General features: G+C 43.7%; 78 protein-coding genes and 1 tRNA gene. 51 read left to right on the top strand and 28 right to left on the bottom strand.

Annotated features, from left to right (window positions below; all coding sequences use genetic code 11):
- Positions 1–221: 221 nt before the first annotated feature.
- Together IE165_RS14180 and IE165_RS14175 are read right to left on the bottom strand one after the other, a co-directional pair.
- Positions 222–309: transfer RNA gene (locus IE165_RS14180), tRNA-Ser, on the bottom strand.
- A 113-nt stretch (positions 310–422) separates the two neighbouring features.
- On the bottom strand, positions 423–1307 hold the full coding sequence (locus tag IE165_RS14175) for a bestrophin family protein (RefSeq protein WP_189627293.1): 885 nt from the start codon (positions 1305–1307) through the stop codon (positions 423–425).
- A 59-nt stretch (positions 1308–1366) separates the two neighbouring features.
- Here IE165_RS14175 and IE165_RS14170 point away from each other — a divergent pair, with 59 nt between their 5' ends.
- Positions 1367–2215, top strand: coding sequence for a glycoside hydrolase family 25 protein (locus tag IE165_RS14170; protein ID WP_189627292.1), 849 nt, complete (start codon positions 1367–1369; stop codon positions 2213–2215).
- Positions 2216–2254: 39 nt separating this feature from the next.
- Positions 2255–2554: a thioredoxin gene (gene trxA, locus IE165_RS14165; protein WP_189627291.1), complete on the top strand. Its 300-nt coding sequence runs from the start codon at positions 2255–2257 to the stop codon at positions 2552–2554.
- Positions 2555–2562: 8 nt separating this feature from the next.
- On the opposite strand, the gene IE165_RS14160 is transcribed toward trxA, so the two are convergent.
- Positions 2563–3891 (bottom strand): hemolysin family protein, encoded by a 1329-nt coding sequence (locus IE165_RS14160; RefSeq protein WP_189627290.1) that lies wholly within the window; start codon positions 3889–3891, stop codon positions 2563–2565.
- 264 nt (positions 3892–4155) lie between these two features.
- On the opposite strand from IE165_RS14160, the gene IE165_RS14155 reads away from it, so the two are divergent.
- The 10 genes from IE165_RS14155 (at position 4156) to IE165_RS14110 (ending at position 20840) form a co-directional block, all read left to right on the top strand.
- Positions 4156–5268, top strand: a complete 1113-nt coding sequence (locus IE165_RS14155) for a phosphotransferase enzyme family protein (protein WP_189627289.1) — start codon at positions 4156–4158, stop codon at positions 5266–5268.
- Between the two features lie 10 nt (positions 5269–5278).
- Complete coding sequence (locus IE165_RS14150) at positions 5279–5920, top strand: carbohydrate-binding family 9-like protein (RefSeq protein ID WP_189627288.1); 642 nt, start codon at positions 5279–5281, stop codon at positions 5918–5920.
- 279 nt (positions 5921–6199) lie between these two features.
- Positions 6200–7153 (top strand): sensor histidine kinase, encoded by a 954-nt coding sequence (locus IE165_RS14145; RefSeq protein WP_189627287.1) that lies wholly within the window; start codon positions 6200–6202, stop codon positions 7151–7153.
- A gap of 422 nt (positions 7154–7575) precedes the next feature.
- Positions 7576–8319 (top strand): ImuA family protein, encoded by a 744-nt coding sequence (locus IE165_RS14140; RefSeq protein WP_189627286.1) that lies wholly within the window; start codon positions 7576–7578, stop codon positions 8317–8319.
- A gap of 4 nt (positions 8320–8323) precedes the next feature.
- Positions 8324–9826, top strand: a complete 1503-nt coding sequence (locus IE165_RS14135) for a Y-family DNA polymerase (RefSeq protein ID WP_189627285.1) — start codon at positions 8324–8326, stop codon at positions 9824–9826.
- Positions 9823–12972, top strand: coding sequence for an error-prone DNA polymerase (locus IE165_RS14130; RefSeq protein WP_189627284.1), 3150 nt, complete (start codon positions 9823–9825; stop codon positions 12970–12972). The genes IE165_RS14135 and IE165_RS14130 overlap by 4 nt, the downstream gene beginning before the upstream one ends.
- 58 nt (positions 12973–13030) lie before the next feature.
- Complete coding sequence (gene bla / locus IE165_RS14125; RefSeq protein WP_189627283.1) at positions 13031–13933, top strand: class A beta-lactamase, subclass A2; 903 nt, start codon at positions 13031–13033, stop codon at positions 13931–13933.
- 285 nt (positions 13934–14218) lie between these two features.
- Positions 14219–14683 (top strand): acyl-CoA thioesterase, encoded by a 465-nt coding sequence (locus tag IE165_RS14120; RefSeq protein ID WP_189627282.1) that lies wholly within the window; start codon positions 14219–14221, stop codon positions 14681–14683.
- A gap of 213 nt (positions 14684–14896) precedes the next feature.
- On the top strand, positions 14897–16384 hold the full coding sequence (locus tag IE165_RS14115; RefSeq protein ID WP_189627281.1) for a GAF domain-containing protein: 1488 nt from the start codon (positions 14897–14899) through the stop codon (positions 16382–16384).
- Positions 16385–16400: 16 nt separating this feature from the next.
- Positions 16401–20840, top strand: a complete 4440-nt coding sequence (locus IE165_RS14110) for a chemotaxis protein CheB (protein WP_189627280.1) — start codon at positions 16401–16403, stop codon at positions 20838–20840.
- Between the two features lie 116 nt (positions 20841–20956).
- Here IE165_RS14110 and IE165_RS14105 read toward each other — a convergent pair whose 3' ends face one another.
- Genes IE165_RS14105 through IE165_RS14090 form a run of 4 tightly spaced genes read right to left on the bottom strand, consistent with a single transcriptional unit; the run spans position 20957 to position 25474 of the window.
- Complete coding sequence (locus IE165_RS14105; RefSeq protein WP_189627279.1) at positions 20957–22444, bottom strand: amino acid permease; 1488 nt, start codon at positions 22442–22444, stop codon at positions 20957–20959.
- 26 nt (positions 22445–22470) lie between these two features.
- The gene (locus IE165_RS14100; RefSeq protein WP_189627278.1) at positions 22471–23157 is read right to left on the bottom strand and encodes a peptidase associated/transthyretin-like domain-containing protein; all 687 of its coding nucleotides are present in this window, start codon (positions 23155–23157) and stop codon (positions 22471–22473) included.
- A gap of 13 nt (positions 23158–23170) precedes the next feature.
- Positions 23171–25120 (bottom strand): M1 family metallopeptidase, encoded by a 1950-nt coding sequence (locus tag IE165_RS14095; protein ID WP_189627277.1) that lies wholly within the window; start codon positions 25118–25120, stop codon positions 23171–23173.
- A gap of 3 nt (positions 25121–25123) precedes the next feature.
- Positions 25124–25474, bottom strand: a complete 351-nt coding sequence (locus IE165_RS14090) for a Spx/MgsR family RNA polymerase-binding regulatory protein (RefSeq protein ID WP_189627276.1) — start codon at positions 25472–25474, stop codon at positions 25124–25126.
- 424 nt (positions 25475–25898) lie between these two features.
- On the opposite strand from IE165_RS14090, the gene fbaA reads away from it, so the two are divergent.
- From fbaA to IE165_RS14050, 8 genes are all read left to right on the top strand, one after another.
- Entirely contained in the window at positions 25899–26978 is a 1080-nt protein-coding gene (gene fbaA, locus IE165_RS14085; protein WP_189627275.1) for a class II fructose-bisphosphate aldolase, read from the top strand.
- Between the two features lie 215 nt (positions 26979–27193).
- Entirely contained in the window at positions 27194–28075 is an 882-nt protein-coding gene (locus tag IE165_RS14080) for a tyrosine-type recombinase/integrase (protein ID WP_189627274.1), read from the top strand.
- Positions 28076–28089: 14 nt separating this feature from the next.
- A complete protein-coding gene (gene hpf / locus IE165_RS14075) occupies positions 28090–28434 on the top strand; it encodes a ribosome hibernation-promoting factor, HPF/YfiA family (protein WP_189627273.1) in 345 nt (114 codons plus the stop codon).
- 62 nt (positions 28435–28496) lie between these two features.
- The gene (locus IE165_RS14070) at positions 28497–28904 is read left to right on the top strand and encodes a hypothetical protein (RefSeq protein ID WP_229826569.1); all 408 of its coding nucleotides are present in this window, start codon (positions 28497–28499) and stop codon (positions 28902–28904) included.
- A gap of 168 nt (positions 28905–29072) precedes the next feature.
- The gene (locus tag IE165_RS14065) at positions 29073–29600 is read left to right on the top strand and encodes a ferritin (RefSeq protein ID WP_189627272.1); all 528 of its coding nucleotides are present in this window, start codon (positions 29073–29075) and stop codon (positions 29598–29600) included.
- Between the two features lie 157 nt (positions 29601–29757).
- On the top strand, positions 29758–32511 hold the full coding sequence (locus tag IE165_RS14060) for an outer membrane beta-barrel protein (protein ID WP_229826568.1): 2754 nt from the start codon (positions 29758–29760) through the stop codon (positions 32509–32511).
- Position 32512: 1 nt separating this feature from the next.
- Entirely contained in the window at positions 32513–33475 is a 963-nt protein-coding gene (locus tag IE165_RS14055; RefSeq protein WP_189627271.1) for an NAD(P)H-quinone oxidoreductase, read from the top strand.
- A gap of 72 nt (positions 33476–33547) precedes the next feature.
- On the top strand, positions 33548–35842 hold the full coding sequence (locus tag IE165_RS14050; RefSeq protein ID WP_189627270.1) for a GH92 family glycosyl hydrolase: 2295 nt from the start codon (positions 33548–33550) through the stop codon (positions 35840–35842).
- Positions 35843–35899: 57 nt separating this feature from the next.
- On the opposite strand, the gene IE165_RS14045 is transcribed toward IE165_RS14050, so the two are convergent.
- From IE165_RS14045 to IE165_RS14035, 3 genes are all read right to left on the bottom strand, one after another.
- Positions 35900–38545 carry a heavy metal translocating P-type ATPase gene (locus tag IE165_RS14045; RefSeq protein WP_189627269.1) on the bottom strand — a complete coding sequence of 882 codons (2646 nt, stop codon included), beginning with the start codon at positions 38543–38545 and terminating at the stop codon, positions 35900–35902.
- Between the two features lie 12 nt (positions 38546–38557).
- Positions 38558–39217, bottom strand: a complete 660-nt coding sequence (locus tag IE165_RS14040; protein ID WP_189627268.1) for a class I SAM-dependent methyltransferase — start codon at positions 39215–39217, stop codon at positions 38558–38560.
- Between the two features lie 111 nt (positions 39218–39328).
- Positions 39329–39889, bottom strand: a complete 561-nt coding sequence (locus tag IE165_RS14035; protein WP_189627267.1) for a helix-turn-helix domain-containing protein — start codon at positions 39887–39889, stop codon at positions 39329–39331.
- 145 nt (positions 39890–40034) lie between these two features.
- On the opposite strand from IE165_RS14035, the gene IE165_RS14030 reads away from it, so the two are divergent.
- The 4 genes from IE165_RS14030 (at position 40035) to IE165_RS14015 (ending at position 44448) form a co-directional block, all read left to right on the top strand.
- Positions 40035–41252 (top strand): Gfo/Idh/MocA family protein, encoded by a 1218-nt coding sequence (locus tag IE165_RS14030; protein WP_189627266.1) that lies wholly within the window; start codon positions 40035–40037, stop codon positions 41250–41252.
- Positions 41253–41286: 34 nt separating this feature from the next.
- Entirely contained in the window at positions 41287–42570 is a 1284-nt protein-coding gene (locus tag IE165_RS14025) for a Gfo/Idh/MocA family protein (RefSeq protein ID WP_189627265.1), read from the top strand.
- A 309-nt stretch (positions 42571–42879) separates the two neighbouring features.
- Positions 42880–43308, top strand: a complete 429-nt coding sequence (locus tag IE165_RS14020) for a cold-shock protein (protein WP_229826567.1) — start codon at positions 42880–42882, stop codon at positions 43306–43308.
- A 159-nt stretch (positions 43309–43467) separates the two neighbouring features.
- Positions 43468–44448, top strand: coding sequence for a Gfo/Idh/MocA family protein (locus IE165_RS14015; RefSeq protein ID WP_189627264.1), 981 nt, complete (start codon positions 43468–43470; stop codon positions 44446–44448).
- Positions 44449–44495: 47 nt separating this feature from the next.
- Here IE165_RS14015 and IE165_RS14010 read toward each other — a convergent pair whose 3' ends face one another.
- The gene (locus IE165_RS14010) at positions 44496–44945 is read right to left on the bottom strand and encodes a nuclear transport factor 2 family protein (RefSeq protein ID WP_229826566.1); all 450 of its coding nucleotides are present in this window, start codon (positions 44943–44945) and stop codon (positions 44496–44498) included.
- Between the two features lie 597 nt (positions 44946–45542).
- Here IE165_RS14010 and IE165_RS14005 point away from each other — a divergent pair.
- From IE165_RS14005 to IE165_RS13980, 6 genes are read left to right on the top strand one after another with little or no spacing between them, the layout of a single operon-like run.
- Positions 45543–47009 (top strand): ATP-binding response regulator, encoded by a 1467-nt coding sequence (locus tag IE165_RS14005; RefSeq protein WP_189627263.1) that lies wholly within the window; start codon positions 45543–45545, stop codon positions 47007–47009.
- Between the two features lie 5 nt (positions 47010–47014).
- Positions 47015–50614, top strand: coding sequence for a response regulator (locus IE165_RS14000; protein ID WP_189627262.1), 3600 nt, complete (start codon positions 47015–47017; stop codon positions 50612–50614).
- A 17-nt stretch (positions 50615–50631) separates the two neighbouring features.
- On the top strand, positions 50632–50997 hold the full coding sequence (locus IE165_RS13995) for a response regulator (protein ID WP_189627261.1): 366 nt from the start codon (positions 50632–50634) through the stop codon (positions 50995–50997).
- Positions 50998–51822, top strand: a complete 825-nt coding sequence (locus IE165_RS13990) for a CheR family methyltransferase (protein ID WP_189627260.1) — start codon at positions 50998–51000, stop codon at positions 51820–51822.
- A 1-nt stretch (position 51823) separates the two neighbouring features.
- A complete protein-coding gene (locus IE165_RS13985) occupies positions 51824–52405 on the top strand; it encodes a chemotaxis protein CheB (RefSeq protein ID WP_189627259.1) in 582 nt (193 codons plus the stop codon).
- Positions 52406–52440: 35 nt separating this feature from the next.
- Entirely contained in the window at positions 52441–52824 is a 384-nt protein-coding gene (locus tag IE165_RS13980) for a response regulator (protein ID WP_189627258.1), read from the top strand.
- Positions 52825–52913: 89 nt separating this feature from the next.
- Here the strand turns inward: IE165_RS13980 and IE165_RS13975 are convergent, their stop codons facing one another.
- Positions 52914–54740 carry a mechanosensitive ion channel family protein gene (locus IE165_RS13975; protein ID WP_189627257.1) on the bottom strand — a complete coding sequence of 609 codons (1827 nt, stop codon included), beginning with the start codon at positions 54738–54740 and terminating at the stop codon, positions 52914–52916.
- A gap of 145 nt (positions 54741–54885) precedes the next feature.
- Between IE165_RS13975 and rocD the strand changes: the two genes are divergently transcribed.
- From rocD to IE165_RS13950, 5 genes are all read left to right on the top strand, one after another.
- Complete coding sequence (gene rocD, locus IE165_RS13970) at positions 54886–56121, top strand: ornithine--oxo-acid transaminase (protein ID WP_308434302.1); 1236 nt, start codon at positions 54886–54888, stop codon at positions 56119–56121.
- Between the two features lie 135 nt (positions 56122–56256).
- Positions 56257–56934, top strand: coding sequence for a YceI family protein (locus IE165_RS13965; RefSeq protein ID WP_189627256.1), 678 nt, complete (start codon positions 56257–56259; stop codon positions 56932–56934).
- 202 nt (positions 56935–57136) lie between these two features.
- Positions 57137–58399 carry a C4-dicarboxylate transporter DctA gene (gene dctA, locus IE165_RS13960; RefSeq protein ID WP_189627255.1) on the top strand — a complete coding sequence of 421 codons (1263 nt, stop codon included), beginning with the start codon at positions 57137–57139 and terminating at the stop codon, positions 58397–58399.
- Positions 58400–58876: 477 nt separating this feature from the next.
- Positions 58877–59995: an AI-2E family transporter gene (locus IE165_RS13955; RefSeq protein WP_189627254.1), complete on the top strand. Its 1119-nt coding sequence runs from the start codon at positions 58877–58879 to the stop codon at positions 59993–59995.
- A gap of 231 nt (positions 59996–60226) precedes the next feature.
- Positions 60227–63166 carry a M16 family metallopeptidase gene (locus IE165_RS13950; protein WP_189627253.1) on the top strand — a complete coding sequence of 980 codons (2940 nt, stop codon included), beginning with the start codon at positions 60227–60229 and terminating at the stop codon, positions 63164–63166.
- Positions 63167–63223: 57 nt separating this feature from the next.
- Here the strand turns inward: IE165_RS13950 and IE165_RS13945 are convergent, their stop codons facing one another.
- The 3 genes from IE165_RS13945 to IE165_RS13935 all read right to left on the bottom strand — a co-directional run bounded on the left by IE165_RS13945 (position 63224) and on the right by IE165_RS13935 (position 66259).
- Complete coding sequence (locus tag IE165_RS13945; RefSeq protein ID WP_189627252.1) at positions 63224–64276, bottom strand: sugar phosphate isomerase/epimerase family protein; 1053 nt, start codon at positions 64274–64276, stop codon at positions 63224–63226.
- A gap of 644 nt (positions 64277–64920) precedes the next feature.
- On the bottom strand, positions 64921–65484 hold the full coding sequence (locus IE165_RS13940) for a biliverdin-producing heme oxygenase (RefSeq protein WP_189627251.1): 564 nt from the start codon (positions 65482–65484) through the stop codon (positions 64921–64923).
- Positions 65485–65674: 190 nt separating this feature from the next.
- Positions 65675–66259, bottom strand: coding sequence for a helix-turn-helix domain-containing protein (locus IE165_RS13935; protein WP_189627250.1), 585 nt, complete (start codon positions 66257–66259; stop codon positions 65675–65677).
- Positions 66260–66416: 157 nt separating this feature from the next.
- Between IE165_RS13935 and IE165_RS13930 the strand changes: the two genes are divergently transcribed.
- Positions 66417–67658: a PQQ-dependent sugar dehydrogenase gene (locus IE165_RS13930; RefSeq protein ID WP_189627249.1), complete on the top strand. Its 1242-nt coding sequence runs from the start codon at positions 66417–66419 to the stop codon at positions 67656–67658.
- 127 nt (positions 67659–67785) lie between these two features.
- Here IE165_RS13930 and IE165_RS13925 read toward each other — a convergent pair whose 3' ends face one another.
- Positions 67786–69693, bottom strand: a complete 1908-nt coding sequence (locus tag IE165_RS13925) for a DUF294 nucleotidyltransferase-like domain-containing protein (protein ID WP_189627248.1) — start codon at positions 69691–69693, stop codon at positions 67786–67788.
- Positions 69694–69704: 11 nt separating this feature from the next.
- Positions 69705–70349 (bottom strand): 3'-5' exonuclease, encoded by a 645-nt coding sequence (locus IE165_RS13920; RefSeq protein WP_189627247.1) that lies wholly within the window; start codon positions 70347–70349, stop codon positions 69705–69707.
- 213 nt (positions 70350–70562) lie between these two features.
- On the opposite strand from IE165_RS13920, the gene katG reads away from it, so the two are divergent.
- Both katG and IE165_RS13910 read left to right on the top strand, forming a co-directional pair.
- On the top strand, positions 70563–72839 hold the full coding sequence (gene katG, locus IE165_RS13915) for a catalase/peroxidase HPI (protein WP_189627246.1): 2277 nt from the start codon (positions 70563–70565) through the stop codon (positions 72837–72839).
- Between the two features lie 356 nt (positions 72840–73195).
- A complete protein-coding gene (locus tag IE165_RS13910; protein WP_189627245.1) occupies positions 73196–73906 on the top strand; it encodes a DsbA family oxidoreductase in 711 nt (236 codons plus the stop codon).
- A gap of 6 nt (positions 73907–73912) precedes the next feature.
- Here the strand turns inward: IE165_RS13910 and IE165_RS13905 are convergent, their stop codons facing one another.
- On the bottom strand, positions 73913–75499 hold the full coding sequence (locus IE165_RS13905; RefSeq protein WP_189627244.1) for an ABC-F family ATP-binding cassette domain-containing protein: 1587 nt from the start codon (positions 75497–75499) through the stop codon (positions 73913–73915).
- 245 nt (positions 75500–75744) lie between these two features.
- Here IE165_RS13905 and IE165_RS13900 point away from each other — a divergent pair, with 245 nt between their 5' ends.
- The 7 genes from IE165_RS13900 to IE165_RS13870 all read left to right on the top strand — a co-directional run bounded on the left by IE165_RS13900 (position 75745) and on the right by IE165_RS13870 (position 83103).
- Positions 75745–76398 (top strand): hypothetical protein, encoded by a 654-nt coding sequence (locus IE165_RS13900; protein WP_189627243.1) that lies wholly within the window; start codon positions 75745–75747, stop codon positions 76396–76398.
- 112 nt (positions 76399–76510) lie between these two features.
- On the top strand, positions 76511–77521 hold the full coding sequence (locus IE165_RS13895) for an NAD(P)H-dependent glycerol-3-phosphate dehydrogenase (RefSeq protein ID WP_189627242.1): 1011 nt from the start codon (positions 76511–76513) through the stop codon (positions 77519–77521).
- A gap of 2 nt (positions 77522–77523) precedes the next feature.
- Positions 77524–78423 (top strand): oxygen-dependent coproporphyrinogen oxidase, encoded by a 900-nt coding sequence (gene hemF, locus IE165_RS13890; RefSeq protein WP_189627299.1) that lies wholly within the window; start codon positions 77524–77526, stop codon positions 78421–78423.
- Positions 78424–78445: 22 nt separating this feature from the next.
- Positions 78446–79699, top strand: coding sequence for a M16 family metallopeptidase (locus tag IE165_RS13885; protein WP_189627241.1), 1254 nt, complete (start codon positions 78446–78448; stop codon positions 79697–79699).
- Entirely contained in the window at positions 79689–80966 is a 1278-nt protein-coding gene (locus IE165_RS13880; protein ID WP_189627240.1) for a M16 family metallopeptidase, read from the top strand. Before IE165_RS13885 ends, IE165_RS13880 begins: the two co-directional genes overlap by 11 nt.
- Before the next feature lie 96 nt (positions 80967–81062).
- The gene (locus tag IE165_RS13875) at positions 81063–82316 is read left to right on the top strand and encodes a putative DNA modification/repair radical SAM protein (RefSeq protein WP_189627239.1); all 1254 of its coding nucleotides are present in this window, start codon (positions 81063–81065) and stop codon (positions 82314–82316) included.
- A 4-nt stretch (positions 82317–82320) separates the two neighbouring features.
- Positions 82321–83103: a TIGR03915 family putative DNA repair protein gene (locus IE165_RS13870; protein WP_189627238.1), complete on the top strand. Its 783-nt coding sequence runs from the start codon at positions 82321–82323 to the stop codon at positions 83101–83103.
- 32 nt (positions 83104–83135) lie between these two features.
- On the opposite strand, the gene IE165_RS13865 is transcribed toward IE165_RS13870, so the two are convergent.
- The 7 genes from IE165_RS13865 to IE165_RS13835 all read right to left on the bottom strand — a co-directional run bounded on the left by IE165_RS13865 (position 83136) and on the right by IE165_RS13835 (position 91571).
- A complete protein-coding gene (locus IE165_RS13865; RefSeq protein WP_189627237.1) occupies positions 83136–84524 on the bottom strand; it encodes an exonuclease domain-containing protein in 1389 nt (462 codons plus the stop codon).
- Between the two features lie 85 nt (positions 84525–84609).
- Positions 84610–85341, bottom strand: a complete 732-nt coding sequence (locus tag IE165_RS13860) for a tRNA threonylcarbamoyladenosine dehydratase (RefSeq protein WP_189627236.1) — start codon at positions 85339–85341, stop codon at positions 84610–84612.
- Positions 85338–85961, bottom strand: a complete 624-nt coding sequence (locus IE165_RS13855) for a TatD family hydrolase (RefSeq protein ID WP_189627235.1) — start codon at positions 85959–85961, stop codon at positions 85338–85340. Before IE165_RS13855 ends, IE165_RS13860 begins: the two co-directional genes overlap by 4 nt.
- Positions 85962–86081: 120 nt before the next feature.
- A complete protein-coding gene (locus IE165_RS13850) occupies positions 86082–87374 on the bottom strand; it encodes an anthranilate synthase component I family protein (protein WP_189627234.1) in 1293 nt (430 codons plus the stop codon).
- 7 nt (positions 87375–87381) lie between these two features.
- A complete protein-coding gene (locus IE165_RS13845) occupies positions 87382–88653 on the bottom strand; it encodes an adenylosuccinate synthase (RefSeq protein ID WP_189627233.1) in 1272 nt (423 codons plus the stop codon).
- 131 nt (positions 88654–88784) lie between these two features.
- Complete coding sequence (locus IE165_RS13840) at positions 88785–89282, bottom strand: Fur family transcriptional regulator (protein ID WP_189627232.1); 498 nt, start codon at positions 89280–89282, stop codon at positions 88785–88787.
- An 81-nt stretch (positions 89283–89363) separates the two neighbouring features.
- Positions 89364–91571 carry a RelA/SpoT family protein gene (locus IE165_RS13835; protein ID WP_189627231.1) on the bottom strand — a complete coding sequence of 736 codons (2208 nt, stop codon included), beginning with the start codon at positions 91569–91571 and terminating at the stop codon, positions 89364–89366.
- A gap of 141 nt (positions 91572–91712) precedes the next feature.
- On the opposite strand from IE165_RS13835, the gene IE165_RS13830 reads away from it, so the two are divergent.
- From IE165_RS13830 to gloA2, 4 genes are all read left to right on the top strand, one after another.
- Entirely contained in the window at positions 91713–92354 is a 642-nt protein-coding gene (locus IE165_RS13830; protein WP_229826565.1) for a DUF4294 domain-containing protein, read from the top strand.
- A 140-nt stretch (positions 92355–92494) separates the two neighbouring features.
- On the top strand, positions 92495–92989 hold the full coding sequence (locus IE165_RS13825) for a glutathione peroxidase (protein ID WP_189627230.1): 495 nt from the start codon (positions 92495–92497) through the stop codon (positions 92987–92989).
- Between the two features lie 39 nt (positions 92990–93028).
- On the top strand, positions 93029–93748 hold the full coding sequence (gene bshB1 / locus IE165_RS13820; protein WP_189627229.1) for a bacillithiol biosynthesis deacetylase BshB1: 720 nt from the start codon (positions 93029–93031) through the stop codon (positions 93746–93748).
- Between the two features lie 7 nt (positions 93749–93755).
- The gene (gene gloA2, locus IE165_RS13815; RefSeq protein WP_189627228.1) at positions 93756–94148 is read left to right on the top strand and encodes an SMU1112c/YaeR family gloxylase I-like metalloprotein; all 393 of its coding nucleotides are present in this window, start codon (positions 93756–93758) and stop codon (positions 94146–94148) included.
- A gap of 126 nt (positions 94149–94274) precedes the next feature.
- Here the strand turns inward: gloA2 and IE165_RS13810 are convergent, their stop codons facing one another.
- Both IE165_RS13810 and IE165_RS13805 read right to left on the bottom strand, forming a co-directional pair.
- Complete coding sequence (locus IE165_RS13810) at positions 94275–94733, bottom strand: MaoC family dehydratase (protein ID WP_189627227.1); 459 nt, start codon at positions 94731–94733, stop codon at positions 94275–94277.
- Between the two features lie 188 nt (positions 94734–94921).
- A complete protein-coding gene (locus tag IE165_RS13805; protein ID WP_189627226.1) occupies positions 94922–96928 on the bottom strand; it encodes a M13 family metallopeptidase in 2007 nt (668 codons plus the stop codon).
- A gap of 100 nt (positions 96929–97028) precedes the next feature.
- Between IE165_RS13805 and IE165_RS13800 the strand changes: the two genes are divergently transcribed.
- Together IE165_RS13800 and IE165_RS13795 are read left to right on the top strand one after the other, a co-directional pair.
- Complete coding sequence (locus IE165_RS13800; protein WP_189627225.1) at positions 97029–97670, top strand: hypothetical protein; 642 nt, start codon at positions 97029–97031, stop codon at positions 97668–97670.
- A complete protein-coding gene (locus tag IE165_RS13795; RefSeq protein ID WP_189627224.1) occupies positions 97648–98019 on the top strand; it encodes a hypothetical protein in 372 nt (123 codons plus the stop codon). Before IE165_RS13800 ends, IE165_RS13795 begins: the two co-directional genes overlap by 23 nt.
- A 25-nt stretch (positions 98020–98044) precedes the next feature.
- Here the strand turns inward: IE165_RS13795 and IE165_RS13790 are convergent, their stop codons facing one another.
- A complete protein-coding gene (locus tag IE165_RS13790; RefSeq protein WP_189627223.1) occupies positions 98045–98623 on the bottom strand; it encodes a PhnA domain-containing protein in 579 nt (192 codons plus the stop codon).
- Positions 98624–98643 lie beyond the last annotated feature (20 nt).

Raw genomic sequence — 98643 nt, 5'->3', positions numbered from 1 at the left:
GAATAAGATAGAAAATAGCGCGAGGTAAACAAGTAAAAAAAACCGTCCCATAATTACTTATGAGACGGCCTCTTATCTGGCGGAGAGTTCAGGATTGGTTTAGCCGCGCCTAGCTCGCACACATCCCTAAACCTCCTTCGGTTCGAACCCCGGCCAGCCCTTCGGTTCGAATCAGGTGCTACATAAACGATAAAAGCAGCTTAAAAAAAGCTGCTTTTATCTGGCGGAGAGTGAGGGATTCGAACCCCCGGACCTGTTACAGTCAACAGTTTTCAAGACTGCCGCATTCGACCACTCTGCCAACTCTCCGCGACAAAAGTAGAAATTCCTCGCTTTTCTGCAAAAATTATTTTGGCGCTATTATTTTATCGGTTGAAAATGAGGGAGATTATTTTAATTACGCCCTGTTGCATCCAGCAAAATCATGGTTGCAGTACCTCGGAGACGTGTTTTTTAATGTTTAACGCGATTTTGTCTATCGGTAAATCGTCGGCATCGACGCCAAATGGCTCTTCGATGGATTCGCCAATCAGCTCTAGGGAGGCCAGTACATAAAAGATGAAGGGTACCGCTGCGACGACAAAATAGCCCATGGAAAAGACGTAGCCTATCGGTAGCGTAACGGAATAGGCGATGACAAACTTTTTAATAAATGAACTATAGCTCAACGGGATCGGCGTGTTCTTGATACGCTCGCAGGCACCGCAAACGTTGGTAAGGGTTTGCAGTTCGTCGTTCAGGATAATAAACTGTTCGCCCGAAAGATGCTGTTCCTGATACAATACATGTACCTTATTAAAGATTAAGGCAGCAAGTTGGTTGGGGCCATGCTTATCCTCGTCGAGCGTCTTAAACTCGGGATGCTCCTTTTCATCCAGCATGAACTTTACATAGTCTGATCGCAGAAAGTTAAATAACGTTTCGGCATAGAGTGGAATAGCGCGCCGAAAGAAACTGCGCGTAACATGATCCTCTTTTCCTATAAACGCATCAAGCTTGTAAGCCAGCGAACGGCTGACGTTTGTTAAGGTTCCCCATTGCTTTCGGGCTTCCCACCAACGGTCATAGGCGGTATTGGTACGGAATACCAGCAGCAGGGACAGCACAAAGCCCAATAGACTATGTACCATGGTGATGTTTTTTATCCAGCTTTTCTCGGACAGCTTGAGGTATTCGAGCTCCCAGTATGCAATCCCCCACGAATAGAGCGCCATAAGGAGCAGGAAAGGCCATAGTTTGCGAAAGGTGTCGCTACGGTGGAAGAATACCGTAGCCGTAAACCATTCTTTGGAATTGTAGACACGCATAATGGAGTTATAGGATTTCTATTGTCAATAAAAAATAAATGCATTATTTTCACTGCAATATGGCAAAATCCAAGAGAACGGTCAAGAGCAAAGCGAAAGAGGAGGCGTATGAGCGACGGAAATTTCTAATCTGGAGCATCGTGATACCGGCGATCGTCATTGGCTTGGGTGCGTTGTTGCTCGTCACAGACCTGCAGCATGTGGCAAAAAGGTGGATTTACGGAGACGATGTAGGAGAAAAATATAGCGATGATGCCCATACGCGGCGAAACTTGGATCTGATGCGGGTACATGACAGCTATCTGTACGGAATCGACATCTCGCAGTACCAAGGATCCATAAACTGGATCGAGCTGCACACCATACACGATGAAATTCCGCTGGATTTTGTTTTTATTCGCGCTACCATGGGGGAAAGCAAGAAGGATCGCCGATTTAAAGAAAATTGGGAAGCCGCTTTAAGTAGGACAAAGTTGCGTGGAGCCTATCACTATTTCAGGCCAAATGAGAATTCCCGGCGCCAAGCGCGTAATTTCATACAAACGGTTCGGCTGAAGCCCGGCGATTTACCGCCGGTACTGGATATCGAAGAACGCCCAAAGCGACAGCCGATGGATTCACTGAAAGTAGGATTGAAGCGTTGGTTGGACGAGGTAGAGAAGCACTATGGCATCAAGCCCATTCTCTATTCCGGGGATAGTTACTTCACAGACTTTCTGGAGAAAGAATTTTCTGATTATGTACTTTGGATTGCCAACTATAATTTTTGGGTAGACAAACCCAAAAAGCATTGGCAGTTTTGGCAGTTTTCTGAGCGTGGTGCCGTTCGTGGGATCAAAGGCCATGTGGATATCAATATGTTCAGAGGAGATATGGAAGACTTGGAAGCGCTTACAATTCCATATTGAGAGCTGGTACTTCCAAAAGGAAAACGGTATATTTGAACTATGGCAACTTTCAATGACATCATCAAACAACATCCGCTCGTGCTGGTTGATTTCTCGGCGACATGGTGTGGGCCGTGCCAAGCGCTGGCTCCCATATTAAAAGATTTAAAAGACCAGTACAAGGAGCAGCTATCGATTATCAAGATTGATGTCGACAAGAACAATGCGCTAGCGACAGCTTATCGCGTACAAGGCGTGCCAACCATGATTTTATTTCAAAATGGGCAACAGGTTTGGCGACAAAGCGGGGTCCTTAGCTTGGATAATCTCACGGCGGTGGTGGATCCCTTTATAGGCTAACGCGCGCTTTAGTCCTCATTTTCGGGAATATCATGACGTAGACCGGATAGCTTCTCGATCATCACTTTATCGATACGATTACCATCCATATCTATCACTTCTAGTTTATAATTCTTGAAATGTATGGATTCACCTTCCTGCGGCACATGGTCCAGCGTCAGAAATATAAGTCCCCCCAACGTTGTGATGTTGCTGAGTTCGTCTTCTTCTTCGGGAGTGAGGGAAAGGTGAAAGTAGCTCATGAAATCGCTGAGCTGTATGCGTCCATCGGCAAAAAATGAACCATCTTCCCGTTGTCGGATGTTACCTTCTCCGTGGCTATCATCTGTAGAGTCCATGTCACCAAAAAGTGTTCGAACGATATCCTTGATAGAAACGATCCCCTGTGGGATGCCATATTCATCAATAACCACGGCGAGCTGTGCCTTGGCATTTCTAAAGACATTGAGAATATTATAGGCCGAGGTATTCTCATTGACAAAAGGAATGGGCTGTATCAGTTCGGCAAAATTGATGGGTTGGTCATCAATATATTTTTTCAGAAATGTCTTGACATGTATAATTCCTTTCACCTGGTCAAAGCTGCCATCCACAACTGGAAACTCGGTATGTTCGGATGTACGGATAATGGCTTTGTTTTCCTCCACTGTATCCTGCAAATCCAGACAATCGATTTCCGAGCGGTGTACCATCAGGTTGATGGCACGTTTATCGCCCAAGACGAGCAATCTGTCCATGAAGTCATGTTCAAAATTTTCGATTACCCCGCTACTGACGCCCTCATCGACCAACGCTTTTATCTCTTCTTCCGTCACGGAATTTTCCGAGACCCTGATGTTCAATAACTTCACGATCGCCTCGGTGGAAACACTTAATAGCCATACAAAAGGCTTGACAATTTTGCTTAAAAGCCTCATCGGTGCTGCAATGAAAGAAGCGTAACGTTCTGGTATAGCCATGCCTATACGTTTGGGTACCAGCTCGCCGATCACCAAGGACAGATAGGTGATCACCAATACGACCAAAATAACGGAGATCTGTTGGCTATAGGCTGCCAAAAACGATACCTGATTTAGTTGAAGTGCCAAGTAGGAAGAAATGCTGCCTCCACCAAAAAATCCTGTCAATATCCCAATCAAGGTGATCCCGATCTGTACGGTGGAAAGAAATTGATTTGGATTTTCTTTTAATTTAAGGACTACCTGTGCAGCATGGTTTTTCTTATCGGCCAAGGCCTGTAGTCTCGCTTTTCGGCTGGAGACAATGGCGATCTCCGATGCGGATAAAATACCGTTTAAAAGAATAAGGGCCAGAATGATGATGATTTCCGTGAGCATGTTGCTTTTTTTGTCTTTTAAAAATACGAAATCTTTTGCAATAGAAGTGATGGTTGATTTAAAAAAGCAAACCACGGCCGGTAGTGCGCTGTCGACAGCACGGAAGATTTGTTGATAAAGGGCTGTTTTTTTTGGTTGATTGCAACATCGAGGTAGTTTGAAAAAAGTGCAAACGTTTGCTTTCTATTAGGTCTTTTGTTTTTAATAATTATTTAATGATATTGCGATGGTATAGACCTAGATGGTGTTTTTTAATTATATTTTATGTTTGATTGCAAAGATAGTACGATTATAGATTCTGTTAATCATTTTGATATTGACGGTAATATGGTGAGCTTGGAACGATTTGGTTCTGGGCATATAAACGATACTTTTTGTGTGAAAACAGACATAAAACAGGGTAGAAGCTACCTGCTCCAGCGGATCAATAAAAACATTTTTCCCGATGTTGAAGGGTTGATGGCTAATACGAAAATTGTACTGGATCATTTAAAGGCCAAATTGGCACCGCTCGGCGCCGAAGCCGTCGAAAAGGGTACGTTGACGCTTATCCCAACGAAGTCAGGGGCGCTTTATTACAAAGATGCGGAAAGCGGTTACTGGCGGATGTTTATCCTATTGGAGGGCACCAAAAGCTACGATATTGTCGAAACGGAGGCACAGGCTTATGCAGGAGGTAGAGCGTTTGGTGAGTTTCAAAAGCAACTAGCCGATTTGGATGCAACCCGATTAGTGGAGGTATTGCCAAATTTCCATAACATAGACTTTCGTATGGACAATCTGCGCCAAGCCATAGCCGCCGATCCCCTTGAACGATTAGAGGCTGTGGGCGATCTTTTGGATTACATCTTTGTGCGGGAAGATAACATGCGTTCTATACTGAAACGTGCCGATAAGGGAGAAATTCCCTTACGGATCACGCATAACGATACAAAGTTTAATAATGTATTGCTGGATCAAGAAGACAGGGTACAGTGTGTCATTGATCTGGATACCGTCATGCCCGGTTATGTCGCTTATGATTTTGGGGACGCCATCAGAACGATCATCAACTCGGCCGCCGAAGATGAAGCTGATACGGACAGGATACAATTGAATATTGCCCTATTTAAAGCTTACACAGCCGGCTATATCTGCGAAGCTAAAGATTTTCTTTCGAAAGCAGAGATCGAGTCGCTGTTGGAAGGCGTTTTTCTTTTGCCTTATATGCAGGCGGTACGCTTTTTAACGGATTATCTAAATGGCGATACCTATTATAAGATACAATATCCGACGCATAATTTGGTTAGAACTCGCGCACAGCTTAAATTAGTAGCCGAACTGGAAGAGCATGCACCTTTGTTAAAGCGCATTTTGCTGGACAGTTTTCAAAGCTAAAACTGAACATATGAAAAAGTTGACCGTGGAATTGCGAGATGTCGCGTTAGCGGAGTTTGATTATTACGAAGTCGCCCGTCAGATGGCTGACCTTTCGTGGCAGCCGGTGGCGCAGCAAAACTGGCGCGATCAGTTTCCTGATAAACCTAACGTGGCCTTTCAAATTGCACACAACAATAAGGGAATTCTGTTGCATTTCGCCGTGGAAGAACAGTTTATCAAAGCGCAATACGTCCGACCAAATGAGGCAGTATGGGAAGATAGTTGTGTCGAGTTTTTTGTTTCCTTTGACAATAAGCAACATTATTACAACATAGAGTTTAATGTTGCGGGGACAGGGCTGATTGGATATGGACCTGAAATTAAGACGGACAGGACAAGGTTGAAAGCCGACGTGATATCGGAGGTTATGACAGCCACATCCATTGTCAATCGACAGTCTACCAAACGCTGGTATATGATTATGTACATATCGAGCACTGTTTTTATCCACTCCGAATTGACTATGCTCTCAGGACTGTTGGCCCACGGTAACTTTTATAAATGTGGCGACGGCCTTCCAAACGCGCATTTCTTATCTTGGGCACCTATCCTTGCGCCCAATCCAAACTTTCATTTGCCTGCATTTTTTGGCGAGCTGGTGTTTCAATAATCTTTTTAAATGATTAGGAGGGTGGCCTCGATGCCAAAAGCCTTTGAATACCGCTAGGCTAGACCGAGCTTAACCAAATCTCTGATTTTGCTACCCTGCAATGCAGGATGGTGCTGCACAAATACAAGCTCTCCGGAGGGGGTATCGTATTTATACGTGGAAATGATAAAAGCTCAAACATTTCGTCCAAGAAATTGTATTAATACCCAAATATAACGAAGTTAAGACTCGCCCTTTGGATCGTATCATCACTTCCTCTGGAAGTTTAAAGGGACATGTATGGAAAATCAAGTAATTTTGACGCTAGTAAACCTCTTGCTTCTTTGTATATTGGCTTGTTTTGGTTATCGGCAGCGCCTGTCCACAAAAAGGGTAGGCCAGTTTAAAATGGAAAGAAAGAAGCTCATGCTCGCGCAAACAAAGCTAGGGCTTTCTTTTGGAAAGTTGCAAAAGGAGCATCAGCTCTTGCAGCAAAAGCAAGTTTTCAATTTGGCTGTGCTGTCTCTTATGGCACACGATCTGCGCGCACCCTTTCAGAACCTCAAGATGCTTCTCGCTGCAGAAAAGGCATCTTGGATAACCAAGGAAGATAACACTTACCTCAGTACGCTGTTGCATGATCAAATCCAGACATCGGAAAAGCTGTTGGAGAATTTACTCTCTTGGAGCGCCCAACGTTTGCAAACAGACGAAATCAAACAAGATTTTTTTTCTGTTATACAGGAAACAGAGCACGTTGTAAGCTTATTTTCGTTGCAGCTAAAACAAAAAAATATCATACTAAAAAACATCCTTCCTGATGCTGTTGTCGCAATCGGTGAAACCGAAATGTTTCAGTTTACCCTGCGCAATTTGTTGAGCAACGCCATAAAATATAGCGATGAAAATAGCGTCATTGAAATTGGCGCTTCTATGGATCTGGACACTTCAGCATCTTTTGTGTATATACGTGACTCGGGCTGCGGAATGGATACCGTTACACTACAAGAAATAAAGGAGAAAAAGCAGATCCCTAGTTTGCCGGGTACGAACAACGAAAAAGGTAGCGGATTGGGATTGGCACTCTGTCAGAATTTGATTGAGCGGGTGGGCTGGCGACTAATGGTGTACAGCAGGTTGGGGCATGGAACGACCTTTCAACTCTATATGCCGCTTACAACACAGGAAAACCATAGTATGGTACAGGGAGAAGCGATTGATGTGTCTCGCCCGGAAAGGTCTGAATTGGTTTGATCCTATCTTTTTTTTCCGAGAGATCCCTGCTTTCGTCTTTGGAGCATAAGAGACATTATTACATTCAGAATCACCCAATTCTTTTCTTAATTTTTCAAGTTTGCGCATTATTTTCATTCTTATACCGTCTAAAGCAGGAGCTTCGTAGAGGATCTATAATTCGTCGGATTCATTTTCAGGCTATAAAGCTGCCATTTACTTATATTCCTTAAAAATGGATGTGCTTGAATCGGGTCGTACGATGTCCATAGTGTTTTTTGAACATGTGGATACCAGGATATTCAAAATAGCTTGACAAGGGCATATGCGCCAAATACTGTCTTTTACTGGGCATCAACCAAACCAAAGAGAATAAACATCTAAAAAAATTTTTTGCTAAAAAAATTAGTATTATTTTTGTATTCTAGGAAGGAGGAAACATCATGCCTGAAACAACGGATAAACAAAAAACCATACAGGATCTGCAACGCCAAATATTGGCCTGGCAGGGATATAAAGAGACAGGGCAGCCGTCTTTGTCTTTAGGGCTGGGCGACCTGGAGAAGGTGTTTCCAGGAAAGGTTTTTCCACGCGGCGCGATGCATGAGTTTATGACGTTTTGTCCAGAGGATAAAGCGGCAAGCACAGGCTTTATTGCCAGTCTACTGTCCAAACTGATGCGGAAAGGAGGAACAGCCTTATGGATCAGCGGATCGCCGGAGCTTTTTCCGCCATCCTTACAGACCTTCGGGCTAGAGCCGGATCGCATGGTTTTTGTCTGTATAAAAAAGGAAAAAGATAGGTTGTGGGCTTTGGAAGAAGCCTTAAAGTGCGACGCCCTATGTGTGGTGGTCGCGGAAATAAATGATGTGGATTTTGTTCAATCGCGGCGCTTGCAGCTTGTTGTGGAGGAAAGTAAAGTAACGGGCTTGCTATTGCGCACTGCCCCACGCGTGCAGATGACTACAGCATGTACGGTGCGTTGGCATATTCGCGCTTTGCCAAGTGTGACGGAGGGTGGATTACCGGGGGTCGGTTTTCCTGCCTGGGACGTTATGTTGCTCAAGGTGAGAAATGGTAATCCCAGCCATTGGCAGATTGCGTGGCAAAACAACGCTTTTGTCCTGCAGCAACAAAAACATTCGGATATTCCAGGATCCAAAATAGTAAATCGTAAAGTGGGTTAGTCGTATGAAGAAGCGCTATGCCGTATTGTTTTTTCCTTACCTGCTAACCGATTGGTATTTGCGGAAAAACACCGAATATGTTGCGGAACCTGTCGTTTTTATGGCTTCTGCCAATAGCCGCATGTTCATTACGGCAAGTAATGCCATAGCGCAAGAACTCGGTATTTTTCCCAACATGTTACTAGCCGATGCTAGGGCCGCGGTGCCTCAGCTCCACGTGCTGACCGATAAACCTTTGCGAAAGAAGAAGCTCCTTGAGGCACTGGCTCAATGGTGTTTGCAGTTTACACCTACGGTAGCGACCGACGACCTTGGAAACCTTCTGCTGGATATCAGTGGCTGTGCACACCTGTGGGGAGGTGAAAAAGGATATCTAGCTGCTATTATTGCACAGCTGGGTAGTAAAGGATATGAAGCTAACATCTGTAGCGCAGATACCATTGGGGCGGCGTGGGCTGCTGCACATTATCGTCCTACTGGGACAGTGATCGATGCAGGAAGACAGCTAGAGCTGTTGTCGCATTTGCCTCCCGAGGCCCTTCGTCTAGAAAGTAATACCTTAGATCGATTGTATAAATTAGGTTTCAGAACCTTGGACAGCTTTGCTGCAATACCAGTTGATGTATTAAACCGTCGGTTTTCTTCAGAGCTTGTCCTTCGCTTGCAGCAGTTCTTGGGAAAAGTAGAAGAATACCTGGAATGGGTGCAGCCTATACAACCCTATTCCGAATCATTATCATGCCTCGAACCCATCTGTACGGATAAAGGTATTGAAATAGCTATTGGGAAGCTCATGACTGATCTGTGCGCTCGACTTGAAGCGGAAGGCAAAGGATTGCGAAAGGCTAAACTTTCATGCCATCGGGTCGATGGAAAAGTGAAAACAATAGAGATTGGTACGAATAGGCCATCGGCGCATGTACCCCATTTATGCGCACTCTTCGCGCAAAAGATAGCTGAAATAGAGCCAGGCTTGGGTATAGAGCTTTTTGTAATGGATGCGCTTATGCTGGATGATGCCTCGCCCCTGCAAGAAGTGCTGTGGAAAGGTAGTGCGGGAGTGTCCGACCAGGCTCTAGTAGAACTATTGGATAAGATTAAAGTGCGAGATAGCAATTGCCGTATCGATCGCTATTTGCCCAATGAACATCATTGGCCGGAACGTTCCATCCGATCGGCAACAGCGCTCACCGAAAAGAAAGATAGGGAGTGGCCGCTGGGTAAGCTGCGACCGACGAGGTTGTTACATCCTCCACATGCCATTGAAGTTGCAGCTCCGATCCCAGACTATCCGCCTATGCTTTTTCGCTACCTAGGCGAAGTGCACCATATCAAAAAAGCAGATGGCCCTGAACGTATAGAACGGGAATGGTGGCTGGAATTAGGGGAACATAGAGACTATTATTACGTAGAAGATGAAAAAGGACGAAGGTATTGGCTGTTTCGCGCCGGGCACTATACGGCAGACACAGTTGCTGAATGGTATTTACATGGTTTTTTCGCATGATGGAGGAATCTTATATTGAATTGCAGGTAACCAGTAATTTTACTTTCCTACGCGGAGCTTCCCATCCGGAGGAATTGGTGGAACAAGCAGCTGCTTTGGGCTATAAGACCATCGCAATTACCGACAGAAATAGTTTGGCAGGCATGGTCAGAGCGCATGTGGCTGCAAAGAAGAAGGGGGTCAGGCTTATTGTAGGCTGCCGCCTCGATTTGATGGATGGTTACAGCTTGTTGGCATATCCCCAAAGCAAAACAGGATACGCGGTGCTTTGTGATCTGCTATCCAAAGGCAATCTGCGTGCAGAAAAAGGCAAATGCTACCTGTATAAAGCGGATATTGCCACGCATAAAAATGACCTGCTGTTTATTGTTGTTCCGCCAAAGCAACTCGACTTAAACTTCTCTTTGGATGATAATTACAGAAATGATGTGACAGAATATGCGCAATTGCTTGGCAAACAATTGTATATAGGTGTTTCAAAGCTTTATCTAGGTGATGACGATAAACGCTTGTTTCGTGTGCAGGAAATCGCGGATAAATTGAAATTGCCAATTGTTGCCCTAGGTGATGTGCATTACCACAATCCCCATCGTCGAGAGCTATCAGATATTTTAACCTGTGTGCGTGAAAAATGCACCATACAACAAGCTGGTTATCGGCTGCATGCCAATGCCGAACGCTACTTAAAGCCCATGGACGAAATGGAACGTCTCTTTCGTAAATATCCGGAAGCACTCCTCCATACGCAGAAAGTTGCTGCCGCCTGTTCTTTCTCTTTGGATCAATTGACTTATGTTTATCCTGAAGAGTTGACGCAGGGTGGACGAACCCCGCAGCAAGAGCTGGAAAAATTGGTGTGGGAAGGTGCAGAAAAGCGCTTTAACGGAAATATCCTCCCTGAACATCGGCAACAGATCCAAATGGAGCTGGAATTTATTGCCCGGAAAAACTATCCTTCTTATTTTTTGACAGTGCATGATTACGTACAGTTTGCACGCAGGCGTGGCATTCTTTGCCAAGGTCGGGGTTCTGCCGCCAACTCAATTGTCTGTTATTGCTTGGAAATTACGGCCGTTGACCCCACACAGATCAAGCTTTTGTTTGCCCGCTTTATGTCGGATGCGCGTGATGAACCACCTGATATTGATGTGGATTTCGAACATGAACGTCGAGAGGAAGTCATCCAATACATCTACGAAAAATATGGCCGAGATCGCGCTGCTATCGTAGCTACTGTCACGCAGGAGCGCGCGAAGGGTGCGCTGCGTGATGTGGGAAAGGCAATGGGTTTGTCTGCCGATGCTTTAAGTAGGCTTTCACAAACTGTTAGTGCTCATTGGGATAGCGAATTGGATCTTGATCGTTTTGCTGAACATGGTTTTTCAATAGAAGACCCCCATTTTCGTAAAACTATTGCGCTTGCTGAGCAGTTGATGGGCTTTCCCCGTCAGCTCGGGCAGCATACAGGGGGCTTTGTCATTACGCAGGGCAAAATGCACGAATTATGCCCCAGCATTCCTGCACGTATGGAAAACAGAACCAATATTGAATGGAACAAGGATGATTTGGAGGCTTTGGGTTTTCTGAAGGTAGATGTGTTGGGACTGGGCATGCTAACCTGCCTGCGAAAGAGCTTTGACATGGTGAAAGAACATTATGGCGAAGAATTGACCCTCTTTAATATCCCGCCAAACGACGAGCGGGTGTACGATATGATCTGTTTGGCCGATACATTAGGGGTTTTCCAAATAGAAAGTAGAGCGCAGATGTCTATGTTACCGCGCCTGAAACCTAGAGAATTTTACGACCTCGTCATTGAAGTGGCCATTGTGCGGCCTGGTCCCATTCAGGGAAATATGGTGCATCCTTATCTACGACGGCGAAATGGCGAGGAAGATGTGGAATACCCCAAAGAGGAGATTAGGGGGATCCTGGAAAAAACCAGAGGGGTACCGTTGTTTCAGGAACAGGCCATGGAAATTGCGATCGTGGCGGCAGGTTTTACACCTGCCGAGGCGGATGCTTTGCGCCGCAGCATGGCAACCTTTAAAGCAAAAGGCGAGGTGAGCCAATTTCGGCAAAAGATGTTGGATGGGATGCTGGCCAAAGGTTATAAAGAAGAGTTTGCCGAACGGGTGTTCAAACAGATAGAAGGGTTTGGTGGCTATGGCTTTCCAGAGAGTCATGCAGCATCTTTTGCCCTGCTGGTTTATATATCGAGCTATATTAAATGTTACTATCCCGATGTATTTGCAGCATCGCTGCTCAATAGCCAACCAATGGGATTTTATCGACCTGCCCAGATTATCATAGATGCCCAAAACCATGGGATAACAGTGCTGCCCATAGATGTTAACCATTCCTTTTGGGATAATACCTTGGAAGGTGAGTTTGGGAAAAAATTTCATCATTTGCGCCTGGGATTCCGTCAGTTAAAAGGTATAGCTGAAGAAGAAGTGGAACAGTTAATCAAAGCGCGAAAGCAGGTTTTCAGCAACATGGAGGAACTGGCAGATGTCATGACCATATCGATGTTGGAGAAATTGGCAGATGCCGATGCTTTCCGTTCCATGGGCTTGGATCGAAGAGAGGCCCTATGGCAAGTGGCGGCGGTGCGGGATCGACCGATCGCACTGTTTAAAGGCCAACCATCAACTAGTGCAAGTGAAGCGCAGATCCAGCTACCCTTTATGACGGATAGCGAACATGTCGTGCAGGACTATGCCAGCATGGGACTTTCCGTGAAGGCGCATCCGCTATATTTCCTCCGCGAAAAATTAGATAAAAAGCATGTGGTTTCCGCTCATAAACTACCTTTGGTGAAAAATGGTATGCCGGTAAAAGTCTGTGGATTAGTGACCGTAAGGCAGCGCCCCGGCACGGCAAAAGGGGTGTTGTTTGTAACGATTGAAGACGAAACGGGTTTTGCAAATTTGGTGGTATGGTCCCAAACATTTGTTAAATTTAGGCGTGAAATACTTCAGTCTAAATTGCTGTTGGTGAGTGGTGTATTGCAGGTAGAAGGGCAGGTTATTCATGTGGTGGTCAAACAGTGCTATAACTTGAATGATTGGCTGTTGGAGTTGGAACAAGCTGGAGACCGGAAGGTGTCTGCCATTTTTCACAAGGGACGCAATTTCAAGTAAATGTAAATAAGGCGAGAGCATATGCTTATCTTAGCTGGTAGATTTAACCCTCATAAAAATGATTAAGAAGTTTCTTTCCCTTAGTATTGCTGTGCTGCTTTATACGGTACCTACCTTCGGCCAAATATCGCAGCTTCGTGCGCAAATTGAAGCATGCACCCAAGATAAAGATGCAATTGTCGCCGTGGCGATCCAAGGTGTTGATAAAGATGATCAGGTATATGTTCGTGCGACAGAACGATTGCCCATGCAAAGTGTATTCAAATTTCATATCGCTGTGGCCATGCTGACAGCGATTGATAAAGGTAAGTTCAAACTCGAGCAAGCTATCGCAATCAAAAAACGTGATCTTACGCCCGAGATCTGGAGCCCATTGCGTGAAAAGTATCCCCATGGAGCTACCCTTCCCATCTCCGAAATATTGACGTTTATGTTGGCGCAAAGCGACAACGTTGCTTGCGACGTTTTGTTGAAATTGCTCGGTGGACCGGCTAAAGTAGATCGGTTCTATAAAGATCGTGGTATACGGGATTTGGCTATCGCCATCAATGAAAAGACCATGCAAAGCAATTGGGATATGCAATTTCTAAATTGGACCACAGCGGCAGCATGCGCGGACTTGATGCAGACTTATTTTTATAACCGACATCAGGAGCTGTCTGCCACAAGCCACGCCTTCTTATGGCGGGTAATGAGTGAGTCCCAAACCGGTTTAAAGCGGTTGAAGGGGAAACTGCCAGCCGATGTTACAGTAGCTCATAAGACTGGTTTTTCAGGAACCAAAGATGGAACCACTGCAGCCGTACACGATGCCGGTGTCATATTTCTGCCTAACGGAGAGCCGCTGTTTATCACGGTATTTGTGAGCGATTCTAAAGAAGATCTTCAAACAAATGAAGCTGTGATTGCCGAGGTTGCACGCATGGGCTATGATTATTTTGTAAAACAGAGTGAAAAATAAAAAATCCTGAAGCGGGGAACTTCAGGATTTTACCAAACCAATTATTAACCTAAATTATGAAATTATACAATATAAACGACGCTCAAGCATCGCTAGTATGTTGATAGTTGTTCTTAACATTTTTTAACATTTGATTTTAATAGCTTTTGGAATCCTTGTTCCAAACCAGCACGACCTGTTTCATCATTTGTAAGGATACTGCTTGCCGGCCAGTAAATTGGAACAATCTCAAACTTTTATCGTATTGTGGTGGTTAACTAAATAGTTAACAATCGATACACATATATGAATACACCGTTGATCTTTCAATTTATTTCCGAGCCTTCAGACGTGAATTATGGAGGAAAAGTACATGGTGGAGCTGTGATGAAATGGATAGATCAGGCAGGTTACGCTTGCGCGAGCAGTTGGAGTAGCCGCTATTGCGTAACGGTGTATGTTGGTGGTATCCGTTTCTATCAACCAATCAAGATCGGGCAGATTGTCAAAGTGGAAGCCCACGTGATATACACCGGCTCGAGTAGTATGCATATTGGAATTGATGTATATGCCCGGGATCTGAAAAGCAATAGCTTCGAGAAAAAAACACATTGCATCATCGTTTTTGTTGCATTGGACGACGATGGCAAAGCAACTCAAGTACCGAAATGGATTCCGATGACGGAAGACGAAAAGCGTCAGGAAGAATACGCCAAAAGATTGATGATACACCGCAAGCAGATTGAGGAAGAAATGAAGCCCTTTCTGTAGGAATTTATTCATATCTATTCCCCAATCCTAGCATCGGATAGCAATGCAGGACTTTTCCGCAATGCGTATTTGACGCATGTTTTTATGGTAAATATACCTAATGCGTTTATTGAAGTCAATTTTGCATCCCTATTCTGAGGCCTTAGGATTTGATTATAGCAGCTTTTTTGTTAATTTGTAAATTAAAAGCAAATAGATCACTAGTCATACACTATGCGTAAAGCCAACTTTGATTCGGAATTTTGTGGCAATCTTCCTATACATCACATCAATACCATACAGCCATACGGTGCTGTCGTGCTATTGGATAAACATGATTTACGGATCATTCAAGTGAGTGCGAATATAGCGACATATTTAGATTTGGAACCGCAGGCTGCGGTTGGAACAGTATTCGTTACACATATTTTGGAAACGCGTGAGGAGTTTTTGATGCGCTTGGAAGAAAGTGTGCGGAAGAAAATCACCGTCGAATTGACGGTTTCGGGAAAACCCATACGAATGTGGGCCACTGAACATGAGCTTTATTATATGCTAGAACTGCAATTGGCGCAGCAAAACAATCCTAGCCAATTTGGAGGACTACAGCAAGTACGACAACTGGTTGCCGAACTGGACGCGGTAGATGAGTTGCAGGAAGCATGTGACTTGATCGTTCGCAATATACAGACTATGTTGGATATCGACGGAGTCATGATGTATAAATTTGATGCGGATTGGAATGGTAAGGTCATCGCGGAAAGCAAGACCGATGCGCTGGAACCCTATTTGGGTGTAACTTTTCCGGCATCTGATGTCCCACGGCAGGCACGTGAACTGTACTTAAAAAACCCGATAAGACTGATTCCGGACAGAACGTATACGCCTGCGCGCCTGTATCCAGTAATAAATCCCTTAACGAATGCCTTCACAGATTTATCAGCATCTTTTTTGCGGGGCGTGGCCGATGTACATTTGGAATATATGGCCAATATGGAAGTCATGGGATCGATGTCCTTGCGTGTCATCCATAATGGGAAGCTTTGGGGACTTATATCTTGCAATCATAGCGTGCCACTCGACCTTAGTTTTGAGGATAGTGCAAATTTAGCTTTGCTGACCAATGTTATTTCCACTAAAATTTCATCGATCATAAACAGCGACGAATATCAGTTTGTCTCAAATTTGCAACAGGATCGAAATCGAATAATTGACCAGGTGTATAAATCGGGTGTTAAATCCGGTACGCTTGATGATGAACTGAATGTTTTAGACCTGTTTAGAGCAACAGCAGCAGTTATTTACGATGGTAATCAACGTTATGTAAAGGGAGAAACACCTGAAGCCAGTTTTTTAGATGACGTGTACCTGTGGTTGCAGGCGAAAGAGATCAAACAGGTGTATGCAACCCATAATTTAGCAAGTGTTATTGAAGAAGCGATGCATGTCAGCGATCAGGCCAGTGGCATGTTGGTTATCCCGCTTTCCGGGAGCGAACCCAATTATATGGTCTGCTTTCGACCGGAAGTAGTTAAAACCATCGAGTGGGGCGGAAACCCACATCAGGCAATAAATTTTGATGTCGGTGGCAAAACGTATCACCCACGAAATTCGTTTAAAGTATGGATGGAAACGGTCAGTCAAACCGCAATGCCTTGGCATGAACAGGAGTTGCAGATTGCCAATTCGATCCGTAGTTTTCTTATAGAGCATAAGCATTAATTTTTTTATACGTCGAATGGCAAGCAGAAAAAAGGTAGACACCCATTATGTAGTCGGTATTGGAGCGTCAGCAGGTGGATTGGAAGCCATCCATGATCTTTTTGATCGTATTCCCTCTGCAATAGAGGTTTCCTTCGTGTTGATTCAACACCTTTCATCGGACTATAAAAGCTTACTGGTTGAACTCGTTTCGAAGCATACCCATATGCAAGTGATTGAGGCTGCTGAAAATCAAATTGTAGAGCCCTCGTGCGTATATGTCATCCCAAATGACAAGTTTATTACGATTCGAAATGGGCGTTTGCACTTGGGAAAAAAGGAAGGAAAGGTTCCAAACAATGCGATTGATAATTTCCTGATCAGCTTGGCTGAAAATAGTAAAAGTAAGGCTATAGCCATTATTCTTTCCGGAACAGGTAGCGACGGGACGCTGGGTATCGAGGCCATAAAAGAAAATGGAGGATTGGTTATCGCACAAGATCCACAGACAGCCAAATTCGATAGTATGCCTATCAATGCAATTAAATCGGGCAATGTAGACCATGTCGTACCCATATCTGCGATGTATGATAAGTTGGCGGATTATATCAGTCTTGCACCGGTACGTGCACTGGAGAATGGTCAGGTAAACGAAGCGGTTTTGAATGAAATATTTGATTTGGTTCATGCACACACGGATCACGATTTCTCGCTATACAAGACGCCGACAATCTTCCGACGGATCGGACGTCGCATGAAAGCCGTACAATTGGACGACGTAGCGGACTATCTCGAATTGCTGCGCGATAGTGAAAATGAGATCGATTTGCTCGGAAAGGATTTTTTGATCGGCGTAACGCGTTTCTTTCGTGACCAGCAGGCTTTTGATATCTTGAAAAATAAGGCGATTCCGCATATTATCGATCGCAAACAGGATAACGAGGTCGTTAAGGTGTGGGTGTGCGCATGTAGCACGGGGGAGGAGGTGTATTCTGTCGCGATCTTGATTGACCAATACTTAAAGAAAATCGGAAAGAATCTAGAAATAAAAATTTTTGCATCTGATATTGACGAAGTTAGTTTGGATATAGCCTCTCGCAATAGCTATCCCGTTTCGTTCCGGAAAGATATCCCTGAAACGATATTCCATGAATACTTTATACAGGATGGGCAGCAGATCTCTGTCGTTCCCCATATTCGTAAACAAGTGGTTTTCGCGAAACACAATGTAATCAAAACACCGCCTTTTATTAAGAATGATCTTATCTGTTGTCGGAACATGTTGATCTACATGAATAGTCTCTTGCAGCATAATATCTTGACGACGTTTCATTTTGCGTTGAACCAAGATGGATTCTTGTTTTTAGGGCCTAGCGAAACCATAAACCCCATTAAGGAAGGGGTAAAGGAAATAAGTAGCAAGTGGAAGATCTTTATGAAGACTGGTCCGATATCGAAAGCTACTGAATTTTTAGGTACTGGCAAAACCAGCGTGCAACGTCCGTTTCCCGTACGTACGGCAAAGAAGGTGCAGAAAACTTCCGAAGACTTGTTCCAACAGTTTCTATTGGAGCAATATGGCTATGTCGCTGTATTCATTGATAAAAATTTTGAGATAAAAGATACCATAGGAAACTACAAAAGGTTTCTCTCGCTACCGGAAAAAAAGTTGGAGATGAATCTTCTGAAAATGGTGCCGAAGGAAATCTCCTATTTACTGAACAACACCGTTCGAGCTGTGTGGAAGGACAATGTATCGAAGTCTTTAAAAAGACTTCGTGTAAAAAGCGCGAAGGAGGACATGGTTTTCAATATTGATGTAAGTCCCGCCAATCCAGATCTGGAACGACCTTTTACGCTAGTCGTATTTCGAGAGGTTGAAATGGAAGTTGAGCCGCTGAACTATCATCCGCAAGTGGCGACGGACGAGCATCAAAACACGTATCTCATTGAGTTGGAAAGTGAGCTTAGTGAGGTGCGGAACAATTTGCAGGTGGCCATCGAAGAAATGGATACCGCCAATGAAGAGCTGCAGTCCAGCAACGAAGAACTGCTGTCTGCCAATGAAGAACTGCAATCCAGCAATGAGGAATTACAGTCTCTGAATGAAGAACTGCACACCTTGAATGCAGAGCATCAACAGAAGATCAAGGAGCTCGTGGAATTGAATGATGACTTAAACAATTATTTCAAGAGCGTAGATATCGGACAGATTTTTATCGACAGCACGGGCCGCATCCGTAAATTTAACCCAGCTGCGGTGGACATGGTGAACTTGATTGATGCAGATATTGGGCGGCCCATCAAGCATATCTCCAATAATATAAACTACGAACATTTCTTGGCGGATATTGACCATGCGTTGAAAAGCAATGTCGCGCTGCCCGAACGGGAAATAAACTTGAAAAATGGCCGAACATGTTTATTGAGGATCATGCCTTATGTTCGAATCGATGGCCAGTCGGATGGTGTGGTCGTGACATTTGTTGATATAACGGCTCTAAACGAATTAAGCAACATCATCGTCGGGGTATTCAAAACCAGTTTAAGCGCCATCCTGATATTTACCAGTGTGCGTAACACGAGTGGACAGGTTGTCGATTTCAAATGCTACGCGGCGAACAATACCGCGGAGCAGATTGCTGAGCGGGGCGAGCATGATCTGGCAGGCTTACTTTTCCGGAAGCAATTGCAAAGCCTGTATAATGAAAAACTCTTCCTGCAATTAAAGGACATCGTATCTTCGGGCGATAATATGCAAACCGAGATCCAATTAGATAATGAGCGATGGTACATTGTAACAGCAACCAATATTGGCGATCTACTGGCGGTGACCTATACCGACGTCACCGAAAGAAAAAAGGGCGAACAAAACCTGAAACGGAATTACAATGAGCTTTTGACGGTTCGTGAATCCCTAAAGACGCTCAACAATGAACTGGAAAGTAGAGTTCGTGAGCGCACACTAAGTTTGACAAAAAGCGAAGACCGATTTAACCTGGTTTCTGAAGCCACCAACGATACTGTTTGGGATTGGGATTTGGTAAACAATAGTATCTGGCGTAGTCAAAACTTTTCCGCCATGTTCGGCTATGAAATAAATGCCGATACGCAGACGACGGCTTTTTGGTATACATGCGTTCACCCGGACGATGTAGATCGCGTTCGAGAGAGTGTGTACGCGGCGATAAATGAACAACAGGAATCGTGGCTTGCAGAATACCGCTTTAGACGTGCTGACGGCGAATATGCGGAGATACTGGATCGTGGAACGGTACAGCACGACGACCATGGCGTGGCTTACCGGATGGTGGGATCGGTGGTTGATGTGACGCGTATCAAGGCAGCAGAGCGCAGAAAACAGGAACTACAGGAGTTCATCCTTCGCCAGCAGAAAGAATTTTATGAGCTTTTCGCAAATGCACCTGCGTTGATTTCCATCCGTCGCGGACTGGATCTTCGTTATGAATACAGCAACGCAGCGTTTAAAGAATTCTATGCAGGGAGGGATTTTTTTGGGTTGGCATCAGGCGATGCGCATCAAATAGGTGTGGACAAACGTTTGTTTCAGGCAGACAACGATATTTTAAACGAAGGACGCGCGTTTTCTGGCAAAGCCTTTCGCGTAGTGAAATTCGATGGGGATGGAAACGAAATTGGACAAGCTTGGATAGATTACCTCTTCACGCCGATTTTCGACGATAGAGAACAGATCGATGGCATTGCATTTTTTGGCTTTGAAGTAAGTGAACTGGTGAAATCGCAGATCGCCACAAGGCAACTGATGAATCGAAAGGACGAGTTTATGAGCATAGCAAGCCATGAACTTAAAACGCCCATTACCAGCTTGAAAGCCATGTTGCAGATAGGCCTGAAGTCGATAGATCAAGGAAAATCGATGGCGCTCATCCAAGATTTTCTTTCGAAAAGCTTAAAGCAAACGGATAAACTTACTTACTTGATCAATGACCTGCTGGATGTGACGAAAATACATTCCGGAAAAATGCAGCTGAATTACACGGAGTTTAATCTTTCAGAATTGACAAAAGAGGTCGTCCATGATGTGGTAAATGGAGATATCGCACATCAAATTGAGTTGGTTGTAGAGGAAGATCTTTACCTGTCCGCTGATAGGCATCGCATCGAACAGGTTGTGGTAAATTTTCTTTCCAACGCAATTAAGTACTCGCCTGGTCAACAGAAAGTTACGGTGACGGTCAAGCGGTCAAACGCACAAAATCTGCGCCTTGCCGTCCGTGATTTTGGTATCGGTATATCGAATGATAAAAAAGATCTAGTCTTTGACCGGTTTTTCCGGGTAGAGGAATCCATCAAGTTTTCAGGCTTGGGATTGGGCCTGTTCATCTGTAAGGATATTATTGAGCGGCACCATGGCCAAATCGGTGTAGAAAGTATAGAAGGAGAGGGGTCGACCTTTTGGTTTACCGTACCAACAAATTTGCCAACGGATAACTAACGAAGTTTCTCGTAAGCAAATCCGCATTACTTCAGCGTATTATTCTTTAAACGAATTAAAGTACATAAAAAGCCGCTCTCGATTGCAAGAGCGGCTTTTCTATGTAGTAACTAAGACTATAAATTGGATGAATTACTATGCTTGTGCTGACGCCTAATTTTACTGTTTTTCATGCCGTAGAAGATATAAATAACGAGGCCGATCAATAACCATACGCCTAAACGTTCCCAACTTTCTATCGGAAGAGAAGCCATGAGCAAGACACATACCACAACACCTAGTATGGGTAGTACCGGAACAAATGGCGTACGGAAAGGACGCTCAATTTCGGGATTGGACTTCCTTAGTACCAATATTCCGATACAAACCAACGTAAAGGCAAACAACGTTCCTATGCTCACCATATGTCCGAGGTCTGAAACAGGAACAAAGCCTGCGAACACCGACACAAAAACCATAAATATCAAATTCGTTTTCCAAGGTGTTTGGTTTTTGGACAGCTCGGAGAATATTTTCGGAAGTAAACCATCTTTACTCATCGAGTAGAAAACACGACTTTGACCTAGCAACATCACTAAGATAACGGAGGTGTATCCCGCGATGATCGTAACAATCAAGGCGGAATTTAAAAAAGTGTATCCCGTTTTGGCAAATGCCGTCGCGACGGGCTTCGCATCTCCTTTAAACATCTGATAGTTCTCCAAACCAGTCATTACATAGGAGAAAAGGACGTAAAGGATGGTACACACGATCAACGAGCCTATGATCCCGATTGGCATGCCTTTCTTTGGATCCTTCGCCTCCTGTGCTGCGGTGCTTACGGCATCAAACCCTACAAAAGCGAAAAACAAAACGCCTGCAGCACGCAGAATTCCACTGATCCCAAATTTACCGAAGTCATCGCTTGTCAAAAAGGACCATAACCCCTTTTCTCCGCTTTTCACTAGTTCTTCTCCTTCATTGGTAGGAATAAACGGACTGTGATTAGCCGAATCGATGAAGCTCCAACCAAGAACAATGAAGATTAATACCACGCTCACTTTGAGAATGACTAAAATATTATTTACCGTGGAAGATTCTTTTGTGCCGCGCATCAGTAGAAGAGAAAGCAAACAAACGATCACGATTGCCGGGACATTGACCAATCCGCCCTCCCAGGGGCCTTTTAAAAATTGGTCGGGAATCGAGACGCCGAACGTCATCAGCAACTGGTTGAAATATTGGGACCAGCTCACGGCGACCGTTGCGCTGGCCAAAGCATATTCAAGCACCAAATCCCAGCCAATAATCCAAGCGACAAATTCGCCCATCGTCGCGTAGGAATAGGTATAGGCACTCCCCGCTACGGGGATCATGGATGCAAACTCTGCATAGCAAAGGCCGGCAAAGGAACAGGCTACCGCGGCGATGACAAAAGATAATATAACAGCTGGTCCTGCGTTCTCCGCAGCGGCGATACCGGTTAACGAGAATAGACCCGCCCCAATGATGGCACCCACGCCCAGTGCGATAAGGCCGCTACTGGAAAGTGTCCGTTTCAGCGTATGCTCGCCACTTTCTCTGGCTTCACCGATAATTTGTGGAATAGATTTTTTAAAAAGCATATTTTCTTAGAGGTTAGTAGTTTCTTTTATTCGGATTTGAATTTACTGTAGGCATCGAGTACATAGATCCGGAAATCTTCCGGTGAAGCCGTTTGCAAGAACTCCAAAGTTGGGCGGAACTGCTCGCGGAAAAGCGGTAGCTCGGTATCGTTGAGCGGTACAATGGCGCGAATGGCTTGATTGGAAAACAGACGGTCGATTTTTCTGTTGCTTTGCTCGGTTAAAAGGAGCGTCAAATTCTTGCGCGCCATTTTACTCTGACGCCCGAACAGACGTGACGGAGAAAGGCGCATGCCACCGCGGTTTTGGGAAGCATCGACGACCTGCCCGTCTTTTTTAGCTTTTTCGATCTCCGCAACCAAACGACTATCGGTTAGACGGCTCACAATAACCTCATCTATAACAATACTCTTTTGATCACGCACAAGATAAATGCGTTGTACACCAGCCTCGTATATAAAGGCTGTGTCAATTTCGTATCCCGCTTGCGCGAAGGTTAGGTAGTCATTTAGTTGGCCCCCAATACGAAAATTACCTTCACTGTCTGTTTCCGTTTTTTCATTCGTGCGGAGATTTTTAACCAGCACGGCGGGAAGCTTCTGGCTGCTTTCCAGCTCATGCACGATCCCCCGGATCTGCTGTGCTTGTGACGTGTGCATCGACAGAAAGAATACCCAACAAACGCTGGTCATTAAAGCTATATTCCAGTTCATTCTTATCAAAATTTTAGTTTTTAGGCCACACATTGTTTTCGGGATTGATATCCGGATAAACGTTGTCTGGGTCGATCGTAACTTTTGTTAGTTTTTCGGTCGTTTTCAACTTGAAGCGCCAACTTGTATTCCGTTGCCATATTTCCACGGGCAATTTCTTTCTGATCCGCTCTCCCGACTCGGTAACCGCTTCTACCACAACAGGCATCGGGAGTTTTTGCAGGTTTTCTATCGTGATAATAGCACCGTTCTTGGGGTCCAGTTTTTCGTAATCGACGCTGCGGATAGACTGATCCAGCATCCAGTTATGTTGGAACCATCCACGCCAAAACCAAGCGAGATTTTCTCCTGTCTCGTTTTCCATGGTGCGAAAAAAATCGTATGGCGTTGGGTGCTTGTAGGCCCAAGCTTCGATATAGGCACGGAAGGCGCGATCAAATCGTTCCTCACCTATTACCTCGTCGCGTAGCAGGCGAAGACCATAAGCAGGCTTATAATATGCGAGGATTCCAATATTGCGCTCCTTCATGTTTTGAGGTGTAGACATGATAGGTTCAAGTGCAGGTTGGGAAAACGCACGTGCCATACTGTTCCGGTTTCCGAATATTCGTTGATACTCGCCTTTATTGAACGCTTGCGTGGATAGCTCGTTGATAAAACTATTAAACCCTTCGTCCATCCAAGCATGCAAACGTTCGTTGCTACCAACGATCATCGGAAACCAGTTATGACCAAATTCATGATCTGTTACGCCCCACAGGCTGCCTGCTTTTGCTTCGTAGCCGCAAAATGACAGGGCAGGGTACTCCATGCCGCCCACGTTTGCAGCGACATTTACCGCCACGGGATACGGATATTCCAACCATTTTTTGCTGTAATATTCTATGGAAGCTTTGGTATACTCTGTCGAACGTTCCCATGCATTATTGCCGTTGCTCTCTATTGGGTAGGCAGAAAGCGCTAAGGCGGTCTTGCCGCTAGGTTTGTTGATCTTCGCACCATCGATGATGAAAGCCGCAGACGATGCCCACGCGAAATCATGAGCGTTCTGTAATTTATATTTCCAGGTCAACGTGCTTTTTTTCGGTCTAGAATTCGTAGACGTAACTTCGGCCGCGGAGCGGATGGACACCGTTTTGTCGCTTTCAAAGGCTTTTTTATAACGAGAGAGTTGTTCACCTGTCCAGACATCCTCCGGGTTCAGCAGCTCACCGCCAGCTACGACAATGTGGCTGGCGGGTGCCGTGATCTCGATAGTATAGTTGCCATATTCCAAATAGAACTCGCCTGGACCTGTATAGGGCTCGGTATTCCACCCCAGTATGTCGTCGTAAACACAAACGCGTGGGTACCATTGCGCTATTGCAAATATTTTCCCGTTCTTTGTGTTCAGTATGCCCGTTCTGTCGGCACCATACTCAGGTACAGTGTACGAGAAATCCAAATCTAGCGAAATCGTCCCTCCGGAAGGGGCAAGTGCTGTAGGAAGTTCTACGCGCATGCGTGTGTCAATTACCTCGTACGTTGCCGGTTTTCCATTAGCCAGTGTAACCCGGCTTAGATCAAAGCCGCCTTTAAAATCAGAGTCAGCTGATCCATACCTGCTATCTTCCAGCGGAATAGCGGCCTGACCGCGAGACTGCTCATGAAAAAGATTCTGATCCAATTGCAGCCATATGTAATGCAATGGATCTGGGCTGTTGTTGGTGTACTGGATCGAAACGCGCCCACTGATCCGATTACTTTTTTCATCCAGCTGTACTTTTATGGTGTAATCTGCTGCATTTTGCCAATAGGCGTGCCCCGGTCTACCACTGGCAGAGCGATAGCTGTTACCGTTGCTTGTGTAGAAAATGGGATTAAATGCTTCTGTATAGTTATATACGCTTTTGCTTTGCCCGTAAAGTTGACTACAAGTTAGCAGCGCACAAGAAATAGCGCTAAAAATAATTTTACCATTCATAGATTATAATAATTTACTAGAATATTCAGTTTCATCAAAACCCAAAACAATCCCTTTTGGTCCTTCAATAAGCGGTCTTTTGATCATGCTGTTGTGCTGTAAAAGAACGGCATTGGCCGATGCTGCATCGCATACGCTAGCTTGCTGCGTGGTTGAAAGTTTTCGCCACGTTGTGCCCTTTTTGTTTAACAGTGATTCCCACGAAACCTTTTCCTCCCATTGCTTCAGCTTTTCCAATGTGGCAGGTTCTTTTTTGTAGTCATGGAAAACATAGGGCAGGCTCTTTTCATCAAACCAATCCAACGCTTTTTTCACCGTACTACAGTTTTTGATACCGTAAATATGTATGGCCATTTTAGTTTTTATGTTCGTTTAATCCGATAAAGATATTAATATATTTAAAAAAGATACCTATGCGATTGCGTTTTGAAACGATTTATCTGCCTTTCTCCATCTAGCGTTTGCGGAAAACCGAAGATTTCCATAAATTAAGGTAGGAAAATCGGATTATGGAGAATGTCAATCGGATAATTCTGGTAAAAGTACGGATACAATACGATAATTCGCCACAAGATGCTTTGTCGCTTTGCGCAGTTAGCTGTTCCCATCTCGTTGTTCTGCAATATCTCTGTTGACGCATTGCAAATAGTGCATCTCAGCTGCTGTCTCCCGAGAGGGTTGGGGTGGTCGCGGTCGTGTATTTTTAACACTAAGTCTTGTGTAGTATTGGAAAAAAAGCGTATCTTTAGTGACACATATTAAAAAAAAGACAAAACATATGAGCCTAAAAGATTTTAAAGGTGTTTTGACAGGAGATCAAGTTCAAGAGCTTTTCGAGATTGCTAAAACACATAAGTTTGCATTGCCAGCAGTTAACGTTATTGGAACGAATTCCATTAATGCAGTGTTGGAAACTGCAAAGGCAGTAAACTCGCCCGTTATCATTCAGCTATCAAATGGTGGCGCACAATTTTATGCAGGAAAAACATTGAACAACGATGGGCTCAAGGCATGTATCTTAGGAGCCGTTTCTGCCGCGCAGCATGTTCACCTATTGGCGGAACATTATGGGGTAGCTGTTATCTTACATACGGATCATGCAGCGAAAAAGCTGTTGCCTTGGATTGACGGATTGTTAGATGCCGGTGAGAAATTCTTTGCACAACATGGCAAACCTTTGTTTTCATCACATATGTTGGACTTATCGGAAGAACCCCTTGAGGAGAATATCGAGATTTCTGCAAAATATCTTGCCCGCATGAAGCCGCTTGGAATGACCGTAGAAATCGAACTAGGTGTTACCGGCGGGGAAGAGGACGGCGTGGACAATTCGGATGTAGACAGCTCAAAATTGTATACCCAGCCTGAAGAGGTAGCTTATGCATTTGAAGAGTTATCTAAAGTTTCCGATAAATTTACGGTTGCCGCTGCCTTCGGTAATGTGCATGGTGTATATAAGCCAGGGAACGTAAAACTTCAACCGGTTATTTTGCATAATTCCCAAGAATATATCCGTGAAAAATTTGATCTTAAGGCAGAAAAACCTGTGAACTTTGTTTTCCATGGCGGCTCGGGTTCTTCGCCTGAAGAAATTGCGGAAGCATTATCATACGGAGCAATCAAAATGAACATAGATACCGATATGCAATGGGCATTTTGGGATGGTGTTCGTGCATATGAAGCTAAGAACCATGATTACCTGCAAGCACAGATCGGTAACCCGGAAGGTACTGACTCGCCCAATAAAAAATTCTACGATCCACGTGTTTGGTTACGTAAGGGAGAAGAAGCGTTTGTAACGCGGTTGAAACAGGCGTTTAGCGAACTAAATGCGATCGATGTAAATAGCAAGTTGTAGTTGTTCATCTTGCTTGAATATATAGGAGGCCCGATCATGTGATCGGGCTTTTTTGTGCTTAGCGAATTGTTGATTGCCTGCTTTTTTCGTAGCAGTCTTTTTTATCAAGCGTCCAATCCTTTGGCTGTTGAACAAATTCCTGTGGTAAAATTTGGCCTAATAAAATTTGTTTGGCGCGTAGTTTTTGCTAAATTTATCCGACAAGCACGCTCACGATGAATAAAGATAAATTTTTAGATTTCCTTCGGTTCGAAAAGCGTTATTCTTTCCATACGATTACAGCCTATACCGCTGAATTGGACCGCTTTTTTGCTTTTATAGAAGGGGAAGAATTATCTTTTCAGGAGGTCGACCACCGGCTCATCCGTCATTATCTTAGTCTGATGAAAGAACAGGGAAGGGAGGCTGCTAGCATCAATAGGTCTATTTCTACTTTACGGTCCTTTTATAAATTTTTACGCCGAGAGGGCATGACTGACAAAAATCCCATGAGTTTGGTTCGTGCGTTAAAGACACCAAAAAAGTTGCCCGTAGTGGTGGAGCAGGATAAGATGGTAGCTTTATTAGACACCGGTTTTCAGGACGACCAAGACTTTGAGCTGGTAAGGGATCATGTGATATTGGAACTGTTATTTGGAACAGGTATTCGTCTTGCTGAGCTGCTCGCAATGCAAGAGCGAGATATCGATACCTATGGCCGGAAATTGCTCGTTTACGGGAAAAGAGGAAAAGAGCGGTTTGTACCCATCCATCAGACATTGCTGGACAAGGTAAAGCATTACTTAAAATTGAAATATACCTTAGATGTAGAAAACAAATCCACTACATTGATCGTTAATAAACAAGGAAAAGCCGCAAGCAGAAAGTTAGTCTACGATATTGTGCGACATTACCTAAGCCAGATCACATCGCAGAAGAAAAGGAGCCCACACGTGTTAAGGCATACGTTTGCCACCGCGCTACTGAACAACGGAGCCGATTTAAATGCAATAAAGGAGCTTTTGGGGCATGCAGGTCTGGCTGCTACACAGGTATATACGCACAATTCTGTCGAACGGCTGAAGTCAATTTATAAACAAGCCCATCCAAAGGCTTAAAAAAAGGAGGAAAAATGAACATTACTGTGCAAGCTATCAAATTTGATGCAGATCAAAAACTAGTTGAATTTATTAAGAAAAAGACAGCGAAATTAGAGCAGTTCTTGGATAACATCATCGAAGGGGTGTGCTACTTACGTTTGGAAAATGTTGATGATGAAGCAAACAAGGTGGTGGAATTGAAGATGAATATTCCCGGCAATCAGCTGTTTGCAAAAGCACAGGCGAAAAGTTTTGAGGAAGCAACAGATGCGGCGGTGGAGTCTCTAAGGCGGCAAATAAACAAGCATAAAACAAAGACAAGAGCCACCGTAAGTAATCACAAAGAGTTGCTAAGCGATGGCGAAGAGGAGTTTTAGCAAAGCATTTGGACAACAAGTAAAAAGCTGATTGAAAAATCAGCTTTTTATTTGGATTGAATATGGATAAGGTTTATATTTGTTTGAATTTTAAGTTGAACAGAGAGATGGTTTGTCCGTTAGCACAGGTAGAAGAGGTTTTTAAAACAACACAGGGGGCTGTTTATCAATGCAGTCGTAAAAACTGCTATTGGCTGGAGTTTCAGCACAGCACGACGGCATTTAAAATTTCCGATTTCTTCTTATTCAAAAAGCGTATTGACGCGATTGACGTTGCATCTATGATTGGCGATGCTTCCCGATCTGCTGATTTTGAAATTGTTATGCCTTTCCGTACAGAACGTTGTTTTCTATTGTCCGTAGCAGATGTTTTGGCGCTGAAAGAAATTCTTTCAGGTGCTAAATTTGCGATTGAACTCAATAGTGAAGTAAAAAAAATACTGCGGGGCGGCAACGTTTTTGCTCTTTAATCTGTTTTTAATCATATTGATTCTAAACACGTTAGCCGTCTGAACTCCTAATTTAGACTTAATTTGTATTGCTTTTTTTGTCTACAAAAAATCATTTCTAGTGTATCTTTGTACAAACAATGTAGGGATCACATTGTTATTAGTGTAGGAATAAAATAGAAATATCATATGAAAGATTTATTAAAATTGAAGTCTTCGTTAACAGAAGAAATCGAAAATATACTGAATGCCCAAGTTAAAGTTGAAGCGCACTCCTCTGCTTTGTATCTGGCTATGTCGTCTTGGTGCGACGATCAAGGCTTAGATCATTCGGCCAGCTTTTTCGCTAAGCAAGCCGACGAAGAGCGCGCGCACATGCTAAAACTGTTCAACTACATCAACAACCGCGGAGGACGCGCCGTCTCGCCAGAGATTACCAATATTCCGACAGATTTCGAGTCTTTCCGTGGCGTTTTCGAACAGACCCTCGAACAAGAAATGTTTGTGACGGAGCAATTTAACAATATCGCGGATCGCTGTATGAAAGCCAAAGACTATGTAACGTTCAATTTCGTGCAGTGGTTTCTTGAAGAGCAAGTAGAGGAAGAGTATGTTGCTCGTCGTATACTCGAACTGTTCGACGTTATAGGTGAAGAAGGTACAGGGCGCTGGGAAATTGACAGACATTTGGTAAAAGTTACTTTCGACGGCGAATAGTATCTCGATAAGTCATATAAATAAAAGCGGGTTATTTCGATCGAAATAACCCGCTTTTATTTATACAAAAAAAGAATAAATGAACGTTGTACTAAAAACTTTATTGAATTTCAATTTTTTCGTATATTGATAACCATCGAGCAAACGAGTAGTATTTGTGAAGAATATTAGGTGTGTCATACTTATGGTCATGGTGGGTTTTTCCTATACGCTGGGATTGTTCGAGCTGCGTGCACAATCGTTGGAGAAGCATATTCAAGGAATTGTTCTAGATAGTGCATCAAACGGGCTGTCGGGTGTAAATATCAGGTTGACAAGCACCATGGATACGATGGTAACAAGCAGCAGTGCGGATGGGATGTATTATTTCAAGCATGTTAGGGGCAACCATATCCGGATCTCTTATAGTATGTTAGGACACCAAATCGTGACCAAGCTTTTATCTGCCACTGAGCGTAGTGCGTTTGTGGTGATGCCGAATGTGGTTCTCGTACCGCAAAATGCATTGATTGAGGGTGTTTCGGTAACCAAAACCATCCCCGTAGTTTACAGTGAAGATACGATACAGTATAACATGGATGCGTTCAAATTTCGTGCAAATTCGTTGTTGGAGGAGGCCTTGAAGCAGCTTCCAGGGATTCAAGTGCTACGTGATGGCACGGTCTATGCCCAAGGAAAACAAGTGTCCACGGTCTTGGTCGATGGAAAGAAATTTTTTGGGGGCGATGTCAATACGGCAACCAAAAACCTGCCCGCCGATTTTGTCAAAAAGATACAGGTGATCAATTACTTCGGGGATTATGCCACAGAGCGCGGTATAAAATCAGACGAGCCGGAGAAAGTAATCAATATTGTGCTGAAAGAAGATAGCAAGCGTATAACCTTCGGACAGCTAACAGCTGGAGGTGGTACGAGTGATCGGTATATCGGAAGTGTCGGTGTAAATAGATTTGACGACGGACAGGAGTTTTCGGTTGTTGGATCCCTCAACAACACCAATACCAGCCTGTTTTCCTTCGGCTCTCCCAGTGGTGTAGGGGAACGCGAAAAATCGCTCTTCGATGCCAATGATTTTGTTGACCCCACCGATGGTCTCAATAATATCAAGTCGTTTGGGTTCAATTATTCGGACAACCTTGCAGAAAATACCGTGCTGAGTGGTAGTTACAGTTTTACGCATAAGCAAAACGTGACCACTGGAAATTCCTTTCTGCGGTCGGACTATCTTGGAAACAAGATATCGAACGAAGAATCGTACCGGACGACCAACAACGATTACTATCATCGGCTGACGGCTGAATTCAAACATCGTTTCAAGAACAACGACGTGTTGGAGATCAAACCGGTGTTCTCGTATAATAGGGTCTACTTCGGTAATATCCGTGAACGTCTGATCAATAATAATCGCATTACCAATGATGGTACATATCAAGATACGGCTTCGCAGCAGAATCCTAATCTTGACGTAAACATGCTTTACGCTAAATCTTTCAAAAAACCAGGTCGAAAGTTTGTAGGCAACGTGGTTTTAAATTTCAACAGTTTGAATAAACTAGAACATGTGGTGGACACGTACACCTCGATCGACTCATCTATGAATCCGCCTCGGTTTACTAAGTTTGATCAACAATATTTTATTGAACAGCGCAGTGGTACAGATGGTGTGAAAGCGGCGATGTCTTTTGTCGAGCCCTTTTCCGATTACAGTACATTGGAATTTTTTTATGACTATGAGCTAACCGATATGACAGCGGTAAGACGTGTGGAGGACAGGCTCAAATCAGCAGAGTTTGATCAATCCTTTTATGTAGATTCCCTTGGAGTCAGTTATAACTATCGCTTTAACAGTAGTCGAGCTGGATTAAGTTACCAGTATGTGCCCAATAAGAAGTTTAGAACGAGCATAGGTTTTGCCGTGCAACCTATTACGCTTAATGGCTACCTACCGCGGGAAGATCTGCACTATCGCTATGATAATGTCAATTTGGTGCCCAGTGCTGGATTTAAATGGAGGTTGGATAATGAACTCGATTGGAGCGTAGATTATGTTGGAAAAAATAACCAGCCAAATTTCCTACATATTATTCCTGTTAGAGACAACAGCAACTCGCAAAATATCGTTACCGGTAACCCCGAGCTGAAAGCAGAGTTCTCCAATCGCATAAGCACGACCTTGCGGAAATTTATCACGAGCCGAAATCAGTATTTTGAGTCTAATTTTGCCTACAATAAGGTAATAAACAAGATTGTTGCCGATAAAACGGCGTTCCGCAATTCGACCATACAAGAAACCACTTTTAAAAATGCAGATGGGTATTTTGACGTGAAGTGGTACTATTTATTCAATACACCCCTTTTTGACGAGAGCTTGCAGTTGGATTTGATAGGAAACACGGATTTTTACAACAACATTTCGTTTGTCAATGATGAACGGAACAGAACGACACAATTTGTCTATTCGCAATCCGCGCAGCTACGCTACACCTGGAGCGATTATTTTGAGTCGTTGTTCAATACCAATTATATGCTGAACAATGCGACGTATACTTGGCCCTACAGCACGGAGATAACGGCGCATAGCTTATTGTTAAGCGGTGCAACAAAAGGGTACTTAAGTGACTATGTGACCTTAGGCGCAGAAATGTCACAACGCTTTAATTCGGGATACGAGAGCAGTTTTATGAATAATAACCCGACTATTTTAAATGCCTATCTCGAAATTTCCTTCCTACCCAATAAACTGGGGCTGCTACGTTTTCAAGGATTCGACTTGCTTGATCAGAATAAAAATATGGGAACATATAGCGAATACATTGGTAATGACTTGTATGAAGCTAGAAATAACCGGTTAGGACGCTATTTTATGGTAACGTTCAATATGCGCTTGCAGAAATATCCAAAAAAGAAATAACATGAAAGCAGTCGTGATAACAGCGTTCGGCAAGCCCGATGTATTGCGTGTAGAAACGCGCCCTCGTCCAACAATAGTAGCCAACCAGGTTTTGATACAAGTGAAAGCCGCTGGTATCAATCGTCCGGATATTTTTCAACGTAAAGGATATTATCCTGCACCAAAGGATGTCGTGCAGGATATTCCAGGCCTTGAGGTAGCTGGCGTGGTGATTGAAGTGGGATCCGGAGTACGCTGGGAAATAGGCGACGAGGTATGCTGTTTAGTGGCAGGAGGTGGTTATGCCGAATTTGTTGCTGTTGATGCCGACAGTTGCTTGCCTCTCCCTGTCGGACTAACGTTTGCGGAAGCAGCCTCCTTGCCGGAGACGCTATTCACGGTGTGGGACAATGTTTTTCGCCGCGGTGAATTGCAGCGTGATGAGCATATACTGATACATGGGGGAGCTGGGGGTATAGGAAGTACAGCCATACAGCTTGCCAAAGCTTTTGGAGCCCGTGTGTCCGCTACCGCCGGATCCGACGAAAAATGTAAATATTGCAGAGATTTGGGAGCCGATCGTGTTTTTAATTATAAAGAGCAGGACTTCGAACAACTACTTGAAGAGGAGGGGGTGGACTTGGTGCTGGATAGTATTGCGGGCGATTATTTCGAGAAGCACCTCAATATTTTGAGGCCGGACGGCCGATTGGTACAGATCAATGCCGCGCAGGGCAAGCGGGTTTCATTGGATATCTCAAAGCTTATGCAAAAGCGGTTGATCATAACAGGAAGTACGTTGCGCGCGCGTGATTTATCTTTTAAAGCGCAGCTAGCTCGCGATGTACAGAAAGCCATATGGCCAATCTTGGGCCACACGTTCAAGCCGCAGGTATACAGATCCTTCCCCTTCACAGAAGCCGCTGAAGCCCATAGCCTCCTGGAAAATGGTGACGTATTTGGTAAGCTAGTCTTGATTTTCTAAAATGCTAAATACTTTTAGCTATGGTTTTCTGCACCGGAATTCCTATTTTTAGAAAAAAAAGCCTATAGTTCTATGAAGTTTAGATTTTTAAAGACGATCATACTGAGTACGGTGGTTTCAATCGGTTACGGCCAAACTGTTGGTAAGATTGAAAAGCCTATTGATTTAGTAAGTACCTTGGTGGGAACCCAGTCAACCTATTCTCTTTCCACGGGCAATACCTATCCTGCCATAGCGATGCCTTGGGGTATGAATTTTTGGAGTCCGCAAACCGGAAAGATGGGAGACGGATGGATGTATATGTATACGGCCGAAAAAATTCGTGGATTTAAGCAAACCCATCAGCCGTCTCCATGGATGAACGACTATGGACAGTTTGCTATCATGCCGATGGTCGGCAAAAAGACCTTTGACGAGGAAAAACGCGCGAGCTATTTCTCCCACAAGGCAGAGATAGCGAAGCCGCATTATTATTCGGTTTATTTAGCAGATTATGATGTGAAAACGGAAATCACACCAACCGAGCGCGCAGCATATTTCCGCTTTACTTTTCCCAAAACAAATGAAGGGTACATCCTTCTAGATGCTTTTGATAAGGGGTCTTATGTAGAAGTTTTGCCGCGGGAGCAGCGTATAGTCGGCTATTCTACGAAAAATAGTGGCGGCGTTCCGGATAATTTCAAGAATTATTTCGTGCTAGAATTTGACCGTCCTTTTGCAAACGTAGCGACATTTGCGGATTCCGTTTTGACCGATGGACGCTATTTGGTAAAGGCAGATCATGTGGGAGCGTTGGTGGGGTTTCAATTGGCCAACGCGGGTGATCAAGTGCTGCTGAAAGCTGCTTCTTCTTTCATTTCGGAAGAGCAAGCAGTATTAAACCTGAAGGAGCTTGACGGTATATCATTCGATGAGCGAATTGCAAAAGGCGAACAGACGTGGAATAACGAACTGAAAAAGATTGAAATTGAAGGCGGTTCGGTTGACGATATGCGGACCTTTTATTCCTGCTTGTATCGTTCGTTGTTGTTTCCGCGAATGTTTTATGAAATAGACGCCAGTGGGCAGGTTGTACATTATTCCCCATACAATGGGCAGGTCTTGCCGGGATATATGTTTACCGACACCGGTTTCTGGGACACATTCCGCAGCTTATTTCCTTTCTTGCACTTGATGTATCCGGAGATAAGCGAGAAGATGCAGGATGGTTTGGCAAATGCTTACCGAGAAAGTGGCTGGCTGCCCGAATGGGCAAGCCCTGGTTTAAGGAACGTTATGGTGGGCAATAATTCGGCATCTGTGGTTGCCGATGCATGGGTCAAAGGCATACGATCGAAGGATATCGAAGTGCTTTATGAAGCGGTGAAGCATGGTGCAGATCATGCCGGCCCGTTGCCGGCCGTAGGAAGGGCCGGGGCTTCTTATTATAAAGAACTGGGCTACGTTCCCTATGATGTCGATATCAATGAGAACGCCGCACGCACGTTGGAATATGCCTACGATGACTTTGCTATTTACCAATTGGCTAAATCACTCAACAAACCTGATGCGGATTTAAACTATTATAAGACACGTGCATATAATTATCAAAAGCTGTTTGATCCGACGACAGGATTAATGCGCGGTAAAAATAAGGATGGTCAGTTCCAATCACCATTCAATCCATTCAAATGGGGAGATGCATTTACGGAAGGAAACAGTTGGCATTATACCTGGTCGGTATTTCAGGATGTAGACGGCTTGGCCAAATTAATGGGTGGGCACAAAGCGATGGAAATTAAATTAGACTCTGTATTTAGTCTGCCACCGATTTTTGATGACTCGTACTACGGTTTCCCCATACATGAAATTCGCGAAATGCAAATAGCAAACATGGGGCAATATGCGCATGGAAATCAGCCGATTCAGCACATGATCTATTTGTACAATCATGTTGGTGCACCGTGGAAAGCACAGTATTGGGTTCGTGAAACGATGAAACGTATGTACTCTCCCTACCCCGATGGTTATTGCGGCGATGAGGATAATGGACAGACATCGGCATGGTATGTTTTTTCGGCATTAGGTTTTTACCCGGTGACACCAGCCACCGACGAATATATTCTTGGCGCGCCGCTTTTCAAAAAGGCAACGCTACATTTGGCCAACGGAAAGACAGTCGCTATTAACGCCGCAAAAAACTCGGATGTTAACCGTTATGTGAATGCGTTGAAGTGGAATGGAAAGCATTACACTAAAAATTATATCAAACACAGCGAACTTCTTAAGGGTGCTACCTTAAATTTCGACATGCAGGCTGAACCGAATAAAAAGCGTGGAATAAACAAAGATGATCTTCCATTCTCGTTAAGCAAAGATGATAAGTAGCTAATAAAAAAGCGGACATTGTAGAGCAACAATGTCCGCTTTTTTTTGATCTTAGAACTAGTTTAGCCGGCCTGCATTAAGCCTCCACGCATTGAGGATAACAGATACCGAGCTCAAGCTCATAGCGGTAGCTGCAAGCATGGGTGACATCAATATACCGAATGAAGGGTAGAGGACCCCGGCTGCGACAGGTATTCCGATTACATTGTATAAAAAGGCGAATGCAAGGTTTTGTTTGACATTCCGAATCATTTGATGGCTTAATCGAATTGCTTTGCTCACACCTTTTAAATCACCTTTCACTAAAGTTACTTCTGCACTGTGTATCGCGATATCGGTACCCGTGCCCATAGCAATGCCGATGTCTGCCTGTGTCAATGCTGGTGCATCGTTTATGCCGTCACCGGCCATGGCTACTACTTTGCCCTGTTGTTGCAGGAACTTTATTTCATCCAGTTTGTCGCCTGGTAGCATACGGGCGTATACCGTTTCAATCCGAGTTTGTTTTGCAACAAGCCTAGCCGTTTGTTCATTGTCACCCGTGAACATCTGCACATCTATATTCAGGTTCTGCAGCTCAGCAACTGCCTCCGCGCTGGTAGGCTTGATCTCATCCTTCACGGCGATGATACCTACGCAAGATTTGTCTACAGCCAATAATGAGACGCTGTTGCCTTGATCCTCTATCGCCAAAATTTCCCGTTCCTGTTCTTCCGTTATTGTTATTTTGCGCTCGTTGAGCATTTTTTTATTGCCAAGAATGACTTGCATATGAAATATTTTTCCTGACACACCCTGACCTGGGATGTTTTCAAACTGGATAACATCGAGTAGCTGTAAAGCTTGGGCTTTTGCTTGCCGGAGCATGGCATCGGCCAATGGGTGCGAGCTACTTTTATTAATGGAGGCGGCAACCTGCAGGATATCATCATCTTTGAATTTGCCTGCGTCGAATGTACGGACGATTGCTACCTGTGGTTTCCCTCCGGTCAATGTTCCGGTTTTATCGACAATCAACGTGTCTACCTGCTGCAGGCGCTCAAAAGATTCCGCATTCTTTATCAATATGCCGTTTTTGGCCCCTTTTCCGATTCCCACCATGACGGACATCGGCGTGGCTAAGCCCAGCGCACAGGGGCAAGCCACAATGAGCACGGTGATCATATTGCTGAAAGCAAATGCGAATCGATCCACATCGCCTACCAAAAACCAAACAATAAAGGTAAGGATTGCTATGGCAATTACAATCGGCACAAATATGCACGATATGCGATCACTGCGTTTTTGGATGGGTGCCTGGCTACGACTCGCTTCGTTCACCAGTTGTATGATCTGTGCAAGCATGGTTTCTTCTCCTAGTCGCGTAGCTTTCATAAGGAATGCTTGATTGCCATTCATGGTTCCGCCAATAACTGGGTCGCCTATAGACTTTTCAACCGCAAGCGGTTCACCGGTCACCATAGACTCGTCGATACTGCTTCCTCCATCGGTGATTTCACCATCGATCGGCACTTTATCACCGGGACGAACACGCAATAGGTCTCCTTTGCGGATCTCCGATACCCCTATTCGTTCTTCGTTTTCGCCCACTATGCGTGTGGCCTCATGAGGAGATAGTTTAATGAGCTCTTTAAGAGCGCTGTTCGTCTTTGCATGGGCTTTAGCTTCCATCAATTGACCCAATAAAACAAGCGTGAGGATCACGCATACCGATTCAAAGTAGAGCGGAACAGCATGTTCGGTGGTATGATCCTGAGGCAAAAGATCCGGAAAAAACAATGCGAATAAGCTGTAGAGAAATGCTGAACCGGCGCCCAGACCGATCAAACTGAACATGTTTAGCTTCCGCGATCGAAAAGAAGTCCATGCTCGTTCAAAAAACATCCAACAGGTATAGAAAACCACGGGGAGCGTCAAAATAAACTGTATCCAGCCATTGATATGTGGCGGAATCCAAACGCTGACGGGCGATCCGGGCAGCATATCGCCCATAGCCATTATAAAAACAGGAATAGTAAACACTATGCTCAATCGTAGCTTCTCGCGTAAGGACTGGTAGACAGGATCATCACCTTCTTCAATAGCGCTCGCCACAAGCTCCATACCGCATATAGGGCAACTTCCGGGATGGTCTTGTCGTATATCCCCATGCATGGGGCAGCGATATTCCAACTGTACGGTTAATTGAGGGATCTTTTCCAAGTTCATTCCGCAAACTGGACAGGAACCCGCTTTGGGATATACTTTGTCACCTTCGCACATCATTGGACAGTAATATTTACCTGCGTTAGATGCTGTTGCAATAGACAATTTGTCTGTAGTGTCGGGAACACTAGACTTGCTTTTGATGGATTCTACGGGGGCGAGATACATATGACAGACTGGACAGCGTCCCTTCGCTGGATAGGTCTTATCATGTCCTTCGCAATGCATCGGACAGATATATTTGCCACTAGGCGAATCTTCCAACGCCTTGGTGCTTTTTTCAATAGGCGCGTGGACATCATGGATGTCATAATGCCCCAGCGGAGCGAGCTGCCGCTGCAGATCTGAAAGGCTATAGAGCTTTTCGCTCACCACGTCGACTAGACCGCTGTCAAGTGCGACTGTAGCCTGTATTCCATCGAGTTCGTTCAGCTTGCGCTGCACGGCGGCCTGGCAGCCGCTACAGGTCATGCCTGTAATCCTGTATTGTTTGTTCATGTGCTGTCTGGTTTAAATTTTTTTCCATAAAAGTGTGAGGTACTCCCGTTCCACAAGATCCCCTGCTTTATTGGAAATTTGCTCTTTATCAGCAAGACGATATACAAACTGCAGTAGTTTGTTGCCGGCTAACCGACAAAGTTCCGCTTCATCATATAGCCGAAAACCAAAAGCCGTAAATGGTAGTGTTTCCATAAATTTACGACTGGCTAAGGTAATGGCCAGTTTACCATGGGGTCGTAGTAGGCTAGCCAATTGTTCGATAAACCAAGCAGGTTCTTTTATAAAATAGATGGTGTTTACAAAAAAAATCGCGTCAACCTGTTGGATGCTTGCAGGCAGATCTATACCGTCGTAGAGATAAAAGCTAGCTTTCTTGGCAGCTATGGCGTCTAAATTGTTGTTTATTGCCTCTCTGTGCATGGTTTCCGAGATGTCAAGTCCAACGTAGGTGACGTCAGGATGTTTCTCCAATAACCATGAGACATGTCCCGCATTGCCGTGTCCAAGCTCGAGAATCCGCTGCCCCGCTTGGAGGTTGAGCGCCTCTATGGCTTGTTTTGTCATGTTGCTATTCGTCCGATCCATTATGATGGAAAGCTCTACTCCAATATTTCCTGATGGATGAGCCAACTGTGCAGCTAACTGCACTAACTCTTCTTTAGTTGCCATATGTCTTGCCGTCTTGTTACCCTGCAAAGTTCTGCATTTAAACAGAAGATCGGGTTACACAATTTTTGAAATGATTTGCAGAATTACACCGAGCGACGGAATGGCTTGGCGCTAAACTTTGTCCAGTTCGGTGCGTTCGTAGCTGGCAGATTTTTTATAAGCGGTGGGGCTCAATCCCGTAATCTTTTTGAACTGATTGCTAAGGTGGGCAACACTACTGTAATGTAGCTTATAGGCAATTTCGTTCAGATTTAATTCTCCATAGGCAAGCAGTTCCTTGACGCGCTCAATCTTCTGTTTGATAAAGTAGCTTTCTATGGTGGTGTGTTCGCTTTGGCTAAAGAGATGGCTAAGGCTGGCGTAGTCTTTTTTAAGATATGCAGCCAGATAGGAAGAAATATTCGGTGGCGTGTCCGTTTTCTCTTGACGTACGAAATGTCGCAACGCAGACTTAATCTGCTCGACAAGACGAATTTTTTGATCTTGTAACAGTTCGAAGCCCAACGCTATCAAACGCTGTTCAAGAAGTTGGATGTGATCGTCTATTTGTGATTCCTTGATGTCTATTTCCCCGAGTTGGATATTCAGAGGCGTAAGGCCAACGTTTTCCAATTCGGATCTTACCGCCATCTTGCAGCGATCGCAAACCATATTTTTAATGAATAATTTCATAACATCGTGGATCAAGAAGCTTAAAAATACAAAAAAATGAAAACATTTGATGCGTAACAATCCCGATATTGACCCCAGCTTTACTTTTCTGCTTTTAAAAAAATCGCTATCTTAGGCTAGACTAATCTGTAAACCATCGACAATAATGGAGTTTAATAATTTTTCTGCTGAAGTACGAGTAGGTGCGATAGGAATAAAAGGTATGGGATGGCATAATTTAGAAGCTATTTTGAAGGTGGATTCCGTACGTTGTACTGCCATCTGTGATATCGATGATACGGTTTTGGAGCAGCGCAGCAAGCAACTTGCAGAGAGAGGTATGCAGCCAAAACAGTACAAGGATTTTAACGAACTGCTAGCAGATGCGGAGGTGGATGTGGTCATTATCGCGACGCCTGACCACTGGCATTGCCTGCAGGCCATCGCGGCGATCAAAGCCGGAAAAGATGTGTACGTCGAAAAGCCATTGGCCAATTCCATTTTGGAGTGCGATGCTTTAGTCAGGGCCGCAAACAATTCGGACCGGATTGTTCAAGTAGGTCAATGGCAGCGTAGCCAACGACATTTTCAAGATGCGGTATCCTTTGTACATTCCGGTAAATTGGGTAAAATAAGGACGGTAAAGGCGTGGGCATATCTAGGCTGGAAGCAGCGTGTTCCAGAAAAGCCGGACGGCCCGGTGCCAGCTGGCGTGGATTACCTCCTTTGGCAGGGGCCAGCCGAACGTCACTCCTTCAATCCCAATCGCTTCCATTATGATTTTCGGTGGTATTGGGATTACGCAGGTGGTTTGATGACGGACTGGGGCGTTCATTTGCTGGATTATGCGCTGCTGGGGATGAAGGCTTCCGTACCAAAGTCTGTGATGGCAACCGGCGGAAAGTTTGCCTATCCCGAAGACGCAGGCGATACGCCGGATACATTAACTGCCGTCTACGAATTTGATGGCTTCAACATCGTATGGGAGCATGCAACGAGCATTAGCAACGGCCCATACGGTCGCGAGCACGGAATTGCATTCATTGGCGATATGGGGACACTTGTTTTGGATAGGGGAGGCTGGGAAGTGATAGCGGAAAAAGATAGGATGGCTTCGGTGCCACTCCATCCGCGTGAAGATGATGGGCTAGCGTTGCATATGCTTAATTTTGTTGATGCCGTTCGACGACGCGCGCCCGAAATAATCCGAGCACCTGTAGCGGAAGCCGCGCATATTGCCAAACTTTCCCATATGGGGAATATTGCGTACCGCACCGGCCAAAAGTTGATCTGGAACGAGAAGAAAGGCCGCTTTTCTGAGAAAGCTGCCAATAATCTTCTCGCTGCGTCCTATCATAATGGGTATAAATTCCCGAAACTATAATCTTGTAGAGCTAAAAACATCTTAAACCTAACAAATGAAAAGAAAGGATTTTATTCGACAAGCCACATTATTGGCTGCGTCCAGCGTTTTTCTCAAATCGCACGCGTTCACCCGTGCCGATAAGCCGCTTCGGGTGGGCTTGATCGGTGTAAATGGAATGGGCTGGTCCAATTTGAACGCCATACTCAAGCAAAAAGGCGTTCAATGTACCGCCCTATGTGATGTTGATGAACGGGTGTTGGACAAGCGCATCCAGGAACTAGCCGAAAAAAAGATCAATGTCAAGCGCTTTATCGACTATAAGGAACTCCTTCGATCAGACGTGGTCGACGCCGTGATTGTCGCTACTCCCGATCATTGGCACTGCTTGCAAATGGTTGAAGCCGTGCAAGCCGGTAAGCATGTATATGTAGAAAAGCCTATTGGCAATTCGATAAAAGAGTGTGAGCTGATGCAAGCTGCCGCAGCAAAAAGCAATACGATGGTGCAGGTAGGGCAGTGGCAGCGTAGCCAACAGCATTTTAAAGATGCCATCTCGTTCGTTCATAGCGGCAAGTTGGGGAAAATACGTCTGGTAAAAGCTTGGGCTTACCAAGGTTGGATGAAGAGTATTCCTGTCAAGCCGGATGAAGCTGTTCCAGCGGGCGTACACTACGATAAATGGCTGGGGCCAGCGCCGAAACGCTCTTTCAATCCCAATAGATTCCACTTCGAATTTCGCTGGTTCTGGGACTATGCCGGCGGATTGATGACAGACTGGGGGGTACATATGTTGGATTACGCATTAATGGGCATGAAAGTGTCGGACCCCAAATCCGTTATGGCCGCTGGGGGTAAGTTTGCTTATCCAGAGGATGCAGCGCAAACACCGGATACATTGACGACTGTTTTCGAGTTTGAAGGCTTCAATATCCAATGGGAGCACGCTAATGGTATAGATTTAGGGCCTTATAATAAAAACCATGGTGTCGCCTTTATTGGAAACAATGGAACACTTGTCGTCAACCGCGAAGGTTGGGAGGTTATTCCAGAAAAGGGCCGGATGGATGCTGTTGCTCTGCAACGATCGGTAGACAATGGACTGGAAAAGCATATGCTCAATTTTGTAGAAGCTATAGAACGACAGGATAAGGGCCATCTTCATGCCCCTATCGAAGCAGGTGCTCATATTGCAATTTTTTCGCAGATGGGGAATATCGCTTATCGGACCGGCAAAAAGTTGTTCTGGGACCATAAGAAAAGGCAATTTAGCGATAAAGAAGCGAATAGATATTTACAAGCAACTTATCATAACGGGTTTAAGTTGCCTGTGGTTTAAAGCTAGCAGCAGACTAATGAACTAAACTGCGCTAGCATCGCCAGCAGCCCCGTTCAGTTTACAAGTTTCTCGTAATCAATCGCTGGAAGCAGAAGGGATTTGATCATTGCCTACTTGGCGGTATATTAAAAGATTCCGATACTAAAAAGCTTGCTTGAAGTAAAAGCGGGGTGATCTCTGACTTGCAAAGTCAATTAAATTTTGCTACATTTGTCGTTATACCTCACTTAACAACCTGCTTTGCTTCATTAGCATGGAAACTAGGTGTCTTGCGAGACATGGATTATCTTTTAATTTTAATATCACTGAATGGGAAAAAGCCAAATTACATTTAACAAGAAAGAACGCGTAAAAAAGCAACAGCTGAAACGACAGCATAAACTCGAAAAACGAGAAATGCACAAAATGGACAACGATAAGGGTAAAGCATTGGAAGATATGTTTGCTTATGTCGATGAATTCGGGAATATATCCAATACCCCGCCGGAAAAGAAATACGAATTCAAAGAGTCAGATCTTCAACGACCTGTCGATACCGATGAGTATCAGCATGGGAAGGTTTCGTACTACAATGAGCAGGGGCATTACGGATTTATTCGTGATAACTTAACGAGTCAAACGGTGTATTTCAACGATACCTTAGCGGGTAAAGTGTTGCAGTTAAACCAAAAGGTAAAGTATAAATCAGTTCGTACAAAACAGGGAAACCAGATATCTGAGGTATTGGTAGAGATGTAATTGTTTAATATTTCATAATAGAGGGCGGTCATATGTTACGTATGTTCCGCCTTTTTTATGTAAATTATCGGTATAATCGTTATTTCAACGCGTGTTAGATCTTTTATGGCAACGGCTATTGATTCGACTGCTACGAAATGCGCTAAAAAAAGAAGATTTATGGAAAATATAAACTGGGGAATGATTGGCGTTGGGGATGTCACCGAAGTGAAAAGTGGTCCTGCTTTTTACAAATGTCCAAACTCAGCGTTGATAGCTGTTGCCTCAAGAACTTATGACAAGGCTTTGGACTATGCTCGTCGGCATAATGTGAAGACAGTGTATCGCGATGCAGAAGATCTACTGCTGGATCCGGCTGTTTCGATAGTGTATATCGCCACTCCTCCAAGTACGCATAGTGAATTAGCTATTCGGGCGATGCGTGCAGGTAAAGATGTTTATGTAGAAAAGCCCATGGCGTTAACCTTATCGGAGGCCGAGGAGATGGTGAAAGTATCGATACAGACGGGGCGTAGACTCTTTGTCGCATTCTACCGACGTAGCCTGCCTTATTTCGAGAAAGTAAAGGAGTTGCTGGATCAGCAAAAAATCGGGGATCTGTTGACCGTTTCTGTTAGACTGATAAGGGCGCCGCTGTCCACGGATCTCCATCCAGCCACACACACTTGGAGGATAGATAAGAAGGTAGGCGGGGAAGGTTATTTCGTTGATCTGGCACCGCATACGCTGGATATTCTCGACTACTTAATTGCTCCCATTAAAGACGCGCATGGAAGATCGGACAACTTGGCTGGACATTACGAAGTGGCCGATACCGTTAGTGCAGTATGGAAGCATAGTAATGGCGTCTTAGGTAGTGCCATCTGGTGTTTCGTCGCAAACGAGAGTAGTGAGCAGGATGAGATTGTAATAACGGGAACACAAGGACAACTCGTATGCAGTACGTTTAATTTTCGTCCCATAGAGCTGTTAACTTCGCGTGGTAAAACGTTGTTTGACTATGAACGCCCTACTCACATCCAACAACACCTTATCAACACCATTGTCCAGGAGCTAAGAGGCGAGGGGATTTGTCCCTCTACAGGTCAAAGTGCTTTACGGACAACAAGCGTTATGGACGCAATTTTACGCAATAGATAACGAAATATTCGACTGGCATATAGATATCGCAAGTTTATCCACCTTTTTCATGGAAGCTTGTACGCCTGCCGTGCCAAAAGTTGCCAACCGCCCTTAGTTTCTATCCAGGTTAATACGATACCTAATTTAATAAGGGAAGAACCCTTTCCCGGGTCATCGGTTTTTGCATGTAAAACATGGCGGACTATTGCCGTACTACCGACAACCTGAATGGTTTGGTCGGTCAACTCAATTTCTTTAAAGTCCGAGGCGCCAGACAATAGCGTCTCCATGAACTCTTTTTTACGCTCTATTTTGCCATTTGAGTGTCCGTAAGTCAGCGAGTCTGCCGTAAGTTCCATGAGCAACGCTTGGTTAGGCTTTAACATAGCTTGCACAAGCTTATCGATCGATTTTTCGACCCTTTGAATGGCATGTGTTTGTGCAGAAATTGTGTTGAAACCGCTTTGCAATACGAAAGCTAACATAATGAAGGTCAATTTTTTCTTTATCATCATTGAGAAATATAACTGTGTGCATTCTAAGATAGGCAGACAATTGTACTCTTGCAACGTATTTATCGAAATAATTTGGCTGTCCTAAAATGCGGTAATCGCTGTTCGAAATTTTGATCACTTAATTAGAGAGACATAAACCAGTTTAAAAAAGTTTTGCTGAAAATACGTAAAGTTGACCCGATAAATACTTGTTTAAACTTGTTTGTTTAGGAATATCAGCCATGATAAGTCGACTGCTGCCATACTGCGGTAGCCGCATCATATTTTTTGAAGTTTTAGGCAAACGTTTGTCTTCCGATCTTAAGTGTGGAATGCGTTCATAATCAGCTGCTAAATCTAGCTTTGCTATATGTGTATGAACAATAGGCAATAAATACTCAATTCACTTATTTTTGAACCTTATTTGAATCGTATATTTCTGCGCGGGAAACGTTTTTGAAATTGGAGTGATTTTTGATGTTTGAGGACATGCTAAATCCTTTGGTTCGGACAACTATTAACTTATAAGGGGCTAAAATTTTGATAACAGCAGGTGAATTTTTGTTTTGCTCTCGTCAAGACAATAAAACGCATGGCTTTAAATTCTAAGAAATATAAATGATTCTAATAGTCGATGACAAATCAGAAAATATATATTCGCTAAAGAAGCTTCTAGAGGCGAAGAATTTTTCGGTGGACACGGCATTGTCGGGTGAAGAAGCATTAAAGAAGGTGCTGCGCAAAGATTATGCTTTGATAATTTTGGACGTGCAGATGCCCGGAATCGACGGTTTTGAAGTCGCGGAAACGTTATCTGGTTTTAGCAAAACGCGGGATATTCCCATTATATTTCTATCTGCCGTCAATACCGATAAGAAATTCATTACCAAAGGCTATGCTTCCGGAGGGATTGACTATGTGACCAAACCTGTCGATCCAGATATTTTAATGCTTAAGGTCAAGACTTTTTACCGTCTATACGAACAAACCTTGGCCTTAAATGAAACGCAACAGACGTTAAGAAGCGAAATCGAAGCTAGAAAGCAAGCACAGTCCGAATTGAAAGAACGGGTCGATTACCTGCATTTAATTCTTGAGTCTTTACCTCAAATTGCCTTTACCGCAGATAGCAAAGGCCAGATTGATTTTGTGAACAATCAATGGTTTCGTTATGCGCAGCATTCCACTACCTTTCCTGAAACGGCGGTGGGCGATCCCTCCATTGAAGAAGAGTGGTCTCTTTCCGTTTTAAAAAATGTGCCATTGGAAATGGAGGTGCGGATAAGAGAAATCAATGCGGACCTATTCCGCTGGCATCTCTTGCGCGTTACACCAATAAAAGAGCAGGGACAGCTTTCGCGTTGGGTAGGTACATTCACCGACATAGAGGATCGCAAACAGACGGAGAAGAAGAAAGATGAATTTTTAAGTATTGCGAGTCATGAATTGAAGACCCCGCTCACCAGCATCAAGGCGTATACGCAGTTGTTGGGGCGAACTATAAACATCGACGAGGAGCATCCCGCAAACAAATACATTGATAAGGTGCAAGTGCAGGTTGCCAAACTAAATAACCTGATAGCCGATCTTTTGGATATTTCAAAAATCGACAACGGAAAATTGAAAATGAATATGCGGGAATTCAATTTTAAGCACCTATTGGATAATGCGATAGATACAATCTACCATACACATGAGAAGTCGCCCGATATCGTCCGAACGGGTGATAATGTCGACTTAGCTGTGCTTGGTGATGAAATCCGTATAGAACAAGTGCTTATCAACTACCTTACGAATGCAATCAAATATTCACCCAATAGCAAACGTGTGATCGTGAATACCGTCAACAATACTAACGTGATCAAAGTGGAAGTAACGGATTTTGGCATTGGTATTCCAGCGCATAAACAGAAAGATATTTTTAGCAAATTCTACCGTGTAGAAGAGTCTTCGTTAAAATTCCAAGGCTTAGGTATCGGCCTGTATATATGTTCGGAAATTATCCGCCAGCATCAGGGAAGTTTTGGATTGCAAAGCGAAGTCGGATCGGGGTCCACGTTTTATTTTACCTTACCTTTAAATTAATCTATATGCCTAGAAAATTCCTGCGAAACCTTCAAGTCGGTTTCGGAGTTTCACTCGTTATACTGATGGCCAGCTCTGCTGCTTCTTTCATCAGTATTCAGGATCAGATCAACAATCGGGAGAGGGTAGACCATACCCGGCGTGCCATTGCGGCAGCAAATAACGTGCTGAGCGACTTACAGAATGCAGAGACGGGCCAACGAGGTTTTCACCTGACAGGGAGGGAGGTCTTTTTAGAGCCTTATAGTAAGAGCATAGAATCGCTACCGACATCTTTGGATCGTGCCAAGCGATTAACGAGTGACAATAACTTACAGACCGATCGGTTGGATACGTTGATTTCCGTTGTTAAATTACGGACGGGAATTCTAGAAGGTTTGGTAGCTGAGCGACGTCGTGGCGAGGCGATCACGATCAAACAACTGGAGGAAGGTAAGCTGTATATGGATAGCTGCCGAGCTTTGATTGGCCGATTTATCGCTCATGAAGAATTGCTGTTGGATAGTCGACGAGACGCTTTGGATAGTTCGTCTTCCTATACTTCCATATTCATTGTCGTCGCTGCACTTATTTCGTTACTGATTACCGTAGTTTTCTATTTACGGATTCGAGAGGACTTCAAAAAACGGGAAGAACTTCAAAATTCGTTGAAACTAAAGGATGAGGAAATTTCGAAGCGTCTGCGGCTTATTCAACGCGTCGCCTACCAAATAGCACATGGTGATTACTCTACACGAATAGAAGATAGCGAGCAGGATGACTTGGGCAGTTTAGCAGTTTCCTTAAATGACATGACCGATGCTTTAAAGCGTTCGTTTGATGAATTGAATGATAATGAGTGGAGGCAGGCCGGCTTAGCGCTGCTGAATGACAAGTTGATGGGTAACAAAAGTGAACAAGTGATTGCTAAAGAAGTTCTCCAACATCTTGTCGCATACACGCAATGCTGGAACGGCGCCTTTTATTTGTTCGAGGGAGATAGCCTGCTACTGCAAGCAAGCTACGGTTTGGAAGCAAGTATGCGGTCTTCCTATGCACCTGGAGAGGGGATGGTTGGTCAGGTATTTTTGGATGCTAAAGAGAAGGTATTTAAAAACATGGCTGATAAAGAGGGGTATTTGGTCAGTTTTGCCAGTGGTACGGTCCGCATCGACGAGTTGGTGCTCTTGCCGATATTACATGAAGGTAGTTGCATCGGCGTTTTAGAGCTTGGTGCCGCCCAGGACATAAGCGATTTCGCCCTTGCGTTTCTGAAAGAGGCGGCGAGCAATGTCGGCAAGGCACTTGCGGCAGCAAAAAGCCGTAGATTGATACAGACACTGTTAGAGGAAACACAAGCTCAGTCTGAAGAGTTACAGACCCAGCATGGGGAGCTCGAAAACTTAAATACGGAGCTGGAGGCACAAACGCAAAAATTACAGGCTTCCGAAGAGGAGTTGCGAGTGCAGCAGGAAGAATTGCTGCAATCAAACCAAGAGCTGGAAGAGCGGTCTAAGCTGCTGGAAGAAAAAAATCAATTGATAGCCGAACGGAATATAGAAATCCAACAGAAAGCCGAAGAGCTGGCCTTAAGTAGTAAGTACAAATCTGAATTTTTAGCGAACATGTCGCATGAGTTGCGTACACCACTCAACTCGATTCTGCTTCTGTCACGCCTAATGTCTGAAAATACCGAAAAAAACCTCAACGAAGAACAGGTCGAATCTGCAATGGTCATTCAGAGTTCGGGCACTAGCTTACTAACTTTAATCGATGAGATCTTAGACCTATCTAAAATTGAAGCTGGCAAGATGGAAATCGAATATGGGCTTGTAAATCTGAGCGATGTGGTTCGCGAATTAACAAATCTCTTTACACCACTGATACAGGAGAAATCTTTAAATTTACGGGTAAGTTTATCACCTGATTTGGAAGAGGGATTGGAAACAGATCGGTTGAGGTTAGATCAGGTATTGCGAAACTTGATGTCAAACGCTGTAAAGTTTACCCAAAGAGGCGGGGTCGAGCTCATTGTTGATACATACGCGCAGGATGATCAATACATTGCTTTTGCTGTAAAGGACACCGGGATTGGTATTCCCGCTAATAAGCAGCACGTAATTTTTGAAGCCTTTCAGCAAGCGGATGGTTCAACACGCCGCAAATTTGGCGGGACGGGTTTAGGGTTATCGATAAGCCGCGAGATCGCACGTCTGTTGGGTGGTGAAATCAAATTGTCCAGCCAGGAAAACGAAGGCAGTACTTTTACGCTGCTTATTCCTAAAGTTAAGGGTGCTCGCGTTGTGAAGCCCGTTACAGACGAGCTGATCGAAATTATTAGTGCCGACGTGGAAGAGGTGAATACATTGATCGAAGATAAGGAACCTTTGTACACTACGGAACATATTCCGGATGATGTAGATGACGATAGGCACCATATTATGCCGGGCGATCCCGTAATTTTGATCGTCGAAGACGATACAAATTTTGCGAAGGCTTTGTTAAAATACACCCGGCAGCAAAATTACAAAGGTATTGTGGTTGTACGTGGCGATTTGGCTGCGCCAGCAGCACTGACCTACAAGCCTTTGGCCATCTTATTGGATATACAACTCCCTGTAAAAGATGGGTGGCAAGTGATGGATGAAATCAAAGGAAATCCCGCAACGCGGCACATTCCTGTTCATATCATGTCGTCCATGCAAGTAAAAAAAGAGAGTCTCCTAAAAGGTGCTATCGACTTTATCAATAAGCCGATTGCCTTGGAGAAAATTGGCGACATGTTCAAACGTATCGAGCATGCATTGAGCGTTTATCCAAAGAAGGTTCTCATTGTCGAAGAAAATCCAAAACATGCGATGGCTTTATCCTATTTCCTAGGAAGTTTCGATATTGCTTCCGAAATCAAAGACAATGTTGAAGACAGTGTGAAAGCCTTGTCTTCTGATCAGGTGAATTGCGTTATCTTGGACATGGGGGTTCCCGATAAACGGGGTTACGAAACATTGGAAGCCATAAAAAAGAACGAAGGTTTAGAAAAGTTACCCATCATAATATTCACGGGAAAGAACTTGTCGCAAGCTGAAGAACTTCGCATCAAGCAATATGCAGACTCCATTGTGATCAAGACTGCTCATTCCTATCAACGTATCTTGGATGAAGTGGGGCTGTTCCTGCATCTCGTTGAGGAACGAAAGGTCGAGGCCGTTAAAAAGGTGAGCAGTAAACTGGGGAGCCTGAACGAGGTATTGAGCGGGAAGACGGTGCTTATCGCTGACGACGACGTGCGCAATATTTTTTCACTGACAAAAGCTTTAGAGAAGTACCAGATGAAGGTGATATCTGCGATTGATGGTAAGGAGGCCTTGGTACAATTGCAAAACAATCCTGATGTTTCGATTGTACTTATGGATATGATGATGCCGGAAATGGACGGTTATGAAACAATCAAGCTTATTCGGGCGCAATCCCAATACGCGCGATTACCAATCATGGCGGTAACGGCTAAAGCCATGACAGGTGATCGGGAAAAGTGTATTTTGGCAGGAGCATCAGATTATATTTCGAAGCCTGTGGATACCGATCAGCTCCTCTCTTTATTGCGCGTTTGGTTGTATGATAATTAGGAGCTAGCGGAACAGGTATGAAAAATATAGTGTTGATCATCGATGACGATAACCGGAACATCTTCGCATTGCGATTGGCTTTGAAGGCGAGGGGATATACATCCATATCGGCCACAAGTGTTCCTGAAGGTTTAAGTTTGATTTACGAAAATCCACATATCCGTGTTGTGCTGATGGATATGATGATGCCAGACGTGGATGGCTACGCGGCCATTAAGATGTTGCGTGCGGACGAAAGATTTATCGATATGCCAGTCGTTGCCGTTACGGCACAGGCCATGTCGGGCGATCGGGAAAAATGTCTCGCTGCAGGAGCAAATGGGTACGTGTCAAAGCCGGTAGACATCGACAAATTAATTGCAGTTATTGAAAAGGTAGGTTAAATGTTAGAACCCAATGTGATCAAGGACGAAGAACTGGAAATACTGCTTAACGATGTGTTTAGCGTATACGGATACGATTTTACCCAATATAGCAAAGCATCACTGAAGCGACGTGTTAACCGTATCTGCGTTATTGATAAATTTACTAGTTTCGCGGAACTTCGGTACCATTTACTTCATCATCCTGAGTACTTACAGCGATTTGTGGAGGAGATCACGGTCAACGTGACGGAGATGTTTCGTGATCCCGGCTTTTTTAAGGCGCTACGGGATAAGGTGCTGCCGCAGCTAGGAACCTATCCGTTTATACGGATTTGGCTAGCCGGCTGCTCGACAGGGGAAGAGGCTTACTCTATGGCTATTCTGTTGCGCGAAGCAAATCTTTATAATCGATCGCTGATCTACGCAACAGATCTGAATCCCGGCGTGCTCGAAAAAGCTGCCAAAGGAATTTTTCCGATTGCACAGATGAAATTGTATTCAGAAAACTACATGCTCTCCGGAGGACTGCAAGATTTTTCATCATATTACATGGCCAACTATGATGTCGCTAAATTCGATACAAAACTGAGCGAACGAATTATATTTGCAACACATAACCTTGTTTCGGATAGCTCTTTCAACGAATTTCAGTTGGTGGTATGCAGAAATGTGTTGATCTACTTCGACAAGGAATTACAGAATCAGGTCTTTACGTTGTTTGATGAAAGTTTGGACAGCCTTGGTTTTTTGGCGCTTGGAGCGAAGGAGACGATCCGGTTTTCGAATTTGGAGAATAGATACAAGCAATTGGATACGGAGAAGATCTGGCGAAAAAATATGTAATATGGCAAGTGATCGCAAATCAGACAGTAAGGTAGAGCTACTATTGATGGGCGGCTCGGCGGGAAGCCTCAAGGTGCTGTTGTCGTTGCTTCCTACTTTAAGACAAGATTTAGCATTCCCTGTAGTCATCATATTGCATAGAAAAGCTGATCCTGACTCTATGCTGGACGTATTGTTGCGCAACCATACCAAGTTACCTGTTCTGGAAGCGGAAGACAAGATGACTTTGCAGAAAGGAACGATATACTTGGCTCCACCCGATTACCACCTGCTTTTTGAAAGCAACAAATTGGTTTCGCTGGACTACTCCGAAAAATTGAATTACTCGAGACCGTCCATCGACGTGTCTTTTCAATCTGCGGCCCTTGCCTGCAGAGACAAATTGGTGGCAATCTTACTTTCTGGTGCAAACGCGGATGGCGTGGAAGGATTAAAGTGTGTTAAATCGGCGGATGGTTTGGTATTTGTACAGGACCCTGATACCGCAGAAGTCGCGTACATGCCGCGACAAGCTATTGTACATGTTAAGGTGGATGCCGTATTCAAACCGGAGCACTTTCCGGGATTGATCAATAATTTATAGAAGATTAGAAAAATAAGAAAGTTGAAAAAATGACTATGAAAAACAAAACAATATTAATTTTTGACGATGACGTCAATATTCTGGAAGTATGTACGATTATTTTGGTAGACGCCGGATACACGGTTAAGATCTCCGAAACCTCGCATGACATTATCGAGAAGGTATCGCAGATCCATCCAGACATTATATTGATGGACAACTGGATTCCCGAAATTGGCGGCATAGAAGCGACTCGCTTACTCAAGCAACATGCGGAATACAAACAGATACCTGTCGTCTACATATCGGCCAACAATGATATACATTTATTGGCGGAAAAAGCTGGAGCAGACGCATACCTAGCCAAACCATTCGATATCACCGAATTGGAAAGTACCGTGGAACGCGTGTTGGCGGATGTAGAAGCGAAGGCAAAATAGCAAAAACGGCCAGCGACGTCCTATGCATATGCTGGCTTCATGCTGTCCTGTTGCCAATCGCTATCTACAGAAGCTGGCTGCCCAGTTACTCATCGACGCGCTGTGGCATTAGGAGGGGGGATATCACGCGTGCTGCCGTCGCGTACAGCGTGGTAATGGGGCGAAAGTATTTCAATATCGGCTTGATGAAAAGTGTCCAAAAGATGCTTGTATAACTCGGAATAAATAAAAGCTTGTTTATCCGGCGATTTGGTGTATGCATTAAGTTGGTAAGAAACGTAGAAATCATCCAAACTTGTTTGCAAAACGAAGGGCTCTGGCGATTTCTCGAGCAGGTCAACTTGTTCCGCCGCACGTTTTGCTAATTGATGTACCTTTTGCCAAGGTATCTCATATGCTAACGTGATGCTGACGTGCAATATCAGTCCGAGTTGCTGCGCATCAGCGCTGTAATTAACCGTATGATTGTTTAATATCTGCGCATTTGGTATGGAAATTACTTCATTTTTAATACTACGAATGCGCGTCACCAGTAGTGATTTTTCCATGATATCGCCTGTTACATCGCCTATCTTAATTCGATCCCCTATGCTGAAGGAACGCATATAAGTAAGCATCAATCCAGCTACGATATTGCCAAGTGCGCCCGCAGAACTAAAAGTAAACAGTACGCCGATAAAAACGGATATTCCTTTAAAGATTGGCGAATCAGATCCTGGTAGATAAGGGAAGATCACGACGAGCAAGAAGGCCAGCAAAAGCACCCGAAGGATTTGATAGGTGGGAAGTGCCCATTCTTTATAAAAACCGGGGATAGTTAGTACCTCATCTTGCAATTCTTTCGCAAAGAATTTCAAAAATCGCAATAAATAATGGAATACCAAATAAATCACAAAAATAGTAATTAGATTAGGTATGTAAGCGATTATGGCCGAGCCGACATCTTTCAAAGGGGACAGGAAGTAGCCTAATAAAACCGGTGCATAGCCTTCTGTCTGCGGAAATAGATTGAGCATGATAGGCAACGCCAGGTATACGGCAGATAACATGAGCAACCATTTCGCAATGTCAAGTAGTCCCCAAATGATTCTGATTTGTTTGGAAGGAGTTACCACCGTATAACCCCTGATTTGTATGCCATTGAAAATTTTATTTTTGCCCCCAATTGCCTTCTTCTTTAGGTAGTTGGTCAGCTTTCCAATAGCAAAGATAAGGAGACTAAGGGATGCCAGTATAATAACCGCAAGCCCAAGCGCTTGTAAAATGCGTTTCAAGCTGTTCTGTTCTCGCTCGTTTTCTATGGCTATGCTGACTTCTGATCTATAACGGGCAATCAAATCTTTTGCATCGGCATTCGCCCAAAGTGCATCCTGTTGGTTCACACTCAGAATAACCTGATCGCGCCAAGCAAGAATCCAGCTGTCTTCATTATTTTCAATATGCAAGGAGTCCGTGTGAAATTGGACGTTATTCACCATACCGCGTATTCTATTTTCGATGGCCTGCGCCCTATCGTTTGCACTGTAACTGCCGATAGCCGTGTAGATTTTAAAAAGTGTATCCCGAAAAGGAATTACCCCCACACCCTTGTTCAAACGACGTAGCGAATCCACTTTTAATTTTCGGCGATTCACAAGCAGCGAGTCGCGGCTGCGCAAAAGATTAATTTCCTCCATGAGCTTACGCTTTTCTTCGAAATCGCTCCGTTGGACTATTAATAGCTGATCCTCCAAGCGCACACGAAGTAAAGAATCTCTCTGTTGTTGCTGCCTCATGGCTTCCAGTTCTACAGACTTGATGTCAATTTGATGGCGAGTTGTATGATCAGACGAGTCAGGTTGACCCACCAAAGCAGATGAATTTGTTGCAGAAAATAACAGCAATAGGGCGATTGAGATAGGGATTATAAGGGGCATATCTGTGGGTTAGGGCGATTACAAACGTCAAATATCTTTAAAATATCTCGTTTTTTGGTAGGGAAATTCGAAATAGATCCGTAGCTGTACGCTTTTTCTTTGTTAGCTATATTTTGTACTTTTATGAATATAAAACTTTTACTTTATGATGGAAAAGCACGGCTTAGCAGCAAAAACGCAACACCTGATTGCGCAAGAAGATAAATTTGGCGCACATAATTACCATCCATTACCTGTGGTTTTGGAAAGGGGGAATGGGCCATTCGTATGGGACGTTGAGGGTAAACGATATTTTGATTTCCTGTCTGGGTACTCCGCGGTGAACCAAGGGCACTGTCATCCTAAGCTTGTGGAAGCTTTCATCATGCAGGCGAAACAATTGACCTTAACATCGCGTGCCTTCCATAGCGAAAAACTATCCGAATATGTCGCTTATATAAGTGCTTACTTCGGCTATGATCGGGTTCTGCCGATGAATACAGGCGTGGAAGCGGTCGAAACTGCTATCAAGCTTGCCAGAAAGTGGGGGTATAAGGTGAAGGGTGTAGCGGATGGCGCTGCCAAGATCGTAACGATGAACGGCAATTTTCATGGGCGTACCGTGAACGTCATATCTTTTAGTACAGACGAATCTGCAAGAGATGGATTTGGCCCTTTTGTGGATGGATATGTAACGATCCCATACAACGATGTGAACGCCTTGGAGATGGCACTTCAGGATCCTGACGTCGTGGGGCTGTTGATCGAACCAATACAAGGGGAAGCTGGTGTACTCGTTCCGGATGAGGGTTACCTGGCGCAAGCCTTCGCGCTGTGTAAACAGCATCAGGTGCTTTTTATTGCGGATGAAATCCAAACCGGCTTGTGCCGCACCGGGAAATTGCTGGCTTGCGATCATGAAGCTGTAAGGCCTGATATGTTGATTTTGGGAAAGGCCTTAAGTGGCGGCATGTTGCCTGTTTCGGCAGTGCTTGCCGACAACGAAATCATGCTGACTATACAGCCAGGAGAACATGGATCTACTTACGGGGGAAACCCCTTGGCTTGTGCAGTAGCCATTGCGGCACTGGATGTACTGAAAGCAGAATCTTTGGCCGATAACGCCGAGCGTTTGGGAGAGATCTTTCGTGCCGAGATCGCCAAGATAAACCATCCAGCAATAAAAGAAATCCGTGGAAAGGGTTTATTAAATGCGATCGTTATCGAGCATGATAGTAATGATGCAGCTTACGATCTTTGTTTGCAGATGATGCAGTATGGCCTCTTAGCCAAACCTACTCACGGCGATAAAATCCGCTTCGCTCCCCCGTTAGTGATCGACGAAGAGCAACTGCAGGAAGCGGTTGCTATCATCAAAAAATCCTTGACGATTCTAGGTTAATAGGTATTTGATTGTTTAAACTTCTACAAATTGATAATTTCAATGTCTTTTTGTTATTTAAATTATATAGCATATTGTATAATTCAAAAAAGATAAATAATTTTAACGCTTAATTTAGAACAAAAAAACATATTTATGAAAAAAATTGGATTATCTATGGTGGCTGCTGCCGCACTTGTTTTTGCATCTTGCGGCGGAAGTGGTTCAAGCACCAGTACATCTAGCGAGCAAACTGTCGCGGAAGCACAGGGTGATGCGTATGCCGTTGATTTATCAACATCGAAAGTGGATTGGAAGGCTTTTCACAAAGGTGGTTTTGCACCACGCTGGGGAACATTGTCGTTGACGTCGGGCGAGTTGTCCGTTTCAGGTGACGATGTGACCGCAGGCGACTTTACCATTGACATGAAATCACTGAAAGTGGATTCGGCATCCGTTACGGAGGCTGATAAAAAATCATCGGATCTCGAAAACCATTTGAAAAATCCGGATTTCTTCGATGTGGAGAAATTTGCTACGGCAACTTTCAAAATTACAAGCGTATCGGATTTAGATGCTGCTACGGCAAAAGGTGCTATCGAAGGCGCGAATAAGAACGTTAGTGGGAATCTGACACTTTTGGATAGCACGTTGAACATTTCTTTCCCAGCGAAGATCGCTGTTGAGGGAGACAAGGTTTCTGTAGGAGCCAAGTTTACGGTAAATCGTGCAGATTGGGGCATCAAATTTGGTACCTCGGAAGGCGATCCTGCCGAATGGATGATCAGTAAAGACATCGAGATCGGGATACAATTGCACGCTACAAAAAAATAGTATTCCATTTTTTTAGGCGGTTTAAAGCTTCGTTTGAAGTTTTAAACCGCTTTTTTGTGCAATAACGTATGCTTCATCATAGCCTCACACAGCAATTTTTTCGACCACAATATAGGGTAAACGGATAATATGATAGTGTCTTTGGAAGCGCGATTTTATGTTTATATTAGCGTGTCCATTATAATCCAATACATTCTCCGCTATGCATAGGCTCCTCAAAAATCTATATGTTCAGGTATTGATAGGAATAACCGTAGGTATCTCCGTCGGTATTTTCTACCCTGACGCAGCAATTAAGCTGAAACCACTGGGCGACGGATTCATCAAATTGATTAAAATGGTCATCGCTCCGCTGATCTTCAGCTCGATTGTGATTGGTATTGCCAGTATGCAGGATGTGAAGAAAGTCGGAAAAATCGGTTTATCTGCGTTAATTTACTTTGAACTAATGACCACGGCGGCCTTGGTTATAGGTTTGATTTTTGTGAATTGGATTCAACCGGGGACAGGAATGAACGTAGATCCCAGTACATTGGATGGATCGAGTATCGCGCATTATGTAAAAGATGCGGAAACGCAAAAAAATATGCTGGACTGGTTGTTAAGTATCATTCCGGAAAATGTCATTGCAGCGGTGGCATCTGATAACTTGCTGCAAGTACTCGTTTTCGCCGTGCTATTTGGCATTGGGTTGACAAAAATCGGCGAAACAGCAGCAGCGCCTGTTTTGACAGTGTTGAACGCTTTCCTAAAAGGTTTGTTCGCGGTGATCCGGATGATTATGTACCTGGCGCCAATAGGTGCGATGGGTGCAATGGGCTTTACGGTGGGAAAATATGGCGTAGAGGCTTTGTCAAAACTTGGATTGCTGATGCTCAGTTTTTACCTGACCTGTTTGGTCTTTATCGTATGCATCATCGGAGGTGTACTTTATTTTTATGTTGGCATCAACATCGCGAAACTTATCCGCTTCATGAAGGAAGAGTTGTTGATCGTGCTGGGGACATCGTCGTCTGAATCTGCTCTTCCGGGTATCATGCAAAAGCTAGAACGTGCAGGTTGCTCGAAATCGATTGTTGGGCTTGTAATTCCAACCGGATACTCGTTTAATCTGGACGGTACCTGCATATATTTGACCATGGCTGCCGTCTTTGTGTCACAGGCGTTGAATATGCACCTCTCGCTGCAGCAGGAAATTTCGTTGTTATTGGTTCTTTTGTTAACATCGAAAGGCGCCGCGGGTGTTACCGGAAGTGGTTTTGTGACGTTGGCGGCCACATTACCCGTCGTTGGCCATGTGCCAGTAGAAGCCGTTGGCCTGATTTTAGGAATTGATCGGTTTATGAGTGAAGCTCGGGCGATAACGAACATTATCGGAAATGCGGCGGCGACAATAGTCATTTCCAAATTTGAAAAAGGTTTGGATCTTACTGTGCTGAAACAGCAACTACAAGAAGGAGATTAATAATCTAAATAAGTAATTAAACAAAAAGAGGTGCTACTGCATCCTCTTTTTTGCGAGATGTGTTGTTTAGTGATATTCTTTTAAAAAGGTTTCCAAACGGGGAGAATGGAAACCTTAAGCTAACCAATTATAAACCTATGTATTTTATGATAACACAAACGTACCAATATTAAATCACAAAAACAATTATATCTATAGAAATAGTAGATTTTAATAGTTTTTATGTTGTACAGTGAAAAAATTCAGATCATCTATCATATGACAAGGCTGGACTGAATGTAGGATCAAAGGATAAATTTCACGATTAGTTTTATGGGGTAGGTTTAGCTGGGCAGCTAGCGTCCTGTTAACGAAGAAACTCAAAGGCATACCATAGCTCGGTTTTCTTTTCAAGAGGTGAGTCATCGAATTGTAAAGGTAAAGAGGAAATAATTTCAAAAAAATGGTATATTAGAAGGTACGATATTTTTCAATAAAATGATCAAATTTTTTACCTTGCCGTTCTACATTAAACTGGCCTGCACATTGATTTCCATCATTGCCTTAGGTTACATTGCTCGTATCGGACAGACTATCGTGGTGCCACTGATTCTGGGTAGTCTATTTTCCCTGCTACTGGTTCCCGTGTGCAATTGGCTGGAAAGGAAGTTGCGTTTGCATCGTACGTTGGCAGCAGTTGTTGCCTTAATACTTTTTTTTGGGCTTATAGGTGGTCTTTTCACGATGTTGGGCTCTCAATTGTCCATGTTGAAAGACGATTGGCCTGCTTTTGAAAAACAGATTATAGATGGATTTCAGCTAGCGCAAGTTTGGGTACATAAAACCTTTGGTGTTGCGCAAAGTGAACAAATGGAATATCTGACCAGTACCGTTTCCAAATCCGTGAGCCAAGGGACTGCTATTGTGGGTATTGCGCTGCTATCGCTATCGTCCCTCCTTATCTTATTCGTATTCACATTTCTTTATGCATTTTTTATACTCATTTATCGCGGTCATATTGTTCGTTTTCTACTGTTGCTGAACCGAACAGAACACCATATCATCGTGATGGATATTGTGAAACAGATTCAATATGTTGTTAAAAAATACCTGATTGGCTTGGTGTTGCAAATGGCTATAGTTGCGGCACTTACCTTTATAGCGCTGAGTATTATTGGCGTGAAATACAGCCTTATGCTAGCGATTATAACTGGTGTGTTTAACGTGCTGCCCTATATAGGGATTGTGCTCGCTATGCTTATCATTGCGCTCATTACCTTTGCAACGTCTTCGATCACGCATGTTTTTTTTGTTGTGGTGGCATTGATCGTTATCCATCTCATAGATAGTAATTTCGTAGTTCCTAAAATCGTTGGTTCAAAAGTCAAGATAAATTCCCTCTTTGCGATGATGGCCATTATTGTTGGCGAAATGTTGTGGGGTATTTCGGGTATGTTCTTGGCAATCCCAATACTTGCCATCTGCAAGATCTTATTTGATCGGGTACGCGATCTAAAAGCGTGGGGTTTTTTATTGGGTGAAGAGGAGAAAAACAATGAAAATTTCAAGAAATTGCTTGAAGAGCTCAATATATTCAAACGAAATGTAGATAGGTGATAGGTTGTTTTTGGACTTATTTTCCTGTATTTGTCGCTGAATGTATTTGTAAAGGCAATCTGCGTTTGCAATTTGTTACTTACCGTACTTGAGAACAAGTTTCCTTTATTTTTTTCAGTGAAAAGGCCGTTTTTTAATAAAAAATTCGGAATATATCAGAACGTATGAAAACATTCATTTTTTTTACGTTAAATTTAGCAAGTATTTACTGTATAAAACCTTATTCGCCTTATGAGAAAACTTTTTAGAGCAGCGGTGTTTGCATCCTTGCTTTTTATTTGGGTTGGAACATCTGCTCAACAAAAGAAATTTGAGTGGAAGGAAGCTATAGAGGATGGCTACACGTATCGTTACGTAAGCAATGATCCCACGCAAGCCCGTTTTTATAAATTAAAGAATGGACTGACTGTAATCTTAAGTCCGAGCAAAAAACAGCCGCGTATACAAACTTACATTGCTACCAAAGCGGGTAGCAAAACAGATCCCAAAGATCATACTGGCTTAGCGCACTATTTGGAACATATGCTTTTCAAAGGTACCGATAAATTTGGAACGTTGGATTGGAGCGAAGAAAAGCCACTGCTCGCTAAAATAGATGCTCTTTATGAGCAATACAATTCGACATCGGATGAGCAAAAGCGAAAGGCAATTTATCGGCAAATTGACTCGGTATCTGGAGAAGCGGCTAAATTTGCTATTCCCAATGAGTATGATAAACTGATGAGCAATATGGGCTCAGAGGGTACCAACGCCTTCACCTCGTTTGAGCAAACGGTTTATATCGAAGATATCCCGAACAATGTTGTAGATAAATATCTTGCTGTACAGGCAGAACGTTTTCGATCTCCGGTACTTCGGTTATTCCACACCGAACTGGAGGCTGTGTATGAAGAAAAGAACATTGGTTTGGACAACGACGGTAGAAAGGCTGTGGAAGCGATGTTTGAAGCGATTTTTCCCAATAACAACTATGGGAAGCAAACGGTTATCGGTACGGTAGAACATTTAAAAAATCCCTCGTTACGGGCTATCCGAGACTATTATGATACGTACTATGTGCCAAATAACATGGGGGTTATCATGTCAGGGGATTTCGAACCCGCGGAAATGATTCAAAAGATAGAACGCGCTTTTTCTTACATGAAGCCCAAGGAAGTGCCGGCCTACACATTTGATCGCGAAAAGGTAATAGAGCAACCTATCATTCGCGAGGTGAAAGGACCGAATGCAGAATTTCTATTTTTGGGATTTCGTTTTCCTGGTGCGGCGAGTGAGGATGCACAAATGTTGAATCTGATGGCCAACATATTGACGAATGGTTCGGCGGGGATGATCGATCTTGATTTGGTCAAGTCGCAAAAATTACTTGGGGCAGGCGCATTTCCATATGTACTGAAAGACTATTCGATGTTGATTTTGCAGGGAAACCCTTCGCAAGGGCAATCCTTAGAAGATGTCCGGAATCTATTGCTTGCCGAGCTGACAAAGCTACGGAATGGGGAGTTTTCGGACGAACTCATCACATCAATCATTAACAATGAACGTAAAGAGCAGATTTCGCGGAATGAGAGCTATAAAAGTAGGGCCGAGGAGTTGATGTCGGCCTTTACGTCGGACCTAGACTGGGCGAAGGAGCTCGGTTATACGGACCGGTTGAGCAAACTAACGAAAAAAGATGTGGTCGAATTTGCAAACAAATACCTTAACGATCGGAATTATGTGGTGGTTTATAAAAGACAGGGGCTCGATACGGCTGTTGTAAAAGTGGAAAAGCCGGCTATCACTCCGATCACTGTCAACAGAGACAGTCAATCGGAGTTTTTAAAAGCCGTCAACGCACTGCCGGAGCAAGCGATACAACCCGTATGGTTGGATTATGATAAAGAAGTCTTAAAAGGGAAATTGGGCGATATCGATGTTTTGTCCGTACAAAATAAGGACAATACACTTTTTAGCCTTTCTTATCAGTATCCCATAGGAAAGTGGGACAACAAACTTCTGGCTTTAGCGGTTGATTATTTTGAGTTTTTGGGCACCAAGGATAAATCAAGCGAGGATTTCAGTAAATCCTTTTATAGGCTGGCATCTGACTTTTCGGTCTCGGCGGGTAATGAAGAGTCCCGTATTTCCATATCTGGGCTAGACGAGCATTTCGATCAAACGGTATTGCTCATTCAAGATCTGCTACGCAACTGTGTGGTGGATGAGGTCGCATTTCAGGCTTATCTGTCCCGATTGAAAAAGTCACGTTCCAATGCGAAGGAAAACAAAGGCAGTATCATGGAAGGATTAAGAGCGTACGCAAAATATGGTCCACAAAACCCTTTCAACTATACGTTTAGCGATGCAGAGCTTGATCAGTTGAAGGCGGCAGATTTAGTAAAGATCTTACACGACTTGGTTAACACCAAGCATACTATTCTCTACTATGGTCCGCGTGAAGTAAATCAGTTGCTAACAACACTTCCTAAACTAAAACTTGACAAGGGGTCTTATGTCGATGTTCGGCGTGGTGCTGGGTTCAAAGAATTGGCGACGACAGAGAATAGCGTGCTCTTTGCCCACTATGATATGAAACAGGCCGAAGTGTTCTGGTTCCGCAATTCGGAATTGTACCAAGCAACGAATACACCTGTGATATCTTTATTCAACAATTATTTTGGTGGTGGAATGGGTAGCATTGTTTTCCAAACTATCCGGGAATCAAAGGCCTTGGCTTATTCTACATATGCATATTATGGCCAGCCGCAAAAGAAAGAAAACCATTACATTGTCGGCGCCTACATAGGCACACAGACGGATAAATTCAACGAAGCTATTGCCGGTATGAACGAACTGCTAAACGAGTTGCCCGAATCGCCATTGGCTTTAGAAACGGCAAAGGTCAGTTTGATGAAGTCTTTGGCGAGCGAGCGTATTACCAATGCGGGAATATTAAACAGCTACATTGGAGCAAAACGTTTGGGTAACGAAACAGATATTCGTAAATCGGTATATGAACAAGCGCCGAAATTGGATTATGCAGACCTGAAGGCATTTCATAACAAAGAGTTGAGCAATAAACCTTATGTGTATTGTATAGTGGGTGACCAAGAGTCACTGACTGCGGAACAATTGAATAAAATGGGTAAGGTACAGAAATTGACTTTGCAAGAGATATTCGGATACTAAATAATTGTATCGCGGTAGCGAGTAGGAATGTGCGCCGGAGAAACCGGCGCACGTTTTTTATAAGCCCAAGATGCGCTTGTTTAAATCGTCATCTGCCCCGGCACTGGCAAAGTCGTCAAACGTCTTTTTGGTTACATTGATAATGTGCTTGTTGACAAAGTCGACGCCTTCTTCTGCTCCTTGAGCCGGATCTTTGATACAGCATTCCCATTCGATTACGGCCCAGCGATCGAACCCATAACGCGATAGTTTCGTGAAAATACCCTTGAAATCTACCTGTCCATCTCCCAAGGAACGAAAACGTCCAGGGCGGTCTATCCAATCTTGATAACCACCGTAAACGCCTGACTTTCCACTTTTTAAAAATTCTGCGTCTTTTACATGGAAGGCTTTGATACGATCATGATAGAAATCAATGAAGGCTAAATAATCTAACTGTTGTAGGACGAAATGACTAGGATCATAAAGGATATTAGCTCGCTCGTGCCCGCCGACTGCCTCCAAGAACCGCTCGAACGTGATGCCGTCGTGTAGGTCTTCACCCGGATGAAGTTCATAGGCTACATCAACGCCAAACTGATCGCAGATGTCCAGTAGTGGGCGCCAGCGCTTAGCTAATTCGTCGAACCCTGCTTGTACGAGTCCCGTAGGTCGTTGCGGCCAGGGATATACGGTATGCCATAGTAGAGAACCAGAAAAAGCGGCCAGCGTATCCAAACCAAGGTTTGCGGAAGCCTTTGCGGCCAACTCCACTTGGTTCACTGCCCAAGCTGTTCTCGCTTTCGGATCGTTGTGGACATTTTCGGGAGCAAAACCGTCATACATCCTGTCGTAAGCAGGGTGTGTAGCAACAAGTTGACTCTGCAGATGCACAGACAGCTCTGTGATCTCCAAGCCAAATTCCAGCAAGCGACCCTTCAGCTCATCAGCATAAGTTTTACTATGTGCTGCTTTTTCCAAATCAATGCAACGCTTGTCCCAAGTAGGAATTTGAACCCCTTTATAACCTAACTTTGCTAACCAAGCCCCGATATTTTCAAGGTTGTTGAAAGGAGCCTCGTCATCCATAAATTGAGCGAGAAAAATAGCGGGCCCCTTAATTGTCTTCATTTCCATAGTTATAAAAAGTTTTATCTGTTTAACGGAGGTAATCTAATTCTTACTGCTCAAAAAAAGACGCAGTTTTTTAAAAATAATGTTTTTAAAGCAGACAAGCAATTTTGTCCGCAAATTTACTAGCCTATTGGTAACTGTAGGTTCTATGAATACCCATAAACACAAAAAAGGCTTTCAAACGGGGAGAATGAAAGCCTTTAACTAACCAATTATAAACCTAAATTATGAAAGCACAAATATAGTGTAATTTGTACACTTTGAAAATTTTAATCGAATAAAATTTGTTAAATGTTATAAATTCTATGTCTTATATCGCTGTCAACCGGTTGCCTACCGAATAATTGTTCAAATTCGGGTGAATATGTGCTAAACTCTTGTACTTGTAGAAAATAGCATCATGACGCAGTAGTTAACTGCAACGGGCGATTAACAGCGGGTTAACTAAATAAGGCACCACAGCTTAAATTTGGTAGTGGAAGATAGTAGGATGGATTAAGAACAGGATTTGGCAGCAAGTGCAAAAACTACAAGCCAAGCGATACCTTTTATAAGAAAAAACATAAACGCCCCAATACCAGCACGTTTTAGCCACACATTCTTTTTATTTTGTCTCGTTCTGGGCATAAGATTAAGCATTGCTAAGCAACAACATGCGCTGCAAATACGTCACCAAATTTAGAGAATGTTTCATTTGCGATTGCGGAAGCACGCAAGTGAGTGGCTGGGTTTTCGCCAAATTTGTTCAATACACCTACGAACGTCGCCCACATGCTTGAGGTATCCGTGCCATATCCAGCAAAAAAAGATGTTCCTTCGGAAATACCATATTTGTTTAGCATCTGTACAATATAGGGGCCTCCCATAATCGATCCCTCTAATACGTACAGGGCTGATAGCGCCTCCAGCGTGTTCGAAATGGTTGGCGCATGAGCCCTTGGTACATTGTCGACATGGCTACCCAAAGCCTCAATATCTCGTTTGATATCCGATGAATTCCTCCTTGTGTGATAGTCTGGTAAAATATCGACATTGACAAAAGGAGCGATGGCTTGTTCTACAACATGGAAGTAGGCGTAAAAAACTTTTAGCACACGTGCGTAGTCGGCGCGAGATTGTATAGCCTTGAGTTGTCTTACAACAATGCCCTCTAGTTTCTGGTGAGATTCCTTCGTATTTTCTTTAATATGTTGACTTAATAGCATAGTTCTGTATTTAAAAGATCATTACATTTATGTGCAGCCTGCAACCGGAGAAACAAAGCATCTGACAGTCGACGAATAGCTCGCGAGGCATACCTAACCAAAGGTAGGAATTTTAAATCATCTAGCTTATCTTTCCACTTGAATTGCCTTGCTCGTATCTCACAGATCGATCGAGTCAATCAAGGGGAAACTATCCGGTTCCTGAATTAAACAAATCAAGAGTTGACCGTTGCTGATAGGCTTCGAGATGGTTCACGTGTATATAAAGATTTTGCTTACCAATTTTTGCTGGTAACTTTTTTATGATTTTATTGCGCGGGGGTTTGTTTAATAAATTGGTAATTTCTGTAGCGTTTCGATCAGCCAAGCTTTTATGCATGAGTTTATGTAGGGCAGACGCAGTGACAGGATGGCTCAAAACGTCTTGCGCAATCAACTTGTCCAGTTCTCTTGCAAGCAAATTGCTGTTGTCCCGTGTGATCACGCCAATTGTCTTTCGCTTTTCAATTTTTGTCCGCGTGCTTTGCAAAAGGTGTCGCTCTTCCGGAAGGGGGTAGGACGGATCTGCAAAATTGTAATAGTGAACGGAGAAGACGTTTGCGATCTTGATCATCTTCCCTAAACTCAGTCCGACTGAACCACGTATAATAGCACGAACATTATCTGAACTGGAATGTATAAGTTTTCCCAAATCTTCCGGAGTTAAACCAAAAGCGGCTAAATATTTCTCCACCTGTTTTCCGTATTCTTTTCTATATGTCTCTTCAACGCGCATATTGTAGATGAGTTTTTTTTGTACAATCTATTTTAATGATTGCTGAAATTGTCGCTCTAAAGATACATAGACAAAACGATTAGCCATCCCATAATATTTTTTTAAAACGTATTTCCTTATATTTCGTTCTATGTCAAGGAATAAATAAACGCTAAATATGAAAACTATTTCTCGCTTTGCGCTGAAGAGTATATTGCTGCTGAGCATAGCCTGCAGCTTGTCCTTAGGAGTCCATTCTTGCAAAACCGATAACATCATAGCAGATACAATTGCGCTTGGGCCACCGGTAGAAACGGAGCCTGCTGAAACAAATTATGAACCCGCTTTTGTTGGACAGACGCGTGCACCAGGTGTCACGAGCAGCCCGGGATACACCGCTACTGCCATCATTAGCAGTTTGCAAAATCCATGGGGAATTACAGGATTGCCGGATGGCCGGCTGTTGATCACAGAGAAGGGGGGAACGTTGCGTATAGCAACATCGGCGGGCGAACTAAGTCCAGCGATCATAGGTTTGCCATCGGTTGATGCAGCTGGCCAAGGTGGTTTGTTAGGCTTGTGCATCGATCCAGATTTCTCAGCCAACCGATTGATATACTGGGTGTTTTCCGAGTCTCAAGCTGGTGGTAGCGTTACTGCTGTTGCTAAAGGCGTTCTTTCTCTCGACGAATCCAAAGTAGAAAATGTCACGGTAATCTATCGCGCGACACCAGCGTTTGCTGGATCCCTACATTACGGTGGGCGCATCGTCTTCGATCGATCAGGCTTTTTAATTGTCAGCACGGGCGAAAGATCTTCGTTAGTTACTAGACCGCAAGCGCAAGATGTTAGCTCTTCGCTTGGAAAGCTAGTGCGCATCGCGAAAGATGGTAGTCCAGCTGTAGGCAATCCTTCCTTTGGTCAAGGCAATGCGAAACCCGAATTATACAGTATAGGCCATCGCAATCCGCAGGGCTTAGCGATACACCCTACAACCGGAGATATATGGCAAAGTGAACACGGCCCGCGTGGCGGGGATGAATTGAATCACATAACGGCAGGCGCAAATTATGGATGGCCAACGATTACATACGGCATTGAATATAGCGGTCAATCGATCGGCGATGCCATTCAACAAAAGGATGGTATGGAACAACCCGTATATTATTGGGATCCTGTGGTTTCGCCAAGTGGAATGACTTTTTATAGCCACAATCATCTTCCCCAATGGCGAAATAACCTGTTCATTGCGTCACTCAGCGGCCAACATATCATTCGATTGGTTATTCGCGACAACAAAGTGGTTGGTGAAGAGCGCCTTTTGGCAGGGGAAAATCAGCGTTTTCGCGATGTGGCACAAGGTAAGGACGGTGCTTTATACGCAATCACGGACCAAGGCAGGCTGTACCGAATCTATTAATCGATGCGTTTACAAAGTTGTTTCGTAGCTCTGAGCCCTTTGGCCGCACCAATGAATAGATCGTAACCTGTGTGAGCAACCCAACAAGTGCAATACGCTAGCGATGGAGAAATATACGGTATTCAGATCAGCCTAGAAGGTTGTTCGTAAACCGCATTTTTATACCCACTTGAAAATTTTGGATCGTTTTAAAGATTTCTTTCAGCGTGACTTTTTCAATCTTCGTTAACTTGTCTATACTGATGTAGTTGTTGGGTTCTATTTTTTCTACTAATATTTGATTGGCTTGATTTCGCAGACGTAAAGCCATGAGATAGTAATAGCTTTGATAGAGCTCCTGATATTGCTCCGCCGTAAACACGCCTAGCTCCATCAACTTTTTAAGCCTTGCGCCGGTATTTTCTTCATATACCCTTTTTTTCAATGCATAAACGCGAACAAGGTCTACAATGGGCGTCATCGCATTTTTTATATTGAAAACCTCTGTTTTTCCTCTCGTTTCTGTTTTTATGTTTTTGAAGAACGTAAGCGGTGGTTCGTACTGTAATGCATTTTTGGCTATAAAAGCAAAGAAACGATCATTAGGCTTTTGCAGCTCGTCTTCCAAGAATTCTTTTAATTGCTCGATAATTTGACGGTCTCCATAAAGAAATCTACAGTCAAAAAAAGTGGAGAACTTGATCGCATTTTCAGGGACAGTTTCTTCAATCCAATTTTTGTAGTTTTTTTTCCAATGGGATAATGAATGTGTCCAATCAGGATTGCTAGCCATATATCCGCCCTTGCAATAAACGAAACCGATATCGTTCAAATAGTCGGAGACTTTTTCTGCAAATGCCAAAAAATATGCTCGAACCATCTCCCGCTGCTCATTAGCTTTGTCTTCATAGATAATTGCGTTATCCTGATCTGTTTTGAGCGTTTGTTCTTTGCGTCCTTCACTGCCTGTTATCATGAATACAAACTTTGCCGGCGGCTCACCCATCTCGCGAATTACTTTTTCAATAACCTTGATTGCAATGGTATCGGCAATAGTGGTGATGACTTGATTGGTGATTTCGGCATTAATCCCTCTACCTAGCAACTGTTTGATCACCTCGGGTACATAGTTCCACTTTTGGCGTAGTTCGTCGGTAGTCTCTGCAAGTTTTACCGATTGGATGAACACCAAAGGCGATTGTCCTTGCTCACTTAGCAGTCTATTCCTGCTCAAAAAGCCCACATATTTATGCTCCTTTTCCACTAATAAATACCGAGCTTTTGTGCTGAACATCATTAGAACGGCTTCATATAGATAAGCTTGATGGGAGATAGAGAGGATAGGATTATCCATTACACTTGCTATAGGCTTGTCCGCATCGATACGGCGTGCGATAACGTTGTCTCGTAATGTCATGTCGGTTGCGTAGCCGATAATATTATCTTGGCTATCCTGTATAAAGAGACAACTGACGCGATTGCGGGCCATATGTTGGGCAGCTTCAAAAATTGGTGTTTCAGCAGGACACGATACAATATCCTTATAGATGATTCCATCGATTTTACGAGAGTACAATTGCTCCGCCGCAATGTAGCTTTCTTCAAAACTGGCCGGTGTTTTTACGAAGTGGGAAAATTCATCATCCAGCATACGTTTTCCGAAGTCCGTCGTGTAAAACTGAAAAAAGTCTTCGTAAGCGCTGCATAGTTCCAAAAACTCTTTCCGGGGTAGACTGTACACCACAGTTCCTTTTTTGGCCATTACCGACTTTAGTGCTTTTGTTCGGTTCAGTAAGACGGATATTCCGCCGAAGCAGTAGGGAGAGTGATGGATTTCGATGGATCTTTTGTTCTCCGCCGTGTCGAAAAAGAAAGTTTCATATTCTCCCTCTACCAATATGTCTACGCCTTTCATGGCTGTTATTTCTTGGCGATAGGCCAAAGTGTCTTTCGAATACCGGGTCAGCAGCAGCGTATCCGATACCCCAACCAGTACACTCTCTGGAAGTATGTCAAAGGGCTTGGTTCGTTTTAGAAGTTCTACTATGTGCTGCATATGTTTGCTTATTAAGATTGCTGTTTATCTTCAAGCTTTAGCTCTCGCGTAAACCGTAATTGTTGTGAACTTATGTCCTGTTCTGTGACAGTTTCTCGTCGGCGCATTTCGAAAAAGCAACGCGCCGTAACCTCCGCATCATGCTCTGCCTCATGAATTTCCCTAGGACGTTCGTCAAATAACTCTTCATGCAACTGTACCAGTCTGAGGTACTCCGACGATGGGTTAACCGCATATTTTTTGCTGACAAGCATCGTACAGAATAACGCTTGATTTTGAAACGGGTTTTGCAGCTGCGCACGAAAGAAGTCTGCACTCAGGACCTGTACATCGAGCTCCACAAAATGGCCGATAATAAGGGGTGTGTATTTTTTGATATCATAGGCGAATTTGCGTAAAATATCTTTACGCCGACCACCATGATTTTTCAAAAAATCTATTGTTATGCCATGTATTTGCCGTGATGTGGCGCTAATTGCTATGTCATGCTCATAAATGTATTTACTCGACCGTTTGATCTCTTGACCGTCAGCAGTATAGATAATCCAAGCCAATTGAATGACGGCTGGCCAATTCTTATCATCGGAATACGGTCTGTTCCAACGTTTGGGAATGCCAGATGTCTCTGTATCGATGAATAATAGGTAATCCTTCAAATAGATGGTTTTAACAGCGCTAAATATACGTCTTCGCGTTTATAATAATGGCGAATTGTAGCATAATTTCAAATTTTAATCGAAATAATCGTCGCTAACGATGATGTATAGAATTTATCGATTAGAGTTTATCATTGTAATAAATTATCTTTATCAGTGAAAGAAAAACATACTTTCGTGGAATGTGTTAACTCAATATAAAAGATTATACAAATGGAAAACCAAGCAAACGACATCAGCAAATGTCCTTTTCACAATGGCAGCATGAAATCTCCGGTTGCCGGTAGTGGCACGAGCAACCGTGAGTGGTGGCCAAACCAATTGAAGCTAAATATTCTCCGCCAGCATTCAACGCTCACTGATCCCATGGGGAACGATTTTGATTATGCAGCAGCATTCAACGGTCTTGATTTTGCGGCTGTCAAGCAGGATTTGCACGCACTCATGACGGATTCGCAGGATTGGTGGCCAGCAGATTTTGGGCATTATGGCCCATTGTTTATCCGTATGGCTTGGCATAGCGCCGGAACGTATCGGGTAGGCGACGGCCGTGGTGGTGCAGGCACTGGTCAGCAGCGCTTCGCGCCATTAAACAGTTGGCCTGACAATGTCAGCCTGGACAAGGCTCGACGCCTATTATGGCCAATAAAGCAGAAATATGGTAATAAAATATCTTGGGCAGATCTGTTAATTTTGACGGGCAACGTAGCATTGGAATCAATGGGCTTCAAAACATTTGGCTTCGCAGGTGGTAGAGCTGATGTATGGGAGGCGGATCAAGATGTATATTGGGGATCGGAAACGACTTGGCTTGGCGGTGACGAGCGCTATGCGCACGGATCGGATGGAGCGGATAAAGCGCATGGTGTGGTGGTTTCGGACGATGATGCTGATGGAGATACGCATACCAGATTTTTGGAAAAACCGCTTGCAGCGGTACAAATGGGACTTATTTACGTCAATCCGGAAGGACCGGATGGTAATCCTGATCCACTATTGGCAGCGAAAGATATTCGTGATACGTTCGGACGGATGGCAATGGATGATGAGGAAACGGTGGCTTTGATCGCTGGCGGACACAGCTTTGGAAAAACACATGGCGCAGCGCCCGCTACCCATGTTGGAAAAGAACCAGAGGCCGCGGGAATAGAAGCCCAAGGGTTAGGATGGGCCAATGATTACGGCTCGGGAAAAGGACCTGATACCATCACCAGTGGTTTGGAAGTGACTTGGACGAAAACACCAACACAGTGGAGCAACAACTTTTTCGAAAATCTCTTTGCTTACGAATGGGAACTAACAAAAAGCCCTGCCGGAGCACATCAGTGGGTAGCAAAAGATGCGGGTGACATTATTCCAGATGCGTACGACCCTACTAAAAAACATCGCCCGACCATGCTCACTACAGATTTGGCACTCCGTTTTGATCCTGAATTTGAAAAGATATCACGTCGTTTTTTGGAAAGTCCTGATTTGCTGGCTGAAGCCTTTGCGAAAGCTTGGTTCAAATTAACACACCGTGACATGGGCCCGCGAGCACGTTATCTGGGTCCAGAGATTCCCGCCGAAATTTTATTATGGCAAGATCCGATCCCGACATTGAATCATACTTTGGTCAACGAGGCAGATGTCGCAGCGTTAAAAATAAAAATTCTAGCATCTGGCCTATCCGTATCCGAGCTTGTTGGAACAGCTTGGGCATCGGCTTCGACATTCCGCGGCTCCGACAAAAGGGGAGGAGCAAATGGGGCACGTATTCGGCTATCACCACAGAAAGACTGGAAAGTAAACAATCCTCGGCAGCTTAGTAGGGTATTGCAGACACTGGAAGCGATCCAACGAGATTTCAATGCTGCCCAGCAGGATGATAAACGGGTGTCTTTGGCCGATCTCATTGTGTTGGCAGGATGTGTTGGCGTGGTTACGGCAGCGAAGAATGCCGGACACACCATCACTGTGCCGTTCAAGCCGGGTCGCATGGACGCTTCGCAGGAAGAAACGGATGTTGAATCATTCGGGTACCTAGAGCCACTTGCTGATGGTTTCCGCAACTATCGCAAAGAGAATGCTCCGGCCTTTACGGAAGAGCTTTTGATCGACAAGGCGCAACTGCTTACTTTGACAGCTCCTGAGATGACCGTGCTGCTTGGAGGTTTGCGTGTTTTGGACATTAATTTTGATGAATCGAAACATGGCGTTTTTACCGATCGGCCAGCCCTGCTCACCAACGATTTTTTTGTAAACCTGTTGGATATGAATACGGTTTGGAAGGCGATCGATAGCAATAAGGAAGTGTATGAAGGGCGATGCAGAAAAACCGATGCTGCCAAATGGACAGCCACACGAGCGGACCTTGTTTTTGGCTCCCATGCTGAGCTCAGGGCAATCGCTGAAGTATATGGTAGTGCAGATGCCCAAAACAAATTCCTCACCGACTTTGTAAAAGTTTGGACGAAGGTGATGGATCTCGATCGTTTCGATCTGAAGTAGAAACAACCTAAGCGCAGCCTCAACAGGAATCTAATTTTGAGGCTGCTTGCTTTGCTGTAAATACCATCATAGCAGAAGATCTTTTTAACTTCGCCACGTCAAAGCTCATCCTTTTTTGAACTCTTTCCGTTTTTAAATAAAAAGAAAAACGTGCTGGCCATTCCTCGGTTGACAAGCATGTTGCTGTCGGCTTTCCGAATTTAGCTTCGCTACATCTTGTCAAAAGACACTATTGTATCCTAAAATAAAAAATTGGTATTTGCGATCTCTATCGTTTTTCCGCCTAATGTCATATTTGCGGATGAAGCTTAGCAGTGAAAAACCAGTTGCGTACATTTAGATAAAATTTTATGACGATGGAGAAGATGAAGGTAGAAGTTTGGAGCGACGTGATGTGCCCATTCTGCTATATTGGGAAACGGAAATTTGAACAGGCGCTGGATAGGCTTCCTTTTAAAGATCAGGTGGATTTGGAGTGGAAAAGCTATCAGTTGAACCCCCATTTGCAAACCGATACGACACTGGATTATTACGATAGTTTAGCGCAAAGCAAAGGCATGGCACGTACCCAAGCGGAAGCCATGTGCTTGCAGGTTACGGAAATGGCTAAGGGAGAGCAATTAACATTCAGGCTAGACAAAGCTATTGTTGCGAATTCCTTTCGTGCACACGAGTTGGCTCATTTCGCCAAACGATATGGAAAGCAGGATCAAGCAGAAGAGCTGTTATTCCAAGCCCATTTCACCGAGGGTGAAAATATCGATGACATGGACTTGCTGAAGCGTATTGCGGCACAGCTCGGTTTAGATGGTACCGCATTGGAGCATGCCTTGGAAAACAGGGTGTTCGAAGATGAGGTTCGCCAAGATATCTACGAAGCTCAACAGCTGGGGGTGCGTGGCGTTCCATTCTTCGTTTACGACAGGAAGTATGCTATATCCGGCGCCCAAGATATTACTGTCTTTCGAGACACGCTGCAAAAGGCATTTGACGGTTGGACGCAAAAAAATGGCAGCCGCCTTGATGTGGTCAATGGCGATTCGTGCGGGCCTGATGGTTGCGCGTGACCGGGGTCATAGCTTGATCGATCGCTGTAATGACAGGGCATCCGTAAATGTTTGGTCGTGTGATATAATAATCAGTGTTCCTTTATATTCATTTATTGCTGCGGTCAATATTTCGATATTTTGGATGTCTAAGTTATTCGTGGGTTCGTCAAGAATGAGCACGTCTGGTTTTTCCTTTTTTAATGCAAGACAACAGAGAGCGAGGCGCATCCTTTCACCACCACTCAGTTGCTCGCCATACCGATCCCACATAGGGGCGGTGAAAAGAAATTGGTTCAATTTCGTCTTCACCTCGTGTTCTAAAAGCCCGCCATCGTTGGCATGTTGCACTTGTTCATAGATAGTCAGCTCGGGTTTCAAGAAGCTATAGTCCTGATCAATGTAAAATGCTTGATGTGGCTGCCTAATGCATATTCCGCTTGAAGGCTCGGTTTTCCCAAGGATGATATGTGTCAAAGCGGTCTTCCCGGAGCCATTGGCACCTTGGAGGTGTATACGCTCGCCGCTTCGAAGCTGAAAGTCGAGGTCCGTCTGCCAAAGGTTTTCGGTTCCAAAATTGAGGTTAAGTCTTGTAGCTTTCACTAGCAGTTTGCCATGATGCTGGCCGCTGGCTGCTAAACCAAATTGCATGGTATTAGCTGCAGGTCTGCTGGCTCTCAAGTCTGTTAATTCGGCGCGCATGCCATCCATTTTTTCGGCGTGCTGGCTCCTAAGCTTTGCACCGCTGTTCTCTGCCTTATTGCGCAAAGTATTGATCATGATACGTGCCACGCCAGCTTTCTCTTGTTTTTTCTTTCCACGTGCATCTGTCCGTTGCTGGCGCTCTATCGCAATGCGCTCTTTTTCCTTTGCCTTCCGTATCGCCGTTTCCTGTCCGTGAATATATTGCTGAAGCGCGTGCAAGGAAAGATCCTTCTGCTGTTTATAAAAATCGTAGTTTCCGCTATAAAGCGTTACGCCCGTCGAGCTGAGCTCATACGTCGAATCCAACAAGCGAAGCAATTCGCGGTCATGGCTGACCACCAACATCGACATACTGCTGCGGCGAATAAATGCATACAGTATTTCCCTACTTTCTGCATCCAAGTGATTGGTTGGTTCATCCATCAACAGTAGCTTGGGCTCACGTACGCTTATTCCAGCTAGGAAAATTTTCATCTTTTGTCCGCCGCTTAACGTTGTGATAGGCTGCAGTAGGTCTTGCCTAGGGAATCCCCATTCAGCTAATGCTAGCTGACAGCGCTCTTCAAGTTCCCAGTCGTCGTCCAGTGCCGTAAAGTTTTCGCTATCTACATCCCCTTCTAAGATGCGGTAGTAGGCGCGAAGTTTATCTCCCAGTCCAAGCGCATCGGCAATGCTTGTTGCATGGTATTGTCCAACTAGTTGCGGGACGTAGTAAAATGGTGCGTCCACACTTATCATCCCGGAAAAAGGGCGTAGTTCACCCGCAATAAGTTTTAATAACGTTGACTTTCCGCTTCCGTTATGGCCAATTAATGCGGCTTTCTGCAACTTGGAAATGGAAAAACTAAGATTTTGGAAAAGCAATTCCCTATCGGGGTGTAGGTAAGTTACGTCGTGTATAGTAAGCATGATGATTATATAGAAAATGATACAATTGCAGGGCCGTTATTTGACCTAGCGTACTTTGTTGTTTTCGAAATAATCAGTTCTTACATACCGTATAGCTCGTAAATTTTACAAAGGTATAAAAAATTATCTCAACATGTTGCTGCTTAGGACGCAAATAGCGTGTGCATACATTTGCGGTTATCCTTTTAAAATATTTGGACGCGTTTTTGCTAAAAGTTGTACGATATAATTTTAACAATCAATCTATGAGAAAACAGTTCAAATATGCCTGGGTTTTGGCGCTTTCAACCGCCATGCTGCTTGGATGCAACGCTGGTTCTGAATCAAAGGATTCGGATCAGGAGGATGCTGGAAGGAACATGAGCGCAGCAAAAGACTCAGGCAGTCTTGATAGCATGGAGGATGGTGCTGCTCAGATGGAGTTGCAGCAGGCCAACCTAAAGAAGCTGACAAAAATGAGTGATGAAGAGGTGGAATCATTTTTCCCGGAGACCTTGAACGGTTGGCGTCGATCAGCTTATGCTGGAGGAAATCAAGCCTACGGTGTGGATGTAGCATCGGGGCATGCGGTTTATGAAGCACAAGATGATAAAGAACTCATGTTGACCTTGACCGACGGTGCGGGCGAAACCGGAGCCGCAATAGTGTCCTTGATGGCAATGGGCCTTACAATGGAGTCCGAAAAAGAATCTGATTATGAAGTAACAAAGAATGAGCATGTCCATGGATTCCGTGCCGCTACGCGTGAAACCAAGCCAAAGCAAGAGGGGAATGTCGTCGATTCCGATATCGCATTTATCTACAAAGATCGATACCTTATCAAATTGCAGGGAGATGGTTTTAAGCTTGATGAGTTAAAGGATATTGTAACTAAATTGCCTATAGAAGTGCTTAAATAGACGTTCTAAAAAAGTCATAACCTCTGTGAGAAGTATATAAATTGACCGCCCGTCTTGACAGGGGTCCATTTTTTATACGTATATTTGTTAGCTAAAAATTAACAAACAGATAATGGAAGAAACCGAACAAAAAGTCGGTATGCTGGGAAGTGGAAGTTGGGCTACAGCGATGATCAAGATGTTGGGCGATAACCAGAAAAAAAAGAAGGTGCTTTGGTGGATTCGAAAAGAAGAGGATTTAAACTATGTACGAACGTATAAACATAATCCAACGTATCTGAGTGCGGTAGAACTTCGTATAGAACCGAAGAATTTGTTTACCGATGCCCGTGATGTTATCCGTCAATCCGACATCGTAGTCCTCAATACGCCCTCAGCCTATTTGAAAGCAGCTCTGCATGGTGTGGGGGCTGAAGATTTTAAGGGAAAATTGGTTGTGACGGCGATAAAGGGAATTATACCGGATGAGAACTTGATCGTTGGATCCTACTTGTCGAAAGTCTATGGAATTCCGGCAGAAAATATTGTGGTGATTGGTGGCCCTTGCCACGCCGAAGAGGTTTCTTCCGAAAAACTATCCTATCTGACAATTGCCGCGAAAGACACAGTCAAGGCGGAGCGCGTTGCCTCGTTGCTTCGTAATCGGTATATCAATACAGTTTTATCTACCGACGTATATGGTGTAGAATACGGTGCGGTGCTGAAGAATATTTACGCGCTGGCCGGCGGTATCTGCCATGGTCTGGGGTTTGGCGACAACTTTATGTCCGTGCTGGTTTCTAATGCGATTCGCGAGATGGAAACTTGTTTGACGGCGATTGATCCGGAAGCAGATCGAGATATCAATGCGTCAGCATATCTGGGTGATTTGCTCGTCACAGCCTATTCGCAATTTAGCCGTAACCGTACTTTCGGACACATGATCGGTAAGGGATACACCGTTCAATCCGCACAATTGGAAATGAACATGGTGGCGGAGGGTTATTACGCATCGGCCTGTATACACAATATTATACAACAATATGACCTAGAATTGCCGATATGTAATATGGTATACCAGATTCTTTATAACAAACAATCTGCTAATTTGGAGGTCAACAACCTCGCATCAAAATTGTCTTAATGATCCTTACAAAAGAAAAAATTGCAGAAACCTACCAAGCCATTCAAGATGAAATTACTGAGGGACTTGAAGAGTTGGATGGGAAAAGCTCTTTTAAACAAGAAATTTGGCACCGCGAAGGCGGCGGCGGTGGACGAACCCGTATCATCCAACATGGAAATATTATAGAAAAGGGTGGGGTGAATTTTTCTGCCGTAGAGGGCAAATTGCCGGAGAGTATCAAGCGTGCTTTTGCTGTAGATGATGATGACTTTTTCGCAACAGGTATCAGTATTGTCATTCATCCGGAAAACCCATGGATCCCCATTATCCACATGAATGTGCGTTATTTTGAGTTAAATGAACAGATTCGATGGTTTGGTGGGGGGATAGATCTAACACCACATTATGTGATTGAGGACGACGCGCGATTTTTTCACCGGTCGATGAAGGATGTATGTGACAGGCATCACCCGGATTTTTACCGCGACTTCAAAAGTTGGGCCGATAATTATTTTTTTATCAAGCATCGGCAAGAGACGCGGGGTATCGGAGGTGTCTTTTACGACAAATTGAACCCGGAAAAGACGGGGCTGTCGGAGGAACAGCTTTTTTTATTTTCTTGTGATTTAGCCCGCACATTTTTGCCAACATATTCAAAAATTGTGGATCAGAACCGGAGTAAACCCTATACTGCGGAAGAGAAGGAATGGCAATTTTTGCGGCGAGGTCGTTATGTTGAATTCAACTTGGTCTACGATTCGGGCACCCGCTTTGGTCTCGAAACCAACGGACGCATAGAATCTATTCTAATGAGCTTGCCCGCGCAGGCAAATTGGGCCTACGATTTCAAACCACGACCGAATTCGTTGGAGGAGAAAACCCTTTCTTTGCTGAAAAAAGACATCAATTGGATAACCTAACTATTTCAATCCTAAGCTTTTCATGATAGATTACACACGATTTACGCTTGATAACGGTTTACGCGTTATTGTACATGAAGATCCAACAACCGCAATGGCCTGCTTGAACATGCTTTACAATGTAGGCGCTCGCGACGAATCGCCAGACAAGACTGGTTTCGCGCATCTATTTGAACACCTGATGTTCGGAGGCTCCATAAACATTCCAAATTTTGATGCACCTTTGCAAGAAGTTGGTGGCGAAAATAATGCATTTACCAGCAACGATATTACCAACTATTATATCACCCTACCGGCAGAGAATTTGGAAACCGCGTTTTGGTTGGAGAGTGATCGCATGCTCAGTTTAGCCTTTAGCGAGCAAAGCTTGGAAGTACAGCGAAGTGTAGTCATTGAAGAGTTTAAGCAACGCTATCTAAACCAACCCTACGGAGATGTTTGGTTGAAATTGAGGCCGTTGGCCTATAAGGTGCATCCATACAATTGGGCTACAATCGGTAAATCCATTAGTCACATCGAGCATGCTTCTATGGAAGATGTTAAGGCATTTTTCGAACAACATTATGTACCAAATAACGCTATTATGGTGGTGACGGGTGCTGTGCATGCGGATCGAATAAAATCCCTGGCCGAGAAGTGGTTTGGAAATATTCCGTCAAAGCCGCGTCGACCAAGAAATCTCCCTCAAGAGCCGCAACAGTTGGAGCCCCGCCGGGAGATAGTGGTGGCTGACGTGCCCGTGGATAGCTTATACCTCGCTTTTCATGGCGTGGACCGTTTGCATCCCGACTATCCAGTTATGGATTTATTATCCGATATCTTATCACGCGGAAGTTCATCCCGGCTCTATCGGGCATTGGTGAAAGACCAACCGTTTTTTAGCGAAGTGAACGCGTATGTAATGGGTTCGATAGATAGCAATTTGTTTGTTATTGAAGGAAAACCATTACAGGACGTGTCGTTGGCCGATGCTGAAGCATTGCTTTGGAACCAACTGCATATCATAAGCAACGAGGTTGTGGGCGAGATGGAATTGCAAAAGGTGAAGAATAAAATCGAGTCAACGATGGTATTTGCCGAACTATCGATTTTAGATAAAGCCATGAACCTGGCTTTCTACGAAGCATTGGGCGACGCAAATTTGTATAATCTTGAAGTCGATAAATATTTGGCCGTAACGAGCGATGATCTAAAACGGATCGCTAATCAGATTTTTCGTGCAGAAAATTCATCAACCTTACTTTACCACGCAAAACAAACAACGCATGCTGAATAGACGCTTAGCACCACAACGACATCACATCCAGCGTATGTCGCTCATCGCACCCGAGGCAATACTTTTCGATAACGGCCTAAAGGTTTTTATTTTTCAAGCGAAGGATCAAGAGTTAATAAAGGCAGAATTTATTTTTCAAAATCATTTCACTGCTGAGGAAAATCCGCTTTTAAATACCTGCTTGAGCCATATGATGAAAGAAGGGACGCAAAGCAGAACCAGCGCGCAAATAGCGGAAGAAATCGACTTTTATGGAAGTTACTTGATGCCCGAATACAGCTTCGATCATACAGCCATCAGTTTGTATACGTTGACCAAGCACGTGCGTGCTGTTTTACCGGTATTACATGACGTGTTAAACAACGCTATATTCCCGGAAGCCGAGTTGGAAACCTATGTGCGCAACAACAAGCAAACGTTACAGATATCGTTGCAGAAGAATGACTACGTTGCAAGACGTCTGTTTTATACCAATCTTTTCGGTGCAACACGTTATGGCGTCACGCCGACCTTGAAAACTTACGACCAGCTTAACCGGGAGGATTTGATGGCCTTGTACAAAAGGCAGATTCAAGCCAGCAATTGCACGTTGCTTCTTTCGGGAAATATAACAGCGGATGTAATCGAACAGGTACGTACGCTATTTGAACGCGAATGGCAGCAACCTGCGAATGGCATTGCGTTTACGATACCTCAATTACCCACCTTCAAGCCCAAGCTTTTGGTGGAGAACAAGGTTGAAGCCATACAGTCTGCCATTAGATTGGGTATGCCCACTATTAACCGTACACATCCTGATTATCCTGCGCTTCAATTTGTCAACACGCTTTTCGGAGGTTACTTTGGATCGCGCTTGATGCGAAATATTCGGGAAGATAAAGGCTATACGTACAGCATAGGATCAGCCTGCGCCAGTTTGAAGTATACGGGACTCTTCACCATCGCGACTGAAGTAGCCGTTGAGGCCACGGAAGCCACATTAACGGAAATTGAGCACGAGTTCACAACGTTACGAAATACGTTGGCAACAGATCAAGAAATTCATTTGGTTAAAAATTACATGCAAGGTTCCATGTTGGGAAGTATAGAATCTATATTTTCCCATGCCGATAAATTTAAGTCGATCTACTTTTCTGACTTGGATTATGACTATTATGAACATTACAGCACCTGCATTCAAAATATGACGGCAGCCAAGGTACAGGATATCGCGCTACGTTATTTCGATTACGAGAAGCTCGCAAAAATTGTGGTAGGTACTTTATAAGGGCGTCTTGGGATTTATACCCTTTATCGCAACTAAATCGCAAAAAACCTGCTATTATACTAATATTATTAGTATTTTTGGGTAAATATTTGCGAGATGAGCGATCGTATAAAAGAGAAACTAGAAATTTTAGCAGATGCAGCAAAATACGATGTTAGTTGCAGTTCCAGTGGTAGCAATCGTAAAAATAAAGATCATGGCTTAGGCAATACCGGAGCAGGGATATGTCATACCTATACAGAAGATGGCCGTTGTGTGTCTTTATTGAAGATTTTATTGACCAATCACTGTATATATGATTGTGCATATTGTGTATCTAGAAAAAGCAACGATATAAAGCGAGCAGCATTCACGGTGCAGGAAGTCGTGGATTTAACCATCAATTTTTATCGACGAAATTATATAGAAGGCTTGTTTTTAAGTTCCGGTATTTTTAAAGATGCGGATTTTACGATGGAGCGTTTGGTATTAATTGCAAAAAAACTGCGGAGAGAACACAATTTTAATGGTTATATTCACTTAAAGACCATACCAGCGGCATCTCCAGAGCTTATCCATGAGGCCGGTTTATATGCAGATAGGCTGAGTATCAATTTAGAAATTCCTACTGATGCAGGCTTGAAATTGTTGGCACCAGAGAAAAATCGGAAAGATATGATCCGTCCGATGACCTATTTGAAAGATCAACTTATTAAAACGAAAGAAGAGGGCAAACTGTTCAAAACCACGCCTAAATTTGCGCCTGCAGGACAGAGTACACAGCTAATTATTGGTGCCAGTGGCGAATCAGACCAGCAAATTATAACGGCTGCAAATTACTTTTATAATAAATTTAATATGAAGCGAGTTTATTATTCTGGTTATGTACCCATTTCCTATGATAAGCGCCTTCCAACTATTGGAACAGCAGTACCCACGGCGCGAGAAAACAGGCTTTATCAAAGCGATTGGCTTATGCGATTTTATGGTTTCCAAGCGGACGAGATTGTAAATGAGAGTCATCCGCTGCTGGATTTGGATATCGATCCAAAATTAAGCTGGGCACTACGGAATATGGATCGATTTCCTATCGATATTAATAAGGATGATTATCAGCTTATTCTCCGTGTGCCAGGTATAGGCGTCGGTTCGGCACAAAAAATTGTCGCTGCACGTAAGTTTGGCCCACTGCATATCGAACATCTAAGAAAAATCGGCGTGGCAATCAACAGAGCGAAGTATTTTATAAGTTGCAAAGGCTTCCTGCAAATTTATGCTGATAAACGAGCAGATCTCATCAAGAGCTATATTTTGAACTCGTCAAAAAGTAAGTATACAAGCAGCACTACGCAACAGTTACAATTATTTTAAGGTTATGCGGGAGGTAGATCTTTACTTTGATGGCACTTGGGAGGGAATTCTGACTAGTATATTTGAGATGTTTGAATATAAAATTATGCCCCTTAGCTTAAGCCATACTGCCGCAAGACAGAAAGGGATGTTTCAAACGGCACATGACGTTGTGAGTCAACAGGATAAAGCTGATCGGGTCAAAAAGGGTTTAATTGAGAAAATTGGAAGAAATGGTTACTTAGAACTTTGGCATGCCTTCCTTTCCGAACTTCCTGACGTACCGCTGCTCATTATTCGATTAGCACGCCACTACTTTCAGTCTGAACAGCCTGAACGTTTGAATTTTGGCCATGATTTAGTGCTGCGGCTCAAGAAAATCGTTAAATCAGTTTCCCGTGAACGACATCGTATGAAGGCTTTTGCCCGTTTTCAACGACTTCAAGACGGACTTTTTGTTGCATTAATCGAACCCGACTTCAATGTTCTGCCTCTTATTCGAAAGCACTTCCAAGATAGATACGCCGATCAACGTTGGCTAATTTTTGATATTCGACGGCATTACGGGCTTTATTACGACGAACATACGACCAGTGAGGTTACTTTTGCCGATCCAGGCAATTTGGCGAATAGCCGTACACTCGTGGATCTTTACGCCGCTGATGAGCCGCTTTATGCAGACCTATGGAAACGATACTTTAAGTCGGTCAATATTGTAGAACGAAAAAATATGAAATTACATCTCCAACATGTTCCTCGCCGGTATTGGCGTCACCTGCACGAAAAATCTTTTGGGTTAGACGCCTAATGGTATCGTCTAAACATCCAAATGAAGCAAAGCTAAGACACTTCCAAAAGCTTAGGTAGATGATTGACCTTCTCCGGGAAACGCGCCGCATATTGCAGGACGATGTGTTGCATGTAAAAATTACTGATACATTTGTCGCGATAGGAAACAATGTCCTCGACAGTCGACCAATTGTCCATCGATTCTATAAAACCAAATGCGTAAAGTTTATCTTCCTTATAATAAATGTAGCTATTTTCGGTATCATGGCGACCGGTATCAAACAAAATAAATGAATGTTTGGCGTTTTCGAGGTGGTCGAAAACCCTGTTCATCTTTTCGCTGTATTCCGTCAGGGATGGAATCTGTTCATAGTCAATCTTCCGGTCTTCACGTGTTTGCGTGGCCGGTGAAAAAAATGTACACAAAGCCGGTGACAAAGAGAAAGTTTCCATAAGCTTGCTGAGAAAAAGGTTGGCTTCTGCGACTGTCTCGAAAGAGCGTAGACTTTGCATTTGGGGATTAATCTTGCTGACTGCTAGGCGATCATATCCGCGTATATCTTGATAGCGTATAAGCGTATATTTTGGTTCATACCGCTTCAGCGCGCGATTGTGAATTGGCCAGTGCTTCTTAATCAACTGGCATTCCATAAGCAAAGCCATTAATTCAGTTCCTGATTCTTCAAATTCAATGGAACAGATATCATTGATAAACTGCTGCCGTCGTAGGCCGGTGTTCGCCCCACTGAAATGGCTTAGCACTCGCTTCTTTATATTTACCGCCTTTCCAACGTAAATTATTTTTCCCTTTTTATCCCGAAATATGTAGATGCCCACAGTCTCCGGCATTTTATTGAATTGTTCGATAGATAGGTGTGTAGGTAAACGATGTTCGATGTTCTTCCGCAAGCCCTCATCAACATAGTTCCCTTTATCGCTCGCCAACAGCAGATCAACCAGCTTTGCTGTAGCCTCAGCATCCCCCATGGCGCGGTGTCTACCGGCAATATGAATACCGAAGTGTTTGCATATCGTTCCTAAACTATAGGAGGCATGTCCCGGAAAAATCTTTCGCGACAAGCGTACTGTGCACAATTTTGAAGCTTGCCAATCATATCCAGCTTGTTTCAATTCCTTTACCAAAAACGTATAGTCAAAATTGACATTATGCGCCACGAAAACTTTTCCCTGAAGCAGATGGTAGACATCTTCAGCAATATCTTCAAAGATTGGCGCACCTTCCACCATATCAGGCGTGATGCCAGTCAGGCTTTGGATATGCAGCGGAATCGCACATTGGGGGTTAACCAGTGATTGATAGCGGTCAATAACCTTTTTACCATTATGAATCAAAATCGCTATTTCCGTAATACGACTTCCTCCAGCATGACTACCAGTCGTCTCGATATCGACGATCGCAAAATGTTTCTGTCTATTCACTCTGCAATTATACTAATTAAATTAGTATAATTGCAGAGTGTCTGAAAAAATTAGGTTGATTTGACGCAGAAAATACGTCGTCCTGCTAGTTGATCTTTAACCCGATTAAATCACGGATTGCCACAGATGCTATGGCTCCTCCGAACGCGGCTGGCAAATAGGACATTGTGCCATAGGCCGACTTTTTGAAGTTGCTGCCATCTGTGTACAACAACGAATCCTTATTTGGGAGTTCAGTGGAAAAAGCAACCTTGACGCCGTCACGGATGCCGTGCTTCCGTAGCTTTTTTCGGATATGTTGCGCCAACTTACAGTTGAACGATTTACTGATGTCTGCAATACGTATTTTTGTCGGGTCAACTTTCCCTCCAGCACCCATCGAGCTCACGAAGGGAACGTTTGCCTCTAGCGCGCGACGGATGAAGAACAATTTTGGCGTAATACTATCTATTGCCTCTACACAATAGTCTGGTTCCAGGGCCAACAAATCAGGTATCTTTTCGGGAATAATAAAATCTTGGACTACATGTAACTTCAGTTCGGGATTTATTGACAAAAGACGCTCGCGCATTATTTCCGCCTTTGCAACTCCGTGATTTGTCGCCAGTGCGGGCAGTTGCCGGTTTCGGTTTGATGGATCTACCGTGTCACCATCGATAATCGTCATCTTCCCAACGCCAGCACGGCAAATGAATTCGGCAGCAAATGATCCAACACCTCCTAAACCCAAAACCATCACATGTGTGTGCGCCAATTTTTCCAAAGCCTCCCGGCCCGTTAGCGCTTCTGTTCGTGACAACCACGATAAATCTTTCATGCTCCTAGTTGATAATTAAATATATGTGTAAAGTTTTTATATATCTGTTCCTTAAATTGATCTAAGTCAATCTCACGAACGGCGCAAAAATACTTATAAATATCTACTATTTTAGTAGATTTATTGTCGGTTTCTAAGAATATCCTGTCCAATAACGCTTGACGCACCAAATCATTCTTTTTGCCAGCGAGAATGGATGTACCTAAACTGATGTAGTATCCAAGCTGGTAAATCTCTTGAGCCAAGTTAGGATGTTTTTCAAAGCCATGAAAAATAACGGGTACTTGCACTTTTTCTTCCCGTAAAATACGAAAACATTCTTGGTGAGCCCGAACACAATGAACAATTAAGGGCTTACCAACTGAATTTGCAAATGCAATTTGTTTTCGGAATACCTCTTCCTGCAAAATCCACGGGGTGTCGCATACTTTATCCAAGCCACATTCGCCAATCGCAAGAACTGAATCTTTTCTTCCATGATCGTGTAATGCATCAAGTTGAGCCGTAGGTGAGGAGTCAATATACCAAGGGTGTATGCCCAGCGAACAAGGGAGTGGGTAAAGGTAATTTTTAGCGATAATAATATTAGGCAAGGAGAACTCTTGGGCTGTACTTTCCACCGTACAATGGGTATGTATGTCGATAAAGGGAACACGCATGCCTCAAAGATATGTGTTTTCTGCTAAATTTTGATTAGTATAATTGCCTTCAGGTGTTTGTTGCAGTTTTCGGTGCGCAGGCTAATCTAAATGCGCGGACAAGGTTGTCAAAATAGCCGAGGCCTTCAATAAACACTCCTCATACTCTTTTTCTGCTTCCGCATGCAAAGTAATGGCACCTCCTGTATGAAATGATAGTCTTCCCTTTTTCATGTCGTACAAAATAGAACGGATAACTACATTTAGATCAAAATCACCATCGGGAGCAAAATAGCCGATAGCACCGGCATAAATGCCGCGACGGCTTCCTTCGTATTTTTCGCATAGTTGCATGGCACTTATTTTGGGAGCGCCTGTCATAGATCCCGCTGGAAAAGTATTTTTGATCGCTTGTACGTCGGATACTGTAGTAGCTTTCGTGCACGTTACAGTGGATATGAGCTGGTGGACCTGCTGGAAGGTATGTACCGCCAACTTGCGCGAAGCATCGACAGTGCCCGCTTTTGCACTACGCGTCAGATCATTACGCACCAAATCGACAATCATTACGTTTTCTGCGATTTCTTTTGGATTTTGCTGTAATGCGTTTATGATATCATGGTCTTCCTGAGGTGTTTTGCCACGCGGCGCTGTCCCTTTGATGGGTTGCGAAATCAATAAATCTTTTCTTTTGGCCAAAAACCGTTCAGGCGAAGCACATAGAACATATTGATCGTTTAGTTTAAAAAAGCAAGAAAATGGCATCGGTGATATGCTATTTAGTTTTTCATACACCGATAAAGGGTCTATAACCGCGGATTCCGCATAAAATTCTTGGCAAAGATTGACTTCATAAATATCTCCACGTCGGATATGCTGCTGCATGTTCTCGAACGCATGGAGATAGTCTCGTTTTGAAAAAAGTTTTTGCACGCGGATGTCACCGCGCTTCGGTAGATCTACCTGTGTTGGAATGGCCGTAGAAATTATACACTGAAATATGTATTCGGGATTTTCGGATTCAATTTCTACAGTTGCCCCTATGAAGCGAACGATTGTTGCGGGTACAAAAAAATAGAGTGCCGGAAAAACCATTTCACCGTTCAGACGGGGTGAGAGTTGCTCTACTTCGTTCCCCAGATCATAACTAAAAAAACCAAGCATCCACGATAGCGTATGCTTGGTTCTAAAATCTTCTAATGCAAGGAAGCTATCGTTAACACCGTCTGCGCGATAGCAATCTACTGCCTGTACGGCTAATAGCGCGTCTATCTTATGGTATTCATCTGCGTATCCGTTTGATTCCAAGAAGCAACATTCCGAAAACTGCTGGCACCAATGGAGCGCTTTCTTCTTGAACAATACAACATCAACCTCAAAAATGGCTTTTGCCATACTTTGCTTACAATGTTATCGTTTGGACACGATCTGGACCAACAGATAAGTATTTGATAGGCACCTCCAGCGCTTTTTCCAAGTAAGCTATATAATTGCTGAGCGCGGCTGGTATTTCAGCTGTTGAACGAATGCCGGTAATATCTTGGTTCCATCCTTCAACCTCTTCCAAAATAGGCTCCGCCGTGTTGGTGATGATTTCGTAAGGCATGTAATCGATTACCTCACCATTATATTTGTAGTGTGTACACACATAGATTTTTTCGAAGCTGTCCAATACATCAGCCTTCATCATAATCAATTCGGTAACGCCATTTAACATGATTGCGTATTTCAACGCCGGGATGTCGATCCATCCGGTACGTCTGGCACGTCCCGTGGTAGCTCCAAATTCGTGACCCAATTGGCGTAGCTTTTCGCCTGTTTCGTCGTTTAGCTCGGTAGGGAAGGGGCCGCCTCCAACGCGTGTCGCATAGGCTTTAAAAATTCCATAAACCGCACCAATTTTACCGGGGGCAATTCCCAAACCTGTGCAGGCGCCTGCTGTGGTCGTATTCGACGAGGTAACAAAAGGATAGGATCCAAAATCAACATCTAACAACGTTCCCTGTGCACCTTCTGCAAGCACCTTTTTACCCTCTTTGAGATAACTGTTCACCAAATGTTCTGCATCAACATGCGGAATGGTTCTTAAAAAGTCTATGGCTGCTAAAAAAGCATTTTCTTTCTCGCTGAAATCAGGAATTTCTCCGTAGTGGGAGAGAATCTCCAAATGTTTCGCTTTCAGTTTTTCGTAACGTTCGTTGAAATCCACCAAGGTGATATCACCGACACGTAGACCGTTTCTGCCGGTTTTATCCATGTAAGTCGGTCCAATTCCTTTCAAGGTAGAGCCAATTTTTCCCGCACCCATTTTTGACTCCGATGCTGCATCCAAGAGCTGGTGGGTTGGAAGGATCAGGTGTGCTTTTCTTGCCAAAACGAGTTTGCCTTTACCTACAGGATCAAAACCTGCCGCACGTAGGTTGTCCAATTCTCTTTTCAAGATGATTGGATCGATTACCACGCCGTTGCCGATTAGGTTGAGCGTGCCCTCGTTAAATATTCCAGATGGAATGGTGTTTAGGACAAATTTCTTGTTGTCAAATTCTAATGTGTGTCCGGCGTTAGGACCACCTTGAAAGCGCGCGATCAAATCGTATTTCGGACAAAAAACGTCCACAATCTTTCCTTTACCTTCATCGCCCCATTGCAGGCCCAAAAGCACATCAACTTGCATAATATTGGATATATTGAGATTTAAAATTAAATGATAGTTTCCACTCTCCCTAAAATATAAAAGTTCAGAAAAAAAAAGGCTCCGCCTCTCTTTCCTGAACAAAGGTAATACAATAATCTGCGATTACTGCATTAATTTGAAATTACAGCGGCCTTGCTTCCAGCAGGTGCTTCCAACTCATTTTTCTTTTGACAGTCTTCACAAACCCCATAAAGATTCAGCGAGTGATGCTTGATATCAAACTTTAGCAGGTCGCCCATCAAACTTTGAATTTGGTTGATGCGAGGGTCGCAAAATTCAACAACCTTGTTGCATTCGATGCAGATAACATGATCATGCTGTTTGAAGCCGTAAGATTTTTCAAATTGCGCCATATTCCGCCCGAATTGGTGTTTCGTCACAAGATCACATGAAACTAGCAACTCCAAAGTATTGTAGACCGTTGCGCGGCTAACCCTATATTTCTTGTTCTTCATATGGATGTAAAGAGACTCCACATCGAAGTGGTCTGAACGAGAATATATCTCCTCTAAAATCGCATAACGTTCCGGCGTCTTTCTTAGATTTTTGTTCTCTAAGTAAGCTTCGAAAATTTTCTTTACCGTTTGGTAGTTTTCGGCTTGATTCATACTTCTGTTTAAAATCCCTTACAAATTTATCATTTTCTCCTGTAAAAAACGATGGTTTTAATAATGATGACATTCGAAAGATTATAGATCTGCATCATAACGACTCACACCCGTTATGCCACTGATTTCCTTCAAGTTCTTCATCAAACTTTCCAATTGTTCGGTATCGTTTACAAAAACCATGATATTTCCCTCAAAAATTCCCTCATTGCTCGTGATGGACAAAGATCGAATGTTGACATTGAACTCTTGTGAAATCACGTTGGTTATTTTGTTAACCAAGCCAACATCGTCAATCCCCACGATACGCAGGCCGGTTAGAAAGGCAACCTGCGCCTGCGAGGATGCCCACTTTGCTTTCAAAATGCGATACCCATAGTTTGCCATGAGTTTCGAAGCATTTGGGCAGCTAGTCCGGTGTATCTTGATACCATCATTTACCGTCAGAAAACCAAATATATCATCACCAGGAATAGGGTTGCAACAGGGGGCCAATGTATAATCCACTTGCTGATAATCATCTCCAATCAAAATGGTATCTACATCTTTTTTATTTATTTTTTCAACGAGACCAGAGATATGCGAATTGAACTGGTTGTGCGTATGCTCCGGCGATTTTTCACTTGCTGCATACTCGCGCAGATTCTTAACGTCTATATTACCTTTTGCGACATTGTAAAAAAGTTCTTGTGAGCTTGGGTATTTAAAATAGTTTGCGATTTTGTTGATATTATCTGTGTTGTACGTGATTTTCAACGATTTTAACTTCCGTTCGAGAATCTCTTTACCGTCCTCAGCAACACGTCTTTTCTCCTCTTTTAACGAAGATCGGATCTTGGACTTGGCTTTGGCGGTTACCACAAAATTCAGCCAATCTTCTTTTGGAGACTGTTTGCTCGACGTTATGATTTCCACCTGATCCCCGTTTTGCAAAGGATGGCTCAACGGTACCAGTTTATGGTTTACCTTGGCCCCGATACAGGTGGCGCCGATATCGGAGTGTATCTCAAAGGCGAAGTCCAGTGCTGTCGCCCCGTTGGGCAGTTGTACGAGCGTGCCTTTCGGCGTAAAGATAAATATCTCGTCCGAAAACAAATTCATCTTAAAGTCGTCCACAAAGTCCAAAGCATTCTGTTCCGAATTGCTTAACATATTCCGCACCTTCTGTATCCATTGATCCAAACCACTATCGGAATTAGATTCCTTATATTTCCAATGTGCAGCAAAGCCTTTTTCCGCAATCTCATTCATACGTTTGGTACGGATCTGCACCTCTACCCATTGGCCTCTAGGACCCATGACGGTGGTATGTAAAGATTCGTAACCATTGCCTTTTGGCGATGAAACCCAGTCCCGCAATCGATCCGGATTTGGTCGATATAGGTCGGTAATGATAGAGTATACTTTCCAACATTCGGTTTTTTCTCGCTCTGTCGACGTATCTATGATGACCCGAATCGCAAATAAATCATATACCTCTTCGAAGGGGATTGATTTTTTTCGCATCTTGTTCCAGATAGAAAAGATAGATTTTGGCCTGCCAAAAACCTGCGCTTTTATACCTTGCTCTTCTAGTATGTCTTTTACAGGGCCTATAAAGTCGGAGACAAACTTTTCCCGCTCGGCCTTTTTTTCATTTAACTTGCGTGCTATAAACTTGTACGTGTCAGGATCGGTATACTTCATGGAAAGATCTTCCAATTCCGATTTGATGGCATACAGGCCGAGCCGATGTGCTAATGGGGCATAAAGATAACTGGTCTCTGATGCGATTTTCAGCTGCTTATGGCGCGCCATAAATTCCATCGTTCGCATGTTATGCAGCCGATCCGCCAATTTGATCAGAATGACGCGGACGTCATCAGCCAATGTAAGCAGCATCTTGCGAAAATTCTCTGCCTGCATGGAGCTGTTCGGATCAAAGATTCCGGATATTTTGGTGAGCCCGTCTATAATGCGGGCGACTTTTTTTCCAAATTGCGTTTCAATATCTAGCAAGGTTACCGAAGTATCCTCCACGACATCGTGTAGGAGGGCGCAAACAATAGAAGTTGTTCCCAATCCAATTTCTTCCGCAGCAATTTGTGCTACAGCAATGGGGTGATAAATGTATGGTTCGCCAGACTTGCGTCGCATCTCCTTGTGACTCTCTAAGGCCAAGTCAAAAGCCTTTCGAATTTCTTGTTTGTCTCCACGCTGTAAGGTTGGTTTGCAAGCGCGAAGTAAAGCGCGGTATCTCTTCCTAATTTCCTTGTTTTCTGCTTCAATGTCAATCACATAATCTTCCATAAACACGCTGAAAAAAGTTGCTTTTAAATATTTTTGTTTGTAATTTTATTATCGTTTTCCCGGAGGTCTACTAACGGTTGGAAACAATATATAAATATAGCAAATATTTCACAGATATAAAAAAACGTAATTTTCCATTTCATGATGACGAGGATTCTAGTGTTGGGCTTTTTGCTAATGTTCCTGCCGGAAAAAGGCAAGAGCCAAGCGCTGCAGGTTCCGCATTATGGGGATGGAGAAGGGGAGGTTTTGCAGCAATATATGACTACGAAATTAGCGTCTGGTGAGGTGCTTCCTTGGTTTCCCATTCAGGATGTTGTCGTAGTTGCGAGACGGACATTTAAGACCGAAGAAGATAGACAGCGCTATCTCCGTCTGGAAAGGAACGTGCTTCGGGTTTTACCGTACGCTATTTATGCGCAGAAGCGGTACGAACAGCTCGATAGGGAGCTAGCGATGGTATCTTCCAAACGGGAGGAAAATCGATTGATCAAAGCGTGCGAACAGGAAATAAAGAATAAGTTCAATGCAGAAATAAAAAACCTCAGTGTTTCGCAAGGACAGATCTTGATTAAGCTTGTGCAACGACAGACTGGTAATACGAGTTACGAGCTGGTTAAGGAAATGAAAGGTAGCTTGTCTGCTTTTTTCTATCAAGGTGTTGCAAAAGTATTCGGACATAATCTCAAATCGGTGTACGATCCACAAGAGGATTTTGAAATAGAAAATATTATTCGCGGCTATGAACGCGTAAGACCCGTGAAAAATCTTTACAACTACTAGCGCGGTCGCAGCGAGTGTGTCGTCTTCACAGATCTTGAAGGAGCTACGATATAGATATACCGGCTGCTAACTAATAAATCAATAGGTGCGCAGTATGCCCTACTTATCACCAATACAGTAAAATAAACCAAGGAGGAGATATGCAAACGGTCTATGACTTTAATGGCTTACAGTTCAACGGCGAAAAAAAGTCGTTGCGAGATTTTTCTGGCAAGGTTTTGCTTATTGTGAATACCGCCAGCCGCTGTTTTTTTACCAAACAATTCCAAGGACTAGAAAAGCTGTATCAATCTTACAAAGATCGCGGTTTCGAAATATTGGCCTTTCCATCCAATGACTTTCGACAACAGGAACCGATGACAGGTTTGCAGCTGGAAACGTTCTGTCGTATACATGAGCAGGTGACTTTTCCAGTTTTTAAACGGATACATGTCGTTGGTAAATATTGCGACCCGCTCTATAAATTTTTATCCGACAAATCGCTGAATGGGACGATGGGCGTTCGTCCGTATTGGAATTTCCATAAATACTTGATCGATAAGCAGGGAAGGGTTAGTGATTACTTTTTTAGCTTTACTCATCCACAATCCCCCCGCGTTATGACAAAAATAGAACAATTGATTGCGGAACAATAAACGTTTAAACTTTTATATTTGCGCCTTAAAGGAACTTTTATGAAGTTGGATCTTATGGTTATAACGGTTCATCCCGATGACGCTGAGCTTGGCGCAGCGGGGACCATTGCAAAATATGTGGCGGCTGGTAAGTGGGTCGGTATCGTAGATTTGACGCGGGGTGAACTGGGGACGCGTGGAACTGCGGAAACGCGAAAGAAAGAGGCGGCCCTCGCGGCGGAAATATTAGGTGTTCACGTTCGTGAAAATCTTAACCTTCGAGACGGTTTTTTTATGAATGATGAAGAAAACCAACTATCCGTTATCCGGGCCATACGTAAATATCAACCGGAGATCGTCATTACCAATGCGTTGGAAGATCGCCATCCGGACCATGGCCGTGCCAGTAAACTGGTGAACGACGCGCTTTTTTTAAGTGGTTTGCGTCGAATAGAAACCGCCTTGGATGGACAGGTACAGGAAGCCTTTAGGCCTCGTCTGCAACTTCAGCTGGTACAAGACAAGTATATACAACCGGATATACTCATTGACATCACCCCGTTTTGGTCGATCAAGGAGAAATCTATTTTGGCTTATGGTACCCAGTTTAATGCAAGTGAGGGCGATACCGAGCCAATGACCTATATTTCTAATCCGGATTTTATGGAATCCACGAAAGGCCGCGCATCCGAATTTGGGCGCAGTATTCAAGTTCGGTATGCAGAAGGGTTTACGTCACGCAGAATTTTGGGCGTGACAGATATTTTTCAACTCCTATAAATTTCGTATGTCGCTATCGTTGAAAGCTGTGCATCATATTGCGATCATCTGCAGCGATTACAAAAAATCGATCGCCTTCTACAGGGATATTCTTGGTTTAGCGTTGCTATCGGAAACGTATCGGCCGGATCGTCAATCGTATAAAGCAGATTTAGCATTGGAGGGTCGATATATTATCGAGTTATTCTCCTTTCCATCACCACCATCACGATTATCTTATCCTGAAGCTGTAGGACTCCGCCATTTGGCTTTCACCGTAGATGACGTTTCCGAGACAGTTAACATACTGACTGGTCGCGGAGTGGTTTGCGAACCCATACGTCGGGACAAGCAGACCGGTAAAAGGTTTTTTTTTACCGCGGATCCGGATGGGCTACCTATCGAATTTTACGAATGTTAGTAGTGGGATTTTGATCGTTTAAAAACGGTCAAATTGATATCGATAGAACAATGTTTACCGTCCTAAGTATACGAAGAAGCGTTGTTCTATCGATGCTGAAGCTTGTAGACGTTTTTGATAAGGTAATTACGCGAAATGGTAAAGAAAAACGACGTCACCGACGTACGCTGGCTTCGCATTATCCTTAATGACCAAAGTCGCTTCTATTGTCGCTTTGACTACACCACGAAGATTTAATATGGATTTCACTTTTGCCCGAAGCTGTACTTCGTTGTTCACTAAGACGGGTTGTCCAAATTTAAGATTTTCTATCCCGTAGTTTATTTCCATCTTTACATTGCGAACATCAGCTATTTGTTTCCACAGGTAAGGTATTAACGACAAGGTCAAATAACCGTGTGCAATAGTGGATTTGAACGGTCCGTCTTTTTCAGCTTTTTCCTTGTCTACATGTATCCATTGATGATCTAAGGTAGCATCAGCAAACTTATTGATTTGCGCTTGATCAATGATATGCCAATCTGATTCGCCAAGTGCTTTCCCCTCATGCGATTTGTATTCTTCAAAATTGTTTATTATTACCATGCGAGAAATTTGTTTTCCTGTATTACATTACTTGTATTCATGGCCTAAATGTATCAAAAAGTATCGATATTGGAACCGCCATGTGAGAAATTTTCCAATTTCGTATATACATGCCTAGCGGCAACGCAAGTACGCTAATTAAATAATAAAGCCGGCTACATATGAGCCGGCTTTGCAGTTTTGTCACGCTACCAAATCTTGATTCGATCTTGTTTTGCTTTGTAGAGTTTATCGCCTGGTTTTGTTTTGAAAGCTTCGTGGAAAGCATCCAAATTAATGATGGGTGCGAATGCACGATATTGCGCAGGGGAGTGGGGATCGGTCTTAACTTGGTTGACGACAAATTCGTCTGTCGTTTTCGTTCTCCATATGGTTGCCCAAGAGAGGAAGAAACGTTGCTCCGGCGTAAAGCCGTCAATAAGACCGGGATTGCCTTTGTCTTTCAGGTACATTTTAAGCGCATCAAACGCGACGGACGATCCGCCAAGGTCACCAATATTTTCCCCCAACGTAAAGCGGCCGTTGACAAAGACACCTGGTACGGGTTCATACGATTCAAACTGGGCTACTAAAGCGTCCGTAGCCGCCTCAAACTTCTCTTTGTCTGCCTCAGTCCACCAATTGTTCAAGTTGCCATTCCCATCGTACTGCGAACCTGAATCGTCAAATCCGTGTGAAAGCTCGTGGCCAATTACCGCTCCGATGCCGCCAAAATTTACCGCAGCGTCTGCTTTGTAATCGTAAAACGGCACTTGCAATATTGCTGCAGGAAACACGATCTCGTTGAACAGCGGACTGTAATAAGCATTTACCGTTTGTGGTGTCATACCCCATTCGGTTTTATCTACTGGTTTTCCTTGTTTTGCTAAATTTTCTTGGAAGCTCCAACGACTGATCCCTTTAATGTTGTCGAACAAGGAACTGCCGACAGCTAGCTTGGAATAGTCTTTCCATTTATCTGTATAGCCAATCTTTACTTTAAATTTAGCGAGCTTCTCCAAGGCTTTGACCTTGGTTTCATCCGACATCCAGTCCAAGCTTTGGATGTGCATGTTAAAGGATTTTACGAGGTACTGCACCATTTCCTCACAGGCTGCTTTCGCTTCTGGTGGGAAATTTTCCTTCACGTAAAGCTTGCCTAAAAGTTCGCCGACGGTTCCATTCACAAACTCTAGTCCGCGTTTTTCCAATTCACGTTGTTCTTTTTGACCGCGTAGCTTTCTGCCATAAAAATCAAACGACAATTCATCCAGTTCTTTGGTTAGGTATCCCGTTGCGTCGTTCATAACATTGAACTTCAGATATTCTTTGATAACCGGAAGGTTTTCTTGGTTCACTATCTTGTCCAAATTTTGGTAGTACTTAAGCTCGCCAATAATCACCGTGTCTGCAGTGAATCCCAATTGCTTGATGTAACCTGCGATGTCTACATTTTTTACCATCTTACCAAGATCGGCTACGGCAACTGGATTGTAGCGTTTTTGGGCGTCGCGCGACTCTTCAATTGTCTTTAGGTAAGATGCGATTTCCTTCTCAAAGGCCAGCACTTTCGGTCCTTTAAGATCGCGCGTGCGTTGGTCTACTTTGCTGTATAAAGTCGATATAAACTGTGCATATTGCGCCAGCGTCTCGGTGTTTTTCTCGTCTACTTTTTGGTAGTATGATCGACCGAGTCCCAATCCGCCGCCACCAAGATAAACAGCGTTGATATCGCTGTTTTTCATGTGCGCAGATACATATGCGCTGAAAAAGGGATTTCCTCGCTCAGGACCTACTTCCAACAGGTATTTGTATAAGCCTTTGATATCTTTAATCGCATCTATTTTTGCCAGATAAGGCTTAATCGGAGAAATGCCCAGCTTGTTCCGTGTTTCGAAATCTACATATGACTTATACAGATCGGCTATTTTTTGCCCGTCCGAGCCTTTTTCGAAATTTGTGCTGAGCGATTCTTTCAAAATTTTAAGTACCGCAACATCCGTATGTTCACGTAGCTCATCGAACGAGCCCCAGCGCGCCTTGTCTGACGGAATTTCTACCGTTTTCATCCAATTTCCATTTACATAGTTGTAAAAGTCATCTTGGGGACGGACCTGATTATCCATATAGGATAAGTTAATCGCTTGATGGGACTGTGAAAAAGCGAATCCTCCCGACATAGCCACGATGGCTGTCATAGCAAGAATTTTTTTCATATATTGTTATTTAGTTTATCTTCGCAAATTTAACAAAAGTTGACTTAAAAAACCGTAACGATTGCGTAACATAAGTCGTGGATTTTGCGTATTTTGCCCTATGTATTGGGAGCTGGATAACCATAATATTGAGGTTCGGTTGCGAGAGTCGGGGACAATAGAGATTTTGCGATGGGATGAGGATGCTAAGATTGTATATATTCCTGCAGGCTTATCGCAAGCTGAAGCGATTTGGTCCATACGGAATTTATTACAGGAAAAGATTAAATCGGCTCCCCACGTGCCGCCTTTGCAGCTACATGTTTTTGGTAGGCCTTGGGCGCTGGTGCCGCAATGGCGTTCGAAGAGTTGCTACATAAAAAACGGAGCGATTTATGTTCACGCTTCTCGATTTAAATCTGGAACAGGGCAGTTACATGTTCTTGAGCAAGAACTCTTGCGCCAAAAGGTTATCGAGCTGATGGGAAAATGGGAAGATTTTTTTAGTTGTATATTACCTGATGCAACATTCCGTAAAAATGAACATCGCCCGTTTAGTGTTTCTCATACGAAAAAAAAGATAACCTTCGACAAAGGATTAGTACGCTCTTCTATGGAGCAGATCGAATATTGCGTGTTTCGAGCCTGCTGCCTTTATCTATCCGTTGAACCGAAGGCAATGGATGCTGTCATTCATCAGTGCTTTCCATCGGCCAGATTATTCGAAAAAATATTGCAACATGAGTATAAACGCTATAGTTAGACTGGAGATTCCGATAGCAAATACATTGTTTGTGCGATTACTTGCGCAACCTTCAAACTTGCTGGCTATTCTTTCCAAAGAAAATGTACGGCAGATCAGCGATCATGTCGTTGAACAGTTGAAGGATCGAGACGGTGGCCCAGTGCTTACAGACTTACACTTGCTCAAGTTTCGTTATGATGAGTCGACAGGTAAGGGGAGTTTTAGATTACATTTTCGAATTAGTCGCCAATATTGCTGTTCTGATATCAGTGGGTGCGCCGATGATTATCTAGATTTCAAATTTGTATACCGCAATGAAAATTTCGTAGCTGAGGCGGCCTATTTTCAATGGAGCCTAGATAATTAAGCTCCCTGCCATAAACCGCATTTGATTAACCTTTGCGTAGATATTTTGTTAAGATGATTATCGTTTGGCCATCTATTTTTCCTTCGATTTGCGCCACATTATCCGCCACAAGGCGAATATTTTTAACAACGGTGCCGAGTTTTGCAGACAGGGTTGATCCTTTTACATCCAATGTTTTGATGAGGACTACCGTGTCCCCGTCGTACAGCCTTGTATTGTTAACGTCTTGATGAAATTCCACTGTCCCATCTTGTTCATGATCACCGGTCTTCTTCGCCCAAGCAAGGGTTTCATCATCAAGATACAGCATATCTAAATTGTCTGCTGCCCAAGCTTCTTGTCGCATACGACTCAACATACGCCAAGCAAGCACCTGTACAGCAGGAAATGCAGACCACATGCTTTCCGATAGTGGTCGCCAATGACTGGCGTTCAGCTGTTCCTTTTTTTCAATTTGATCCAAACAGGTTTGACACACATAGACGCTAGTTTCTATCGTTTGTTGATCATGCGGAGGAACGGTGTAGACGCTTAAATTGTTATTGTGCGAACATAATTCACAGCTGCTGTTGCTTCGTTCTATAAGTTGCTTTTCAATCGACATGATACCGGTATTTTGTTGGC

Source organism: Sphingobacterium griseoflavum, from assembly GCF_014653155.1.
GTDB lineage: Bacteria > Bacteroidota > Bacteroidia > Sphingobacteriales > Sphingobacteriaceae > Sphingobacterium > Sphingobacterium griseoflavum.
Note: the sequence above shows the minus strand (reverse complement) of the source record. Positions and strands in the feature narration are given on the sequence as shown.

What these genes read in the sequence shown, in the direction of transcription:
- IE165_RS14170 (WP_189627292.1), top strand. Translation starts at nt 1,367, where the DNA reads ATGGCAAAATCCAAGAGAACGGTCAAGAGCAAAGCGAAAGAGGAGGCG.
- IE165_RS13985 (WP_189627259.1), top strand. Translation starts at nt 51,824, where the DNA reads ATGGCAAGTGATCGCAAATCAGACAGTAAGGTAGAGCTACTATTGATG.
- IE165_RS14080 (WP_189627274.1), top strand. Translation starts at nt 27,194, where the DNA reads ATGAATAAAGATAAATTTTTAGATTTCCTTCGGTTCGAAAAGCGTTAT.
- IE165_RS14105 (WP_189627279.1), bottom strand. Translation starts at nt 22,444, where the DNA reads ATGCTTTTTAAAAAATCTATTCCACAAATTATCGGTGAAGCCAGAGAA.
- IE165_RS14025 (WP_189627265.1), top strand. Translation starts at nt 41,287, where the DNA reads ATGAAAAGAAAGGATTTTATTCGACAAGCCACATTATTGGCTGCGTCC.
- IE165_RS13965 (WP_189627256.1), top strand. Translation starts at nt 56,257, where the DNA reads ATGAAAAAAATTGGATTATCTATGGTGGCTGCTGCCGCACTTGTTTTT.
- dctA (WP_189627255.1), top strand. Translation starts at nt 57,137, where the DNA reads ATGCATAGGCTCCTCAAAAATCTATATGTTCAGGTATTGATAGGAATA.
- IE165_RS13885 (WP_189627241.1), top strand. Translation starts at nt 78,446, where the DNA reads ATGATAGATTACACACGATTTACGCTTGATAACGGTTTACGCGTTATT.
- IE165_RS14050 (WP_189627270.1), top strand. Translation starts at nt 33,548, where the DNA reads ATGAAGTTTAGATTTTTAAAGACGATCATACTGAGTACGGTGGTTTCA.
- IE165_RS14015 (WP_189627264.1), top strand. Translation starts at nt 43,468, where the DNA reads ATGGAAAATATAAACTGGGGAATGATTGGCGTTGGGGATGTCACCGAA.
- IE165_RS13800 (WP_189627225.1), top strand. Translation starts at nt 97,029, where the DNA reads ATGTATTGGGAGCTGGATAACCATAATATTGAGGTTCGGTTGCGAGAG.
- fbaA (WP_189627275.1), top strand. Translation starts at nt 25,899, where the DNA reads ATGAGCCTAAAAGATTTTAAAGGTGTTTTGACAGGAGATCAAGTTCAA.
- IE165_RS13945 (WP_189627252.1), bottom strand. Translation starts at nt 64,276, where the DNA reads ATGAAGACAATTAAGGGGCCCGCTATTTTTCTCGCTCAATTTATGGAT.
- IE165_RS14065 (WP_189627272.1), top strand. Translation starts at nt 29,073, where the DNA reads ATGAAAGATTTATTAAAATTGAAGTCTTCGTTAACAGAAGAAATCGAA.
- IE165_RS14160 (WP_189627290.1), bottom strand. Translation starts at nt 3,891, where the DNA reads ATGCTCACGGAAATCATCATCATTCTGGCCCTTATTCTTTTAAACGGT.
- IE165_RS14095 (WP_189627277.1), bottom strand. Translation starts at nt 25,120, where the DNA reads ATGAATGGTAAAATTATTTTTAGCGCTATTTCTTGTGCGCTGCTAACT.
- IE165_RS13910 (WP_189627245.1), top strand. Translation starts at nt 73,196, where the DNA reads ATGGAGAAGATGAAGGTAGAAGTTTGGAGCGACGTGATGTGCCCATTC.
- IE165_RS13980 (WP_189627258.1), top strand. Translation starts at nt 52,441, where the DNA reads ATGAAAAACAAAACAATATTAATTTTTGACGATGACGTCAATATTCTG.
- IE165_RS14090 (WP_189627276.1), bottom strand. Translation starts at nt 25,474, where the DNA reads ATGGCCATACATATTTACGGTATCAAAAACTGTAGTACGGTGAAAAAA.
- IE165_RS14000 (WP_189627262.1), top strand. Translation starts at nt 47,015, where the DNA reads ATGCCTAGAAAATTCCTGCGAAACCTTCAAGTCGGTTTCGGAGTTTCA.
- bla (WP_189627283.1), top strand. Translation starts at nt 13,031, where the DNA reads ATGATTAAGAAGTTTCTTTCCCTTAGTATTGCTGTGCTGCTTTATACG.
- rocD (WP_308434302.1), top strand. Translation starts at nt 54,886, where the DNA reads ATGATGGAAAAGCACGGCTTAGCAGCAAAAACGCAACACCTGATTGCG.
- IE165_RS13845 (WP_189627233.1), bottom strand. Translation starts at nt 88,653, where the DNA reads ATGCAAGTTGATGTGCTTTTGGGCCTGCAATGGGGCGATGAAGGTAAA.
- IE165_RS14055 (WP_189627271.1), top strand. Translation starts at nt 32,513, where the DNA reads ATGAAAGCAGTCGTGATAACAGCGTTCGGCAAGCCCGATGTATTGCGT.
- IE165_RS13795 (WP_189627224.1), top strand. Translation starts at nt 97,648, where the DNA reads ATGAGTATAAACGCTATAGTTAGACTGGAGATTCCGATAGCAAATACA.
- trxA (WP_189627291.1), top strand. Translation starts at nt 2,255, where the DNA reads ATGGCAACTTTCAATGACATCATCAAACAACATCCGCTCGTGCTGGTT.
- IE165_RS13850 (WP_189627234.1), bottom strand. Translation starts at nt 87,374, where the DNA reads ATGGCAAAAGCCATTTTTGAGGTTGATGTTGTATTGTTCAAGAAGAAA.
- IE165_RS14005 (WP_189627263.1), top strand. Translation starts at nt 45,543, where the DNA reads ATGATTCTAATAGTCGATGACAAATCAGAAAATATATATTCGCTAAAG.
- IE165_RS13975 (WP_189627257.1), bottom strand. Translation starts at nt 54,740, where the DNA reads ATGCCCCTTATAATCCCTATCTCAATCGCCCTATTGCTGTTATTTTCT.
- IE165_RS13950 (WP_189627253.1), top strand. Translation starts at nt 60,227, where the DNA reads ATGAGAAAACTTTTTAGAGCAGCGGTGTTTGCATCCTTGCTTTTTATT.
- IE165_RS14130 (WP_189627284.1), top strand. Translation starts at nt 9,823, where the DNA reads ATGATGGAGGAATCTTATATTGAATTGCAGGTAACCAGTAATTTTACT.
- IE165_RS13840 (WP_189627232.1), bottom strand. Translation starts at nt 89,282, where the DNA reads ATGAATCAAGCCGAAAACTACCAAACGGTAAAGAAAATTTTCGAAGCT.
- IE165_RS13935 (WP_189627250.1), bottom strand. Translation starts at nt 66,259, where the DNA reads ATGCGCGTTGAAGAGACATATAGAAAAGAATACGGAAAACAGGTGGAG.
- IE165_RS14155 (WP_189627289.1), top strand. Translation starts at nt 4,156, where the DNA reads ATGTTTGATTGCAAAGATAGTACGATTATAGATTCTGTTAATCATTTT.
- IE165_RS14110 (WP_189627280.1), top strand. Translation starts at nt 16,401, where the DNA reads ATGGCAAGCAGAAAAAAGGTAGACACCCATTATGTAGTCGGTATTGGA.
- IE165_RS13790 (WP_189627223.1), bottom strand. Translation starts at nt 98,623, where the DNA reads ATGTCGATTGAAAAGCAACTTATAGAACGAAGCAACAGCAGCTGTGAA.
- IE165_RS14100 (WP_189627278.1), bottom strand. Translation starts at nt 23,157, where the DNA reads ATGAACTGGAATATAGCTTTAATGACCAGCGTTTGTTGGGTATTCTTT.
- IE165_RS13955 (WP_189627254.1), top strand. Translation starts at nt 58,877, where the DNA reads ATGATCAAATTTTTTACCTTGCCGTTCTACATTAAACTGGCCTGCACA.
- IE165_RS14115 (WP_189627281.1), top strand. Translation starts at nt 14,897, where the DNA reads ATGCGTAAAGCCAACTTTGATTCGGAATTTTGTGGCAATCTTCCTATA.
- IE165_RS14010 (WP_229826566.1), bottom strand. Translation starts at nt 44,945, where the DNA reads ATGATGATAAAGAAAAAATTGACCTTCATTATGTTAGCTTTCGTATTG.
- IE165_RS13810 (WP_189627227.1), bottom strand. Translation starts at nt 94,733, where the DNA reads ATGGTAATAATAAACAATTTTGAAGAATACAAATCGCATGAGGGGAAA.
- IE165_RS14035 (WP_189627267.1), bottom strand. Translation starts at nt 39,889, where the DNA reads ATGAAATTATTCATTAAAAATATGGTTTGCGATCGCTGCAAGATGGCG.
- IE165_RS13835 (WP_189627231.1), bottom strand. Translation starts at nt 91,571, where the DNA reads ATGGAAGATTATGTGATTGACATTGAAGCAGAAAACAAGGAAATTAGG.
- IE165_RS14150 (WP_189627288.1), top strand. Translation starts at nt 5,279, where the DNA reads ATGAAAAAGTTGACCGTGGAATTGCGAGATGTCGCGTTAGCGGAGTTT.
- IE165_RS13870 (WP_189627238.1), top strand. Translation starts at nt 82,321, where the DNA reads ATGCGGGAGGTAGATCTTTACTTTGATGGCACTTGGGAGGGAATTCTG.
- IE165_RS14175 (WP_189627293.1), bottom strand. Translation starts at nt 1,307, where the DNA reads ATGCGTGTCTACAATTCCAAAGAATGGTTTACGGCTACGGTATTCTTC.
- IE165_RS14145 (WP_189627287.1), top strand. Translation starts at nt 6,200, where the DNA reads ATGGAAAATCAAGTAATTTTGACGCTAGTAAACCTCTTGCTTCTTTGT.
- IE165_RS13805 (WP_189627226.1), bottom strand. Translation starts at nt 96,928, where the DNA reads ATGAAAAAAATTCTTGCTATGACAGCCATCGTGGCTATGTCGGGAGGA.
- IE165_RS13900 (WP_189627243.1), top strand. Translation starts at nt 75,745, where the DNA reads ATGAGAAAACAGTTCAAATATGCCTGGGTTTTGGCGCTTTCAACCGCC.
- IE165_RS13825 (WP_189627230.1), top strand. Translation starts at nt 92,495, where the DNA reads ATGCAAACGGTCTATGACTTTAATGGCTTACAGTTCAACGGCGAAAAA.
- bshB1 (WP_189627229.1), top strand. Translation starts at nt 93,029, where the DNA reads ATGAAGTTGGATCTTATGGTTATAACGGTTCATCCCGATGACGCTGAG.
- IE165_RS13875 (WP_189627239.1), top strand. Translation starts at nt 81,063, where the DNA reads ATGAGCGATCGTATAAAAGAGAAACTAGAAATTTTAGCAGATGCAGCA.
- IE165_RS14045 (WP_189627269.1), bottom strand. Translation starts at nt 38,545, where the DNA reads ATGAACAAACAATACAGGATTACAGGCATGACCTGTAGCGGCTGCCAG.
- IE165_RS13830 (WP_229826565.1), top strand. Translation starts at nt 91,713, where the DNA reads ATGATGACGAGGATTCTAGTGTTGGGCTTTTTGCTAATGTTCCTGCCG.
- IE165_RS13940 (WP_189627251.1), bottom strand. Translation starts at nt 65,484, where the DNA reads ATGCTATTAAGTCAACATATTAAAGAAAATACGAAGGAATCTCACCAG.
- IE165_RS14140 (WP_189627286.1), top strand. Translation starts at nt 7,576, where the DNA reads ATGCCTGAAACAACGGATAAACAAAAAACCATACAGGATCTGCAACGC.
- IE165_RS13895 (WP_189627242.1), top strand. Translation starts at nt 76,511, where the DNA reads ATGGAAGAAACCGAACAAAAAGTCGGTATGCTGGGAAGTGGAAGTTGG.
- IE165_RS14135 (WP_189627285.1), top strand. Translation starts at nt 8,324, where the DNA reads ATGAAGAAGCGCTATGCCGTATTGTTTTTTCCTTACCTGCTAACCGAT.
- IE165_RS13880 (WP_189627240.1), top strand. Translation starts at nt 79,689, where the DNA reads ATGCTGAATAGACGCTTAGCACCACAACGACATCACATCCAGCGTATG.
- IE165_RS13905 (WP_189627244.1), bottom strand. Translation starts at nt 75,499, where the DNA reads ATGCTTACTATACACGACGTAACTTACCTACACCCCGATAGGGAATTG.
- IE165_RS13860 (WP_189627236.1), bottom strand. Translation starts at nt 85,341, where the DNA reads ATGAAAGATTTATCGTGGTTGTCACGAACAGAAGCGCTAACGGGCCGG.
- IE165_RS14030 (WP_189627266.1), top strand. Translation starts at nt 40,035, where the DNA reads ATGGAGTTTAATAATTTTTCTGCTGAAGTACGAGTAGGTGCGATAGGA.
- IE165_RS14070 (WP_229826569.1), top strand. Translation starts at nt 28,497, where the DNA reads ATGGATAAGGTTTATATTTGTTTGAATTTTAAGTTGAACAGAGAGATG.
- IE165_RS13990 (WP_189627260.1), top strand. Translation starts at nt 50,998, where the DNA reads ATGTTAGAACCCAATGTGATCAAGGACGAAGAACTGGAAATACTGCTT.
- IE165_RS13995 (WP_189627261.1), top strand. Translation starts at nt 50,632, where the DNA reads ATGAAAAATATAGTGTTGATCATCGATGACGATAACCGGAACATCTTC.
- IE165_RS13925 (WP_189627248.1), bottom strand. Translation starts at nt 69,693, where the DNA reads ATGCAGCACATAGTAGAACTTCTAAAACGAACCAAGCCCTTTGACATA.
- hpf (WP_189627273.1), top strand. Translation starts at nt 28,090, where the DNA reads ATGAACATTACTGTGCAAGCTATCAAATTTGATGCAGATCAAAAACTA.
- IE165_RS14040 (WP_189627268.1), bottom strand. Translation starts at nt 39,217, where the DNA reads ATGGCAACTAAAGAAGAGTTAGTGCAGTTAGCTGCACAGTTGGCTCAT.
- gloA2 (WP_189627228.1), top strand. Translation starts at nt 93,756, where the DNA reads ATGTCGCTATCGTTGAAAGCTGTGCATCATATTGCGATCATCTGCAGC.
- katG (WP_189627246.1), top strand. Translation starts at nt 70,563, where the DNA reads ATGGAAAACCAAGCAAACGACATCAGCAAATGTCCTTTTCACAATGGC.
- IE165_RS14120 (WP_189627282.1), top strand. Translation starts at nt 14,219, where the DNA reads ATGAATACACCGTTGATCTTTCAATTTATTTCCGAGCCTTCAGACGTG.
- IE165_RS14020 (WP_229826567.1), top strand. Translation starts at nt 42,880, where the DNA reads ATGGGAAAAAGCCAAATTACATTTAACAAGAAAGAACGCGTAAAAAAG.
- IE165_RS13930 (WP_189627249.1), top strand. Translation starts at nt 66,417, where the DNA reads ATGAAAACTATTTCTCGCTTTGCGCTGAAGAGTATATTGCTGCTGAGC.